Source organism: Ruegeria sp. H4, from assembly GCF_056533065.1.
The window spans coordinates 166,989-282,051 of record NZ_JBQFOC010000003.1 but is presented as its reverse complement, the minus strand read 5'-3'; the positions used below and the strand labels follow the sequence as shown (position 1 = coordinate 282,051).

Here is a 115,063-nt window from a genome sequence, read left to right as displayed (position 1 = left end):
AACAAAAAAGACCGCGCCAAATGGCGCGGCCCTTTGAATTCGATTTGTCTGCGAAGATCAGTTCTTCGCGTAGAATTCAACAACCAGGTTCGGTTCCATCATGACCGGGTAAGGCACATCACCCAAGCCCGGTGCGCGCACGAAAGTCGCGGTCATCTTCGAGTGGTCGGCATCGATGTAGTCAGGCACATCACGCTCGGCCAGAGCAGCAGCTTCAAGAACAACAGCCAGTTGCTTCGACTTGTCACGCACTTCGATCACATCGCCTTCTTTGACGCGGTAGCTAGGGATGTTGACCCGCTTGCCGTTCACCTTGACGTGGCCGTGGTTCACGAATTGACGTGCGGCAAACACAGTCGGCACGAACTTGGCACGGTAAACAACAGCGTCCAGACGGCGCTCCAGCAGACCGATCAGGTTTTCACCGGTATCGCCTTTAACACGCTCGGCTTCTGCGTAAATGCGGCGGAACTGCTTCTCGGTCAGGTCGCCATAGTAGCCTTTCAGCTTCTGCTTGGCGCGCAGCTGCAGACCGAAGTCCGACAGTTTGCCCTTGCGGCGCTGACCGTGCTGGCCGGGGCCGTATTCACGACGGTTTACCGGGGATTTCGGACGACCCCAGATGTTTTCGCCCATCCGGCGGTCGATTTTGTACTTGGCAGACGTGCGTTTGGTCACGGCTGATCTCCTTCGTATTAGTCGAGGCCCAAAGGGCCACTATGAAGGGCGTTGTCCTCTTGAGGTTTCCCCCATGACAGGCATCCCCTTACGGGGGCCACCAACACCAATGAAGCCGCGCTTATATCTGCAAAAAGGGAAGAGTCAACACGCTAATCCGCGGTTCGATGCATCGAACCTGCAAGGCACACATACTCTATGGATCAGCTAGACCAACCCGGAACAATTACATGCAGACAGCAAAGGAAAAAGAGTCAGGACAAGCCTGGGTGAGGAAAGCTGACAACGTTCGCATCCGGCGCGGTGCGCGCCGATGCAGGCGTGGCGTAGCGCGACACTTCGCTGATCCAAAACAACTGGTCCCGCGCCGGGCAGCCGTTTTCAAATACAAATGTCCGGTCAACGTCATCCTCTTGCACCACCAAATTCGCACAGAATTGTTGCGCCCCGTTCGACAGAACGACTGAGGCACAGGTATCGCCCGGAATTTCCCGAATAACGGCAAAACGATCAACAACAGAAGACGAAGCCGCACCCATCGAGCCAACGCGTTCAATGCTTTGCTCTAAGCTTGTGGCCAAAACAACGGCTTGCCCACGCCAGGACCAAGCCGCACCAACCACCAAGGAATCCAAAGGCGCTGCTTCAAGCTCATCAAGCTCGGTCTGCGCCCATGATATCGCTATTCGGCCCCTATGATCTGATCTCATCTGCCCGCACTCATCCCGAAACACATACTTGTTAACAGTGGCCCTTTATCAATCCGAATTCCGGCAAAAAAGAGACCAAATTCAAACATAACAAAGATTGTTGCAGAAGGGATTCAAATCCGGCTGACTAAACTCTAACCGCCTGCAAGACCTGATCACGCGTCAAATCTTTCTTTGCACCTTTGATCATGACCTCGCCGCGCCGCAACACGACGAGCCTGTCGGCAAGGTCATAGGCAAAGTCGAAGTATTGCTCAACCAAAACGATTGCCATGGCATCTGTGGATCTGAGGTGCCGGATCACGTCTCCGATCTGTTGAATAATGTTTGGCTGGATACCTTCCGTCGGCTCGTCCAACAACAGAAGGCGTGGCTTTGTGATCAGGGCCCGCGCGATAGCCAGCTGCTGCTGTTGCCCGCCGGACAAATCCCCACCGCGCCGGTTTTGCATTTTCTTCAGGACAGGGAAAAGATCGTAGATTTTGTCGGGGATGACGTGTTCAGATGTCGGTAGGCACGAAAATCCGGTTTCCAGATTCTCTCGCACCGTAAGCAGTGGGAAAATCTCGCGCCCCTGCGGCACGTAGGCAACCCCTTTCCACGCCATCCGATGCGCAGGCAAAGCGCCCAGAGACTCGCCATCCAATTCTAACTTGCCTCCTGAACGTGGGTGCGTGCCTGAGATCGCTTTCATCAGGCTGGTTTTTCCAACGCCATTGGTTCCCATGACACAGGTAACTTCACCTTGCCGGGCTTCCATGGAAATTCCGTTCAGGATTTGAGAATGCCCATAGTGCAACGTCAGATCGGTTAAATTTAACATCAGTTAGCGCCCCAGATAGACATCGATCACGTCCTGGTTGGATGTCACATGATCAAGACTGCCTTCAGCCAGAACCGAGCCCTCGTGCAAGACAGTGACTTTGCAGTTCAGACGCCGGACAAACTCCATGTCATGTTCAACGACCACGACGGCACGGGTTTTGGCCGCATTGACCAGAATATCGGTTGTGTGTTCGCGTTCTTGTGGCGTCATGCCAGCGGCGGGTTCATCGACCAAAAGCAGACGCGGGTCCTGCGCCAGCAACATGCCAATTTCCAACCATTGCTTTTGGCCATGGCTCAGCTCACCTGACTTGCGGTCGAGGTCATGGCCCAGGCCAATTTCAGCCGCCAATTCTTCGACCTTGTGCAAATCGGTTGCAACGGGACGATACAGCAGAACACCCAACCATCCGCGTTTGTTCTTTAATGCCATAAACAGGTTCTCCTGCACCGTCTGATCCTCGAACACAGTCGGTTTCTGGAATTTTCTGCCAACTCCCACCTGAGCAATCTTGGCTTCGCTCATCCGCAAAAGCGAGACGGATTTCTCGCCCCAGATCACACGACCTTCGTCGGGCCGGGTTTTGCCAGTCACAATATCCATGAACGTCGTTTTCCCGGCCCCGTTTGGGCCAATGACGGCACGCAACTCCGCCTCACCGATCTGGAAGGAAAGGTTGTTGATGGCGCGGAACCCGTCGAAGGTGACAGAAACGCCGCTCACCTCAAGCAGAGTGCTCATTCTGTAGCCTCCTTTTCACGCAATGCCCCGTCATCGGGGCCAAGGGCCGCGCCGTGCCGGTCTGGGTGGTTTCGCTTAGCCCAAAGGTCAAACAAGCCTCCGATCCCTTGTGGGGCGAACAGCGTGACCAGCACAAAGGAAACGCCCAGCAGGACCTGCCACCAGTCGACCCATTTGATCGTGTAAAAGCCCAGCGAGATGTCCGGGGCCTGTCCACCGGTGAACCACGTGCTCAGCAGGCTGACGAAGGCGGCGCCAATAATTGCGCCGTACAAACGTCCGCGCCCGCCGATAGCGACCCACACGGCCAGATAGATCGAGGCGATCGGGGCCATCTCCTCGGGGTTGATAATGCCTGCTTGTGGGTAGTAGAGCGCGCCTGCGATCCCGGCGAAACAGGCGGTCAGCGTGAAGACAGTAAGTTTATAAACCTCGACAGAATACCCTAGGAACCGAACCCGCGCCTCATTGTCGCGAATGCCCCTGAGTACCGATCCGAACTTGCCCGATACGATCCACGCAGCCGTGATATAGCCCAGCCCCAGCGCCAGTGCGGATGCCCAAAGAAACCAGATCGATACCACATCCTGAGAGGCGCTAATTCCGGGTAGGTTCTGAAGGCCCGACAAGCCGTTGTTCCCGCGCAATCCACTGTCGTTCTGAAACAGATAGAGGGCCAGCGCCAGCGTCATGGCTTGAGTCAGAATCGAGAGATAAACGCCCGTAACCCGGCTGCGGAAGGCCAGCCAGCCGAAGATCAGCGCCAGAAGTCCGGGCACCAACACGACCAGCATCAATTGCAGGGTCAGGCTATGGGAAAAGGCCCAGATCAACGGGAAGTCCGACGATCCGACCACGCCAAAAATCTGCGTTCCGATAGCGTCCACAACCTCAGCCGGGGTGGGCGGGATTTCGGCTTGCGATAGCGACTCGACCACGATCAGACGCGTGCGTTCGTACATCAGCCACATGCCGATCATGTAGCCTCCTAGCCCGAAGAAGGCGAAATGCCCCAAAGATAGGATGCCGGTAAATCCCCAGACCAGATCCATCGCTACGGCAATCAGGCACAGACACAGGGTCTTGCCCAGTGTCTTGACGAAACTGGTTGAGATCACGCCGATTCCGAACCCTTCGGACAGGATGGTCACGCCCAAGGTGAATAGGGACAGGATGGTCAGAAAGACCAGTACCGAGGGGTTCTTGGCGACAAAGCTACGTTCCATGGCTCAATCCCCCGCCGCGCGGCCCTTGAGTGCGATGATGCCCCTGGGCCGGAACTGGATGAAAATGATGATGAAGATGATCATGTAGGTTTGGGCCGCGAGGGTGTTCGACGGGTTCATCCACTCGATCCCCTTCTGCAAGAAGCCGATCATGCCGGCCCCCGCCAACGCGCCCCAGATGTTGCCGACACCGCCGACGACTACGGTCATGAAGCTTTGAACGATATAGTCGCTGCCCAGATCGGATGTGACCTTGGCGAATAGGCCAATCGCAACCCCGGCGATCCCGGCAATGCCCGAGCCCAAGCCGAAGGTCAGCATATTCACGCGCCCCGGATTGATGCCCATCGATCCCGCCATGCGTGGGTTCTGCGTCACTGCGCGCATCTCAAGCCCCAACCGGGTACGTTTCATGATGTAAAGGAACAGCCCAAGAAAGATCATCGCCAGAACGAAGATCGCGATGCGGATATAGCTGATCGAGACAACATCGTTCAGCACCCATGCCCCGTCCAGCCAGCCGGGCGCGGTTAGCGGTCGTGCTTGTGTGCCGAAGATGTTCTTGGCCAATTGCTGAAGGGCGATCGAGATGCCGAACGTCGCCAGCAGGGTCTCAAGCGGGCGGGCGTAGAGCCAACGGATCACCAGCCGCTCCATCGCGACGCCCATGGCGAAGGTGACGGCAAAGGCCATCGGGATCGCCACGATGATCGAGAGCGTATGGTCAGGGATGAACTGCTGCACCACATAGCCGGTGTAGGCGCCCATCATGATGAACTCGCCATGGGCCATGTTGATCACGCCCATCACGCCGAACGTGATGGCCAGACCGATGGCAGCCAGGAAATAGATCGACGCCAACGAGATCGCGTCCAGCGTCAGGTCAAGGGTCTGGTTCAAGCCAACTTTCAGCTCGATCTGCTCCAGCGCTTTTTCGGCGGCGGCTGTGACTTCGGGTGAAGGTTCGGCATAGGTCTCAAAGAAGACATGCGTTTCCAACGCAGAATCGATGTCGGCCTCGGTTATCAAAGCAGGAACGAGGCCGGCTTCGGCCAGAGCAGCGTAAGCCTGAGCACGCGCGGCGTCAGAGTTCAGCTGCGCGACAGGAATGTTTCCCACGCGGCCGCCGTCGATATTGGCGGCCAGTGCGGCGCGTATGTCATCGGGCGATGTGCGCGGTGCGGCGAGGTCATTGGCGACCAACAGATCATATGCCTCGTCCCGCAACAGGGCTTCTGATCCGGGATCTAAAATAGTGGCGATATTCGCATCAGAAGGCAGATCAGTGCCCGCCTGTCGCTTCGTCACGACCAAAGGATTCAGCGCCGCACGGACATCCACACCCAGATCGTCGGACATGTCTTCAATCGCAGCAACACGCGTTGCGGTATCTTGGTCGTAGCCGATGGTCAGCAACCGCTCGAGGCGTTGCTTCTGCGCTTTCAGATCGGCATCGGGCTCGTCGTCAATCGAGGCGCGCAGCGGCTCCAGCAGAGCGCCTTCGGGATCGCGTTGGATAGATGTCAAAGCGGCCAGACGTTTTGCCCGGTCCGGGTCGGTCAGTTGGAACTGCACCAAAGCGGTCCCGATCATCGCGCGGATGCCGCTATTGGGTTTCAACTGCTTCAGGTCGGATTTTTGATACGTGCCAACGACGTCTCCGGTGTCGAAATCAGTCAGTTCATACGACCGCCCCTCGGCCTTTTTGCCTGAAAAGAACAGGCCATCCGACTTGCGCATCCACACGTCTTTGGCGGCCCACGTCTCAAGCATCACCTGCGCTTGCGGCAACCCGCTGCTGGCAATCGCATCAATCGCCGGTTTGATCGTCTTGCGCGAGCTTTTGGCGATGATCTCCTGATGCTCTTGCAGGATCGGTTGCAAACCGCTCTCTTGCGCATTGGCCGTTAGGCAGGCGCATAGGATTGCGAGGCCCGCAAGGAATAGTCGTAACATGTGGTGAAACCCGAGGTGTCTTTAGGGCAAGGCGGGCGATGTCACCCGCCTTGCGAGAAGGTTAGTAGTTCGACAAGGTCTGAACGCAGGTCTTGGTCTCGGTGTTGTACATACCGCAACCCAGCTCTTTCCAATCCGAGATCAGAACCGCCGATTCCGGCAGAAAATCTGTCCATGCATCACCCGGAACGACGTCGGTTTCGCTGATGATATCGAACTGTCCATCTTCCTGAATCTCACCGATCAGAACCGGTTTGGCCAAGTGGTGGTTCGGCAGCATCACGGCCGTGCCACCGGTCAGGTTCGGGAATTCCTGCCCGTACATAGCTGAGCGTACAGCGTCGACCTCGGTCGAGCCCGCCTCTGTCGCGGCGTTTACCCACATGTTGAAGCCGATGTAATGCGCTTCCATTGGGTCATTGGTCACGCGGTCTTCACCCATGGTGGCTTTCCACGTCTCAACGAAACCGGCGTTCACGTCGGTATCTGCCGACTGGAAGTAGTTCCACGCGGCCAGGTGACCGACCAGGTTGGTGGTATCCAGACCCGAGAGTTCTTCCTCACCGACCGAGAAGGCCACGACCGGGATGTCATCCGCCGAAACGCCCGCAGCCGCCAGCTCCTTATAGAAGCCGATATTCGCGTCGCCATTGATGGTCGAGATCACGCCGACTTTCTTACCGTCGGCACCGAGCGCAACAACGTCTGCGACGATCTTGGACCAATCGGAATGGCCAAAGGGGGTGTAGTTGACGAAGATATCCTCGTCCGCGATACCCTTACCCTTCAGATAGCTTTCCAGAATATTGTTGGTGGTCCTGGGGTAGACATAGTCTGTGCCGAGCAGAGCGAATTTCTCAACACCCAACTCATCCAGAAAGTAGTCAGTCGCAGGGATCGCCTGCTGGTTCGGGGCGGCACCTGTGTAGAATACGTTTTTCGAAGACTCTTCGCCCTCATACTGAACCGGGTAGAACAGCAGGCCGTTCAGTTCTTCGATCACCGGCAGAACCGATTTACGGCTGACCGAGGTCCAGTTGCCGAAGATCACGTCCACCTCATGCACAGTCAGCAGCTCGCGCGCTTTTTCGGCAAATAGCGGCCAGTCGGAGGCCGGGTCGACAACAACTGCCTCAAGCTGTTTGCCTAGCAGGCCGCCCTTGGCGTTTTGCTGGTCGATCAGCATCAGCATCGTGTCTTTTAGCGTAGTTTCCGAGATTGCCATCGTGCCAGACAGCGAATGCAAAACACCAACTTTGATCGTATCTTCATCCGCCAACGCAGCGGTCGCTATAGTTGCAAAAACAAGTGATCCGGCAAGCGTGGATTTGAGCGATTTCATGTAATCCTCCTGGCGGGGCCGGGAGAGAGGGCTTGCACAAAGGCGCGTTTCTCTTCTACCTGATCCCCGCAACTGTTGTTGCGTTACGTGTGGCGGTTGTGTTCGAGGTCCAATTCGCGCAGCCGTCACACACCCTTGGTTTTTCCCAAGTGGGCACGCTTACGGTTTCTGCATTGCAGCATCATTATCAATTCGTGGATTGATCATTTCCGTAGATCAGTCCTATCTGGCTATTTTTTAATCAGTTAGGCGGCGTGAAGCCCAAAATTTAGACACCCCTTCAGGAAACGCTTCGAATTCTGACCCTTGGAATAGAGTCCCGGCGCTCAACAGGGAAAACAGACGGCACAGCTCTTTGCGTTGCAGGTCCACCATCACACATCACGCTTCGATACCGCCCCCTTTGACCGCCGCGCCGCCGCGCGCGCAAGGATCGGTTCGTCTCAGCACAAAACGTTTGGGCAAAACCTCGGTTCTGAATGCGTTTCGCCAATCAGGTTCGTTCAAATGCCTGTTCCCTCGGACAGATGGGGATGCGCTGGATGCAGTCCTTTTGAACACCGCCGGAGGGATTACAGGCGGGGATGTATTCAAATTCCAGGGTCACGCAATCGAGGGCACAGCGCTGACGCTTACGACACAAGCCTGCGAACGTGCCTATCAGGCTAAACCGGGACCGCCGGGCCAGCTATCAAACCTATTGAAGGTCGATGCAGGCGCCCGGATCAGTTGGTTGCCGCAAGAGACAATTTTGTTCCAAGGCAGCGCGCTCGATCGTCATCTGACTATCGACCTGACCTCGGGAGCCTCGGTTTTGATGGCGGAATCCTGGGTCTTTGGGCGCGCCGCGATGGGCGAAGTACTAACCGACATTCGCCTGCGCGACAGGATAGAAATTCGCAAGGATAGCAAACCCATCTTTCTGGATGCGATGCAGTTCAACGGCGATCTGAATGCCCATTTGGCAAGACCCAACATCGCAAATGGTGCCGGAGCAATGGCTCTGATCGTCTTTGTTTCACCAGCTGCCGAAGGTCAGCTGGATGCGATCCGAAAGATGCTGCCGGAAACGGCTGCGGGGGCCACGCTGCTACAAGATGACCTGTTGGTCGTCAGGATGCTGGCGCCAAACAGTTTTGAGTTACGCCACGTGCTGATCCCGATCCTGCGGCAATTGAACAACGATACTCTCCCCCGATGCTGGATGATCTGAGATGAACCTGACCCCTCGTGAAAAAGACAAGCTGCTGGTTGCCATGGCTGCCGAAATTGCCCGCAAACGGCTGGCGCGCGGCGTCAAGCTGAACCACCCCGAGGCGATTGCCCTAATCACCGACGCGGTGGTCGAAGGCGCGCGCGACGGTCGGTCCGTCGCCGATATGATGCAGGCCGGGGCCGAGGTGATCACCCGCGCGCAATGCATGGAGGGCGTGCCCGAGATGATCCACGAGGTTCAGGTCGAGGCCACCTTTCCCGACGGCACCAAGCTGGTGACTGTCCACAACCCTATTCGCTGACAAAGGAACCCTGATATGACCCGTATGCTCTTTCCCGCCTTCATACTCGCTGGCCCTGCCGCGGCACATACCGACACGCATATTCACGCCCATGGCACGGACTATATCGCTCTGGGCGTTGGCCTGGCTCTCATCGCGCTGGCCGCCATCGCGGTGATTGCAAAGCTGAACAAATGATCCCCGGCGAGCTGTTCCCGGCCGAAGGCCAGATTACTCTGAACGCAAGCACAACGGCGCTGACGCTGATGGTGGCCAATACCGGTGACCGACCGGTTCAGGTCGGCTCGCACTATCATTTCGCCGAGACCAACCCAGCGCTCGACTTCGACCGCGCCGCCGCGCACGGGACGCGCCTGGACATCGCCCCAGGCACCGCCGTGCGGTTCGAACCGGGCCAATCGCGCGAGGTTTCGCTGATCCCGATAGGTGGTGCGCGGAAGATCTATGGGTTCAACCAAAAAGTCATGGGGTCGCTTTAATGCCCGCAACAATCCAACGCTCTGACTATGCCGCGATGTTCGGCCCCACCACCAGCGACAGGCTGCGGCTGGCTGATACCGATCTGGTGATTGAGGTCGAACGCGACCTGACCGCCGAACGTGCAGGGGCCGCCGCGACCGGCGGGACCGGTGACAACGCGCTGCTCTATGGAGAACAGGTCAAGTTCGGCGGTGGCAAGGTGATCCGCGACGGGATGGGGCAATCTCAGGTTACGCGCGCCGCGGGGGCCGTGGATACGGTCATCACCAATGCTTTGATCGTAGACCACTCGGGCATCTACAAGGCGGATGTGGGCCTCAAAGACGGGCGCATCGAAAAGATCGGAAAGGCAGGAAACCCGGATACGCAGCCGGGCGTCGATATCATCATCGGCCCGGGAACCGAAGCCATTGCTGGCGAGGGGCGCATCCTAACAGCAGGCGGGTTCGACAGCCACATCCATTTCATCTGCCCGCAACAGATTGAGGACGCGCTGCATTCCGGCCTGACCACGATGCTGGGCGGCGGCACCGGTCCGGCGCATGGCACCTTGGCCACCACCTGCACACCCGGCCCCTGGCACATCGGACGGATGCTGCAAGCAGCAGATGCGTTTCCCATGAACCTGGCATTTGCGGGTAAAGGCAACGCCTCTCTACCCGCCGCTCTTGAAGAACAGGTCAAAGCCGGGGCTTGTGCGCTGAAACTGCACGAGGATTGGGGCACAACCCCTGCCGCCATCGACTGCTGCCTCTCGGTCGCGGATGCGATGGACGTGCAGGTGATGATCCACACCGATACGCTCAATGAATCGGGTTTTGTCGAAAACACAGTGGCCGCCATGAAAGGTCGCACGATCCACGCGTTTCACACCGAAGGCGCAGGTGGGGGCCACGCACCAGATATTATCAAGATCTGCGGCGAGAACCACGTGCTGCCCTCATCCACCAACCCCACGCGCCCCTTCACCGTGAACACGGTTGAGGAGCATCTGGACATGCTGATGGTCTGCCATCACCTCGACAAATCCATCCCCGAGGACGTGGCTTTTGCCGAAAGCCGCATCCGGCGCGAGACCATCGCTGCCGAGGATATTCTGCATGACATGGGCGCCTTCAGCATCATCGCTTCTGACAGTCAGGCTATGGGTCGGGTCGGAGAAGTTCTGATCCGCACCTGGCAAACAGCCGACAAAATGAAAAAGCAACGCGGTCGTCTGCCAGAAGAAACCGGCGAGAACGACAATTTGCGGGTCCGGCGCTACATCGCCAAATACACCATCAACCCCGCCATTGCGCATGGGTTAAGCCACGAGATCGGCAGCATCGAAGAAGGCAAACGCGCCGATCTGGTGCTGTGGAACCCGGCCTTCTTTGGCGTGAAGCCCGAGATGGTATTGCTGGGCGGCACAATTGCGTGTGCGCAGATGGGCGATCCCAATGCTTCGATCCCGACACCGCAGCCGGTTTACAGCCGCCCTATGTTCGGGGCCTATGGCCGCTCGGTTGAAAACTCTGCTATCACCTTCGTCTCTCAAGCGGCTCAGGCCGACGGGATTGGCGATACGCTGGGATTGGCAAAGCAAACCGTCGGCGTTCAAAACACGCGGGAGATCAGCAAACAGGATCTTCTACTAAACAACGCGACCCCGCATGTCGAAGTCGATCCGGAAACCTACGAGGTCCGCGCAGATGGCGAGTTGCTGATCTGCCAGCCAGCCGAAGTTCTACCTATGGCACAGCGATACTTTCTATTCTGATCAATATTTGCGCTGCAATGCAGCATGTGCAACGCGGCCATGACAAAAGGCCCTCTACTCACCGAGGACGAAATGACCAAGTATGAAAACCAAGGGAGGACCAACTTAGACCAGTTTACTGGAGGTCCTGATGGCACATTCAACAACCAACCCACGCACTGGCTTTTCGATTGCTGGCTTCTTCCGCTCTGTCGGCGAGGCATTTTACAACGGGATGATAGCCTTGGCCGAAGCGCGATCACGCTCGAAGCAAATCGAGTTTCTACAATCGCTCAGCGACGAAGCTTTGAAAAAGCGCGGCATCTCTCGCGACCAGATCGTGTATCACGTCTTTTCGGACTCCGTCTGGCGCTGAACACCGCAACTGCAGATGGGGCGTTTCTATGACCGCCCTGTTCTGCACTGCCCACCGATATTCGGATCATCTTCACGGTGATCCCAATGATGAACTGTCGCTGACATATGACGACAGGTTCTTGCGCCGTAAAATGCTGACCTGCGAAAGCGGTATGCAAGTTCTGGTGGATCTGGCACAGACCACCTCTCTGAACCATGGCGGCGCGCTGGTTCTGGACGATGGTCGCCAAGTGAAAATACAGGCGGCACCCGAAGCCCTGCTGGAGGTTACAGCCCCGGACCTGGCGCGCATTGCATGGCATATTGGCAATCGCCATACACCCTGTCAGATCGAAGCCGAACGTCTGCTGATCCAGATCGATCACGTTATCCGCGACATGTTGCTAAAAATCGGCGCAACGGTGCGAGAAGTGCGAGAACCCTTTACCCCCGAAGGTGGGGCCTATGGTCATGGCAGGACACATGGCCACGCCCACTGACGCCGATATCCTGACGCTGACCCAATGGCTATCCCCTGCCTATCCAGTAGGCGGCTTTGCCTATTCGCATGGATTGGAGGCTGCCATCGACGCTGGCACCGTTGCATCTGCGCAGGATGCCAAGGCCTGGATTTGGGATGTGCTGGAACATGGGTCTGGTTGGAACGATGCCTTGTTCCTTTTTGCGGCCTACAACGCGCAAGACGTCGACGCGTTGGATGATATCGATTCGATGGCCCGGGCCTTTTGCGCATCGTCCGAACGGGTCATGGAAACCGATCTGCTAGGTCAGTCGTTCGGGCAAGTAACAGGGGACGTGTGGGCAGTAGAGCTTACCCGACTCTCCTACCCTGTCGCGGTTGGACGCGCCGCACATTTGCAGGGTCTGCCGATCCTGCTAACGGCCAAAATGTTTCTGCAGGCTTTCGCCAGCAATCTGGTCGCTTGCGCGACGCGGCTGGTGCCTCTGGGTCAGACGGATGCGCAAAGGCTGATCCGCGACCTGACACCACTTTGTGAACAGATCGCCCAGAATGCATACTTGGCTGGCTTGGACCAGCTGACCTCAACCGCGTTTCTGTCGGACATCGCGTCGATGACACATGAAACCCAATATTCAAGGATGTTTCGCACATGACACAGATGAACGGCCCTTTGCGCGTCGGGATCGGCGGCCCTGTTGGCGCTGGCAAGACCACTTTGACCGCCGCCCTATCCGAAGCGCTGCGTGATGTCTGTTCAATCGGCGTCATCACCAATGACATCTACACTCAGGAAGATGCCGAAGCGCTCATGCGCATGCAGGTCTTGCCACAGGATCGGATCATCGGTGTTGAAACAGGCGGTTGTCCGCACACGGCGATCCGCGAGGATGCCTCGATCAATCTGGCGGCCGTCGCCGAAATGCGAACGCGTCATCCTGATCTCGACGTGGTTTTGATCGAAAGCGGTGGCGACAATCTTTCAGCCACCTTCAGCCCGGAGCTTGCAGATCTGACCATTTATGTCATCGACGTTGCCGCTGGCGAGGAGATCCCCCGCAAAGGTGGCCCCGCGATTACAAAGTCCGACATCTTGGTGATCAATAAAACCGACCTTGCACCTCATGTTGGCGCGTCGCTGGACGTAATGGAGCGGGATGCCAACAGAATGCGCAACGGGCGACCCTTTTTATTCTCATCACTTCGTCACAGGCAAGGCGTGGACGCAATAGTCGATCATTTGGTCAAGATCGGCGGACTGAGGACAACTGAATCGCAAGATATCTCGCTGCCTGCTTGAGAAGAACTAGCCCCTGCGAGAAATTCAAACAGCTTTTGAAGAACGCTGCCGCCGTTTCTGATAACCACCCGCTAAGACAGTCTTATTGGGCCGCTTAGCTCATGTCGCGTGACACGTCGCTCGATGGTTGGCTTCTGCACAGCCTATCCGCATTTGGAGTGCCCGCAACTTCTGCAGGTCATGCACCCCTCAATCATCACCATGTCAAACTGCCCGCAAGAAGGGCAGGCCTTACCGCGTGGGGCATCCATGTTGACAACCTGCGCCTGAGGGTCGGATTTCAGCCCCATCCCCTCGCCTTCCAGAAAGCCGATATTGACCATATGCTGTTCGATGACACCGCCAATAGCGGCCAATATCGAAGGGATATACTTGCCTTTCACCCAGGCCCCGCCACGCGGATCGAAGACGGCCTTTAGCTCCTCCACAACGAATGACACATCCCCGCCTCGGCGGAACACGGCCGAGATCATTCGAGTCAGGGCAAGGGTCCAGGCGTAGTGCTCCATATTCTTCGAGTTGATGAACACCTCAAACGGCCGGCGGCGGCCTGCGATTACGATGTCGTTGATCGTCAGATAGATCGCGTGTTCGCTGTCCGGCCATTTCAGCTTGTAGGTCGACCCTTCCAGAGATTGCGGGCGGTCCAGTGGCTCGGACATGTAAATCACATCGCCGCCATCCACCTCATGCGGCGCGCTGGCGCTTTCACCCGGTGCAGTGTCTTCGCTCTCGGAAACGGTAAGAACCGAGCCAGTCACATCGTTGGGTCGATAGGTGGTGCAGCCTTTGCAACCCTGATCCCAGGCCTGCATGTAGACGTCCTTAAAGGCGTCAAAGCTGATATCTTCCGGGCAGTTGATCGTCTTGGAAATTGAACTGTCGATCCATTTCTGCGCCGCCGCCTGCATTTTCACATGATCAGACGGCGACAGAGTCTGCGCGTTGACGAAGTAATCCGGCAGTTTGGTATCACCAAACTTGTCGCGCCACATCTGGACGGCATAGTCCACCACTTCTTCCTCGGTGCGTGAGCCATCTTTCTGCAGCACCTTGCGGGTGTAGGCATAGGCAAAGACCGGTTCGATCCCTGACGACACGTTGCCAGCGTAAAGAGAAATCGTCCCCGTCGGCGCGATCGAGGTCAGCAGCGCGTTTCGGATACCGTGTTCGCGGATCGCATCCCGCACATCTGCGTCCATCTGCAGCATCGTGCCACTGGACAGATACTTCTCGGCATCGAACAGGGGGAAGGCCCCTTTTTCCTTTGCCAAATCCACTGACGCCAGATACGCGGCGCGGGCGATCGCGTGCAACCAGCGTTCGGTCTGACGCGCCGCCTCGTCCGAGCCATAGCGCAGGCCCAGCATCAACAGTGCATCGGCCAGCCCGGTGACGCCCAATCCGATGCGGCGTTTATCCTGCGCTTCAGCCTCTTGCTCGACCAATGGAAACTTCGATGCGTCCACCACGTTGTCCATCATGCGGACAGCGGTGGCGACCAACTCTTGCAGGGCCGCTTCATCCAGATGCGCCGCCCCCTCAAACGGCTCCGCCACCAATCGGGCCAAATTGATCGAACCCAACAGGCACGCACCATAGGGTGGCAGTGGCTGTTCACCACAGGGGTTGGTTGCCGCTATGGTTTCGACATAGCTGAGGTTATTGGCCTGATTGATCCGGTCGATGAAGATCACACCGGGCTCGGCATAGTCGTATGTGGCTTGCATGATCTTGTTCCACAGATCACGCGCCTGCACGGTATGATAGACCTTGCCATCGAATACCAGCTCCCACGGGCCATCGGTCTTGACGGCTTCCATGAAGGGATCAGTCACCAGCACGGACATGTTGAACATGCGCAAGCGCGCGGGGTCAGATTTGGCGGTGATGAACTGCTCAATATCCGGATGATCGCACCGCATGGTGGCCATCATCGCCCCACGGCGCGAGCCTGCAGACATGATGGTCCGGCACATAGCATCCCAGACATCCATGAATGACAGCGGGCCAGAGGCATCCGCAGCCACCCCATGCACATCCGCACCGCGCGGACGAATGGTCGAGAAATCATAGCCGATCCCGCCACCCTGCTGCATGGTCAAGGCCGCCTCCCGAAGCATGTCGAAGATACCGCCCATGCTGTCCGGGATCGTGCCCATGACGAAGCAGTTGAACAGGGTTACCTGACGTGCAGTGCCTGCGCCTGCGGTGATGCGACCGGCGGGCAGATATTTGAAATCCTCCAGTGCTTCATAGAACTTGCCTTCCCACTGCGCCGGGTTTTTTTCCACCCAGGCCAAATCGCGGGCGATGCGCCGCCAGCTGTCTTCGACCGTCTGATCGATGGGCGTGCCATCCGCTTGTTTAAAGCGGTATTTCATATCCCAGATTTGCTCGGCGATGGGGGCGGCAAAGCGGCTCATTGGTGATTCCCTATCTGAAAGAGGTATTCAGAGTACCATCCACAACACCTTGATGACAATCGTACATGAGCTACAATGGCTTGATAGTCGATGGACGACTCTGTGGGCAAGCTGTGGATAAATACGTTAACCTCATCAAACTTTCGGTCGGGTCGGAGAGTGTCGACACGTTGATCGCGTGGCAGGACAGCCGAAAACCGCTGTACGAGGATGGCTGCCCGCGCCATGTCACCCGAATGTGGCCCAAGCGCGAAGCCGAGATTTTGAATGGCGGATCAATCTACTGGGTCATCAAGGGTGTCGTTCAGTGCCGCCAACGTATCCTTCGGCTGGATGAAGTGCGCGGCGAGGATGGTATCCGGCGCTGCGCCATTGTGCTGGACCCCGAGCTACATCGCACCCAAAACGCCCTGAAACGTCCGTTTCAGGGGTGGCGTTATCTCAAACCGGAAGACACACCCGCCGACCTACCCAAAAACCGCGCGCAGGAGGACGCCCTGCCCGACGATCTGAACCGCGCGCTGGCTGAAATCGGCGTTCTGTAGTTACTGCAGCCGCTCCAGCAATTCGCTCAGAACCGCTTTGTCGGCCGCATCAAGCTTGGCCACCCGGCTGCGCCACAACGTCGCCTGCGATTGCAAGATCAGACCATCCGACAGAACTTTGAGGTGGTTGGCCCGCAGTGTTTCTCCGGTGGAGGTTATATCGGCGATTGCTTCAGCGGTTTCGTTCATCACCGTGCCTTCGGTCGCGCCCTGACTATCGACCAGAGTGTAATCCGCGACGCCCGCATCGGTCAGAAACTCGCGCACCAACCGGTGGAACTTGGTGGCAATCCGCAGCCGGTGGCCATGCACCTTGCGGAATGCGGCGGCTGCCGCGTCCAGATCGTCTAGCGTATCCACATCGACCCAGCAGGCAGGCGTCGCAATGATCAGGTCGGCCCGACCAAAGCCCAGCGCTGAAACCTCGACAACCTGCTGTTCCCAACGCGGCAGCTTTTCTTGCACCAGATCGTTGCCGGTCACGCCCAGATGAATACGGCCCGAAGCCAGTTCGCGCGGGATTTCACCGGCAGAGAGCAGGATCAGCGAAACCCCTTCGATGCCGCTTACCGTACCGGCATATTCCCGATCCGATCCACTGCGCGACAGGGTAATGCCGCGCTTTTCGAACCACGAGAATGTCTTGTCCATCAACCGGCCCTTCGAGGGCACGCCCAGCTTCACACTCATTGCGCGGCCTCCTCGATGTCCAGCATCAGGTCGGGTCGGATCACGCCACCAATTGCGGGGATTTCAGACCCGCCACCCAATTGCCGTGTCAGCGCATCATAGCGCCCGCCCGTGGCAATCGGTGGCAAATCAGGGCGGCCTTCGGCGTAGAAACCAAAGACAAACCCATCGTAGTACTCCATCGAAGTCCGGCCATAGGACGCCTCGAAATCCAGCCGTTCGACATCCACGCCGCGCGCCTGCAGGGCTGCAATCCGCACCTCAAGTCGGTCCAGCGCCGGGGTGATCTGCGGCAGATCGACCGCCACATCCCGCAGCTGTTCCAGCGCGAAGGGCATCGTCTCGCGTACATTCAACAAGGTCTCCAGCCCGACCAACTCATTGTCAGAAATGGGCGGGGTATCGCGATCCTCGCGCAGCGCTTCGATCCGTTCGGCAATCTCAGGCGCTCGGCGCTTTCCGATCATCGGAAAATCAAACGAAAGCGGGTCAGCCGAATCCAGCAGAGCATCGCGCCCCTCAGACCCAGACTTGCGACGCGCGTATCGATCCAGCAGAGTGCGGAACCGACGCGGCCGCCACAGATGGCGCATCAACGCAGCCTTTCGCCGATCAGTTGTGCGCAGCCCTTCGACAGCGGCAATCAGTATCCCGATATCCCCGGTGGCAGCCCGCAAAGGCAACCCGCGCAATTGCAAAGCGATAAGCGAGAACACCTCGGCATCCGCCCCGGCCGGATCGTTGCGGTCAAACACCTCATAGCCGACCTGAATATATTCATTGGATCGATCCGGATCGTGTTCCTGCCTGCGAAACACTTCACCCGAATAGGTATACCGCGCAGGTTCAGCGCCGTCGCGCATGTGCATTTGCACCACCGGCAAGGTAAAGTCCGGGCGCAACATCTGTTCGCCCCGCAGCGCATCCGAAGTGATGTAAGCGCGTCCGCGAATATCCTCACCGTAAAGGTCCAGCAGCGTGTCTGCCGGTTGCAACAGAGGCGTATCCACCACCTGAGCGCCCGCAGCCTCAAAACGGACACGCATCATCGCGGCGCGGGCCTGTATCTGGGAACGGTTGGGCATGGTTCAGTCCTGACTGTCCAGAATTTCACGCACTTTGGCGACCAGACCCCCACGCGGCACTTCGAACTGGCTGGGCCGTTCCTTCCATTCCTCAAGCGTAGCGCTTTCGGCAATCTTGGCGCCCAGGATCAGGTCCTTGATCTGAACGATCCCGTTGGCTTTTTCATCGCCACCTTCGATCACTGCTATCGGAGAATTCCGCTTGTCCGCATATTTCAACTGGTTGCCGAAATTCTTTGGGTTGCCCAGATAAACTTCAGCCCGGATACCCGCATTGCGCAGTTCGGCCACCATCGCCTGATAATCAGCCATGCGATCACGGTCCATGACTGTGACGACCACCGGACCAGTGGCTTGTGCGCTCAGGCGACCTTTTTCGCGCAGGGCGGCCAGCAGGCGATCAACGCCGATGGAGATGCCGGTCGCAGGCACTTCCTGCCCGGTGAATCGCTTGACCAGATCGTCATAGCGCCCTCCGCCAGCAACAGACCCGAATTGGCGCTTGCGGCCTTTCTCGTCAAAAATCTCGAAGGTCAGTTCAGCTTCGTAGACCGGACCTGTGTAATAGCCGAGACCGCGTACGACCGAAGGATCGATCACGATGCGATCACGTCCGTAGCCACCTGCATCCAGCAGCGCACCAATCTGTTCCAGTTCGGCAATACCGTCTGCACCGATCTTGCTGTCGCCTACAGCGGCGCGCAAGTTGGCCAGCGTACCGGATGTATCTTCAGCTTTGGACGTCAGGAAGGCAATGACCGGCTCAGCCTGATCTTCGCTGAGACCTACACCATCAATAAACGCACCAGAGGCATCCAGTCGCCCTTTGGTCAGCAGCTCGCGGACGCCGGCCTCCCCCACCTTGTCGAACTTGTCGATGGTGCGCAGGACATTGTCGCGGGCGGCAGCATCTTCGCCCAATCCCATCGCCTCCAGCACACCGTTCAGAACTTTGCGATTGTTCACGCGCACCAGATAGTCTCCGCGCGGGATGCCGACCTCTTCTAACGTATCCGACAGCATCGCACAGATCTCGGCATCTGCCGCCATCGAGGCCGTGCCAACCGTATCCGCGTCGCACTGATAAAACTGACGATAGCGCCCCGGTCCCGGCTTTTCATTGCGCCAAACCGGACCCATCGCATAGCGGCGATAAGGCGTCGGCAGGTCGTTACGGTGCTGCGCATAGACGCGGGCCAAAGGCGCGGTCAGGTCGTAGCGCAACGCCATCCAATCTCCGTTGCCGCCCTCGTCAAACTCCTGCCACGCGAAGACGCCTTCGTTCGGACGGTCCACGTCGGGCAGGAACTTGCCCAGCGCCTCAACCGTCTCAACCGCGCTGCTTTCCAAGGCGTCGAACCCGTAACGATGGTACACGCCCGCAATCGTCCGCAGCATCTCGGTGCGCTGCGTGACTTCCTCGCCGAAATAGTCACGGAACCCTTTTGGCGTTACGGCCTTGGGGCGGGGCTGTTTCTTGGGCTTGGCCATGTGGGGCGTCCTTGGGGCATAGTGTTCCGCGCGCGGTCTATCTCATGGCCCGCATCGGGGCAAGGCGGGGTTTCGCTGGCATTGGGTCTTGCGGAGGGCTATGACCAACCAAGAAGGAGACCACAATGCAGCATCTGGAAGAACAGATCGCCCATCTGTCGCGCACGGTTGAGGAGTTGAATACGGTTGTCACCCGGCAGCAAAGCGAGATCGACCGCCTGACAAGACGGGTTGAGATGCTGTTACAGCGCGAGGCGGAACGAGCACAGGAAGGCTCGGGTGGGGTCGTGTTCGGAGATGAGCGGCCCCCGCATTATTGACCCTTGATTGAGCGTCAAACAGTGCGCTTGCCCACATCCCAATGAACCCGCCGCGCTTCACTGACAGGAGAGACCCCATGGCACAGAAACTCGCGTTGGTAACGGGTGCCGCACGTGGCATCGGTCTGGCAACCACCAAACTGTTTCTGGCGGACGGGTGGAATGTTGCGATGATCGACCGGGACGCAGAAACATTGGCTCTGGCAGCACGCGATCTTGAGGGCGCAATGCCCATTGTTGCCGATATTTCGGACCCCGATCAGGTCGACGATATGATACAAACCGTCATGGCGGAATTCGGTCGAATAGACGCCGTGGTGAATAATGCCGGGGTTGCGGATTTCGGACCGATCGAACAACACGGCTTTGAGATGTGGCGCCGGGTTATGGAAACAAATCTGGACGGGGTCTTTTTGGTGTCTCAGGCCGCGATACCCGCACTGAAAGAAAGTCGCGGCGCAATTGTCAACATCGCGTCAATCTCGGGCCTGCGCGCAAGCACTCTGCGCGTTGCTTACGGAACGTCAAAGGCCGGTGTCATCCATCTGACCAAACAGCAAGCCGCTGAATTGGGCGAATATGGCATTCGCGCCAACTGCGTCTGTCCCGGTCCGGTCCGCACCAAGCTTGCCATGGCCGTTCACACGCCCGAAATCATCGCTGCCTATCATGACGCCATACCACTGAACCGCTACGGCTCGGAAGACGAGATCGCGCACGTGATCTTTTTCCTATGCTCAGACAGAGCCAGCTATGTGACAGGTCAAGTGATTGCATCAGATGGTGGCTTCGACAGTACAGGCGTCGGCTTGCCTGCCTTACGAGCGACCGACTGAACGGCCGGCCCCAAGTTTACAACCCCAACGTCGTTTTTACCGCATTGTCGACCACACCGCCGAGCAAAGCATCCTTATCCTCGGCACATCCTTCTCTCAAAGCAGCAATGAACGTCTCTCGCAGCTGGGCTTTGTCCTCATCCGAACCGGCGTGATCATTGATATCGATCTGACGGTTATAGATCGACAGAGCTGTCATCTTTTCGACGATCCCATAGATAATCGTCTCATCGCCATCCGCCTCTTCCACCACAGTGGCGCAGGTGTGATACATCAGAGGCAGCGCATCCTGCACCATCTGTTCCGCGGCTTCGTCGGCAAGGGTCATAGACGGCAAAGACAAGCAAAAGCTGGCCAACACGTACTTTGATAGGTTCAAACGCATAGCTCTCATTTCCAGTTATGCCCGATGAAGGCCCCGGCCACGCCACCAATCGCCGCGCCCTTGCCATCACCCAGCAACGCGCCAACGCCCGCGCCGATCAAGGCGCCTTCGATGGTGTTCTTTTTCTTCTTCTTATCATCCGCCACTGCCGTCGAAGCCAGCGCCAGCGACGCCACAACTGCCAGTGCAAGTGATCGAATCATCAGGCCTGAAACCGCCATGAGGATGCCCTCCTGTATAACTTCAAAATCAATCTGCAATTCAGCCTAGCGGGGCGGGTCTTCTCTGGCAACAAAAGCCGAGGTCAGAATTCCTCGACTGACATCACGCCTTCCAGGGATTTGATCGCGCCTTTGATCTGTGGATTGATCGGGAAAACCTGCCCCAGGTCCATTTCAACTTCGCCCGGCAGGCCGGGATCCAGAAGGCACAGTTGAATTGGCCCCTTCGTGGCCCCTTTGGCTGCGCTTGCTGCATCCTCAAGCACTTTGGCAACAGTGGGCAACACCTGAGGCTGATCCACGAAGATACGCAACCCGGTTGCACCAGCATCGGCCACGACAGAGTCGACTGGCCCAACAGACCTGCCCAGCAGCTTCAACTGATCGGCCTCCATCGTCGCTTCGGCTGTCAGCACCACTTGCGCCCCGGTTTCCAGAAACTCGCGGCATTTTTCCAGCGTGTCGGAGAAAAGCGTGATCTCATAGGCCCCGGTCGGGTCAGACAATTGAGCAAAAGCAAAGCGATTGCCGCGCGCAGATTTCCGTTCCTGCCGCCCGGCAACAACACCCGCCATTTTGGCGATCAACGGCCCCGAGCGCGCTTTTTCCATCACCTCATCCAAGGTTAGTACCTGCTTGCGTTTCAATGCTGGCATGTAGTCATCCAGCGGATGGCCCGAGAGGTAGAAGCCAATCGCCTTGAATTCTTCACTCAAGCGTTCCGCAGGCAACCAATCGGGCGTGGGTGACAAGCGCGGTTCGGGCAGATCATCTCCCGCCTCACCAAACAGCGAAACCTGGTTCGAGTTCTTCTGTTCGTGGATCGCCGCAGAATACTGCACCAACGGATCCAGGCTTTCGAACACGCGGCGGCGGTTTTTATCAAGCTCATCGAAGGCCCCGGCGCGCGCCAGCATTTCAAGCGGGCGTTTGCCAACCCGTTTCAAATCGACCCGGCGGGCAAAATCAAACAGGTTCACGAACGGTTTCTCGCCCCGTCCTTCGACCACCAGGTTCATCGCCTCCACGCCCACGTTTTTTAGCGCGCCCAGCGCATAAACCAGATGCCCATCCACAACATCGAAGGTCGCCTGAGACCGGTTCACGCAGGGCGGCACATAAGGCAGTTCCAACCCCTTGCGGACCTCTTCGAAATAGACGGCCAGTTTATCGGTCAGATGGATATCGCAGTTCATGACACCGGCCATGAACTCAACCGGATGGTTCGCCTTCAGCCAGCCAGTCTGATAGCTGACCACCGCATAGGCGGCGGCGTGGGATTTGTTGAAGCCATAGTTGGCAAACTTGTCCAGCAGATTCCATACCTCGGTCGCCTTGGCCTCATCCACGTCATTCTCGGCTGCACCTTTAAGGAATTTGGGCCGCTCGGCATCCATCGCTTCTTGGATTTTCTTACCCATCGCGCGCCGCAACAAGTCCGCGCCGCCAAGGCTGTAGCCCGCCATTTCCTGCGCGATCTGCATCACCTGTTCCTGGTAGACGATGATGCCTTGGGTTTCGTCCAGGATATGATCAATCGACGGGTGCAGCGTGTCCCGTTCACTGAGTTTGTTCTTGACCTCACAGAACTTGGGGATGTTCTCCATCGGGCCAGGGCGATACAGCGCGACAAGGGCGATGATGTCCTCGATACAGTCCGGTTTCATCCGCTTCAGCGCGTCCATCATGCCCGAGGATTCCACCTGGAACACCGCCACCGTCTTGGCTGCGGAGTAGAGCTTGTACGTCGCCTCATCATCCAGCGGGATCGCGTTGATCTGATTCACGGCTCCTTCCGCCGGCTCGTACAATTCCGTGCCATCCGGCGCGATGTGCAAATCCCGCCCGGATTTGAAGATCAAATCCATCGCGTTCTGGATCACGGTCAGCGTTTTCAAACCCAGAAAGTCAAACTTCACCAGCCCGGCCTGTTCCACCCATTTCATGTTGAATTGGGTGGCCGGCATATCCGAGCGCGGATCCTGATAAAGCGGCACCAGCGCGTCCAAAGACCGATCTCCGATCACGACCCCCGCAGCGTGGGTCGAGGCGTTGCGCAAAAGCCCTTCGACCTGCTGGCCGTAATTCAGCAGGCGGTCCACGACCTCCTCGCTGCGCGCCTCTTCGCGCAGGCGGGGTTCGTCTTTCAGCGCCTTTTCGATCGAGACGGGTTTGACCCCTTCAACCGGGATCATCTTGGACAGGCGGTCCACCTGCCCGTAGGGCATCTGCAGCACCCGCCCGATATCGCGCACAGCGGCCTTGGACAGCAGCGCACCAAAAGTGATGATCTGCCCCACCTTGTCGCGGCCGTATTTCTGCTGCACATAGCGGATCACCTCTTCGCGCCGGTCCATGCAGAAATCGATATCAAAGTCCGGCATCGAGACCCGCTCGGGGTTCAAGAACCGCTCGAACAGCAGTGAATAGCGCAGCGGGTCAAGGTCGGTGATCGTCAGCGCGTAGGCCACCAGCGACCCCGCACCCGAGCCCCGCCCCGGCCCCACCGGAATGTCCTGGTCCTTCGCCCACTGGATGAAATCAGCAACGATCAAAAAGTAGCCCGGAAAACCCATGCCTTCGATGATGTCCAGCTCGAAATCCAGCCGTTTCTGATATTCCTCAGGCGTCACCGCATGGGGGATCACAGCCAGACGTTTCTGCAAGCCTTCGTTGGCGATACGACGCAGCTCGGCGACCTCGTCATCGGCAAATCTCGGCAGGATCGGATCGCGGCGATAGGCCATGAAGGCGCAGCGCTTTGCGATCTCGACCGTGTTCTCGATGGCCTCAGGCAGATCGGCGAACAGGGTCGTCATTTCTTGCTGCGACTTGAAATAATGCTGCGCTGTCAGGCGACGGCGGCCTTCCTGCTGATCAACATAGGCGCCTTCCGCGATACAGATCAGTGCGTCATGTGCCTCATACATGTCCGAGGTCGGGAAGTAGACATCGTTGGTGGCAACAAGTGGTAGGTTGTTGGCATAGGCCATTTCCACATGGCCACGTTCGGTCAGGCGTTCGGCCTCGGGCTGGCCATCCTCGCCGGGATGGCGCTGCAATTCGACATACAAGCGGTCCGGGAACATCCCCGCCAACCGGTCCACCAGCGCCTCGGCCGCAGGGCGCTGCCCCTGTTGCAGCAGCATACCCACCGGCCCTTCAGGGCCACCGGTCAAGCAGATCAGGCCGTCAGACCGCTCTGCCAACTCATCCAACGTCACCTGTGGCAACTGCCCGCCCTTGTCCACGTATAGACAAGAACTGAGCTTCATCAGGTTCTCATACCCCGCTTCGGACTGCGCCAGCAGCACCAGCGGTGCAGGCGCCTTGGGCTTTTCGCCTGGCTGCGCCTGAAGATAGGTCAGATCGACCTGACAGCCCATGATCGGCTGTATCCCGGCCCCGCTGGCCGAGACCGAGAACTCCAAAGCCGAGAACATGCTGTTTGTGTCGGTGACGGCGACCGCGGGCATCTCCATTTTCTCGCACAAAGCGGGCAGCTTTTTCAGCCGCACCGCCCCTTCCAGCAGAGAATATTCGGTGTGAACGCGGAGATGAATGAATCGAGGGGTACTGCTCATACCCACTACGCTATCGCAGCCAGCAGTCGCACAAAAGCGGGAACCGACGCTTTGGGATGCCTAAAAAATCAGCGCGGATTATTCGGCTTTTTCAGAAGGTGCTTCGGGGATGGCGACAAGTTAAGCGCAGAAAACGGTTTAATATCAACGGTCTGAACACTGCTGAGCACCGATGTTTTCACACTGTTCGGCTGCAATGGTACATTATATAGGCAGTTTTTCTTGCCAGATAAGCCACGCTGTTTCTAACATCACACGGCAAGCTACTCGCCCGCCACTCTTTCTACGTCGCATCGAAGGAGGGCCGAAAGGGCGCAACCGGGTAAGGCGACGGGTTTCTCGAATGAATATCACGTTTCTTCTGAACGGAGAGACAGTGGAATTGGCGGATGTCGATCCGACAGCCACCCTGCTGGACTGGCTGCGCGAAGATCGCGGCCTGACCGGCACCAAGGAAGGCTGCAACGAAGGCGACTGCGGCGCCTGCACCGTCATGCTGACGGATGCGGATGGCCACAGGGCGCTCAATTCCTGCATTCTGTTCCTGCCCCAGTTGCACGGCAAAGCGGTCCGCACCGTCGAAGGGGCCAGCGGCCCAAACGGCGAGACGCACCCGGTGCAAAAGGCCATGGTCGACCTGCATGGCTCGCAATGCGGTTTCTGTACGCCGGGCTTTGTGATGTCCATGGTCACAAGTCACGCCACCGGCGCCACGGACCACGACACGCAACTGGCAGGAAACCTCTGCCGCTGCACCGGCTATGCGCCAATTATCCGCGCAGCGAAGGCAGCCGAGGAGCAGCCTGTACCGGTCTGGGTCAAAGACAAACCCGTAGCTACGCCAGCCGCGTCGCCGATGCTGCCCGCATCGTCCGACGAACTGGCGGCTGTCTATGCCGAGAACCCTGATGCCACTCTGGTTGCAGGCGCTACCGATGTTGGCCTTTGGGTCACCAAGCAGTTGCGTGATCTGGATCCAGTGATCTTTCTCAATCGTTGTGACGACCTGAAGAGAATCTCCATCACCGAGAGCGAAATCCGTTTCGGAGCTATGGTCGACATGAACCGCATGGGCGAAGCGCTGGCGGACCTGCACCCCTCGTATGCCGAGATGATCCGGCGCTATGCCAGCGTTCAGGTGCGCCACGCGGCGACCGTCGGCGGCAATATCGCCAACGGCTCGCCCATCGGGGACAACCCGCCCGCCCTGATCGCCTTGGGCGCGACCCTGCATTTACGCAAGGGCAGCGAACGGCGCTCGATCCCGCTAGAGGATTTCTTCATCGACTACGGCAAGCAAGACCGCTCCGCTGGCGAGTTCGTCGAGGCCGTAAGCTTCCCGCGTCAGCCCGACAGGCTCAAGGCATACAAACTTAGCAAACGGTTCGATCAAGATATCTCGGCCGTGTGCGGCTGTTTCAATATCACCGTTACGGACGGCACCGTAACGCAGGCACGTATTGCCTTTGGTGGCATGGCAGGAACTCCGAAACGGGCAACCCATGTCGAGGCCGCACTGATCGGCAAACCCTGGTCGCGCGCGGTGATTGACGCCGCGCTGCCCAGCTTTGCGGACGATTATTCACCACTCACGGACATGCGCGCCTCGGCCACCTATCGTCTGGAGACCGCCAAAGCGATGCTGGAACGGTATTTCCTGGAAGATCAGGGCGAAGTGACCGACGTGCTGAAGGTGACGGCATGAGCGTGACCAAACCCCTCCCCCACGACGCGGCCCCTCTGCATGTGGCCGGTGTTGCACGCTATGTGGATGACATCCCAACACCCAAGGGCACGCTACATCTGGCGTTCGGACTCAGCCCAATTGCCAAAGGTACGATCAGCGCGATGGACCTGTCGGCGGTGAAAGCTGCTGATGGCGTGGTGCAGGTGATGACGGCCGAGGATCTGCCCTTCGCCAACGATGTCTCTCCCTCAATCCATGATGAACCGCTGCTGTCGGACGGTACGGTTCACTACATCGGTCAGCCCGTGTTTCTGGTTGTCGCCACCAGCCATCTCGTCGCCCGCAAGGCCGCGCGGTTGGGCAAGATCGACTATACCGAAGACACCCCGATCCTGACCATCGAAGACGCTCTGGCCGCCGACAGCCGCTTCGAAGATGGCCCCCGCATATACTCCAAGGGCGACGCTGACGCCGCGATCGCTAGCGCGCCCCATATAATCGAAGGAAGCTTCGAGCTTGGCGGGCAGGAGCATTTCTACCTCGAAGGTCAGGCGGCCCTGGCCGTGCCCAATGAAGGCGCGGATATGCTGGTCCACAGTTCCACCCAGCACCCGACCGAGATTCAGCACAAAGTAGCCGATGCGCTGGGCGTTCCCATGCACGCGGTCCGGGTCGAGACCCGCCGGATGGGCGGAGGGTTCGGCGGCAAGGAAAGTCAGGGCAACGCTTTGGCCGTGGCTTGTGCTATCGCCGCGCGCGCAACCGGCAAGGCTTGCAAGATGCGCTATGATCGTGATGACGACATGATCATCACCGGCAAACGCCACGCGTTCCGCATTTCCTACAAAGCCGGATTTGATGAGAACGGCCACATTCAGGGCGTCTCGTTCCTGCACCACGCGATTTGCGGTTGGGCGCAGGACCTGTCTCTGCCTGTCGCAGACCGTGCGATGCTGCATTCGGACAACGCCTATCTGCTGCCCAATGCACGGATCGAGAGCCACAGGCTGAAAACCAACACCCAATCCGCCACCGCCTATCGCGGGTTCGGTGGTCCTCAGGGCATGGTCGGAATCGAACGCGTCATGGATCACGCCGCGCATGAATTAGGCCTGGACCCGGTCGAACTGCGCCGTCGAAACTACTACGAACCCGCTCACAAGGTTGCTGAGGCTGCACCGGCGAAGAAACCCTTGGGGCACCCCGACCCGCATGAAGACCTGACCAGCCGGGGCGCAGTTGAGATGGGCGACGCGCCCGTGCGCCCTCTGCCTGCAGGCGGCAACACCACGCCCTACGGCATGGAGGTCAGCGATTTCGAACTGCACGGCATGACCGAAGCTCTGCTGAAATCCAGCAACTACGCTGCGCGTAAAGCCGCCGTCGATAAGTGGAATGCCGAGAATAGCGTAGTCAAAAAGGGCATCGCCTTTTCCCCCGTCAAGTTCGGGATTTCCTTCACGCTGACCCACCTCAATCAAGCAGGTGCGTTGGTGCATGTGTATCAGGACGGCTCGGTCCACCTGAACCACGGCGGCACCGAGATGGGGCAAGGCCTGTTCCAGAAGGTTGCACAGGTCGCGGCGTCGCGCTTTGGCATTCCGCTGGAGATGGTCAAAATCACCGCAACCGACACGGCCAAAGTGCCCAATACCTCGGCCACGGCGGCGTCTTCAGGCAGTGATCTGAACGGCATGGCGGTCAAAGCGGCCTGCGACACGATCCGCGACCGGATGGCCGACTATCTGGCCGAGCGTCATCAGGCGGACCCGTCGACTGTTACTTTCTCGGACGGTCACGTCTCGGTCGGTGCGGAACGCTATACCTTCTCTGAGGCCGCCGCTTTGGCCTATCAGGGTCGCATCAGCCTGTCGGCAACCGGTTTCTACAAAACACCCAAGATCGAATGGGACCGGATCGCAGGCCGGGGCCGTCCGTTCTTTTACTTCGCCTATGGCGCATCCGTCACCGAGGTGGCCATCGACACCCTAACCGGCGAAAACCGCATTCTGCGCACCGATATCCTGCATGATGCAGGCGCGTCGCTGAACCCGGCGCTCGATATCGGACAGGTCGAAGGCGGCTATGTGCAAGGTGCAGGCTGGCTGACGACCGAGGAACTGGTTTGGGATGGCAAGGGCAACCTGCGCACACACGCGCCCTCGACCTACAAAATCCCCGCCTGTTCGGACCGGCCTGATATCTTCAACGTCGCGCTTTGGGATGGCGAGAACCGCGAGGATACGATCTATCGCTCGAAAGCGGTGGGTGAGCCGCCCTTCATGCTGGGCATATCGGCATGGTTGGCCCTGTCGAATGCGGTCGCAGCTTGTGGCGACAGCTATCCGGCGTTGGATGCACCCACCACGGCTGAGGAAGTCTGGCGCGGCGTCCAGCGGATGAAGGGAGGCATCTGATGGGCTTTGACCTGGAGGCTTTGAGGGAGGCGGTTAAAACCCACGGTAAGGTGACTCGGGTCGTCATCGCGGCGATCAAGGGCTCGTCCCCACGCGAGGTTGGCGCCGCGATGTTGGTCTGGCCGGGTGGCCAGAGCGGAACGATCGGCGGCGGCACTTTGGAGTTTCAGGCTGCCGAAGCAGCACTGGTCCAATCCCTCCCTGCCCGTCTGACCCATCACGCGCTTGGCCCCGAAATGGGCCAATGCTGCGGCGGTGCAGTTTCACTGTTCTGCGAGGTCTTTGATATAAAGACGGTTGAAGCACTCGACGACACGATCATAGCGCGATCCGCATCTGAAGACGAAATGCCTCTGTCAGTGAAACGGTTGTTGGCGACTGCGCGCGGTCAGGGGATTGCCCCCGAACCGCAGCTGATCGATGGCTGGATGGTGGAACCCGTTCACAAACCCACGCGGGACCTGTGGATCTGGGGTGCTGGTCATGTAGGCCGTGCGCTGGTGGACGTTCTGTCCCCCCTGCCCGACATCGCGATCACCTGGGTCGACACAGGACCCGAGCGCTTCCCGGCCTCGGTCCCAGCAGGTGTCACCACAGTTCCAGTGGCCAAACCAGCCGAGCTGGTTCGCCATGCACCGCCCCATGCCGAGCATCTTGTGCTGACTTATTCACACAATCTGGATTTAGAGCTGTGCAACCGGCTGCTTTCGCATGATTTCCGCTTTGCAGGGCTGATCGGCTCAGCTACGAAATGGGCGCGATTCCGGTCGCGGCTGGCAGCACTTGGGCATTGGCCTGAACAGATCAGCCGGATCACCTGTCCAATCGGCGATCCCGCTCTGGGCAAACACCCGCAAATGATCGCCGTTGGCGTCGCCGCGCAGCTTCTGCGTCTGGCCCGACAGACTGAGTTGAAGAAGGACCTGAGCGCGTGACCACTCCACTCTTAAGCCTGCAAGGGCTAACCAAAGCCTATCCCGGTGTCGTGGCCAATGATCAGGTCTCGTTCGACATCGGCGAAGGCGAAGTACATGCGCTGTTGGGCGAAAACGGCGCGGGGAAATCCACGCTGGTCAAGATGATCTATGGGCTGGTGAAGCCAGACAGCGGCGCCATGATGCTGCGTGGCCAACCCTTCGCCCCAGCGGAACCCCGCGCGGCGCGGGCGGATGGGATTGCGATGGTGTTCCAGCACTTCTCGCTGTTCGATGCGCTGAACGTGGCTGAAAATATTGCGTTGGGGATGGAAAACCCTCCGCCCATGGGCGATCTGGCATCGCGTATCCGGGAGGTGTCTGAAACTTACGGCCTGCCGCTGGACCCGTACCGCACGGTCGGCGACCTGTCCGCGGGTGAGCGTCAGCGGGTCGAGATCATCCGCTGCTTGCTGCAAGACCCCAAGCTGTTGATCATGGACGAACCAACCAGCGTTTTGACCCCGCAAGAGGTTGAAATCCTGTTTGAGACGCTGAACAAATTGCGGTCTGAGGGCACCTCGATCCTTTATATATCGCATAAGCTCGAAGAGATCCGCACGCTCTGCGACCATGCCACAATCCTGCGTTTGGGCAAGAATGTGGGGGAATGCGTGCCTGCCGGGACGTCGGCCCGTGACATGGCCGAGATGATGGTGGGATCAACCTTGCAAACCCCGGAACGGTCGGGCCGCGCCTTCGGTGAAGTTGCGTTGGATGTCAGCGGTCTGTCTGTGCCTTCCCCTTCGGAATTCGGAACCGCGCTGAAGAACGTTCATATGACCGTCCGCAAAGGCGAGGTTCTGGGGATCGGCGGCGTCGCTGGGAATGGGCAGGATGAATTGCTGGGCGTGTTGTCTGGTGAAATCCAAACCGCCGCTGATGCGATCAAGTTCAACGGCCAACCGATTGGTAAGCTCGGCCCAACCGCGCGCCGCAAGCTGGGCGTACTGACCGCGCCCGAGGAACGGCTGGGTCATGCCGCCGCACCCGATATGAGCCTGACGGAAAACGCCCTGCTTACTGGATCGGTAAGGGAGGGGCTGGAAAGCAACGGCTTTCTGAAATGGGCCGATACCAAAAGCTTTGCCGAGAAAATCATCAGCGCGTTCGATGTGCGCACGCCGGGGCCCGAAAACGCCGCGCGGTCGCTGTCAGGCGGAAACCTGCAGAAATTCGTGATCGGTCGTGAGGTCCTGCAGAACCCTGATGTTCTGGTGGTGAACCAACCGACATGGGGTGTGGATGCGGCGGCGGCGGCCTCGATCCGGCAGGCCATTTTGGACCTGGCGGCCAAAGGAACTGCGGTCATATGCATCAGCCAGGATTTGGATGAGCTGATGGAAATCTCGGACAGTTTCGCGGCCCTGAATGAAGGCCGCCTGAGCGCGCCGCGCGAGACCACGGGCCTGACGGTGGATGAGATCGGCCTGATGATGGGCGGTGCGCACGGCATGGAGGTGGCCCATGTATAATCAGATACGCGCCTTCGACAAAAGACACAAAAAACAAACGAAAATGCGCAGGGGGATGGGCGGATGATTGTGTTGGAGAAACGGCCTCAGCCGTCCAAAGCGTGGTCTTATGCGACCCCTCTGGTAGCTGTCTTGGCGACGATGGTGTTTGGTGGTGTCCTGTTCGCCATTTTGGGAAAGAACCCGGTCGAAGCGATCGGCACGATCTTCTGGGAACCGCTGTTCGGTGAGTTTGCGTTCTATTACCGTCCACAACTCTTGGTGAAAGGCGCGCCTTTGGTGTTGATCGCCATCGGCCTGTCGCTGGGTTTTCGCGCCGGCATCTGGAACATCGGGGCCGAGGGGCAGTACATCATGGGGGCCATTTTCGGCGCGGGTGCAGGATTGGCTTTCTACCCGATGGAAGCGTTCTACATCTTTCCGATCATGGTACTTGCCGGGGCGTTTGGTGGCTGGCTCTGGGCGATGATCCCAGCCTTTCTGAAGGTTCGTTTCGGGACAAATGAAATCCTTGTGTCGCTGATGCTGGTCTATGTGGCCGAGCAGATGCTGGCCTCGGTCTCGCTGGGTCTGCTGAAAAACCCCGAAGGGTTCGGCTTTCCCGGTTCGCGCAACCTGCAATCCTATGACAGCGCGCATAATGCCGAGTTGATCGCAGGGTCGGGGATGCATTGGGGTGTTGTCGCGGCCTTCGTTGCGGTGATCTTCTCCTATGTGCTGCTGAACCGACATATGCTGGGGTTTCACATTCGACTTACCGGCGAAGCACCACGCGCTGCGAAATTCGCAGGGGTAAACCCGGCTCGTCTGATCCTGTTCTGCCTTGGCATGTCTGGTGCATTGGCCGGGCTGGCGGGGATGTTCGAAGTGTCTGGACCTTCTGGGCAGGTCAGCATCGATTTCAACGTCGGCTATGGCTTTACGGCGATCATCGTGGCCTTTCTGGGCCGCCTGCATCCGGTGGGTATACTGCTGGCCGGAGGTCTGATGGCACTGACATATATCGGCGGTGAGATCGCGCAATCTCAGCTGGGCCTGCCTGCCGCCGCCATTCAGGTATTCCAGGGAATGCTTTTGTTCTTCCTTCTGGCCTTCGATCTTTTGACAAACTACCGCATCCGTGCGGCCCGTAGCGAGGTGGCATAATGGACCTTGGTGAAATCAATCCCGTCCTTCTGATCGCCTCGTTGATGGTGGCAGCAACCCCGCTACTGCTGGCCGCGATCGGAGAATTGGTTGTCGAAAAGGCGGGCGTTCTGAACCTCGGCGTCGAGGGGATGATGATTGTCGGTGCGATCAGCGGCTTTGCGATCTCGGTTGAAACCGGCTCTCCGTGGTTGGGCTTTGTCGCCGCAGCGATTGGTGGTGCGTTGCTATCCCTGTTGTTTGTTTTGCTGACGCAAGTGGCGCTGGCCAACCAGGTGGCCAGCGGACTGGCGCTAACCTTGTTTGGCCTCGGCTTCAGCGCGTTGATGGGCCAAAGCTATGTGGGCATCAAGCCGCCTAGCATGGGGGATATCCATATCCCGATACTCAGCGATATCCCTGTCATTGGCCCAATCCTGTTCCAGCATGACCCGATCCTCTATGTGGGCATAGCGCTTACGGCGGCGGTCTGGGCCACGCTGAAATACACCCGCGTCGGGCTGATCCTGCGCGCAGTGGGTGAAAACCACGATGCAGCCCATGCCTTGGGCTACAAGGTCATCAAGATCCGCATTCTGGCGATCTTGTTCGGGGGCGCCTGTGCGGGCCTTGGTGGCGCCTATATCAGTCTGATCCGAGTACCACAGTGGACCGAAGGCATGACCGCCGGTGTGGGATGGATTGCCCTGGCGCTGGTGGTCTTTGCCAGTTGGAAGCCATGGCGCGCACTGCTGGGTGCCTATTTGTTTGGCGGTATCACTGTCTTGCAGCTTAATTTGCAGGCAGCGGGCGTTGCCATTCCTGTCGAGTATCTGGCAATGTCGCCCTATATCATCACGATCCTTGTGCTTGTGATCCTTTCGGCCGACAAGAGCAGCGCACCTGCCTCACTGGGCCGAGTATTCCATGCCTCACACTAGGGGCCAACTGAACCAACTTGGGGAGTAACACATGAAATTCACTACACTTCTGGCAAGCGCCGCCATGGCGCTGGGTCTGGCCTCGGGGGTCATGGCCGAAGACAAGACAAAGGTCGGCTTTGTCTATGTTGGTCCCGTGGGCGACGGTGGCTGGACCTATGAGCACAACAAGGGTCGGCTGGCGGTTGAAGAACACTTTGGCGACAAGGTCGAAACCGTGTTTGTTGAATCCGTACCCGAAGGCCCGGATTCCGAACGCGTCATGACCCAGATGGCACTGGAAGGGGCCGATCTGATTTTCACCACCTCGTTCGGCTACATGGACCCCACGATCAACGTGGCCAAGAAGTTCCCGAATGTGAAGTTCGAACATGCAACGGGCTACAAGACCGCCGACAACGTCTCGGTCTATTCGGCACGTTTCTATGAAGGTCGCGCCGTTCAGGGTCACATCGCGGGCAACATGACCAAGTCGAACATCATCGGCTATATCGGCTCCTACCCGATCCCCGAAGTGATCCGGGGCATCAACTCAGCTTACATCCACGCCAAGAAGGTGAACCCGGATGTCGAGTTCAAGATCGTCTGGGCCTACACTTGGTTCGATCCCGCTAAAGAAGCTGACGCCGCCACGGTTCTGATCGAACAGGGTGCGGACGTGATCCTGCAGCACACTGACTCGACCGCACCACAAGCTGCTGCGCAAGAGGCGGGCAATGTTGTGACCTTTGGTCAGGCCTCGGACATGAGCGAATACGCCCCGTTCCCGCGGGTCTCGTCAATCATCGATGACTGGGCGCCCTACTACATCGCGCGTACCCAAGCTGTCATGGACGGCACATGGGAAAGCGCCAACACTTGGGACGGTATCAGGGAAGGCATGGTTGCAATCGGCGAAATCTCTGACGCGGTTCCCGCCGATGTCAAAGAAGAAGCGCTGGCGCTAAAAGCAGCCATGGCTGCAGGCGAGTATCATCCCTTCACTGGTCCGATCAAAAAGCAGGATGGCAGCGACTGGCTGGCTGATGGTGAAGTGGCCGACGACGGCACTCTGGCGGGCATGAACTTCTATGTCGAAGGTCTGGAAGGCGAGATTCCGCAATAAGCCACTGGCGTAGAACCAAAATGAAAGCCCGCGCTTGGCCGCGGGCTTTTTTCATGTCCACGGCGCACCTGTGCTTAAAAACACTTCAGCCTTGATTGCCAGTCTCTAAGTCAGAACAGTCTTTGAGAGCCGCCGCAATCGGCGCAAAGGCATCCGGCCGCCCCATCAGCTCGATATGTTTCATATCCAGATTGTGCAGCGTTTTGTGTCGCAGATGCGTATCCAGTACATCCCCTGTCTCAAGCGAGGGGTTGCCACGGGACAAAAACACATGCGCTGGTCGGTCGAAGCGCGGGACGCGAAACGCGCTGATCGCCAGTTCATGTGCAATCTCCACCCCGCGAATGCGCAAGGCTTCAGCGTCCGGGTTTTGCGACAACGTTTTCTTGATCTCGGGCAGTGTCTTTCGGGCTCTAAAACGACGTTTCCAGCCTTTGATGATGTATCTCAATCGCTTGTATGTGCGATAGTAAATCGGCTGCAAGCCCGGTTCCGCCCCCACCATCTTGAACGGCGGATCCAGAAGAACCATCCCTTTGATTTTATCCTCGCCAATTTGCCTGGCCATCTCCATGACCATCGGCGCTCCGGCCGAGTATCCGCATAGAACAAAGGGGCCATCGATTTCTGACTGCTCAAGTTGCGAGATCGCAGCAGACGCAAGTTCCGGATAGGATTTGTCGAGTGGAATTGGTGTGCCCTGCGCACGATGGCTGGGAATATGAACCACCGAATGATCCGGACCAAGGTAGCGGGCCATGTACCTGCAAAACTGTATCGAACAATGTGCAATGAGTACTGTGGTTTTGCCCGAGCCCGGATTAGAAATTTGAAACGTGCTTTCAGGTTCGGAAAACGAAGCTTCTGACCGGCGATCTGAGACGCGTTGGGCAAGTTCTGCGACAGTTGGACAGCTGAACAAATCAGTGGGTTCAAAGTGAACACCCCTTTCCTGACCCATCGCATAGGCTTTGATGGTCGACAGGCTGTCCCCGCCCAGATCAAAGAAATTCGCATCGCGCGACTGGCACGGCGTATCTAGAACCTCTGCAAAAAGCTCAGCGACTTGTGCCTCAAGCCCCGCGCTAGGAGCTTCGCCCCGTTGGGATCCGAAGTTCCGCATAAGGTCTGATGCCAATGTCTTTTGGTCCAGCTTCCCGTTAGGCAATTCTGGAAAGGCCGCAACACCGACAACCAAGCTCGGATGGAATGGCTTCGGCAGGCTCGCCACTAGGTGGCTTTGCACCCGCGCACAGAGCATATCGCCGGACGGGCACTCAAGTGCCAGAGCGATCTGCTTTGATCCACCTGAGTCGAGTACAAGCGCTGCAGCCCTCACGTCACCCGCAATACTCTGCGCTACCGCCTCGATCTCGGATAATTCAACGCGATGACCGCGAATTTTGACCTGTCTGTCCCTTCGACCCAGAAACGAGATACAACCGGTTTCATCGGCAACCCCAAGATCCCCGGTTCGATAAGCGCGTAAACGGTGTGGGCCCAGTTCGAAGAAATGAGCCTGGGATTGTTCCGGGTCGCGGAAATACCCCTCTGCCACCGTCGGACCAGCAACCACAACTTCCCCAACCACGCCTGGGGCTGCGGGGTGTCCATCGCGGTCGAGGATACCGACCCAAGCCCCGGGAATTTCCCTGCCAATCGGCACGTCCTGCCCGGCGCCGATCTCGGTCGCGTCGAAAGAGGTGCACCAGACCGTACCCTCGGTCGGGCCGTACTCATTGATCAACCGACAACCGGGCAAAAGCGCCCTCAGCTCCTGTGGCAAGGATGTGTTCAGCGACTCACCGGCGGCAATCAAAACCCTGAGGCTGCGCAAATCGCGTTTCGGAACAGAGGCCAGCAAAACACGCGCAAGTCCGGGCAAGCACAGCGTATGTGTCACCCCATGTCGGGCCATTAGAGCTCCGAGCTTGGCGGGCTCCTGTTCAAGGTTCTTGGTGGCGATGACGAGGTGACCGCCTGTGCAGAGCGTCCAGTAAAGACCGGCGACCGAACTATCAAATGCCAGAGAGGACAGCAGGAGGTAGACCTCTGGTTTATCCCGATAAACAGTGTCGCGCGCGGCAGTCGATATTGCCAAGGCACCCTGCGAGATCACTACCCCTTTGGGCCTATTTTCTGAGCCGGATGTGAACATGACATATGCAGTGTCTCCTGTGGTGACGTCATCCGGATCTATGGCCTCTTTCAGCGTGTCTGCAATCACTGGTCGCGCCTGTGTATTCGGCAGGTTTGATAAGCAGGCTTCTGTGGTCACAATCAGTTTCGGCTGAATTGTGTCCAGTACTTGCGCGATGCGGTCAGCAGGGTAGTCCAGATCAAGTGGCACATAGGCCGCGCCCGACATCATCACACCTAGAAACGCCGACACCGCATCTGACCCGCGAGGCAACGCAACAGGGACGACATCACCACTCCGGGCACCGGCTTGTCGCAGGGCATATGCAATCTGACGCGCGCGCAATGACACCTCAGAATAAGTCAGGGTTTTTGCGTCATCAGTAAGTGCGATGGATTGAGGTGTCGTTCGCACGCAATGCAGAAAGCGCGTCACGACATGCTCTGCCATCGGCCCCGCAATACGAGGCACAATATCGCTCTGAGGTTTCAACAAGTCTCGGACAAGGCAATCGGGGTCTTTTGTGATCTCTGACAGTATCCGCTCGTAGTCAGAAACAACCCCTCGAACAGCTGCATCGGATATGCGACCCGGATCGAAGTAGATCTCTATCCCAAGATCGGACTTTGGTGTGACCAGAAAAGACAACGGATAATTGCTGTATTGCGTGTTGGTCAGGTCGGATATCCGGATCTCATCAAAATCGTAGCTTGTCTCAGATACACCTTCATTGACGAACAAAGTGTCAAACAGGGCGGTTCCGCTTGGAAAAGGGGCGCAGTTCTGAACCTCGGCCAGCGCGGCAAATTCGTGCTTGCGGCGTTCGATCTCGGCCTGACCGTGCTTTCGCAGGAACGCACCGGCTGACAACGATGGGTCGATCCTGCACCGAACTGGCAAAGTGTTTACAAAAGCTCCGATGGCGTTGGCGATGTTGGGAATCTCAGGTGGCCGCCCAGCGGTTGTTGTGCCGTAGACTATGTCGTCCTGCTGTAGCAACCGCCGTAGCGAGAGCGCCCATGCCCCGGACAGAACGGTATTTGGTGTGATTTTCAACTGTACGGCAACGCGTTCGATCTGTTGCATCAGGTCTTGGCCGAGTGACGCAGATAACGATGTCTGTGTTTGCGCAGACTTCATATCGGCATCGGGCAGCAAGCTGGGCTCTTCCAGACCGTCGAATTGATCCGTCCAAAACTCCGTTTCCGTCAGCTGGCCCTGCGTGCGCAGCCAAGCCAAATGGCTTTTGAAACTCGGAATATCCTTCGGCACGTCTTTCCCGCTGTACCGATCAAAGAGGTCACGCAAGGCAACGCCAGTGGACCAGCCATCGCTGATCAGGTGGTGAACCGTCCAGATCAAACGCCATTGTGTGTCAGAGAGTTTGATCAGCGTGGCAGCCATCAATGGTGGTGTTTTCAGATCGAATTGGCGGGTTTGTTCTATCTTGATCAGGTCTTTCAGGCTTTGCTCAACATCTGTTCGGGCAGTCCAATCCAACTCATTCCACGGCAGAGATACATTTTCGCGCAGTACTTGAACTGGTTGTTTGACGCCTTGCCATAGAAACCCGGCACGAAATGCATCGCGTGCATTCAGCACAGCGTCCATTGCCGCCATCAGACGCTTAGTATCCAACGGGCCGTTCAACACGCAGCTGATAACCGCAACATATTGCCCGCGCATTTCATTCTCGCCCTCAGAATGAAACAGCATCCCCTGCTGTGCAGAGGTCAAAGGAAGTATATCAGCAACGCCCTCCGGATACCCCATCTCAACCTAACGCCTTTGCGATGCTTGAGAGGTCGTCTTCATCCAGCTCAATCAAAGCGTCGTCAGCATCTCCGACGGAGTTTTCTTCGGGCAGGGTTTCCGCATATCCGGCCAACGATCTGAGCGTTCTGTATTCGAACAAAGCCGTGGCGGGCAAAGGGACCCGGCATTCATTGGCTTTGATCGCGATTTCGATCGCCGCCAAACTATCGAGACCCAGATCAAAGAAATCTGCTGTCACACTGATCCGCGAAGTTTTCAAAACCTCGGCCACGATCCCAGACAGGCGCTGTTCCATGTCTGTCTCGGGGGCAACTAACTGAATAGGCTGGCCCGTCCGACCGCGCCGCCCGGTGGGTAACCGTGCCACATCAACCTTGCCATTGTTGGTCAGAGGCATCTCGTCAAGCACCACCACATGTTCTGGCAACACACTGCGTGAAAAATGCGCCTGCAGGGTTTGCCAGACCTTCTGTTCGCCCACGCCCTGACCTGCGACATAGACAGTTAGTTTTGTCGGCGGCTCAATCGGCTCGTCAAATCCGATCTCGTTCAGGATTGATTGAACCCGATCTGTGTCAATCTGATCATCCAGTTCGTCCAAAGCCTGCGCACGAGTTTTGTGGCCCATACGCACATCCCAAGCATAGGGGAGCGCGTAGTTATGATACCCGTTACGGGTTTTATGCACGTGAATGCCAGCATCGTTGATCAGGCAATTGGTTGACCGTCCTGTATCCGAGGGCCGTTGCCAGGCGGTATGGTGTTCGAGGAACGCGTAAATCTCGGAAACGGGTACATCGATATAGCGATAGATATCCAAGACGGCGACCTGATCCAGAAACTGCCCGTCCTTCAAGTCGTCCGTTTCAAGCAGGCGTGACAGCGCGTCATCCTCGGCGTGGTAGGCCTTGCGTGCTTTGGTGACCATATCATCCAGCTGCGCGCAGGTAGGGGCGGCGTTTCGGAACAGATCAGGGGTCAGGCGGGTTTCAAAAAACTGTCCCCGGGACAAGCCGGTCACAATCAATGGTGCGCCTTCAGCAAGTGCGGTTCGGAAGGCCAACGTGTAAAGCGCTTTGAAGCATCCCTGACACACGTTTGAATGCATCTTCAGGCTGTCGACGAAGATCTGGTTCATCTTATCAGTGCTGAGGTAACGATGCGACCAGCCCAGATCATCGACAACCCTTTGGATGTTATCCTTGGACTGATCCGAGATATAGCCATTGTCCAGGGTCACCGCCAAAACGCGCGAAGTATACCCTGCTAAGCGATATGCGGCATATGTACTGTCCTTGCCGCCACTTAGCATCATCACGGCGTCGTATGGGCCGGTGCTGGATCGGGTGGCTTTTGCGATCTCGGCCCTAAGCTCGGGCTCATCCCGAAAGTAGACGGCGGCACGGTCTTTGTAGCGATCAAACTCAGCGCAAATCCCGCAAAGATCGCGCTCTGAAAACACGATCCCCGGAACAGCGCTGGTTACACCGCAGTCTCTGCATCTTTGTTCGGTGCCATCAGACTTTCGCACAGATCCGGCGGCCACATGTACCGCGCTTACACTTGGCAATTGGCGTAAGACATGATCAATCTCGGCCACTTCGAAACGAACGCCGCCGATCTTAACCTGCTGGTCAAGGCGACCGAGATATTCGCAACGCCCGTCTCGCGTAATCCGGCCCAGATCGCCGCTGCGATAAACCCGGCCCTGCAGCCCGGCAGGGTCGTCGCAGAATTTTGCGGCCGTTTCCGCAGGCGATGCCAGATATCCTTCTGCCAATCGGCCGCCAATCACAATTTCCCCAGTCACACCCAGTGGACAGATGTTCATTCCTTTGTCGCGGATGCTGATCGACATACCGCTGTCGGGCTGGCCGATCTGAACCGAAGTCGCGGTATCAGCGCGCGCATCGAACTTGTGATACATAGCTCCAACCACAGCCTCGGTCGGCCCGTATTCGTTGATCAGCGCAAGATTCGGTGAAAGCACCTGTTTCGCCATCCGACACAACTGCGATGTCAAGTTCTCGCCCCCCAGAACAAGCGTCCGAATACGCTGGACTGTCCGCCCCTGTTTGCACACCAGCGCCAGATGAGACGGGGTAAGTTTCACAAGATCGACCGCATCTTCTGCGAATACATCCAGAACCGCCAAATCTGGATCGGTTCGTTCTGGATAGATGCGGATGGAACCCCCGCTTATCAGGGGTACAAACAGTGAGGTCAGCGTCAGATCAAAAGAAACAGACGAGAAAAACGCATAATGTGCTGGTTCGGGGCCACTGAACGTATCTGCCGCCCATTGCGTATAGCGTGATAGGCTTTCGTGGCTTACCTCGACACCCTTTGGGGTTCCGGTCGAACCTGATGTAAACAGAATATAGGCCAAATCGGTGCTGTCCGGCGCGTGAACGATCGGATCAGACTCTTTGGGAATGTTCGCGACATCTAAGCTCTGACACGCAAAGCTACGCGTGTCACCTGACGCCAGGACCACAGCACGCGCACCCGAACGGCTGATGATCTCATCGGCACGCACGAAGGGTGTATTGGCCGCGATGGGCACAAAGCTGCACCCCGCCTTTAGAATTCCTAGCAAGGCAAAAACAAACTCAAACGACCGCGGCATATGGATCGCGATGCTTGATCCAGGGGTGATGCCTTGACGGGCGATATATGCGGCAATCTGATCGCTGCGCCGATCAAGTTCCCCGTAGGTCACGCGCGCCTCGGCCTGAGACAGCGCGACCGAGCCAGAAGAGCTTGCGACCTGCGCGGCAAAGGCCTGCAACACTGTTTGTGGTTGCAGGCATTCGGCCGGGCCCATCAGGATCGCTCTGTCGTTATCATCGGTAGCGAGATCAAGCGCCGCGATCTTAGTTTCAGGCGTCTTCAAAGCTGCATCCAATATCGCAAGGAAATGCGATTGCAGCGCGTCTGGTGAAACAGCGTCCAGTACCTCTGATTGTACATCCAGTTGTAGATCGGGCCTGCCGCTGGCCGAAAAATCCATGACATGCAGGCGCATGACGTGGGCCGCGTCATGAGCGCCGCTGTGGAGCCACTGAACATCTGCAGGATGGCCTGCAAACTCTCCGAATTCGGCCTGAATGTAGTTCAGGACCGCACTGATGGCGGATGTGTTCCCGGCTGCGGCTGCCCCCGGCTTTGCGCGCCTCAGAAACACGCCCAGCTCAGATTTAACCTTCGTATGCAGATCCAGAAATGTGTCATCTGCACCGAGCTCGATCTCAAAAGGAAGCACCTCGACAAAGGGACCCAGTGTCGCCTTGTCGACATCTGACAACCTGTTGTGGGACGGCAGGCCAATTGTGATCCGATCGTCGCCTGTCACCCGATGGAGATAGGCAATGTAAGCAGTCAGGTAGCAGGCCAAGCGGGATAAATCTGGCGTAAACAACCGGAACGCAGGGCGCGTGATGGCGTTTTCCATTTGCTCGGTAAGTGACGGTTCTGCGGCGATGCTCAGCCGTTTGGAAAAGGACGAGCGCTTCGGCACGCTGCCATAAGGTGGCGTTGCCGACTGCGCAGGTGAAGTGGGCTCGGTACCGGCTGTCTGCGCCTTCATCGGAGCGCTATCAAAGAAGCTGGGCGAAGGGTCGACCTTTGTCACCTCACCGCTTTCAAGCGCTGCGTATCTGCGCGACATCTGGGCGAACAACAACGCACCGGATTGGGCGTCACATACGATGTGATGTTGGCACACAGCCCAAACCCAATGATGGTCCGAAAGCTTGATCAGTTGGCTACGTAAAGTGCTGTGCGACAGATCAAACGGAGACCGGGTTAACTCGTCTAACTGCTGATCCAGTAGACCCTTGGCGTCGGGCTGCGTGCTAAGGTCGAAACAATCAAGCAACTGCATGTTCGGCTCAGCCGCAAACTGAACGGGACTATCATGCGGGCCTTGGAATTCCGTTCTCAGGACCGCGTTTTCCTGCACGGTCTCGGCAAAGGCTTGTTGAAACAAATCAGCGCTCAGATCAAAGCGCAGATCAAAGCGCCACGCCATATTATAAAGTGGCACATCCGGCTGTAGCTGGTGACCTTTCCAAAATCGCTGCTGACTATCTGACAACGGGTAGGACATGGTCATCCCCTCAGCACCGCGCCGATTGCCGGGCATCGGCATAGCGCAGGATGGCGTCGATTGAGCTGAGGTTCTCAAGCGTCACATCTTCGAACGGAATGTCGATGCCATAGGTTTCTTCGATAAAGCCCACCAACGACATTACGCCCAGCGAGTCGATCATCCCGCTGAGTAGTAGCTCATCCGTATCAGTGATGACGCGCCCTCCCAACAGCGTCTGCTGCACGTAGTTGCGCAGCGCATCGGTTTGGCGTTCAGGCTGCACGGTCTTCATCGGCTTTCCCCACAAGCTTCGCCCGGTCGATCTTACCTGTCGACGTGCGAGGCATACTCTCTAACCATTCAATGTGTTGTGGCACCGCGTAGGGCGGTAACACAGCTTCTAGTTGACGTTTCACCTGCCCAAGATCGCACTTGGATGCGCCCGTGACAAAAGCCCGGAGTGCCTGATCCCTGGCAATCACAACCGCTTCTGTCACAAAAGGCGTGTTCACCAACGCAAGCTCGACCTCGTCCAGTTCAATCCGGTAGCCACGCAGTTTGATCTGCCGGTCCTTGCGCCCGATCAGCATCAAGGCTCCGGATTCGGTTCTATGCACGATGTCACCTGTGCGATAAAACCACCGCATCCGCCCTGAGGAATCAGGCAAGGTACAAAAGGCCGCCGCGGTTTGATCCGGAGCATTCCAGTACTGAGACATAACCTGATCGCCGGCGATCAGAAGCTCTCCGGTAGGTGCTTCTGCGGCATCAGACCCGATCCGCGCGGCTACACCCACATCCGGAAGACCAATAGGCAGAGGGCTGGTTCCATCCAGATCGTCATGCTTCAGAACTGACGTGGTACAATGGTTGGTTTCTGTAGGCCCATAAGCATTCAGAAACACCGCATTTGGCGCATGGTTGGAAAATGCCTTCAGCGCAGCAGGGGGCATTTTCTCACCCGCAAACATGACAATGCGTAAAGCGCTCAGATCACGTTCGGCCAGTGCCCCACGTTCGACCATTTGGATCAATGCGTAAGGAACTGAATACCAGACGGTGATACCCTCGCTCTGCGTCAGCTCCGACAGGCTGGCGGGCAGCTTTGCATGCATTTCTGGAATGATGACCACGCAAGCCCCAGCCAAGGCAGTGCTGAACATGTCAAAAATCGACATGTCGAAATGCGCGGGCGTGTGGTGGCTGACGCGATCAGAGGAACGCAGCGCGCACAGGTTTGCCGCCATCTGAGCGTAGGCCAAACCGCTTTTGTGGGTATGCACAATACCCTTGGGTGAGCCCGTCGTGCCGGATGTCATCAGAATATATGCAGGGTCATCAGCGGAGCGTTTTGCGCACCGACCACGCAATTTGTCGGGCGATGTTTTGCCCGTCATTGGTTGCCCAAGGTCCAGAAGCGGAACATTGTACGCGCTATCCGCAAACGCCCCTAACCGCGTTGCGTCGGCGATAATCAGCACCGGAGATACCTTAGCAATCTGCGCCGCCAGACGCTCGACCGGGGCGGCGGGATCAATTGGCACATATATCGCCCCAATACGCAGGACTGCATAAATCGCAGCAATCGCCATCGGGCTTTTGGCTACGCAGATAATGACGCGGTCGCCCTTTGCGACAGACCGTTCCAGCAGTGCGGTGGCGATCTGATCAACCTGCTCGTTCAACGCGGCATAGGTTATGCCTTGGCCAAGCATACATAGGGCCTGGGCATCTGGCGATGCTTGCGCGTTGTGCGTTATCGGGTCGTCCAGAAACACAGCATCGACTCCCTAGTTCACAAGCATCACGACCGATTGGCTAAACTTTGGAAACCAATCAACCGTACGCTCAAAAAACCAAAGCACCGCCATTGCCACAAGCGCCACTGACCCAAATTGCAGTGCTACGGTACGATAGGCTGGCAAACGACGCAGGGCGAAGAAGATCGGAAACAGCACAAGCACAATTGCAAGCTGTCCAATCTCAATCCCAACATTGAAGGTCGCCAGTCCAAGCATTTTGCGCTCTGGATCCAACCCCAAAGGCTCCAGAACAATTGCAAAGCCTAGGCCGTGGAAAAGACCAAAGATGACGACTGCGATCCAGACCTGCGCATGATAGCGAGGTACCAGGTTACCGATGGCGACAGCAACGATAGACAAAGCTATGACCGCTTCAACAAAAGGAACCGGCAATGTGATCACTTCGAACGTCGCCAAACACAAAGCAATAGCGTTAGCGATGGTAAAGAGAGTCACGATCTTGACAATGTACCAAAGGCTTTGGCGGATGCTTTCAGATGGGACCCAGCGCTGGTTGTCGATCCGCATAACTGCGCCCAACAGCAGGGTCACAAGAAACAGGATGTGGTCAAAACCCAACCAGATGTGCCAGACCCCGCGCTCAAAAAAGGCGCGTGCAATGTCTTTGGATGGCTCATCATTCAGATACAGGTCTTTCGTGCCATCACCCGGTGCAAAGACTAGCGAGATATAGGCCTCATTCTCGTCCATCCCGTTGCGCGCGTTGCTGGCAATCAATGCATATCCGCGATGTTCTGGATCGATATCCGAGAACACCCCGTCATAGTACATCTGGATGGTCGTCGGCGTTGTTTCGACCCCCGGAACGCCAAAGTGCAACTGCGCGAACGTGTCAACCGAGGTGTCAAAAAACGTGATCTCTTCAAACTCCACCTGATACGGCGCGTCCTCAAAGGACAACTGCAGGTGCTTCTCGAAATAGTCGAAGAACGCGTCCTTACCGGCAAGAACTTCAGCCTGATCCAGGCTTTCTGAAACCTTTTCTTGACCTCGCTGTATTCGCGTAAGGTCGGTCAGCGTGACTTCGATCCGCCCGCCCAAACTGTCTTTGGTGACATCAAAATAGACGTAACTTTCGTTCACGCGATGCGCGTTGGCCGTTGTCGCAAGGAATAGCAGACCGAGCCAAAGAACGGCTTGAAGCGCTAAGGCCGAGCGCCCAGCAATTAGATTTGCTCCAGACCAGAGATTCATTGGGGTCGCTCCCTCAATGCGCGCGCCTGTTGAAGCTCCATCTTGGAAATGATCTCACGCTGGATGTCCGATGTGCCAGAGTAGATCACGCCGCCGATTGCATCGGCGACATCCGACCCAGCGGTCGATCCCGCCAAATACCCCTGCCCTCCCATCAAGCGCATGGCATCCATGCCCGAACTTAGTAGTGCCTCTGAGATATGAAGGTTGGCCATCGCAGCAAATTGGGTCAAAGGCTGCCCGGTGTCGTACAACTGTGCCGCACGCCTTAGCATCAACTGGCATGTTTCCAACCGGGTCCGCATATCTGCCAGACGATTGGAGACCGACTGGAACGCGGCAATAGGTTTACCGAATTGAATGCGCGTCGCTGCATGCTCAGCGCAGTCCCGTAATTGACGCCGCATAGCACCAACTTGTGCGGACAAAATAAAGCAACGTTCCAAATCCAATGTTGACTGGATAATTGAAGCACCCGCACCTTCTGGACCAAGCCTGCGGGTTTCGGGCACCCAACACGCATTGAATTCCAGTTGACCAAACGGCGCCGAATTCAACCCCAGTTTCATTTGCCCCGGATGCCGAATGAAACCTTCGTCGTCAGCATGAACCAAAAAAGCAGATAGTCCCCAGCGCCCTTTATCCGGCGCGGTTCTGGCGAATACGATAGCCAGATCACAAATCGGACCCATGCCGACATACGCTTTGGCCCCGTTGATGAGATACCCTCCATCCGCATACTCGGCCCGCGTCTTCAGCGACAGCGCATCAGAGCCGGCTTCGTGCTCGGTCAACGCAAAGGCGGCCAACAGCTCTCCGGCAAGCAAGCGCGGCAGATAGGTTACTTTCTGGTCATTCGACGCGAATTGATGCAGCGGATTTTGCACAGTCAGGATTTGCGAGATGATCGCCATAGCGAAGCCGTTGTCAGAACAGTTCTCTCCAAATGACAACATCGCTTCGACGAAGGTTTCGGCAGAGCCGCTGTAATCTTGCTGATCCGACGTGAGATAGGAAAAAGCACCATGCTGTCCGACCAAACCCCATACACTCCGGAAGTTTTGTGAGGTCACATCCGGAAGACTGCTCGCCAGGCCAGCCAGATCGCTGGGCCGAGCGTGATCCATGAGTTTGGGCGTTTCGTCCACTGGTTCTTTTTCTTCGTTGTCTTGCAGATTCTACGGGCGCGCCTGCCGTATGGATCAAACAAACTGATTGCCCGCCTGAAACGGCGGACGTTTTGGATGAACGCATCACTCTCGTTTCAGCCACAACCTGTTGAATTTTCTAGTCGCGCGACATCAATCCTCGCAGATAGCCTGCCAGATGACCCTCGCTATGCTCACCCCGGCATCGTGCTTGCATTTGGATACAGTTTTGCTTGACCTTCGCAGAGTTCAGCAAGCTCCGGATGTCATCTTCGATCTTTTCGACTGGATCATTCCGATCCCCAGCGCGGCCGATTTCATGAAACACGACGCGTGCTGCGCTACCGTGTTGGTCATTTACATGCGGATACAGCAACATCGGCGTGCCTGCATCCACCGCTTCGACAAAGCCGCCCGTTCCACCATGCATGATCGCAAGATCGGCGTGTTTCAGAACATGTTGCTGCGGAGCCCAGGCCACAACATCGACATTTGCGGGTAACTGTGTCTCAGCCATGCCGTCCCAGTTCTGCCCTGCCGCAAAAAGAAACCACCAGTCGGGATGATTGCCGGCCACAGCCCAAAGGTTTGGCAGCAGACCACTGTCTAACCTCATGATCGTTCCGAACCCAACGAAGATTCGTTTTTGCCGAGCGCTGGCCTCGCAGAACTGTGCGATCTTATCGTGGTCATGCGGGTGTTCAGGGCGATCCTGCAATATCGTTGGGCCCAAATAGGTCAGATCGGCCCGCGAAGGTGTCGGCAAGTCCAACGCACCCGGCAACAGCAACAGGGTTGGCAACCGATAGGTCCAAGGCATCTGCCAACAGACCAGGCGCAACACCCGAGACAGTGGAACATCATGACGCCTGGCAAGTTCAATCAGGGTCGAGGCATAATCCACCCCGCGCTCGGACAGTCTTTTGCGCACTATCTTTGACAGTTTCCAAAGCAGGAACCGACACCACAGCAGCGCGATGCCCGGTCTGCTGCCCCGCAGCCCGCGACCAGGAAACGCGGGTTTGTTCAGCGGGGGGGCCTGTGCGCCCGGTGGAGACAGGAACATGTTACTGTACTGCACAACCGGAATGTTCAAAGACATTGCAACGATGATCTGCGCATGCATCTCGCAATCGATAAACACGATATCCGGCTGTGTGTTTAGCAACGCTTCTGCAAACTCGTCGACCCCGAACGCCTTGATCGCGGCATCCATCCAACCTTCGCGCTGCAAACTGCGTCTGTCCTCTTTCGAAATCAGCGCGTCGAATGCATTTACACGCGGGTTTGGGATGACGTGATAGGCAAAACCACAGTGTTCAATCAGATCGTGCGCCGAGGCCGGAGCAAAGATCGATACCTCATAACCCAAAGCCTTGATGCGTTTGGCAAATTCCAACGCACTGTTGAGAGGGCTTGAAATGCCACTCGATACGATTGCCACGCGTTTTGCGGTCATGATCCAAACCTGAAGCAGCGAAGAAATTCGTCAAGCCCAACGCAAGCGATCTCAGATCCTGCACCCCCAATTGCAATCGGTTGCAAAACCGTCGCTTAGCTGCATAATAGCCTGCAATGACAATCCCAACGCCTGCACGGCACAGACGGTATCAATTTTGAGCGTTACACTGAAAGACGTCGCCGCACTGGCAGGCGTATCCCGGTCCGCGGTTTCGCGAACCTTTACCGAAGGCGCCTCGGTCTCGGCCAAAACCCGCAGCAAGGTCGAAAAAGCCGCGCAAGAGCTGGGGTACAGTCCAAACGCGCTAGCCTCATCGCTGACAACCGGGCGGACCAAGCTGATTGGGTTGATTTCCAACAACTTTCACAATCCTATTTTCCTTGAGGTGTTCGACCAGTTCACCCGCGCCCTGCAGGAACGCGGGCTGCGCCCGCTGATCGTGAACCTGACTGATGAGACTGAGCCCGCCAATTCCGTCCGCATGCTGCGTCAGTATTCAGTCGATGCGGTCATCGTGGCCTCTTCGACCCTGCCCCCTAGTTTTGCCAAAGCTTTCCATGATGCCGGTGTGCCGGTGGTGCACACGTTTGGGCGTTCAGCAACATCGCCCGAGGTGCATGTGGTTGGCATCGACAATGTCGAATGTGGTCGCATGGCGGCGCGCGAGCTTGTCGCGCGCGGATACAAGCATGTCGGATATCTAGGTGGGCCAAAGAGCGCGACCTCGGCTTTGGATCGATACCGCGGGTTCATTGAGGAAGCCGAGCAGCATCCAGAGCTGCAGATTTCGTATTCTTTCGCCGAGAATTATTCGTTTGAGGCTGGACGGGCCGAGATGTTGCGCTTGCTGATTGGTTCTCCGGCCGACGGGTATTTCTGCGGTGACGATATCCTGTCTGTCGGTGCGTTGTCGGCCCTTTCAGATCATGGGCTGAAACCGGGTGAGGATATCGGCATCATCGGGCTGAATGATATGGAGATGGCACGCTGGGAAAGCATTGATCTGACGACCATTCACCAGCCGATCAAGCAGATCATCACCTCGTCGGTTGATCTGGTCGAAGAGATGCTGAAAGAGCCCCAGAGATACCCTGAGGCCCGGATATTTCCCTGTCGGGTGATTGAGCGGGGCACGTTGCGGCCCCGTCCCTGATTAGCGGAACATTGGCGGGCGGGCGTCTTTCCAGGCGCCATCCTCTTTGCCAGACGCGACCGCTGCATGGACAGCCGCAATGGAACGCACCCCATCGGCGGCGTCTGGCAGACCATCACGTGCCTCACCCCGGATCGCATCAGCCAGATCGCAGTAGATATTGGCCACGGCCAGCGGGAACCCTTCGGGATGAGCGATGGCGACCCGCGACAGACGCTGCGCCTCGTCATGCAACCCGCCTTCACCCTTTTCGATGATCTGAGTGCGCCCGCCAACCGGCGTATAGATCAACTGGTTCGGCTGTTCGGACGCCCAGCGCAAACCGCCGGTTTCGCCAAACACCTGAATGTCGAAGCCGTGCTGCCGCCCAATCGCCACCGACGAGGTCCAGAGCCGCCCAACCGTGCCACCTTCCATCCGGAAATTGACCATTGCGTCGTCTTCCAGTTCCCGGCTGGAGATGGTCGAGGCCATATCGGCGGACAAGGACTTTACCTCGTCGTCGCAGATGAAACTGGCCATATGCAGCGCGTGAATGCCACAGTCCGCGAATTGGCCCGAGACACCCGCCATCGCCGGATCATAGCGCCAGCGCACGCGCGGGTTGTCGGCATCCGTGGCATCGCCGTGGTGCCCATGGCTGAAATTGGTGACAACCAGACGGACCTTGCCAATATCACCCGCCCGCACCATGGCACGGGCTTGGCGCACCATCGGATAGGCCGAATAGCAATAGTTCACTGCACATATCTTGCCGGACGCCTCGGCCACGCGCACGATCTCTTCGCCTTCTTCCACCGTCATGGTCATCGGCTTTTCGCACAGCACGTTGAACCCGGCCTCCAGATAGGCTTTGGCAATCTCGAAATGAGTGGAGTTGGGCGTGGCTATCGTGACCAGATCGATCCGGTCGGGGCGATCTTTTTCACCTGCCAGCATGTCCTGCCAGCTGCCATAGGCACGATCAGCAGCGATCCCGAGCCTTTTAGCATATTCCCTGCCCACATCCGGGCGATGATCCAGCGCACCTGCGGCGAATTCGAACATCCCGTCTGCTTGCGCACCCAACCGGTGGGCAGGCCCGATCTGGCTGCCTTCGCCGCCACCGATCATGCCCCATTTCAGCTTTGCCATGGTCTTAAGTCTTTCTTCAGAACGTGTCGTTGAGCGATCAGAAATCGCTGATGTCTTTCCACTGTCGCTGGTCCGAGGATGCCAGCGCCGCCGCCAGTACCCGGTTCACCTCATGCCCGTCGCGGAAGGTTGGCCAGATCGCCTCGCCGGTGTGGATGGCATGCAGGAAATCCTTGGCCTCGATGATAATCTGGTCCTGATATCCGGTGCCGTGACCGGGGCCCTGGCAGAAGGGTTCATAATCCGGGTGGGCCGGGCCGGTCAGGATTTTGGTGAATCCCCGCTGCGCCTCGGAGCCTTCGCGCCGATACAGCCACAAGGCATTCTGATCTTCCTGATCAAAGCGGATCGCCCCTTTTGTGCCAGATATTTCATAGGCATAGCCCATCTTGCGGCCCGTTGCGACACGGCTGAAATAGAGGTTGCCCATCACACCGTTTTCGAACCGGCACATCATCTGAGCGTGATCGTCATTTGTGACCTCACCACCCGGACGCGTGCGGTGAACGGTTTCGACATCGGCCATCACCTGCGTGATCGGGCCGATCAACGCCAGCGCGCCGTTCACCATATGCGGGGCCAGATCTCCAATGGTGCCGTTTGCCATACCTGTTGTCCGCCACGTGGCCGGGGCCTGCGGGTCGGCATAGAAATCCTCGGTGTGCTCTCCGCGAAACCAGGTGACGTCACCGATCTCACCATCGGTGATCAGCTTGCGCGCGTATTGGCTGGCAGGGGTGCGGATATAGTTGAAGCCGACCATGTTGACGACACCCGCTGCTTCAGCGGCATTGACCATCGCCTGACTATCCTGTAGCGATGCACCCAAAGGTTTTTCACACAAAACCGGTTTACCCAAAGCAAAGGCCGCTTCGGCAATCTGACGATGAGTTTCCTGAGGCGACGCGATGACAATGGCCTCTACCTTTGGGTCATCAACCAAAACCCGCCAATCGTCGGTTGCGCGCTGAAAGCCGTATGCGGCGCGATAGCGCTCTGCGCTTTGGGGGGTTGAGGCACAAATCAATTCGAGCCCTGGTCTGAGCGCTGTGTTGAACACCGCACCCACGGCGGACATGGCAACGGAATGCGCCTTGCCCATATAGCCGCCACCAACAATTCCAATTCCGATTTCAGGCATCTTTTGCGGCTCCGAACATTATATTTGCAACCGGTTGCAAAATCAGTATCGTGTGAATCGATTCAACGCAAGGTCCAAACTTTGCCACCACCCTGTCGGAGGACAAATGACGTGAGCCCCCTGATCGACGGCATCAAAGGAAACCGATTTGCCATACTGGGCCGCGCGGGCATGGACCTGACTGCAGCCCCGATCGGCGCCAAAAGTGAAGAGGCCGATACGTTCTACGCTGATCTGGGTGGATCATCCGCCAATATCGGTGCCGGGCTGGTCAAACTGGGCAGTCAGGCGGCGCTGATCACATCAATCTCGGATGATGCGATCGGACGGTTCTGCATGAATCGCCTGCACCACTACGGCGTAGACACGTCTTGCATTTGCACCATCGGCGGTGAGCATCGCATGTCGCTTGCGATCTATGAAAGCCGGACGGACAATTTCCAGAACGTCATCTATAGAAACAACGCGGTCGATTTTCAGGTCACCGAAGAGGATATGGATCGCGTTGATTTCAGCAGATTCACCGCTCTAGTGTCCGCCGGTACTGTTTTCGCTGCCGAACCCTCGCGCAGTGCGACGTTCCGCGGGTTTGAAAACGCGCGAAAGGCCGGTCTGCCCATCATCTTCGATATCGATTATCGGCCCTATAGCTGGCCCTCGCCCGAAGTTGCCGCAGAAGTTCTTTCGCGCGCAGGTGAAGCAAGCGATCTGATCGTAGGCAATGATGAAGAGTTCGGCTTTATGGCGGGCGGTATCGAAAAGGGTTTTGCCAAAGCTCAAGAACTCGCGAAAAAACCGGGCCGGGTCGTCATCTACAAGATGGGTGAAAAAGGTGCCGTAACGCTGGCAGATGGGCAAGAAACCCAAACCGGTATCTACCCGGTCGACGCGATCAAGCCGGTCGGGGCTGGCGACAGCTTCATGGCCGGGCTCTTGGCCTCAATCGCGGCAGGATATCCGCTGAAAGACGCCGTGATGCGCGGCTCAGCCTGCGCATCTATCGTGGTCTCAAAACCCGGTTGCGCCCCGGCCATGCCTACGACTGCGGAACTCGACGCATTTCTGGCCGATCATCCCGGCCCGACCACATAGGAATATCCCATGCATATTGCGCCATATGACAACAAGAACACCGCCATCGTTGATATCGATGACCCCATGGTTCCCCTGAACTATTTCAACATCGTGAAACTGCAAAAAGGTGAAGCGTTCGAATATCAGGTGCCCGGCTATGAAACCTGCATCGTACCCGCAACCGGCACCGTAGATATCTCTGTCGAAGGGGTGCAGTTCCCCAAGCTTGGTAACAGGGCGGAGGATGTCTGGGACGGCGATCCCGAAGGGGTCTATGTTCCAGTCGGCGCAAAGGTGCAGATGGTCTGTGTCTCGGACGCGACCGAGGTTTTCGTTGCAGGGGCGAAGTATGACAAGGTACTGGACCCCTTCGACGTGCGGGAACACGACCTTGTGCAATACGGCAGCGATGACACTAAAACCCATCGCAAGATCAAGCACATCCTGGGTCAGAAACAACATGACAAAGTCGGGCGTCTGTTGGTGAGTGAGCTGTTCACCGTCGGCCAAGGTGGTTGGTCCGGCTTTCCCAGCCACAAGCACGACACCAACCGGCTGCCAGATGAAACGCGCCACGACGAGACCTATAATTTCCGCTTCAAACCCAACTGGGGCTCGGGCCTGCAAATGCTACAGCGTGAAGACAATGAGCCGGGGGATGCATATCACATCGTCAATGGCTCGACCGTTTGCATCGACAAGGGATACCATCCCTGCTGCGTATTGCCGGGGTATGAGATGTATTATTTCACCATCCTTGGCGGGCTGACGCAGCGCTCATTGGTGCAGTATTTCCAACCCACCCATGCCTATCAGGTCGAGACGATCCCGGGCATCAAAGACATGATTGCAAAGTTCAAATGACCCTCGTGACATTGAAAGACGTGCTGCAACCCGCCTATCAGCAGGGCTATGCGGTAGGCGGGCTTGTGACCCTGGGCTGGGAAGATATGCGCGCCTATGTCGCCGCTGCCGAGGCCGAAAACGCGCCGGTCATCCTGCAAGCGGGGCCCAGCTGCCGCGAGCACACGCCCCTGCCCATTCTGGGCAAGATGTTCCGCCATCTGGCCGAAGGGGCCTCAATCCCCGTCGTTGCTCATCTGGATCACGGCTATACGTTTGAAGAGTGCAAGATCGCGTTGGACAGTGGTTTTACCTCGCTGATGTTCGATGGCTCGCGCAAGCCGTTGCAACAGAATATAGACGAGACCGCAGCTATCGCCGAAATGGCCCATGGGGCGGGGATTTCCTGTGAAGGTGAGATCGGCTTTGTAGGCTACTCCGGCGGCGAAGGATCGAACGGGACCGACCCGTCCGAGGCCGCACAATTCGCCCGTGACAGCGGAGTGGACGCGATGGCGATCTCGGTTGGAAATGTCCATTTGCAACAGGACAAAGAGGGCGGGCTGGACGAAGACCGTATTGCTCAGATCGACGCCATGACCGATGTGCCGCTTGTCATCCATGGTGGCTCAGGCGTGCCGGTCGATCAGCGCGCACGCCTCGCGCGCGAGACGTCTATCTGCAAGTTCAACATCGGTACCGAGCTGCGCATGGCATTCGGTCAAGCCTTGCGTGAAGCTGTGAACGCTGACCCAGATCGATTTGATCGTGTGACCATCCTAAAGGAAACGCACGACCCGATCGAGGCGGCCGCGCGTGTGGTAATCCGCGCATTCGGTGCACCGCAACAGAACTAGGCGTTAGGCGTCACGCTCCATGATCCATTCGACCTCTGGGGCCGGGACGAACCGCCATTTACGTAACGGTCCGGCCATGACGTTTAGGTAGTACATCTCAAACCCGTAGGGTGCACCGCAAGGGTGATGGCCGCGCGGGACGAGCACAACATCGCCATCGGACACCGCCATCGTTTCGTCCAACTGCCCATCATCGGTATAGACCCGCTGGATCCCGAAACCGTTGGCCGGATTGAGGCGGTGATAGTAGGTCTCTTCCAGATAGGTGATGCGGGGGTACTCGTCCTCGTCGTGACGATGGCTGGGATAAGACGACCAGTGCCCGTTTGGCGTGAACACTTCCGTTACCAACAGGCTGTCGGCGTAGTCTTCATGCTCCATCGCGATGTTGTTGATATAACGCGTGTTCACGCCCTTGCCGCGTTCAGTCAGGGAAATGCCGTTGGGACCGATCCGCCGTGCTTTGTGCCCGCCATTGCCGGGGGCTGAGCACACAGCAATGACGCAATCGGTTTCTGCGACGGCCTCCCATTCGGTGCCGTTAGGAAGGTAAAGACAATGCGGCGGTGTCTTCTCGAACACATCCATCCGGTCGCCCAGAACACCCCAATCCTGCCCTGCCCCGGTGATCTGCGCTTTGCCCTCGACCATGACCAGAATGACTTCACGATCGCCGGTTGGCTCTGCCGCCTGGTCACCGGCGCGAAGATGAAAGAGACCGAACCCCACATACCGCCATCCGGCGCTGGCCGGGGTGATATCGTGAACTTTACCGCGCTTGCCGAGAGGTTTTTTGTGCAGATCCGCCATCTTTTCTCCTTGCGGGCGACCCCATAGGCCGCCCGGCTATTGTTTCAGGCAGCTTGCCTTTGGGTCAGGGCCAACAACACCTCAGCCAGTCGCGCCTCGCTCCATCCCTCCGAAACCGCGTGGTGCAGGATATCCGCCTGGCTTTCCGGCGCGTTGCCGCCGACCGGAGGGTCCGTGTCCAGATTGGTTGGGAACGGATAACCCTCTGCAGTGGCCGCTATGGCGGCCTCCAATTGCGCCGCATCCAACGCCCCACGCTGTTTCAAGGAAACCAGCGATGGGAAGACTGCCAGAGACATCGCCTGGCGATCCACCGCCTCCATCGCGCGCCCAAAGGCCGAGGAGATTTGCAGCAGGTTCGCCATTCGGTGAATATCAGCGCTGCTGTTCTCCCCCGCAGCATGGAACAGCGCCGGATTGAAGAACACCGCGTCGCCCTTCTCCAGCGGTAACTGGATATAGCTGTCCTCGAAATGCACCCTGTGGGCTTCGTCATGGAACGCCAGATAGCCCGGCTGATAAAGCTGCGAGAAGGGTAGTAGTTTGGTTGGGCCGCTTTCCACAGGCATGTCGCAATGGGCCACTGCGCCCTGCAAGGTCAGCGAGGCTGTTACCAGATGCGCATGGGCCGGATACTGCGCCGCACTGTCTGCGCTTTGAAACCCAAGGTGATAGTCCCGATGCGCCTGCTGCGCCTTGCCTCCGGGTCGCACCTGATTGACTTGGGCAGTCATCTGATAATTCGGACCTAGCCATGCCTCACAAGCCGCAGCGATAGCCGTGTTCCCAAAGTAAAGCGCGAAGCCCTCGGGATCACACAGGCACTGTTTTTGCAGCGCATTCCAAATCCGGTCGTTGGCACCTGAGGCAGCGAAGTGGTCGCCTTCGCCAGACCCGCTTTGACGTTCCTCGTCAATAATCTGGCGAAACACATCCGTCGCTCGGTCGATAACAACGGTATCCGGATAGGCCCTTTTCAGCGCGATCACCCCGGCGGATTTGTCCAACACCCAGCCCCATTCCGCCAGCAATGCTTGCCGCGCGTCGGGCCGCTCCAGCATCGGGCGTAGTACCTGCATGTCATAGACCGGCACGTTCTTTTCGACCGTTGCCGCGTGGGGCACCGCATCAATCAAAAGGTTCTGAGAAGTCAACACCTTGAATTCATCCAGATCACAGGATTCCCGGTCGAAATAGCCGACATATCCGAGGTCTTGAGTTACCATGACAGACTCCTTTCTCATGGCCTTCGGTGTTGCCCCTTGGGGCGGTGTACTAAGCCGCTATCTCCAATCCTGCCTTGCCGCAGACATCAACGATGTGGTCGTAACCCAGTTTGGAGTATTCACAGGGCGGTGCTTTGGCCGGGTCCTGTTCCGCCTCGACCACGATCCAGCCGCTATAGTCCATCGCCTTCAGCGCGTTTGCGACGGCCTGAAAGTCGATGCAGCCGTCACTAGGCACGGTGAAGGCCCCAGCGATGACTGCATCCAAAAAGCTGCGATTATTCTCGCGCACATCCTGCACAACAGCAGGGCGGATATCCTTGAAGTGTACGTGACGCACTCGGTCGCCCCAACGGTTCAAGGTTGCCATCACATCGCCGCCGCCAAACAACAGATGACCGGTGTCAAAACACAATCCCACCTCGGGACCTGACCCTTCCATCAGCCAGTTCACATCATCTTCGCTTTCGATGATGGTGCCCATGTGATGGTGATAAGCCATGGGCATGCCCTGATCGGCCATCCATTTTGCCAGTTCGGTGATCTTGGCGGCGTAGGCCAGCACCTCATCTTTTGACAGTTTGGGCCGGTGATTGACCGGCGTACCTGCCTCCGTCTGGATGGTGTTGGAACATTCCGCATAGACAATGCACGGGCTGTCCAGCGCCACGAACTGCTCGACCTGTTCGCGGACGGCTTCACGCTCGGTTGCGAAGTCATTGAGCAACGATGCGCCGGAACACCAGCCGCCACACAGGGCAATATCGCTGGCATCCAGATAAGCCCGCAACCCTTCGGTATCGCCGGGCATCCGTTGGCCGCGCTCGACGCCCGTATAGCCAATCTCTCGCGCCTCTTTCAGCGCCTGTTCCATAGTGTAGGCCGCCGTCAGGTCGGGTAAATCATCATTCTGCCACGCAATCGGAGAGATGCCGATCTTCACGCTCATTTCGTGTTTCTTTCCTTGATCGCAACTTCATAGGCTGCGCGTTTTTCATTGACTTCGGGACGGATCGAGACCTCGGGCACGGCGACCTCCCACCACGTGCCGCCATATTCGGTGGACGGGTATGGATCGGTGTCGATGACAACCACGTAGGGCCCTTTGATGTCGGCGCGTTTGGCCAGCGCATCCTCCAATTCCGCAATCGAACTGACCTTGACCGAGGTCGCCCCCATCGCCGCCGCGTGGGCGGCAAAATCAATGGCCGAGGGCGTTTCGTGCACCGCGTGATCCAGAAGGTTGTTAAACTCAGCCCCGCCAGTGCCCATCTGCAAGCGGTTGATACAGCCAAATCCACGGTTGTCGGTGATCACCACGGTGAACGAGATACCCATCATCGCGGCAGAGGCCATTTCCGAGTTCGCCATCATATAGGTGCCGTCGCCGGTAAAGCAGATCACGTCGCGATCCGGCTGGGCCATCTTGATGCCCATCGCACCGGCGATCTCATATCCCATGCAGCTGAACCCGTATTCCATGTGATAGGCCCCGGGTCGCGGGGCTTTCCACAGCTTGTGCAGCTCACCCGGCATGGTGCCTGCCGCACACATCACAACCGTATCGTCATGCGAGGCACGCTGAACCGCGCCGACCACTTGCATGTCGGTCGGCAATGCATTCCCATCGCCAGGCGCGTCGGTCAGCTTGTCGACCTTGCCAAACCAATCCGCTTTGAGCGTGTCAGCCACAGAGTCAGCGCTGTATCCCTGTAGGCTTGCGCCAAGTTCTTCCAAACCAACCCGAGCGTCGGTTTGCAGTGGCATTGCCCCGTGCTTTTCGGCGTCATAGGCGGCTGTATTCAGGCACACCATCTCGCGCTCGGGGTTCGAAAACAGGCCCCAGGACCCTGTGGTGAAATCCTGTAACCGCGTCCCAACCGCCAGAACCAAGTCGGCCTCGGCGCAAACGTCGTTGGCAGGCTCTCCACCAGTCACGCCAATGGGCCCCAGATTCAATGGATGGTCCCAGGCCAAGGCCGACTTGCCCGCCTGCGTTTCAGCGACGGGAATATTGTGGGTTTCAACAAAGCTTTGCAGCGCATCGGTCGCACCCGAGTAATGCACCCCACCCCCGGCAACGATAACCGGACGTTTGGCAGCTTTGATGGCAGCGACAGCGCGGGCCAATTCACCCTCGTCCGGGCGGATGCGGCGCTGATACCAGACGCGCGGTTCAAAGAAGCTTTCAGGATAGTCATAAGCCTCGGCCTGCACATCCTGACAGAAGGCCAGCGTTACCGGGCCGCAATCAGCCGGGTCGGTCATGGTGCGGAAGGCACGCGGCAGAGCCGTCAACAGATGCTCAGGGCGCGAAATACGGTCATAGTAACGGCTGACCGGGCGGAAACAGTCATTGGCGCTGACCGTCCCATCACCGAAATTCTCGATCTGTTGCAGCACCGGATCGGGCCCGCGCGTGGCGAACACGTCACCGGGGATGATCAGAACCGGCAGGCGGTTGGCATGGGCCAAGGCCGCCGCCGTCACCATATTCGTGGCCCCAGGTCCAATGGAAGACGTCACCGCCATCGCCCGCGTGCGGCGCATCTGTTTGGCATAGGCAATCGCACAATGGGCCATCGTTTGTTCGTTATGACCACGATAAGTAGGCAGGCTGTCTTTGACGGCATGCAGCGCCTCACCCAACCCCGCCACATTGCCATGGCCAAAGATGGCCCAGACACCTGCGATATAGGGCTCCCCGGCCTCATTTAACTGCGCCCCGATATAGCGCACCAGAGCCTGCGCCGCGGTCAGTCGGACTGTCTTGCTCATCATGATCCCTTTCCACACGAAGCCGCCATCGGCATTCCGTCGGTATTCAAATTTTTGAAGGTTCCAGGCCAACCGAATGGACCTGACGATTTGTGGTTTTGCACCACCACTTAGTTCGATACTCCGCATGTCTGCGGAGCATCGGTGGTTTAAACTGTTCCGCCCAACGAGCCTTCCAGCTGGGCCAGCTCCTGACCCCCTGCCATCAGGTCCTGAAGCTCTTCTGGCGTAATCTCACCCCGTTTCGCAGTGCCCAGTGTTTGGCCCCGGTTCAAAACGGTAAATCTGTCGCCGACAGCCAGCGCGTGACGCACGTTGTGACTGATGAACACGACGCCTACGCCCTGACTTCGCACCTTATCGATAGTCGCCAACACGTTCGAGGTTTGACGCACCCCAAGGGCCGAGGTCGGCTCGTCCAAAATCAGGATCTTCGCTCCGAAATGCACCGCGCGCGCGATCGCAACGGTCTGGCGTTCGCCGCCTGACAATGTGCCAACGGCCTGGTCTGGGCCCCGCAAGTTGATGCCCATCTTGCGCATCTCCTCCATGGTGATCTCATCCGCCAGTTTCTTGTCGAAGAAGTTGATACCGGCCACCTTGCGCGTGGGCTCATTGCCCATGAAGAAATTGCGGCTTACGCTCATCAACGGGATCATGGCCAGATGCTGGTGTACCGTGGCGATGCCCGCAGAAATCGCGTCGCGCGGATCTTCGAAATGCATAGGCTTGTCTTCGAAGAAAATCTCACCCGCTGTTGGCTTGTGCACACCGGACATGGTTTTGATGAAGGTCGACTTGCCCGCGCCATTATCGCCCAGCAAGCAATGACACTCACCCGGTTTGAGGTCGAAACTGACACCGGCCAGCGCAATCACAGACCCAAAGTGTTTCTGGATGTCGACCATACGAATGATCGGCTTTTGCTCTTGCGCGTCGCCATGATGGAATTTGGTGTCTTCAGTCATCTCAGTGTTCTCCTGTGATGATGCGACGGATATAGGTGTTCAAGATCACCGCACCGAGCAGGATCACACCCAGGAACACCCGGAACAGCGAGCTTTCGACTCCGGCAAAGAACAGCCCCTGCTGCACTACGCCAAAGATCAGCGCGCCGAGCGCCGCGCCCAGAACCGAGCCATAGCCGCCGGTTAGCAGCGCACCGCCAATGACCACCGCGATGATCGCCTCGAACTCTTTCAGCAAACCACGATCCGCACCAGCCGAGCCGAACTCCATCACCTGACAGGTGGCAAACACGGTGGCGCAGAAGGCGGTGAACATAAACATCAGGATTTTCACCTTGTTCACAGGCACACCCGAATTCCGTGCGGCCTCGGCGTCTCCACCTGCGGCAAAGATCCAGTTTCCGAACTTGGTTTTAGTCAGCAAAACATGGCCAAAAATGATGATGCCGATGGCCCAGATGATCAGCATCGGAATGCCGTCCACCACTGGTTCACCTAGGCGCGACCCGCGCTCGAACGTGGCAATAATCCCATTGTCACCCAGCCAAACGAACAGGCCCTGAAACACCTTGCCGCCAAAGACCGAAGCGAGCCAATCGCCTTCTGCTGCGTCCTTTATACCGCCGATGATAGTCTTGCGCTCAATCGTCTGCGGCAGAAAGATCGTAAAGCCGCGCAGAATGAACAAGAACGCCAACGTTACAATAAAACTGGGCAATCCGGTGCGCACGACGATAAAGCCGTTGAGGGCACCGATAGCGACACACAAAACAAACGTAACGATGATCGCCATCCAGACCGGCCAAGTCAGCGTGACCGAGAAGATGGCAATCATCATCCCGGCAAAACCAATCATCGACCCGACCGAAAGGTCAAATTCACCCGCGATCATCAACAGGCAGGCCCCAACGGCGATGATCATGAACTGGGCTGAAACGATCGACCAGTTCATCACGCCCTGAGAGTTGAACATGCCGCTGTCGAAGGCGAATAGCAGGAAAAAGGTAAACACGGCGACGGTCCCGACCATGCCACCCAGTTCCGGGCGGATCAGGGCGCGGCGCAACGGCGAGATCTCTTTGATCCGTTCGTCACTGCCTGCCGTGGATTGAGCTGACTCAGACATAAAGGTCCTCCCCTCGCGGGTGATCCCGAAGAATAAGAAATTTGGGTTGAGCGGGCGTCAGATCACGCCCGCTCGACTATTGAAGATCAGCGGTATTCGCCTGCGAATTCTTCGATTTTCTCAAGGCCGTCAGCGGTTACAAAACCGGGGCCCGAGTTGATGTTGTTGCCGGGCAGAACGCCATAGCGGTGGTAGTTGGTCATCACAACAACCGGCAGGTAGGCCTGCAAGAAGGGCTGCTGGTCGATCCCCCACTGAATGGTGCCGTCCTTGATGCCTTTGACAATTTCACCACCCAGATCGAAGGTGCCGAAATAGATGTCACCGGCCATGCCGTTTTCCTGCAGGGCCAGGATGGTCGGGTCAGCCGATGTCGGACCAAGCGTCAACACGGCATCCGTATCCGGATTGGCCGACAGATAGGCCAGTACGCGGTTCTTGATTTCTGCCGGGTCCTGACCCGCATCGATCATCTGCTCGCCCAGCTCAATACCCAGACCATCTGCGAAACCCTGGCAGCGCTCTTGGCTGGACGGCTGAACGATGTAATGATTCACGCACAGGAACGACCCGATGCCATCGCCTTTGGCACGTAGGCCAGCGGCATACCCCGCATCATATTCGGGCTGCCCGACATACATCAGCGCACCCACTTCGCGCGCCTTTTCGGGCGTGCCGGTGTTCATAATGATCACGTCGATACCGGAATCCACAGCGGCCTTGATGGGGCCTTCCAGAATATCCGGGTCAGCCAGAGTGGTGATGATCCCGTTCGGACCCGAGGCTGCCGCCTGATCGATGATCCGCGCCATGTCGGCAAGGTCTCCGGTGGGCGGGTTGCGGTATTCAACCTCAACACCCATCTGATCACCTGCAAGCGCGATCCCGTTTTTGATCGTGTTCCACCAGCTGTCACTGTCAGGCGCGTGGCTGACCAGAATGTACTTCTCGCCTTCTGCTGCAGCACCTGTCGCGGCTGCAACCGCAAGCGCGCTGGCCGCAAGAACACTTTTTACAAATTTGTTCATTTGGTTTCCTCCCATAAAAACCGTCGATTTTTGCTCTGGGCGTTTACCCCTGTTCATCCGGCCAGGCCGAATCTCCGAGGCTCGGGCTAAGTTCCGAGCTGCGTTCAGTTTGAATGAATTCGCTCATTTTGCAACCGGTTTCAAAATATCATTGAGTTGAACCGGCTTTCTGGACCGGGCGGATTGGGTCGCCGCCTCGGCCATGGCCAGCGCCGCGACACCGTCTTCCAGCGTGACCGGGACAGCTTGACCCGCCGTGATCGCCTCGACAAAAGCGGCCCATTCAGCCTTGTAGGCAGTTATGTATCGCTCGAGGAAAAAATAGGTCGGCTTTGCACCAACAACGCCATCGGCGGTGGATTTGATCACGGTGTTTTCCAGCACGTTCTGGGCCTGCAACAGACCTTCAGACCCCAGCATCTCGACCCGCTGATCATAGCCATAGGCTGCGCGGCGCGAGTTCTTGATGACAGCGATCCGACCATCCGAATAGGTCAGTGTCGCGACAGCTGTATCAACATCCCCGGCCTGTCCGATTTCGGGATCAACCACCGCTGAGCCAACGGCGGAAATCGCCACAGGCAAGTCACCCATAAGGTAGTTCGCCATATCAAAATCGTGGATCATCATGTCCCGAAACAACCCACCAGACACTTTGATGTAGCTTACAGGTGGCGGTGCCGGATCGAAGGACGTGATCGAAAGCAGCTCGGTCTTGCCGATCTCTCCGGCGTCTGAAGCGGCTTTCATCGCTGAAAAATTCGGGTCAAACCGGCGGTTGAACCCAATCATGATGGGCTTTTGGTGATCCGCCACCTTGGCCTGACACGCCATCGCTCGCTGCAAGTCCAGATCCACCGGCTTTTCGCACAAAACCGCCTTGCCGGCCTGCGTCGCCGCCTCGATCAGGTCCGAATGCGTATCAGTTGGCGTTGCGATTAGAACGGCATCAATCGCGGGGTCTGCAATGATTTCATGTGAACTGCGCACCTGCGCGCCATATTCGCCCGCAAGCTGGCTGGCGGCGTCTGCGACCGCATCTGAGACGGCAGAGAGGGTGCTGTCAGGATGCGCCGTAATCGCCTGCGCATGAACGCGCCCAATCCGACCGGCCCCAAGCAGTCCAACACTCAGCATGCATCTCTCCCGAATCCTGTTGCGCTTCACAATGTTAATTTTTGCAACCGGTTGCAAGATGTTTTTTTAGGCGATCCCTCCATATCACCAAAGCGCCGGAACCACGTGGAAATTTCAGGCCTTTTGGGCGCGACAGCCTGTTGGATTCTCGATGTTTTCCCGCAGCATTTCCCAGAGACCACACAAAAATCGTCTGTTCTACGGGAATCCCCCAATTTCGCGGATCATCGGCTTTCGCTAGATTGTGAATCAGCGGTTAACATTACCACTGAATAACCCCCTTGCGAGGGGCTGGCCCAAACCCCCTCACCCAGCCCCTCGAACCCTCACCTGATTTTTCGCTCTTTTTGGCCTTTCGAGATGTGCCGCCGCTTAGCCCCGCACCTTTGTGCGACCGTAGGAATGAAAAAGCGTTTTGAGGCCGTGCCCCTGTCCCGTAAGAAAAACGGGCGATTTCATAGCGTTTTGGAAATGGCGATCCCTGAAGGACTCGAACCCTCAACCTGCTGATTAGAAGTCAGCTGCTCTATCCAGTTGAGCTAAGGGACCGCTGCGCCCTTCTTGCGGTTTTTATAAGCGGGGTTCAAGGGCCAAGCGCATGAACGCGCTGTTGGGATCTTCTTCATAGCCAAAGATCGGGCCGCAATAAGAATATCCCAGCGCCTCGTAGAGTTTGCGTGCCGCGTCGTATTCGGAAAGATGGGCCGCGCCGGTTTCCAGTACAAGCGCGGCAATTCCCTCAGCTTTGGCCAAGTCAGCCAAATAGTTCATGATCTCACGTGCAAGGCCGCGACCGCGTGCTGACGACACGACATGGACCGATTTCACCTCGGCCGTGCCATCGGGAAGGGTTTTGAGCGCTCCGCACCCAAGCGCCACATCATCTTCGAAAACACCCCAAAACCGAATCTCGGGCGCGCGCAGAGCCTCGACATCCAGAGTATGATTTGAGGTCTGCGGCGTTGCCTCCCAACTATGGGCAAGATGGGCCTCAATAATCGGGCGCAGAGCCTCTGATCCGGGATCAGCGGCGCGAATCTCGATCATTTAGTGGGTCCAGGGCGCGCGGCGGTCGGTGGCAAAATTCTCGCCATAACCGCGTTGCCGCAGGTTGGGTTTGCGCTTGTGCGGCTCGCTTACCTGTGCATCGATGCCATTGTCTTTGGCATAATCCAACGCTTCTTCCTTGGTGTCGAACTTCAGACGCACCTGGGTCTGGGTATCGTTGGATGAGGTCCAACCCATCAGCGGATCAACCTCGCGCGCTGAGGCAGGGGCATATTCCAGCACCCATTTGCGGGTCTTGGCCATTCCCGAGGTCATCGCATTTCTGGCGGGCTGGTAGATCCGTGCGCGCATATCGCCTCTCCGTACTCACTTGGCTGGCGTGTTTATGCGCCAGTGCGGCGTCAGGGGCAAGACTGCACGCGCAGCAGTTAACAAACTGTCGCGCAAACATGGTATCCTAAGTGTGTTTGTTTCAATTGATTGGAGAAGCCCGATGTCAGGGACATCTTTTACCGCCCGTGTAGACCGAGTTGTTGATGGGGATACCGTTCGTGTCTTTCTTGAGGACGATGCCGAGAAAAGCGAGAGCCTGCGCATTCTAGCGCTTGATACCGAAGAAGTATTTGCTGGCAGTAAGCCGGTTACCCCACTTGGTCACGCCGCCTCCGACCGTGCCAAGGAACTGATTGCGCCCGGGGATACGGTCAAACTGATCCTGCCCGGAAACGAGCCACGTGCCGAAGCCTTGCAGAAGTACCGAGGCAATTTTGGTCGGGTTCTGTGCTATCTCGAACTGGAAGACGGCACCGATTTTCAGCAGGTGATGATTCAGGAAGGTCTTTCACCCTATTTCCAGAAATACGGCTATGCCGAATTTGCCCATTTGCATGACCGGTATCGCGAGGCCGAACGCATGGCGCAATCCGGAACGTTGGGCATTTGGGACCAGGTGGCCAACAATGGCTCGGTCATGCGCAACTACGCCGCCCTGACAACCTGGTGGGACTTGCGGGCACGCATCATCGAAGGCTACCGCGAAATCAAGCGCCGGAACCCCGAGATCAACATGTTCAACACCCGTCTGGACTATGATCGCCTGGTCGAGATCGCCAGATCGGGCCAGGAGACCACAGTGTTCATAGAACTGCGTGACTTCACGCCCACCTCGGGCGATCATATCCTGTTTCACACCGGCAGCCTGACCCAGCCGTATCAGTTGTTCATTCCAAACGGGAACGTGGGCGGTGGCGAAGATGTAATGAACCTGATCCTGAACCGCTACCGCGCGGATGGAGAAGAGCAACCGCGCCGCTCCTATGCGTATGTCACAGGCCCCACCAAGATGTTCCCCGACAATGACACCGGGCGGCCCGAGATTATCGTGACCGATCCCGCGCAGATTACGGATTGGCCTGATCAGGCTTTGGAACGCGCAGGCGTATCTGGGTAGATCCGCGTCAGCATGTTGGCCCGCCCATTTCGATAGGGCCGACACTTTTCGACCGCCGGAAACTTCGGATTCATCTGATGACAAAATCTGTCATCAGATGAGTCTATACGATCACGCGAACCCAGTTTTCAGGATCAATCCAGTCTGTCCCTGAATACGATATGGGCATCGCTACACCGCAGCAGCCTGATTTCAGCCACATAAGTCCACATCATACTCGGATCAGCCCTTGCAGATGGACAAAATAAGAACAAATGTAGGGACCTGACCCGGAGCCTGCCCATGCCATACGCCCATTCCGACAAGACCCAACTGACCGCCGAAGACGTGCGCGCCCGCCTGAAACTGGAAGGCGGCAAACAGTTTGTGATGCACACTGAATTCGCGCCTGCAGGTGATCAACCAACAGCCATCAAAGAACTGGCAGGCGGGGTTCAGGACGGAGAGCGAGATCAGGTTCTGCTGGGTGCCACCGGCACGGGCAAGACCTTCACCATGGCCAAGGTGATCGAGGAAACGCAACGCCCTGCGATCATCCTCGCACCCAACAAGACGCTGGCGGCGCAGCTATATGGCGAGTTCAAGGGCTTCTTCCCCGAGAACTCGGTCGAATATTTCGTATCCTACTACGATTACTACCAGCCCGAGGCCTATGTGCCGCGCTCGGACACCTATATCGAGAAAGAATCGCAGATCAACGAACAGATCGACCGGATGCGCCACTCGGCCACGCGAGCGCTGTTGGAGCGGGACGACGTGATCATCGTCGCCTCGGTCTCGTGCATCTACGGTATCGGCTCGGTCGAGACCTATGGCGCGATGACGCAGGACCTGAAGGTGGGCAATGAGTACGACCAGCGGCAAGTGATGGCCGATCTGGTGGCCCAGCAATACCGCCGCAACGATCAGGCGTTTCAACGCGGTTCGTTCCGGGTGCGCGGAGATTCCTTGGAAATCTGGCCTGCCCACCTTGAGGATCGCGCGTGGAAGTTCTCGTTCTTCGGTGAGGAGTTGGAGACCATCACTGAGTTTGATCCGCTGACCGGCGAACGCGCCGCCACGATGGAACAGGTGCGGGTCTATGCCAACTCGCACTACGTGACGCCGAAGCCGACCATGAACCAAGCAATCATCGGGATCAAAAAGGAGCTGCGCATCCGGCTGGATCAGCTGGTGGGCGAAGGCAAACTGCTGGAAGCACAGCGACTGGAACAGCGCACAAATTTCGATCTGGAAATGCTTGAGGCGACCGGCGTCTGCAACGGGATCGAGAACTATTCACGCTACCTGACCGGCCGCGCGCCGGGTGAACCGCCCCCAACCCTTTTCGAATTCATCCCTGACAACGCCATTGTGTTCGCCGACGAATCCCATGTCAGCGTACCGCAAATCGGCGGCATGTACCGGGGCGACTATCGCCGCAAGTTCACGCTGGCCGAACACGGGTTCCGCCTGCCGTCCTGCATGGACAACCGCCCGCTTAAGTTCGAGGAATGGGACGCCATGCGCCCGCAATCCGTCTTTGTCTCGGCCACCCCTGCGAAATGGGAGATCGAACAGACCGGCGGCGTCTTCACCGAACAGGTCATCCGTCCCACCGGCCTTTTGGACCCCGAGGTCGAAATCCGCCCCGTCTCGATGCAGGTGGACGACCTGCTGGACGAGGTGCGCAAGGTCGCCGCCAACGGCTTCCGCGCGCTGGTCACCACGCTGACCAAACGCATGGCCGAGGACCTGACCGAATACCTGCACGAACAGGGTATCAAGGTGCGCTACATGCACTCGGATATCGATACGCTGGAACGCATCGAAATCCTGCGCGACCTGCGGCTGGGCGCCTTCGACGTGCTAGTTGGCATCAACTTGCTGCGCGAGGGGCTCGACATTCCCGAATGCGGACTGGTCGCCATTCTGGACGCGGACAAAGAAGGGTTCCTGCGCTCGGAAACCTCGCTGATCCAAACCATCGGCCGCGCCGCGCGGAACGCTGATGGCCGGGTGATTATGTATGCCGACAAGATTACCGGCTCGATGGAACGCGCATTAGGCGAAACCAACCGCCGCCGCGCCAAACAGCTCGCCTATAACGAAGAACACGGAATTACGCCCGAGACGGTGAAAAAGAATGTCGAGGACGTTCTGGCCGGGCTGTATGAGGGCGACGTCGACATGAACCGCGTCACCGCCACCATCGACAAACCGATGCACGGCGCGAATTTGGAAGCGCACTTAGACGGGTTGCGCGAGCAGATGCGCAAAGCCGCCGAGAACCTGGAATTCGAAGAGGCCGCCAATATCCGGGATGAGATCAAACGTCTGGAAGCGGTCGATCTGGCCGTCGCCGACGACCCGATGGCGCGCCAATGGGCGGTCGAGAAAGCCTCCGAAGACGCGGTGAAATCACGCGGACGGTCTACGGCTGGGAGGCCGGGACAGCGGGGTGGGAATGTGAAGAGAAAGAAAAGGTAGCTTAAGAGAGGCTCGGAGGAATTTCTGCTTTCAAGTCGCGCAACTTTCCAACAATAATCTCTCTTTCCTGCTTCTGGAGGTCGTCCTCGGTCGCATCGTGTGCGAGCAAATGCAGAGCTTCGATCAACACGTCCTTGGCACGTTTTTCCTTTGATTGAGCTATTAACAGATCGGCCTTTCTAACCTTCAATATAATAGCAGATGAGTCGCGTTCCCTGCGCAGCGTTTCGATGGCTAGTTCCATTGACGAAACATCGTCTAACTCATTCATCAATTTATCGAGACGCTTAATACCCTTATTGTAGCCTCCCAATTTTCCAGTATCGGTAGTCGCGTCCTCAAATGTTTGCCTTGCTTGGAAAAGTGCCTCGTTTATCTCTCTTTCGGCAGCCTCAGCAGCTATTTGTGCAATTTCTCGCGCAGCCTCACGTGGTACCGGAGTGAGCGTCGGTATTCCTTTGTCCGAAAACTCCTGCAGTCTTTTGCAACAATCTATCGCGATTTTCGCTCTGCTAAGGAGTGTTTCGACATTCTTCGTCTTTGAGATTATTTTTCCACTCTCTGCAACAATCCGACAATCATTCACGATGCCGGGCAAATAGGTATCATGGCATTCAACGCATAACCCATTGTTGTCCACGCTAAGAAACCAACCTTTTTTGTTGCAATACAAGCATTTGGCCATCAACAGCCTCACAATTCTCAATTTGCTTTATCATACTACCTAGAGGCGAAATTTACCCGCAACGCAAGGCTGAACTCGAATATTAGATGAAGCAAAGTCTCACACTTCAAACTTGCACCCAACCCAACCTCCTCCACGTTTGAAATCACAAAGTTTGAGTCCAAACGGTTGCTACGACGAACTCCCACACCCTACCCAGCACGCATGAGGTCCAAAGCGCCATTCATCGGGTGTGCGGCACCCGCGTTGTACTGCCGAGGATTTGGGGGGCCTCTAGGAAAGTCCACCTGCGCCTTTAATCAGGCCGTGTCACTTAGGGTCTGCCTCGATCGCTGAAGCGGATGACCATCCTTGTCCGATGCCGATTGGCAGCTAGATTACCGATCATGCGCATTGTCCTACTCTCAATAATCCTCGCTACCCCAGCCTCTGCATGGGAGTCGACAGTCGGGCAAATCTGCACCCTGTCACACAGCACCGACCAAGCAGAGATCTTCCTGACCTATGACCCGGCGCAACCACTCTACACGCTGACCGTCACCCGTAAGACCGAAGGTTGGACGCAAACTCCATGGTTCGCCATGCGCTTTGACGGCCCCAGGCCCATCGAAATCGCCACGCCGCGCCACGTGTTGTCGGACAATACGGCCTCGCTGACTGTCACCGATACCGGGTTTGGCAATGTTCTGGACGGGCTGGAATACAATCAAACCGCCTATGCCTTTACGCAAGACAGTCTTACCGCGTTTCCTTTGGACGGCGCAGCGCCCGAGGTTCGCATCTTTCGCGATTGCGCGGGCGCGCAGCTATCATAGCGGCGGCCGATCACTCCGCCCAACAGATCACGGCCGCACGAATTTCGCGTTTCCGACCGAGCGTACGGGCGCATCATTGCTGCGTTGCGCGGGGGTGCTTTGAACCTGCACCGAACCCGATCTTTCACAGGACACGCCGTTACCGTCCGGGTCATAGCGTTCGTGATAGCCAGCATAGCCTTTGCGGAACGGGCCAAAGCCAATCGCCTCGGGCGCTGAACAGCCGGTTAGGGCGATCAGGTGCAGGATCGCTCCGTTGCGGTCATACTCAGACGTCCGGATATAGATATTCACCGCCAGCAGAAGCGTGGTCACAGGCAACGCAAGCAGCATGAGCGAAATCCGAAACGGCGACAGCGCCTTACGGCGTGTCGCTTCGGCCCGCAATTGCCGCTTGGTCGGCTTCGAGGTCTGACCCGAGGGCTTTTGCACTGTGTTGTCCAAATCCATGACCCGAATCTAAACCACATTTGTGGCGAAGCCGAGGCGATCCGCATTGAGCATATCAAAGCTGTGGCACATTGGTCGTCAGGCTCTAGGAAGATTGCTCGCTAAGGGCGATCAAATGTGTCGGCCACATCATACATGACCGGCTCAAAGCTCTTGCACATCTCGTTGATCTTACGGTTCCGGTCGCGCATCTCAGGCGTGCGCAGCATGGCAAGAAAATCCTCGCGCCGTTCCCATTGAGAATAGTTCGCGATCCGGGTCTGGGCATCGTTCACATGCAACCCCGCCGAGATAAATCCGGGTTGCTTCGAAATGAACTCGGCATAAGCATCCGTCAACGCGTCGAGCAGATCGTGACAGGTGCCCGGGGTCATTTCAAATGTAGTGATGACAGTCTGTACGCTGGCATTTTTTGCTATGGTCGGCATCTGCTCCTCCTGTGGCTAAAGCAAGCGTAGCACAGAGAATTGATATGTCGTCCATTTCCTGGCCAATTAACAAGCGCAACCCGAAAGAAAGACGGCCGCCCTTTGTGCGACCGTCCAGATAGCTATTGCTCCATACGGATCAAAACAGATGCAGTGCCCCTCAAGCTTTCCGGCCATCGCAGACGAATGCTGCTGCCATCGCTACCTTGCTCGAGTTCAACATAGGGCTCAAAAAACCTGGCAGAACCAAAGGTGCTGAGGATCGGACCCAACATTGTGACGGCATCACAGCTACGGGCTTTACTTTCAAACGGCAGCTGTTCAGATGTCGCTATAACCCACGCACTGCTGGCTGTATTTTGATCGTGACGCACCCGCAGTGGGTTCGCCGCCTTCTTATCAACCCCGTGGTATGTGTTGTTCTGAAACGTCACATTGATGTGACTATTCTTGTTGAAATCGGCAAAAGTCGTATCCACCCTTTCCGCGCGTTCAATATCGCTGCTGCTAGACCGGAACTTATTCCCCGTCACCGCCAAACCATTCAGGAAGTGGCCGGGACCATGCGGGCGGATCACGATATAACTGAACCAAGGCGGCGCCTCGCTGGAATAGAAGATATTATCCGTGATACTCATGGCGCTGAACGAATAGCCCGAAACGTAGCTGGGCTCCGCATCCCGCTCATTCGTCCATTGGATAAAACAGTTGTCCACATAGTTCTCGGCAATCGTCGAACTGTTGTAAGTCCCGATCATGATCAGACCAGCCGTCCGTACGCCTTGCGAGATGCTATCACCCTGGAAGAAGTGGTTGCCCAGGATCATGTTGTTGTCGCCACCGACAACGGCAAAGTGCTTGAAGCGAACGATACGATTGTGGCGCAGTTTCACATCATTCGCGTTTGTGTTCAGCGCGATCGAGTTTCGGTCGGGGACGATAAAGGACTCTTCCGCCGACAAGAACTGGCAGTTGTCGATCAGCATCCCTTTGCAGCCCGTGCCAATGGATGAGATGCCACGATCCTTGGGACGACTGACAAAGCAATCGGTCAGTGAAAACGTACTGCCCGATGGAGCCAGTCGAATGGCGCTGCATCGGCTGTTACACTGGAATTCAATCTGCTCCATCCCAAATTTTCGCAAGGTGCTGAAGCCACTGAAATCCAGCAGGTATTTGAAAGACTGGAAGGTGTATGTCTGCGTTCCCGAAGCATCATAAAGCGGTGCGTTCAGTGTGATTTCACCTGCGCCCACATCCTTGGATCGCACATAAATCTCACGCCCGACGCCCGCACCCTGCACCAACGAACCAACGGGAATATTCGCCACATTCGCCACATCTGTCAGGCGGGTGGCATCCGAAGGGTCGTATGTGGCAACTGAAGTGAAGCTCTCTGTATCCCAATCCGAACTGCTTTTGACATCAAACTGGCCGTTTCGGATAATACGACGTGTCGAGAAACCCTGTTTGTTTGGCACAGCAGCGGCCATATCAATCGGACTTGTAACCGAGATCTTCCGGCCCGCCAGATCCAACGAGTCGTGGTCGGCATTGTTAAGCAAGGCCTGAAACGCCTTCTTAAAGGCCAACTCCTCATCACCGAATGCAGTGATATAGGCGGGCAGATCGAAATTCTTGGTCAGCAGCAGCATCTTGTCATCAGGCATCGTAACCGTGCCCTCAAAATCCATCTCGGACGCAATGCTGGTGTTCTCACCCAGATGGTATGTGCCTTGTGGGACATAAATCCGACGCCCGCCAGCGGCCTGGTCAGCGGCCTCAAATGCAGCTGAATCATCGGTGATACCATCACCAATTGCACCAAAATCCCGAACATCGACGATGCTGATCATCTCGCGCAGGAAAACGCCGGTTACGTCTGTAATTTCTATATTGTCCACACGCACCAGCGCGCCATTTGCACCCTCAATGTCCAGGCCAAAATGCCCGTACAAGGCTGAAACGCCCCACGGCATGTCGACACCCGGTCGGCGCCCGGTTCCGACGATGGCGGTGATTTCATGCACTTCGCCGTAGCCGGACAGCTGCGTTGCGGGACCCTCTTCGATCACACCGTCAACATGAACCTCTCCGGCACCACCTGCCCAGGCCGCGATCCGCACCTCTGGCAACGGGCCGCTGATCGCTTTGACGCGCGCCTTGATCTGCAAATAGCAGCCAGGCAGCAACGGTGTTTGGCCCATGTAACGCAATTGCTGCGTCGGATTGACCTTCAGAATCTCAAGGCAGCCGCCAAAATCTGCATCCGCCGGAACAAACACGCCTGTGCCGGAACCGGCATAAGTTGGCGTACCCGGGGTTCCATCCCCTGCGGACCAAACGTCCAACCCATTGGCGAACTGAGGCGGCATGAAGACGATGCCGTCGGTGATTGCCTTGTTCATAGAAATCCCTTTCCCAATCGCGTCGCGCATCACAGCGACACGTTCAAACCCGGTGCTCGAGTCCAGCCCGAACGCGAAAGTCTGAGTATCGAAAAGGAATTAACCGCAGTTCATCCCACCGTTACGGTGGTGTTGCGTCAGGCAGAGGGATCAGTGTTGCGTAGCAGCTGTACACCATTGATTTTCCAGGTATTGTTCTGCTGAACCATCTGGTAGTCCAGTGTGTGGGTCTGGCCGTCCCCATCCACAATCATCACCTTTTGCCAGAGCAATCCCGCGATCTCACGCAGTTCCAGAAACCGCACCTCGGCCGGTCGCCAAACCATCGGATATCCACCACGCACCATCGCGCCGAAATTGTCGGGGTTTTGGAACAGCCTTTGAATATTGGGGCTAGCATAGGTGAAGGCGGTGTCAAAATCATCCGCCTTGAAGGCCTGTATCTGAGCCGCAATATTAGCTTCGATCTCGGCTTTCTGGGCCGCCGCGATCGGGGCCAATCCAAAGCTTAGAAACAAAATAAGCAGAATACGACGCATGGGGTACCTCCTGGACGAAGGGTAGCCCCACGCGCTTTCAGGTCAAATCAGACCAATTCTCCGGCTAGCGCGCTGTCGATCAGGGCAATGGTTTCAGGCACGCCATAGAGCGCGATAAAGCCGCCGAAACGCGGACCTTGCGACGCGCCCAGCAGAACCTCGTAGAGCGCTGTGAACCAGCCACGCATAGGGTCGAACCGCTCGCGCCCGATGGAATAGACCACCGATTGCAGCGCCTCGTCTTCCATCGGCCCGTCATAGGCTTCCAACGCCACCTTCAACGCTTCCAGCGCCTCACGCTCCTGATCCGTCGGCGCGCGATGTTTGCGCGTCGGCTTCACGAAATCGTTGAAGTAGCGCACTGCAAAGCCCGCCGCTTGATCCAGATCAGGATGCGTCTCGGGCGTGGCCTCAGGTGCGTAACGGCGAACAAAACCCCACAGTGCCGCTTTATCCTCAGCCCCCGATACCGAGGCCAGGTTCAACAGCATCGCAAAGGGTACCATCAGCGTGGATTCAGGAACATCCCCACCATGGATATGCCACACCGGATTGTTCAGCTGTGCCTTCAGGTCCTGCCCCGGATATGCCCGCAATTGCTGATGATACTCATCATAAGCTTTCGGGATCACATCGAAATGCATCCGCTTCGCGGTCTTGGGCTTCTGATACATGAAATAGGCCAGCGACTCGGTGGGCGCATAGGTCAGCCATTCGTCAATCGACACACCGTTGCCTGATGATTTCGAAATCTTCTGCCCGTTCTCATCCAGAAACAGTTCATACGAGAAATGCTCGGGCGCACGACCACCCAAGGCCCGGCAGATCGCGTCATAGATTTTCTCGTTAGTCGCATGTTCCTTGCCATACATCTCGAAATCTACGCCCAGCGCTGCCCAGCGTGCGCCAAAATCCGGCTTCCACTGCAGCTTGACGTTGCCACCGATGACAGGAACGGTCCATTCCTTGCCCGTCTCATCATCGAAGGTCACGGTATAGGTTTCGGCACAGACCTTTTTCATCGGCACATACATGACCCGCCCGCTTTCGGGGTGCAGCGGTAGAAAGATCGAATAGGTTTGCTGGCGTTCTTCGCGCAGGCTTTTCAGCAAGATCGCCATGATCTCATCATAGCGTTCGACGGCACGTTTCAGAATCTCATCAAACTGCCCGGATTCGTAGAACTCCTTGGCCGAATAGAACTCGTACTCGAACCCAAAGGTATCGAGGAACCGCCGCAGCATCGCGTTGTTATGCGCGCCAAAGCTGTCGTATTCACCAAACGGATCAGGCACCGAGGTCAGCGGGCGCTGCAGATGCTGCTCCAGGATCTCTGGATTCGGCACATTGCTGGGCACTTTGCGCATCCCGTCCAGATCGTCCGAGAAACAGATCAGCTTGGTTGGAATATCCGATAGCGCCTCAAACGCGCGCTTGACCATCGTGGTCCGCGCAACTTCGCCAAAGGTGCCGATATGCGGCAGCCCCGAGGGGCCATAGCCCGTCTCGAACAGCACATATCCCTTCTCTGGAGCACCTTGTTTGTACCGTTTGAGCAACCGGCGCGCCTCCTCAAAAGGCCAGGCCTTGGACGTCATGGCGGTATCGCGCAGTTCAGACATTTTTTGGTGTGCTCCATAAGGGAAAACCGTCCCGATCGCCCCATGCCATCGGACCGACCCCTCCTATTGTGCGAGCGCAGCATGAGTCAATAACGACACGTGCTTTTTCCGGTTCGTCACAACCGCGCCGGGCAATCGGGACGGCCTGCCAAACTGGTGAATTCGGACATGAAAAGGGAAAACTGGAAACCGTGTTCAACAGCGACGCGCCCCCCCAGCAGGATATCCCGACCGAACTTACTGATCCGGTCGGGATCGGCGCTACTTTAGAGGCACTCAGCCAAAGTCTTGGCCATGTTTTGAATGAGCTGTGGATAAAGGTCCTTGCCCGGCTCAAGTTCCGAGCCCAGCGGGTCAATCACACCCGTATTCGCCTCGGTTCCAGCAAGAACCGTTTCGATGATCCCCGGATTGAACTGCGGTTCCGCCAAAACGCAATCGACACCTTCACCGGTGATGCGACCCTGGATTTCAGCGATGCGCGCCGGGCTTGGATCGGCCGCATCCCCCAACGAAATGGCACCCGCCGCCGGAAAATCAAAATCGTTTTCGAAGTACTGATAGGCGTCATGGAAAACGATAAAGCTGCCACCGCGCACTGGTTCGAGCGTCTGGGCAACCTCAGCAGACAGCGCGGCCATCTCTTCACGCGCCGCAGCAGCATTTGCAAAATAGGTGCCGGCATTGTCCGGGTCAGCAGCCGACAGTTGTGCCGCGATCAGGTTTAGCCATGTGCTCGCATTTTCAGGCGATAGCCATGCATGTGGATCATGCGCCCCGTGATCATGCCCATCATGATCGTCGTGGCCTGCGTGGTCATCGTGGTCATGATCGTCATGGTCCGCGTGTTCTTCGCCGTGGTCATGATCATCATGATCTTTCGCATCAGCATGATCGTCATGATCGTGGTCGTGATCTTTGGCATGATCGTGGTCATCATGTTTTGCGTGATCATCCCCGTGGTCATGATCGTCGTGCCCTTCGTCCGCATGGTCGTCGTGGCCCTCATGATCGTGATCGTCATGCCCATGGTCATCATGGTCATCGTGGGAGTGCGCTTCAAACAGCGCGTTTTCACGGAAATCCAGCAGGACTGTGCCGTCCGATTCCAGCAAAGTAGTAACGGTCGCGCCGTCTGCCAGCGTCTTGACCGCGCCTTCCATCCAAGGCGTCAGATCCTCACCCATCCAGAAAACCAGGTCCGCCTCTTGCAAGGCGGCAGCTTCGGACGGGCGCAGGCTGTATTCATGGGGGGATGCGCCTGCTTGAACAATCAGGGCTGGCTCACCAACACCATCCATCACACGTGCGACAAGTGAATGAACCGGAGCGATATCGACGGCCACATTGGGGACCTCGGCCAAGGCCGTCCCCCCCATCAAAACCGCCGTGATCGAAACAGGAAGAAGCTTTCTGGACATCAGACACCCTATGTGATTTTATAACGTCAGCAGCGACATACATGATATATAATAACATGACAAGCGAGACACCCTCGACCCCGGCCGACAACGCCGACCTGATTGGCTTTGCCAAGCATGATCACGCCTCCTGCGTTGAAACCGGGCTGGCCACCGCGCAGGCACGGTGTGAGGCAGAAGGGCTAAGACTAACGCCTGTTCGCCGCAAGGTGTTAGAGATGCTGCTACAGGAACATCGCGCACTTGGTGCATATGCCATTCTGGATCGCCTGCGCGACGAAGGGTTCGGATCACAGCCGCCGGTTGCGTACCGCGCCCTGGATTTTCTGGTGGAGAATGGTTTCGCCCATAAGATCGAACGCCTCAACGCCTTCGTCGCCTGCGCCCATCCCGGCGGCTCCCATTCGCCCGCTTTCATGATCTGCCGCAAATGCGATGCTGTGGCCGAGGCCTATTCAGCCCCTGCCAAGGGTGCGCTTGGGGCCGCTGCACGCGCCGTCGGGTTCGAGATCGAACGCACGGTCGTCGAGGCCGAAGGCATCTGCCCCGATTGCATCGAGAAACGCTGATCATGGCCCTCGTCTCCGTCAAGGACCTTGGCGTCCGATATGGCGCGAACACCGTGCTGAGCCATGTAAATATGGTAATCAATCCGGGCGAGATCGTTACCATTGTTGGCCCGAACGGCTCGGGTAAAACCAGCTTGTTGCGTGCAATCATCGGCGCCACACAACCCGCAGCCGGGCGCGTCGAGCGCAAGCAAGGGCTACAAATCGGGTATGTTCCGCAAAAACTGCACATCGACCCAACACTGCCCATTTCGGTTGATCGCTTCATGCGCCTGACAGACCGGGTATCGAAACAGGATTGCGCCGAAGCGTTGAAAACAGCGGGCGTACCGGACCTGCTGAAACGCCAGATGTCGCAGCTATCCGGTGGTCAGTTCCAACGGGTCCTTCTCGCCCGCGCCCTGATCAACCGTCCCGAGCTCTTGCTGTTGGACGAAGCGACCCAAGGTTTGGATCAGCCCGGCTCTGCCGCGTTTTATCGCCAGATTGAGGATGTCCGGCGCGATACTGGCTGCGCAATCCTGATGATCAGTCACGAACTACACGTGGTGATGAGCGCCTCGGACCGCGTGATCTGCCTTAATGGGCATATCTGTTGCGAAGGTTCACCTGCAGTGGTCGCCTCGGCCCCTGAATACCGCGCCCTGTTTGGCACAGGCACTGGCGGCGCACTGGCCCTTTACCGCCATGATCACGATCATCACCACCACGACCACGCAAACCCGCAGGAAGCCGCTGAATAATGCTTGATGATTTCATGACTCGGGCAACGCTCGCCGGGATTGGCGTGGCTATGGCAGCAGCGCCCTTGGGGTGTTTCGTCGTTTGGCGTCGGATGGCCTATTTCGGCGATGCAACCGCGCATGCTGCCATCTTGGGCGTCGCCTTGTCTCTGACTTTCCAGATTTCCGTGTTTACCGGAGCGCTTGCGGTAGCTTTGATCATGGCACTTACGGTGACTTTGTTGGCGGGCAGAGGTTATGCAATGGATACACTATTGGGCGTGCTGGCCCATTCGGCGCTAGCCTTTGGTCTTGTTGCCGTCTCGTTTCTGTCGGGTGTTCGCATTGACCTGATGGCCTATCTGTTTGGTGATATTCTCGCCGTCTCGAAATCCGACCTGATCGTCATTTGGGGTGGGGCCGCATTGGTTGTGGCCTTGATCACTTGGCGCTGGTCTCCGCTGCTAACAGCGACCCTGAACGAAGAATTGGCCTACGCGAGTGGCTATAACCCCAAACGCGAGCAGCTAATCCTGACTCTGGCTCTTGCCGTTACGGTTGCCGTCGCAATCAAGGTTGTGGGTGTTCTGCTGATCGCAGCCATGCTGATTATTCCAGCCGCCGCCGCGCGCAGCCTAGCCCGCTCGCCAGAATCGATGGCATTAATTGCCGCCGGGATTGGCGCTCTGTCGTCGGTAGCAGGCCTCCGGGCCGCCTATGTATTCGACACGCCTGCCGGCCCTTCTATTGTTTGCGTGGCCGCACTAGTATTCGCCTGTTTCAGCCTGCTGGGCTGGCAGGGTCGGCGCACCTGAACCAACGGCAAAGAATGCGACCAAACAAGCTGTTGAACCCGCACGCGCGCGCACATATCGTACAGCCTTGAAAATCTTCACGCAGGACGCATTCATGCCCGATCAAACCCCTCATCCCATGTCTCCGCAGGATTGCCTTGTGGCGATCATGGTTGCGATCTCCGCTTCGGACGAAAACATCCGAACAGCTGAGCTGGTCAAGATTCAGGGCGCCGTGAATATGCTGCCGGTTTTTGCGGGCTATGATGCCGATCGCATGCGCCATATTTCTCAAACCGTGTTCGATCTGTTCGAACAGGAAGATGGTCTGGACGCTCTGTTTGGTCTGATCCGCGACAACCTGCCCGAACGCCTGAACGAAACCGCTTACGCTCTGGCCTGCGACGTGGCCGCAGCAGACGGGTCATTGGCCGAGACAGAGCTGCGGCTGTTGGAAGAAATCCGGTACGAACTGAGTATTGACCGCCTGCACGCCGCCGCAATCGAACGCGGTGCACGCGCCCGTCACGTCGTCTGAGCCTAGTTTAGGCTCAACTGCCGTAGAGCGCGCCCCATCGTTCGATCAACGCGCGTTGCAGCTTGCGCGACCGCCGATTCCAAGCGCGCGCACCTTCGGGGCGCTCTCGCTGCGCACGTGTGATCGTGGCGCGGTGGGCCTCATCCGCGGTGAAAATCGCAAAAGCCAGCTCTGACCCGTCCGCCGTTGTCAGAAAACCACCCAAGCCCGATACGAAGTTCAAAGTGCCGGTTTTGGCGTCAACCTTGATCGGGTGATCCTTGACCGGTCGGCCTTGGCCGTCGGTCAAGGCAAAGGGTTTCAGCAAAGGTCTCAACGCCCCCGTTTTACGCGCCTGCACCAGGGCCGAGACCAGATCCCCCGGCGCCATGCGCGACGCATCACCCAAGCCGGAATGATCCACCATTGCAATTTGATTGACTCCATAGGTCTCCGACGCCCACCGGTTCATCTCGGCCGCTGACTCAGCGAGCGAGTGCGGCATCACCTCCCGCGACCGGGTCGCAGCCATCCCCACAGTTTCAGCCGTCAGGTTCGTCGAATACTTCAGCATCCCGCGCAAGATACTGTCCAAACGATCACTTTGATGCACGACCAGAACAGTGCCTTTGGGCGTTTCTCGGGTGACCTCAACCCGCCCCAGGACAATCCCATTGGCCCGTGCCAGCGTTTTGAACACATCCCCGGCATAAAGCGCAGGCTTGCGCACCGGCAACCAACGCGACCCTTCATTCCCCAACGCTGCTTTGGCAACGGTCCAGCGGTCCTGACGTGCACTGGCCTGATAAGTGTAAATCGGCAGGCTGCGCCCCTCGACCCGCATCGCAGCCATATCCACATCTGGGCGATACTTGGCGGTGCGGGCATCCATGGTGACAGCGTAATCAGTGCCCTCCCGCTTCCATTCAAAATGCACCCGGTTGAAATTCAACGAAATCCCGCTGATCGCCGGGCTATAGCCCAGATGGTCCGGCTGACCCGGATCAATACTGAAAACAAAGGGCAGCGCGCCGTCATAAACTTTGAACGCCCCACGCACCTCGGTGATCCCGGCACTCCGCAAGTTGGCCGCCATAGAGGCCAGACCGTCGGTATCCAACAATGGGTCGCATCCGCCCGCTAGGATCAGATTACCCTGCAAAACCCCGTTTACAACTGGTCCATCCGCCAGCAATCTGGTCTCAAACCGATGATCAGGTCCCAACACGTCCAGTGCATATAGCGCGGTTAAAGCTTTGCCGACACTGGCAGGAGGCAACCCAAGCTCTCCCCTATAGCTTTCAAGCTGCGCGCCTGTATCCACATCGGCCACGGCGAATACAACCTCTCCGCGCAGCCCGGCGGCCTGAACCAGGCGATCCGTGCCGGTCAGCTGTTTGCCACGCAACTGAGGGCGAAGCGACGTCAAAGGCGCCTCGGCCAGACCCATCGCCGGGATCAAAGCCGCCCCAACACCCCCTAAAAACAAACGACGCGAAATACGATCGACCATGGGTCAATTAAAATCCCAGAGATGAAAATCAGACAACCATTGCATGAGAATATGCAGATAGTGTGGCTATTCCGGCAACACCTGAACGCTCCAGTCCCCGCGCTTGCGGATCTGGGTCGAGCTGACATTGACCATCGGCACATTCACGAAACACCAGGCCGGGGCTTGCGCCCGTCCCAGCAGGTGCCGCGCCTGCCCGTCGATCCGGTATTTGGCATAGAGCCGCGCCGCAGGCGACATCCGGGCCGAGATCCGATCCCCCGGCCGCGCTACAACGCCTACCGGTACGCTGTCCATGATCCGCCGCCAATCCTTCCAGTGATGAAACTGCGCAAGATTGTCAGCCCCCATCAGCCAGACGAATTTGACTTGCGGATAGAGCCGGTGCAACGCCATCAGAGTATCCGCCGTCGCCCGCGTTCCTGTCAGCGCCTCGATATCCGTGATCTCGACATCCGGGTGCTGTATGACCCCCCGCGCGGCCTCAACCCGCTGCGCCAGAGGGGCCGGTCCGTGCTCCTTCAACGGATTGCCCGGAGACACCAGCCACCACACCCGATCCAGCCCGAAGGCCTTCATCGCCTCAAGCGTCACGTGCACATGTCCTTTGTGCGGCGGATCAAAAGACCCGCCGAACAACCCAATCACCTGCCCGGGCCGCGCATATGGAATGTGGTATCGCTCCATCCCACGCTGATGTTCAGAACTGGCGGGCGTTGTCAATCAACCGGTTGCACCGCATCACCCAACTTGACGCGCCCGGGCCGGAGGACTTCCGCACACCAGCCCCCATGCCCGCGCACGGCGGAATAGCCGCCGCTACCCAGCGCCTCCTCCATCCGACTGCATGGCGCACAGATCACAGTGAATCGCAAGATCGCCTCCCCCACCTGCACCTCGCGCCCCTTGAGCGCCGCCAGATTGATCCCCGAAACCACCAGATTACGCCGCAGGATTGCGGGTGTAACCGGCCCCTGCCCTAAATACGACCCAATCGCTGCCAGATGCTCCTGCTGAACCAACGTCACCGCCCTCTTGCCCGCTCAACTGCGATCTCCATCCAAGCCATCAGCGGAAATCATAGCGTCGCCTAAGGTGACGATCTCGACCCGACGGGCTGGACGCACTCCGATCCAATCGACCCGACCTGGTTTTGCCCAACCAGCAATCAATTCCGCAAGTTCTGACATCTCACGCGCCTCTCAAACCGAAGCCACTCTAGCCCGCCCAAGGTCTCAGCAAAAATCACGAAACCACCAGCTTGCCCCGCCCGCCCCGCTTGGATATCAAGCGTTTCAACCCAATTTCCCCGACCCAGAGGACGCGACATGGCCGCCTATCAATATGTCTACCACATGCAGGGTGTCTCCAAGACCTATCCCGGTGGCAAGAAGTGCTTTGAAAACATTCACCTGAGCTTTCTGCCCGGCGTGAAAATCGGTGTCGTCGGCGTTAACGGCGCGGGTAAATCGACACTGATGAAGATCATGGCTGGCCTCGATACCGACTTCACCGGTGAGGCCTGGGCGGCTGAGGGCGCCAAGGTTGGCTATCTGCCGCAGGAACCGCAGCTGGATGAATCGCTGACCGTACGCGAAAACGTCATGCTTGGCGTCTCGGCGAAAAAGGCCAAGGTCGATCGCTTCAACGAGATCGCCATGGAAATCGCCGAGAACTACTCCGACGAGCTGATGGAAGAAATGACCACCCTGCAGGACGCGATCGACGCGGAGAACCTGTGGGACCTCGACAGCCAGATCGATGTCTCGATGGAGGCGCTGCGCTGCCCGCCAGACGATGCCAACATCGCCAACCTCTCGGGTGGTGAGAAACGCCGCGTGGCGCTGTGCAAACTGTTGCTGGAAGCACCTGACATGCTGCTGCTGGACGAACCGACCAACCATCTGGACGCCGAGACCATCGCCTGGCTACAACAGCACCTGATCGAATACAAAGGCACCATCCTGATCGTCACCCACGACCGATATTTCCTGGATGATATTACGGGCTGGATCCTCGAACTCGACCGTGGTCGGGGTATTCCTTACGAGGGCAACTACTCCGCATGGCTGGAACAGAAAGCTAAGCGGCTGGAGCAGGAAGCGCGCGAGGACAAGTCTAAGCAGAAGACCCTTCAGCGCGAGCTGGAATGGATGCGTCAGGGTCAGAAGGCCCGTCAAGCCAAATCCAAGGCCCGGATTAACGCCTATAACGAGCTGGCGGAACAGTCCGAACGCGAAAAATTGACCCGCGCCCAGATCGTCATCCCTAACGGCCAGCGCCTTGGCGGCAAGGTGATCGATGTCGAGGGCCTGTCGAAACACATGGGCGACAAGCAACTGATCGAAGGGCTGGACTTTGCCCTGCCCCCAGGCGGCATCGTCGGCGTCATCGGCCCCAACGGTGCCGGTAAATCGACGCTGTTCAAGATGCTGACCGGTCAGGAACAGCCCGACAGCGGCACCATCACGCTGGGCGACACGGTCGAGCTGTCCTATGTCGACCAGTCCCGCGACGACCTGAAAGACAACGATACCGTATGGGAGGCGATCACCGGCGGCGCCGAGATCATCCAGCTGGGCGACGCACAGGTCAATTCCCGCGCCTATTGCTCGTCCTTCAACTTCAAGGGCGGCGACCAACAGAAGAAGGTCTCGCTGCTGTCAGGCGGTGAGCGAAACCGCGTCCATATGGCCCGCCTGCTGAAAGAAGGCGGCAACGTCCTGCTGCTCGACGAACCGACCAACGATCTGGACGTCGAAACCCTGCGCGCGCTGGAAGACGCCCTGGTCGATTTCGCCGGCTGCGCCGTCGTCATCTCGCACGACCGCTTCTTCCTTGACCGGATTTGTACACACATTCTGGCCTTCGAAGGCGATGCTCATGTGGAGTGGTTCGAGGGCAATTTCGAGGACTACGAAGAGGACAAAAAGCGCCGTCTGGGACCGGACGCGCTGGAGCCCAAGCGGTTGAAGCATAAGAAGTTTGCGCGGTAGCTACTCTCCACCGCAGGTCACAGTGCAGGATGCTATGCCAAGTTTGAAGGTCACAGAGGAACCGGGTTCGCAACTGCCAATCCGGTTCCAAATTTCTTGAGCACCACAAGTAGCATAAGGAATTGCGGCTAAAACTAAGAGACCTAGGTAGGGACTAGGATCGTCAATTACCACAACTGAATATGGTGGGTCGGCATTAACCCTAACCAAATAGGTGGTAAATCCGCCTTCATTGGACTGCAGTTGCTGCGTATTAACTGCAATCGACTGCCCTCCAGCACTCACCGTGACGTCGTCTGGGAATTTAAAGTTCTCGATTACTTCACTGTCCACTTCTACGTTAACGTTGAATTCTCCGAACTCGCCACTAAACAACGACCCGTAAACTCTTGAGGCACCCTCAATCGATTCCGGTTCGCCTGACACAAGAAAAGTGGAGATAATAGTGTCACCAAACACCGGGAAACCGAGGGTTGAAGTTGCGAATTGATCTTCTGCCGAAGCAGTTTGGGCAAACAGTAAAAGTGCAAGCTTGCCAGATAATGCTTTCCACATCATTAGATCCTCCAAAAGACTAAACAATCATGCGATTGTAGCACAAAATGGCATCTGATGCAGCAAACGTAGGATGGGGTTTCACCCCATCTCTCACTCAACGATCTCACCCGAACACTCGCACGATCTGTTCCCGCGCACCAAACCTCTTCCAAATTCCGACCTCTCAAATGATGGGGTAAAACCCCATCCTACGGCTCTCCGAACATGCCATCGGTGACCACGCCGCTCCACTCCGGATCAAGCCGACCCGCATGAACATCACGATGGATTAACGAATGCTGGCGAGCGGACGGTTAATTTTCACTCGGCGGATTTCCGTTCAAAACACCCGTTGGACCCTGAAAGCAAAGTATATTCCGCACACTCCGCCCTTGCCACATGCCCTCGTCAATGCCATATGCAAAGGGCTTACGTTTTTCTATTTCGACCCACTGTCTCCGATTCCGGCGCTCAGTCTATCGATACAGACAACGACGCCGGGCTGCCGCATCCCCGTGGGCAGCACCAAACAGGAGACAACGGATATGCCTGCAGGCACCGTAAAATGGTTCAACACCACCAAGGGCTACGGCTTTATCGCACCTGAAGATGGCGGCAAAGACATCTTCGTCCACATCTCGGCTGTCGAGCGTTCGGGCCTCACCGGTCTGGCCGACAACCAGAAAGTCACGTACGAGCTGCGCTCGGGTCGTGACGGCCGCGAAAGCGCCGACGATATCCAGCTGGCCTAAGCCAAGCGCAGGGTGAGGGGAAATCCTCACCCTTTTTCCGTTCCGCGCTTCGGTATGCAGCCGGAACAGATCATTTTTTCGCGACATCTGCCCTAGAATTGACCAGATTTGCTATCATCCTGACAGCATAGTCATGATTGCATTGGTCAATTGAAGGGGTTCACCCATGTTCACACGCCGCGTGTTTCTTGCCGGTACGGCTGTCAGCCTGATGCCCGACATTGCTAGCGCCAAGAAGGCGGTGGAGTATGATCCGACGCCGCAATATGTGCGGATCAAAAAGCAATTTCAGCCCGGTCAGTTGCTGGTCGTGCCGCGCTCCTTCTACCTCTATTTCGTGACCGAACCGCGCAAGGCGATCCGCTATGGCTGTGGTGTCGGTAAAGCGGGGCTGGAATTCACTGGAACCGCGACCATTGACGTCAAGAAGGAATGGCCCACCTGGCGACCGACGAATGAGATGATCGAGCGCGACCCGGTCGCCTATGCCCGTTTCAAAGACAATGACTATGTGCAACCGGGTGGAGGCGACAACCCGTTGGGTGCCCGCGCGCTCTATTTGTTCCAAAACGGGGTCGATACCTATTTCCGTATTCATGGCACAACGCAGCCGCAGACCATCGGGCGGGCAGCCTCGAACGGGTGCATCCGGATGCTGAACGAACATGTGGTCGATCTATACAATCGTGTTCCAATTGGAACGGTGGTGACAGTGGTCTGATCGCCCTACGGTGCGGTCCAATCTACGTCCGTTGCTTCTTCAATCTGTAACAACCCGTCTGGCCATGGTCGTGTCAGCTCTTTGGCCTGCTCCTCGGAGCCAGTCAGCCAAGTGTTGATATCTACAGGTTTCAGCAGAACGCCCATGCGGTGGTGGATCGGTTTCACATCACCATTCGGCTCACAGGTCACGGTCGCAAACTGATCGACCTGCAACCCGCCAGGGGCCTGCCATGTGTCTGTGATCGCTGCAAAGAACAGCGGGGCTCCGTCGGCGGAACAGATACGCCATGCAGTCTTGCGGCGCTTCTCACCTGTCCATTCGTACCACCCGTCGACGGGGACAACGGCGCGACCAACGCCTTTGAATGCGGTTTTGTCGAACACGGTCTCAGAGCGGGCGTTGATGATCGTTTCCATCACCGGGCGACCACGCGCATTGACCCGACCAACCGGGATCATGCCCCAACGCATCGGCACCAGGCCCGATTGGGTCAGCACCAACATCTCTTGACCGGGTTGGATGTTGCGGCGGGCGGTTTGCGCGGGGACGTCGCCCGAGAGATCAAGCGCTTCGACAATGTCAGAAATTGGTCGCGTCAGAAAGAACCGCCCAGGCATATGTCCCCCTTAATCTGCAGTCGTGTTGACCAATTCCAGAACCTTGGGCCCCAGAGCCTCCACAATAAGCGCAACGCCCTTGGCGTTGGGGTGAATTCCATCGGGTTGCATGAATGCGCCAACAGCATTGGCATCACCATCCGCTGCCAACCCTTCGAAAAAGCTGGCTGCATAAAGCGTATCGTATGCCTGCGACAAATCTGGGTACATACCGTCAAAGCTTTGCTTGTAGGCTGGCCCGTAATTGCCCGGAGCTTGCATGCCCACCAGCAGGACCTCCACATCCCCCGCCTGCGCCACGCTTAGAATTTTCTCCAGATTGGCGCGCGACACACCCGGGTCAATCCCGCGCAGCAGGTCATTGCCGCCCAACGCCACGATCATGCCGTCTACTTCGGGGGTCAGGGTCCATTCGACCCGTGCAGCACCCCCGGCTGTTGTATCCCCCGAGACACCTGCATTGATCACGCGAACATCCGCGCCTTGGCCCCCCAACCAACGTTCCAGCTGTGGGACAAATCCGTCCTCTTCAACCAGCCCATAGCCTTGCGTCAGCGAATCCCCCAATGCTGCAATTACAACGGGTTCCGCTGTGGCCGCAAATCCGCAACAGGCAAACAGGCCCGCCAGAAAGCCCTTGCGCATTCTCGTAAGTGCTCCATATCCCAAGATATTGCTCCTATATGGAAAGTCTTATGCCACAGCCCGTACTCTCCCTCCAAAATGCTGCTTTGTCATTGGAAGGCAATGCCGGTCGGGTGGATATTCTGCACGGCATAACGCTGTCGGTAAACCAGGGCGAGACGCTGGGACTGGTCGGGCCATCAGGGTCGGGCAAATCCTCGCTGTTGATGTTGATGGGCGGTTTGGAACAAGCGACCGGAGGCTCGGTGATAGCCTTGGGTCAGGACCTGACCGGTATGGACGAGGATCACTTGGCACGGTTCCGCCGGGATACGATGGGCGTGGTGTTTCAGAATTTCCACCTGATCCCGACGATGACGGCATTGGAAAATGTCGCCACACCATTGGAACTGGCGGGTCACAAGGATGCCTTTGCCCGGGCCGAGGCCGAACTTGACTCGGTCGGCCTGTCGCACCGGCACGATCACTATCCGGCACAGCTGTCGGGGGGTGAGCAGCAACGCGTGGCACTCGCCCGCGCCTCAGCGCCGCGCCCTCAGATCCTGCTGGCAGATGAGCCGACGGGAAATCTGGATGAGGCGAATGGCGCCGCGATCGTCGACCTATTGTTTGGCTTGCGTGACAAACATGGTGCGACATTGGTTTTGGTGACCCATAGCCACACCCTGGCCGACCGCTGTGACCGGGTGGTTCGGTTGCGCGATGGGCGTGTCGCCGAGGATGCACAAAAAGAGGCGGCAGAATGAGCCTGCGACTGGCCGGACGGCTGGCGCGACGTGAACTGCGCGGTGGTCTCAGGGGATTTCGCATCTTTCTTGCCTGTCTGGCGCTTGGCGTCGCCGCAATCGCTGCGGTGGGTTCGGTTCGATATGCAATTCAAACCGGGCTGACTCAGGAAGGTGCAGCCTTGCTCGGGGGTGATGCCGAGCTGGAGTTCACCTATCGGTTCGCCACCCCTGAAGAACGCGCTTGGATGGCAAAAGAAGCCCAGGTGGTATCAGAGGTCGTGGATTTTCGCTCACTTGCCGTTGTTCAACAAGAAACAGGCCCCGAACGCGCACTGACGCAGGTAAAGGCCGTTGACGTCCGCTATCCTCTGCTGGGCGAGGTTGGACTGAACCCAGACATGCCGTTGTCCGATGCTCTGGACGGTGACTTCAATCTGCCGGGCGCCGTGATGGAACAGGTCTTGATGGACCGGCTAGGGCTTTCCATCGGGGATACCTTTGCCTTGGGCACGCAGGAATTCGTCCTGATGGCTGCGCTGACTGCAGAACCTGATGGCGCGGCTGGAGGCTTTGGCCTTGGCCCCAGAACACTGGTCCGAACCGAAGACCTAAGCGCCTCGGGCCTGTTGGAACCGGGCACTCTGTTCTCGACCAAATACCGGCTGGATCTGCCGGATGCGACCGCGCTGGAGGTGATCTCGGCCGAGGCTGCAGAAACGTTTGATGGCACAGGTATGCGCTGGACGGATGCTCGAAACGGCGCGCCGGGCATAGCTGAATTCGTCGGAAGGCTCAGCGCCTTTCTGGTTCTGGTCGGCCTATCCGGGCTTGCTGTGGGCGGCATCGGTGTGTCTGCCGCTGTCCGGGCCTATCTGTCACAGAAAACCGAAACCATCGCCACGCTGCGCACGTTGGGGGCGGATCGGGCAACCGTGTTTCAGACCTACATGATCCAGATCGGGCTGTTGTCCGGGGTTGGTATCGCAATAGGTCTTGTCCTCGGCGGGCTTGCCCCTGTTCTGTTGGCCCCGATCATTGAAAGCCAACTGCCCGTGCCTGCGGTGTTTTCGATCTACCCCCAACCCCTGGCCGAGGCCGCGCTCTACGGGCTGCTCACGGCGTTTCTGTTTACCCTCTGGCCGCTCGCCCGGACCGAGGAAGTCCGCGCCGCCACCCTGTTCCGCGATGCCTTGACCTCGGCCCGACAGATTCCCCGGCTGGCCTATGTGATGGCGACAGGGCTGGGGCTGGCAATCCTGATCGCTGCCGCTGCCTGGTTCAGCGGCTCAACCGAGCTTACGCTTTGGACAGGCGGCGGATTGGTCGGGGCGCTGGTCCTTCTGTCCGTGGCTGCCATCGCCGTTCGCTGGCTGGCGCGCAGGGGTGTTCCGTGGTCGCGTGGTCGCCCTTCATTGCGGTGGGCCCTAGCCGCCATCTCTGACCCGCGCGAAGGAGCCGGTTCCGTGGTCTTGTCTCTGGGCCTGGGCCTCTCGGTCCTTGCAGCGGTTGGTCAGATCGACGGCACATTGCGGAATGCCATTTCAGGCAACCTACCCGAGGTCGCGCCCTCCTACTTCTTTGTGGACATCCAGAAAGACCAAATGCCTGGTTTCACTCAACGGTTGGAAACTGACCCGGCTGTCAGCCGTCTGGAAAGTGCGCCCATGTTGCGTGGGATCATTACCAAGATCAACGATCAACCCGCACGCGAGGTCGCTGGGAATCACTGGGTTTTGGAAGGCGACCGAGGCGTCACCTACTCTGTCCTTCCCCCAGAAAACGCACGGATCACAGCGGGGGAATGGTGGCCGGAAGACTATGCAGGCAGCCCTCAGATAAGTTTTGCCGCTGAAGAGGCCGAGGAAATGGGTTTGAACATCGGCGACAATCTGACCGTGAACATTCTGGGCCGGGATATCACCGCTACCGTCACTTCCCTGCGGGAGGTGGATTTTTCGACGGCAGGCATGGGCTTTATCATGTCTATGAACCCTTCGGCGTTGGCCGGCGCACCGCATAGTTTCATTGCAACCGTCTATGCCGAAGAACAGGCCGAAGCCGCCATTCTGCGCGATCTGGCAGGCCAGTTCCCCAACATCACTGCAGTGCGCGTACGGGACGCCATTGACCGGGTCTCGGACCTGTTGGCAGGGCTTGCCTCGGCAACATCTTATGGCGCGGGCGTGTCGCTGCTCACCGGTTTCCTTGTTCTGATCGGTGCTGCGGCCGCGGGAGAACCGGCCCGCCGGTATGAGGCGGCTATCCTCAAAACAATCGGTGCTGATCGCTGTCGTATTTTGTTGAGCTTCACGCTGCGCGCCATGCTGCTGGGGGCTGCCGCGGGCTGTATTGCCTTGCTGGTCGGCATTCTGGGCGGCTGGGCCGTTGCCACCTATATCTTCGACACGGGGTTCCAGGTGATCTGGCCCTCAGCATTGGGCATTGTGATCACAGGGATCGTTGTCACGCTCGGTGCAGGGCTGATCTTCGCATTGCGGCCCCTATCTGTCAGACCGGCCCGCATATTACGCGCCAGCGACTGACCCTAGCGCGCGCAAGCCACTGGCTGCAGGATTTTCAACAACGGATCATTGTCACAGATCAGCGCGTCCAGCGTGACATCATCAAGCGATGCATAGAAAACCTCGGCCGCATCCCGCAGCGCCACACGCAGGCGGCAGGCATCGGTCAGCGGGCAAGTGTTGTCGGCATCCGCGAAACACTCGGCAATTGGCAGCGATCCCTCAACATGCCGAAACACAGCGCCGATCCGGATTTGATCTGCGGGACGCGCCAGCGACATGCCCCCGTTTCGGCCGCGCTGCGTGCTCAGATAACTCAACTGACCAAGTTGATTGATCACCTGCGCCAAGTGGTTTTCCGAGATATTGCACACCTCGGCAATCTCGGATTTCGTCACCAGCCGATCCGGATGCGCCGCACAATACATCAGCAGGCGCACAGCAATATTCGTTCGTTTGGTAATCCGCATGGGGACCTCCCTCGCTCAACCATGCAGCCTTATTGCATGTCGGGCGAAAAAGCGGTTTGACATACATCAATTGACCGAAAGGCCCCAAGCAGATGGCAGACCCCTATTTCTTTGGCTATGGCAGCCTTGTGAACCTCGCCACTCATGATTTTCCAGATCCACGACCGGCAAAGCTCAAAGGGTGGCGACGGGCTTGGAAGCACACAGATTTGCGGTCTGTTGCCTTCCTGACTGCCGTGCCCGATCCAGACTCTGAGATCGAAGGCATGATCGCGCATGTTCCTAAGAACGACTGGGCCGCGCTGGATGAACGGGAATGGGCCTATGATCGCATCCCGACAACGCAGTCAGTCTCCCATCCGCTGGCCCACGACGTCGAAATCGCGGTCTATGCAGTACCTGAGGAGCGACACAATCAACCTTCGGATCACCACCCTTTGCTGCTCAGCTATATCGATGTGGTTATACAGGGATATCTGCGTACATTCGGGCCGGACGGGGCCGACCGTTTCTTTGCTACAACTGATGGCTGGGACGCACCTGTGTTGAATGACCGGGCTGAGCCGAGATATCCACGCCACCAACAGCTCAAACCAGATGAGACCGCATTTGTGGATGACCGCCTGCTGCGCGCATCGGTAACGATCCTTCAGCCGCAGCACCAAAAAGAGGCAGGCGCACTGCCGGCCTCTTTCAAATTCTAGTTTGCTTTCGGTTCAGCGCATTCAGCCCCGCGCGCGGATCACCTGAAGTAGCGGCAACAAAGCCGCCATTTCCGGCCCCCGCTCCATCCCTGTCAGCGCTTTGCGCAGCGGCATGAACAGGCCTTTGCCTTTACGGCCCGTCGCCTCTTTCACCGCTTTGGTCCAGGTGCCCCATGTTTCAGCGTCGAACGGCCCGTCGGGTAGCAGCGCAATCGCCTCGGCGATGAAGTCGCGGTCTTCATCGGCGATCAGCGGCTCTGCCCCATCGCGGCACAACTCCCACCAGCCTTTGAGATCGGCCAGAGTGGTGATGTTCTCACGAGCCATCGCCCAGAACGGCTCGGCCAATTCCGCCGGAACGCCTGCCTCAGCCACGGCATCTGCAACTTCTGCCAGCGGCAGCGATTGCAAGTGCTTGGCAGTCAGCGGGAACAGGTCCTGCACGTCGAACTTGGTCGGGGCTGCGCCAAAGCGGTTCACATCGAATCCTTCGATCAGTTCGGCCATGTCCGAACGCAGTTCAACCGGATCAGAAGACCCCAGACGCGCCATCAGGCTCAACAATGCCATCGGCTGCACGCCCTGCTCTCGCAGATCACGTAGCGCCAGCGTGCCCAGACGTTTCGACAGCGCCTCACCCTGTGGGCCAGTCAGCAGCGAATGGTGCGCAAAGCGCGGGCATTGACCGCCCAGAGCCTCGATAATCTGAATCTGCGTCGCGGTGTTGGTGACGTGGTCCGAGCCACGTACCACATCGGTCACGCCCATCTCGGTATCGTCCACAACAGACGCAATCGTGTAGAGAACCTGACCATCGCCGCGGATCAGCACCGGATCAGACACCGAGGCCGCATCGATCGAAATGTCGCCCAGAATGCCGTCTTTCCACTCGATCCGCTCGTGATCCAGCTTGAACCGCCAGACGCCATTGCCACGTTTAGCTCGAAACTCTTCTTTTTCGGCATCCGAAAGGTTCAAAGCGGCGCGGTCGTAGACCGGGGGCTTGCCCATGTTCAGCTGCTTCTTGCGCTTGAGGTCCAACTCGGTCGGCGTCTCAAACGCCTCGTAAAACCGGCCCATCTCGCGCAGCTTGTCAGCGGCTTCTGCGTAGCGGTCCAGACGTTCGGACTGACGCTCTACCCGATCCCAGTACAGGCCCAGCCACTCCATATCCTGCTTGATCGCATCGACATATTCTTCCTTCGACCGCTCTGGGTCGGTGTCGTCGATGCGCAGGATGAACGTTCCGCCCGCCTTGCGAGCGATCAAATAGTTCATCAATGCGGTACGCAGGTTGCCCACGTGGATGTAACCGGTGGGCGACGGGGCGAAACGGGTGGTTGTCATGGGTGTCTCCTGTTGGCGCGGCTCTTGTCACAAAGGCGCGTTTTTGTCCAGCAGGCGTTTCGGATTGCCCAAGTTCCGCAGGAATTCCAGATCGCAAGATGAACAAATATTAACACGCATTGTTCATCCACGAAGACTAAGTACCGGTGTATAAAGTGGCACGCGATCCGAAGCGAACTACCTTTTTCGCTGGCATTCTGACAGGGAGACTAAGAAATGGCCATCAATTTGACACGCAGAGCGGCCCTTGGCGCCGCCGCAGCCCTTCCATTTGCATCCGCAGCGACCCCACTTTTTGCGGCCGGAGCCGAGACAAAGGCGAACTCGACCATCGCAAGATCATTCCAGCTGGGCGACTTTACGGTCACAACCCTGCTTGATGGCAGCCTGCCACGCGACGGCGCGCAGGAGATCTTCGGGGGCGGCGCCTCGGATGAGGAATTCGCGAAAGTATCGGCCGAAAACTTCATCTCGCCTGACGTGGCACAATTCTTTTTCACGCCGACTCTGGTGAACACAGGTTCGGAACTGATCCTGTTCGACACCGGGCTTGGTCAGGGCGGCATTCAGGCCGCTTTGGCAGATGCAGGTGTCACGCCCGATCAGATTGACGTGGTCGTGCTGACCCATATGCACCCGGACCATATCGGTGGTATGACCACGAATGACGCGCCGACATTCGCAAATGCGCGCTATGTCACCGCGGCACCCGAGTATGACTTCTGGTCCGCTCAGGAAGCCGGGAACCGGGTCGGCGATCTGGTTTCTGCCAAAGTCACGCCTCTGGCAGAAAAGATGACCTTCATCGAGGATGGCGGTGACGTGGCCTCGGGTGTGACGGCGATGGCGACATTTGGACATACCCCCGGTCACATGGTCTATCACTTGGAAAGTAACGGCCAGCGTCTTATCCTGACAGCGGATCTTGCCAATCATTATGTCTGGTCCTTTGCGCACCCCGAATGGGAAGTTCGGTTCGACATGGACAAAGCTGCCGCAACGGAATCACGTCGTAAGATTTTGGGCCTGCTGGCCGCCGACAAGGTACCGATGATCGGCTATCACATGCCCTTCCCCGCTGCCGGTTTCGTGGAGACACGTGGCGACGGCTTCCGCTTTGTTCCGGTCAGCTATCAGATGATGGGCTAAGCGCTCAATAACCTGGGTCCGGCCGCACTTTTGAACCATCGCTGAACCGCGACAAGCGAAATGCGGCCGGGTCCACGCAGGGCGCGCACTGGGTTACCAGATCGGCTGCCAAACGCCCAGCCCCCGGTCCAATCCCAAAGCCATGCCCCGAAAACCCTGTGGCAATGACCAATCCAGGGACGTCATCCACTGTGGAAATCACCGGGATCGCATCTGGTGTGACATCGATTAACCCAGCCCAGCTTTGCACGATTTCAGCTTTGTGAAGGGCGGGCAATCCTTTTATGGCGTTGGCCCAGGCATTGCGCAGAACCTTCTGCGATGGTTCTGGGTCCAGGACCCTGCAATGCTCGAACGGGGTGACATCGGTGGGTAGCCATTTCCGATCTTGCGCGGCTTCAACCTTCCAACGGCCAGACAGGCGAAAGCGCAACGACCTCCATTCCTGAACAAACGCTGGCAGAAACTGCAATGCCAGCCGGAAACTATCGGGCACAAGGTCATAGGTGTTTTCATGGCCCGACGCGATGGTGTATCCCCCATCCGCCCGCTTTCGGATGGCGAAATCATCTGACCAAAACGCTGCGTCGGGGCCGTCTTCAACCGGCGAACTGCGCATGACCGTGTTCAGCACTTTTAGCTGCGGCAGGTCGATCCCGGCATTGCCTGCGAACATACGCGTCCACGCCCCGCCGGCAAGCACCACCTGATCACAGGCAACACGCCCACGTTCGGTAAATACACCCGTGATCCGACCATCCTGCAGATCAAGACTGCGAACAGCACAGTTGGTCATCACCGACGCGCCTTTGTCGCGCGCACCTTCGGCAATCGCAGGGGCCGCAAGCTGTGGTTCCGCGCGCCCGTCCTGCGGCATGTATAGCGCGCATTTCAAGTCGGTTTCTTGCCCGGGCAGCAGCTCTGCCAGTTCAGGTCCTGAAACCATCCGTGCCCCGGTCTGAAGCCCGTCGACATTGCGCATCCAGCGTTCCAGATTGCCCGCGTCCCGCGCTCCAGACGCTCCGAACAGGATGCCTGCCTGTGTGTAGCCAGTCGGTCGCCCAATGCGCGCATCCAGATTCGGCCAGATGCGCAAAGCCTCTTGCATCAACGGAATCTCACGCGGGTCACGCATGCCAAGCCGAACCCAACCCCAATTGCGAGAGCTTTGTTCCCCCGCAATCTGACCTTTTTCGCACAGCAAAACCGAAACTCCACGTTCGGCCAGTTCCAACGCGGTGCACGCGCCAATAATGCCGCCGCCGATCACGACAACATCAACAGTTTTTGGCATCGAAAGATCAGGTTCAAATGGAGTTGGCTTTGGGCCTGGCATCAATGACTCGTTCTTACGATATACGAGCCCTCAAGATGCCAGAGAGGAATGCTCTGACAACGGAAATCAGTAGCTATCAAACCGATAGTGCAATCCTGTGGCAAAGGTGCCAGCAGGCGACATGCGTGATAGATTTGGCAGCGCTTAAGCTGCGCCGGACAGTTCAGCCCATTTCTGGCGCAACGCTCCGGACAATCCACCGTCTTTGGCAGTTTCCTTGGCAGAAATTTCTGGCTGTGACTTCAGGTCAGGGAACTCTAGGCGCTGCGAGGGTTCGGCCTTCTGCTCACCGATCAGATCGGCAATTGCTGCGTCTAACTTTACCTCATCCAGCTCTTGCGCCGGAGATTCCATCGTTCTGTACTGCCACGGCTTGTGCAGAGACTTATCGTATTCCTCGTACATGTTAACACCACACCATTAACTCAGATATCCAACCCCGGATGCACCACATAGACAAAACACTTGTCGAAAACTGTGAACTCTACAGCAATGCGTCACATCCGCCCCATATGAGGCAACTTCTAAGCATAAATGTGGCAGAAAAATGTCAGTCAAACAAGCGCTGACATCGGCAGACTCGCTTGAAACTGCTTGGATTTATTCGATTTGTGGAAACGGTTGCGGCATTGAGGAGTTACTGTTTCCAAATCCAGAAACCGCACTGCTTAACCACGATCCCGCCAGCGATTCACAATTGGGTACCGTCTGTCCAACCAGAATGCGCGGCTGGTCAAACGCGTGCCAGGGGCGGATTGGAAACGCTTGTATTCGCTGATGTAGACCAGATGTTCAACCTTGCGCGCATCCTGTTCATCATATCCTGCGGCAACGCAATCGGCGATAGATCCATCCTGATCCACAAGAATATCAAGTATGCCGTCCAGCACGGGATAATCCGGCAGGCTGTCGCTGTCTTTCTGATCTTTTCGCAGCTCAGCGCTTGGAGGTTTATCGATGACCGAAGGGCGAATGACCTCACCTTCGGGTCCCTTCATCCAATTGCGATGATTGGCATTGCGCCAGCGGCAGGTTTCAAACACGCGGGTTTTGTACAGGTCCTTGATCGGGTTATAACCGCCATTCATGTCGCCATAGATCGTGGCATAGCCCACCGCGACTTCAGATTTGTTGCCCGTGGTCAGCAACATCTCGCCAAACTTGTTCGAGATCGCCATCAGCAACACACCGCGCAGGCGAGACTGGATGTTTTCTTCTGTTAAATCAACCTCATGCCCCACGAACAATGGGGCGAGCGTATCCGTCACGGCAGCGCGACTGTCCGAGATCGGAACAAAGTCATAGTGAACGCCCAGCGCTTTTGCGACCGCCTCAGCATCATCAAGAGATGCCTGGCTGGTGTATTCCGATGGCAGCATCACGCAGCGCACATTCTCGGCCCCTATCGCGTCCACCGCAATCGCTGCAACAAGGGCAGAATCCACACCACCTGACAGGCCCAGCAACGCCTTTTTGAAACCGGTTTTCCCCATGTAATCACGCAAGGATTCTACCATGGCGCGATAGTCCTGCTCCCACGCATCGGGCTGCGGCACGATTTCGGCAGGAACAATCCGCCAACCGTCATCGCCACGCTCAAGGTCCACATGAGCGATCGTCTCATCAAAAACTGGCAGGCGAAACGCCAATTCTCCACCCGGGTTCAGGCCAAATGTTGCCCCATCGAACACCTGATCGTCCTGCCCGCCGACCATATTCAGGTAAATCAGCGGCAAACCGGTCTCGACCACGCGCGCGACCATATGGTTCAAGCGCACATCGTATTTGTCGCGGAAGTAGGGCGATCCATTGGGGATTAGCAGAAACTCAGCCCCGGTTTCTTCGAGCGTTTCGGCAACATCCGGGTGCCAGCTATCTTCACAGATCGGGCTGCCGATGCGCGAGTTGCCAACCGAATACGGCCCACCCAAAGGGCCTGAATCGTACAGACGAACCTCGTCAAACACCGTTTCATTGGGCAGGTGATGTTTCAGCACTTTACTGGTGATCCGCCCGCCCTTGAGGATCAGATAGGCGTTGAACAGGCTGTCATCCTCGGCCCAAGGACCGCCGATGGCCAGTGCCGGGCCGTCGGCGCATTGCTTGGCCAGTTCCTCAACCGCAGCCATGGCCACACGGTGGAACACCCGCTTCATGATCAGGTCCTGCGTGTTGTATCCGGTGATGAACATCTCGGGTAGCGCGACCAGATCAGCTCCGGCCTCGCGACCTTGTTCCCAAGCCGCAAACGCCTTGGCTGCGTTGCCCTCAAGATCGCCCACAACAGGGTTGAGTTGCGCCAGTGTGATACGGAAACGGTCGGCCATGCTGCCCTCTTGCCTTCGCCAGTCCTACTGCATTTAGCAGATCATTGCGCGAGTGGAAGACCAATGGCTCAAAAGCCGTTGCTCTGATCTGTGCGGTCCCCTATTTTTGCCCAAACGCATATGAAACCGACGATCGGGCAGGCAGGACAAACCATGAAGCTGATCCGCAATTCTCTCACGGCCGGGATTCTAGGCCTGTCGATCACGGCGGCATGGGCCCAGGACGGTACAGTGATCGTCAAAGATGACGAACTTGGCGGGGTCTATGAGGGCACGTTTGAAAACGGGTTGCGCCACGGCACAGGCACATACCGGTTGCCGGACGGGTTTGAGTATTCCGGTCAGTGGGTCGAGGGCGAAATTCAGGGCCAAGGCACGGCCCGCTTCGCCAACGGGTCTGTTTATGAGGGCCAATTCGCCAAAGGACAGCCCGAAGGCCAGGGCAAAATCAGCTATGCCGATGGCGGGACCTACGAAGGTGAATGGCGTGAGGGTGCGATCAATGGCTCGGGCATTGCTGAATATGCAAATGGGGTGCGCTATGAAGGAGAGTTTCAGAACGCCCGCCATCACGGCAAAGGCACTCGCACTGACCCAAATGGCTATATCTATGACGGGGATTGGGTTGACGGTGCACAGCAGGGCGCGGCGCGGATCACTTATCCCGATGGGTCGGTGTATGAGGGCAATGTGCAGCAAGGCCAACGCCACGGGCAAGGCCGTTTGGTCCAATCGGATGGGTTGGAATATGACGGGCAGTGGGTTCAGAACCTGATGACCGGAACCGGGCGGCTGACATTGGCCAACGGTGATGTTTATGAAGGCGAGGTCGCCGAAGGTCGCCGTCAAGGCAAAGGCAAAGAGACCTATGCCAATGGCAATGTCTATGAAGGCGACTATCAAGACGACCGCCGCCATGGCAAAGGCACCTTCATCGGGACTGATGGCTACCGCTATACCGGCGAGTGGTCCGAGGGTCAGATCGAAGGATTTGGTGAGATCACCTACCCCGACGGCTCGGCCTATATCGGTGCGCTCAGCGCCGACCTGCCGCATGGCAAGGGCCAAAGCACCTATGCGGACGGGACCGTCTATGACGGAGAATGGATCGCGGGAGTGTTCGAGGGGACCGGCACGGCAACCTACCCCAACGGGACGGTTTACAACGGCGAGTTCCGCAATGCGGTGAGCCATGGAACCGGCACCGTCACTTTCGCCAATGGATATCGTTACGAAGGTGAATGGGTCGATGGTGTCCGTCAGGGCAAAGGGAAATCCACCTTTGCCGATGGCACGGTGTACGACGGCGACTTCATCAACGGCGCACGCCACGGCAAAGGGACTATAACCGCGCCCAGTGGTTTTACCTATACAGGCGATTGGGCTGACGGAAAGATCACCGGAGTTGGCGTGGCAACCTATCCGTCAGGCGATGTTTACGAGGGCGGTTTTTTTGAGAACAAACGTCAGGGTCAGGGCACAATGCGCTATGCCAATGGGCAGGAACAAGCGGGTGTCTGGGACAATGATGCCCTATCATCCGAAGAGACACCTGAAACCGGTGGCGAAGAAGCAAACGCACAGGAACCTGCTCCAGACGACGAAAGCCCCGAACCGCCTGCAGACAACTAAGCCCCTACCACGGTACGCGCGCTCCTGACCAGTCGAAGAACCCGCCCGTGTCTTCGGGCGTCAGCCCGTCAATCACGCTCAGAAGGTTTTTGGCAGCTATATCCGGCTCAACAGCGGGATGGCGGCCAAGATATTTCTGTGTGAACGCCGTTTTGACCGTGCCGGGATGCAGCGCGACGCAGATCGCTTGTTTATGCGTACGGGCCAGTTCAATTGAGGCTGTGTGAACCACCTGATTAACCGCCGCCTTAGACGCGCGATAGCTGACCCAACCGCCCATGCGATTATCCCCGATCGAACCAACTCGCGCCGAAAGCACCGCAATCACTGACGGCCTGTTTCGAGTCAGCAGCTTATGCGCCCGGCTCAAAACCAATGCCGGTCCAACCGCGTTCAAGGCGAACTGATCCATCATGGCCTGCGCTGTCACCGCGCGCATGGTCTTTTCAGGCTGCGCGCCGTTGATTTCTAAAGCTCCGGACGCGACCAGAACCAAATCGAACGGATATTGAAAAGCATCGAGTGTTTTTAAGGCTGCCTCGGGTTCAGTCAGATCGAACCCATCACCTGAACGCGACAATCCTGTCACCGCCACCTGCTGCGAGGTAAGCTGATGTCTCAGCGCACTGCCGATGCCACCTGATGCGCCAATGATCAAAGCCGTTTTCATATTGGGCGACCTAGCGGTCTGGCCCCTGAGGTCAATAAAACGATCAAATCGCCCCCATCCTAATTTTGGTTCTTTTCATTCGCCGCATGCTCTGTATAACCTCATCCCATGATCAACCACGCAGATATCCTTGTTGCCGACACCGCCCTTCGCGGTGCGTCGCTGCGTGGCCTACTGATCCTAATCCGCCTCTGAGCGTGCCATCCGGCGCGCCCGCTCAGAGGAGGACGCCAGCGCGCCATAGGCTTTAGGACAGAAGAAGAAAGAGAATCCCATGACCAACGTGACCGACCAAGACCGCGTCTTGATCTTCGATACCACTTTGCGCGACGGCGAGCAGAGCCCCGGCGCAACCATGACCCATGATGAAAAGCTGGAAATTGCTGAACTGCTGGACGAGATGGGCGTCGACATCATCGAAGCCGGTTTCCCAATCGCTTCCGAAGGCGATTTCAAAGCGGTGTCCGAGATTGCCCAAAGGTCGAACAACAGCCGCATCTGCGGCCTGGCCCGTGCCAATTTCGCCGATATCGACCGCTGTTGGGAGGCGGTGAAACACGCCGAACAGAACCGCATTCACACCTTTATCGGCACCTCGCCGCTGCACCGCGCCATTCCAAATCTGACCATGGATGAAATGGCGGATAAGATCCACGAAACGGTCAGCCACGCGCGCAATCTGTGCGAAAACGTCCAGTGGTCGCCGATGGATGCCACCCGGACCGAATGGGATTACTTGTGCCGCGTGATCGAGATAGCCATCAAGGCCGGGGCAACGACAATTAACATCCCCGATACTGTGGGCTATACTGCTCCGGTCGAAAGCGCTGACCTGATCAAACGCCTGATCGAGACAGTACCGGGCGCGGATGAGGTAGTTTTTGCCACCCATTGCCACAACGACCTTGGCATGGCGACCGCGAACTCTCTGGCCGCTGTCGCCGGTGGCGCGCGTCAAATCGAGTGCACCATAAACGGTCTGGGCGAACGCGCTGGCAATACAGCCTTGGAAGAGGTTGTGATGGCCCTGCGCACCCGCAATGACATCATGCCCTGGCACACCGGCATCGACACTACCAAGATCATGCATATCTCGCGTCGTGTGGCGACGGTGTCCGGCTTCAACGTACAGTTCAACAAAGCCATCGTTGGCAAGAACGCCTTTGCGCATGAAAGCGGCATCCATCAGGACGGGATGCTCAAAAACCGCGAAAATTTCGAAATCATGCGCCCTGAGGATATCGGTCTGTCGGGCACCTCTCTGCCATTGGGCAAGCACTCGGGCCGCGCCGCGCTGCGCGACAAGCTGGAAACGCTGGGCTTCGAGGTTGGCGACAACCAATTGCGCGACATCTTTGTGCGGTTCAAAGATCTGGCCGACCGCAAGAAAGAGGTGTTCGACGATGACCTGATTGCCCTGATGACTCTGGATGAGGCGGATGACCATCTGCAACTGGTGTCGATGAAAGTCACCTGCGGCACGGGCGGGCAAGCCGAAGCAACGGTCGAGTTGGAAATGGATGGCAAGGACATCATCGCAACCGAGCATGGCGACGGCCCGGTTGATGCCGCGTTCAAGGCCATCCGCGCGATCCACCCGAACACCGCGCGCCTGCAACTCTATCAAGTACACGCAGTGACCGAAGGGACGGACGCGCAGGCGACGGTTTCGGTACGCCTGGAAGAAGATGGCATGATCGCAACAGGCCAATCAGCGGATACCGATACGGTCGTGGCCTCAGCCAAGGCCTATATCCACGCCTTGAACCGTTTGATCGTACGCCGGGAAAAGGCCGGCCCCGGCGCAGATGCGCGCGAGATCAGCTACAAAGACCTGACCTGAGCAAAGTCTTCCAAACATGGAGCTCCCGCACCCGCGGGGCCCAGCTGCTACGAAACGAATGAGCGACGCCTCGTGCGTCGCTCGTCAAACCCAGTCTAAATTGCCAAGCCAGTCTTTAGCCGCGTTGATTGATAGTCTCGAAGTCTGATCGACATGTGACAGCAACCAGATTTCCCGAGTTGGAAGTCTAGCGCCACCTTCCAATTTTACCTCTCGAAATCGCGGGTCGTTAGAAACAACCGCACGTGGAAGCAACGTTTTCCCAATCCCAGCCGCAACAGCTTGCATCCCGGTCTCGATATCCGCGATTTTCAGATTGGCACGCAAATTGGAGGGCTTCGCAGCGTTTTCGAGCCAACGTGCTTGCGGTAAATTCAAATGTGCGTCGTCATAGGTGATCCAACCCAGATCACTATCTCGGGTCGATGAGAGTGAGCTTGCTGCGTAGGCTGCGAATGATAACTCGCCCAGCTTTTGCGCTTTGGTTCGCAATCCTCCGGCATGCGGGCGCGCGAAACGCACCGCAAGATCGGCCTCGCGCTTGGACAGATCCAAATTGTCAGAAGTTGGAACCAACTCAACGGTCAGGCACGGGTGCAAACGTGCCAAGGCTGCCATGCCAGGCACCAAAAAATGGTTCACGACAAACGGCACCGAACTGATGCGGACGCTACCCGAGACCTTACGCGCGCAATCACCTGACATTTCTCCGATTGTAACATTCTCTGCCTCGATGGATTCAGCATGAGTCAGGATTTGCAGCGCCGCATCTGTCGGCTCGTATTGTCCGTTGGCACTGCGCAAGAACAAATTGGTTTCTAGCGCCTGCTCCAGAGCCTTGATCCTGCGGGCAACCGTCGTTTCGCTGACACCGAGCGCGCGTCCTGCGCGTGCAAGCTTTCCTTCGCGGCGAAGGGCCAGAAGATACTTGAGATCGTTCCAATCATGATCCTGCATTTTTGCAGGTTAAGCTGTCATTTTTACTGGCTCAACCTTCGGTTTTGATGTGGCAGTCTTTTGGGCACACAATTCAGTGGAGGTACAAAATGAAATTCATCATCCTATTTGAAGATGCGCCTGATGCCGACCCCAACATACGAAAAACACATATGTCAAAGCATCTGGATTTTCTTGAGTGGAACTCCGACAAGATCGAAGCAGCCGGCCCTTTGTCAGATACAAACGAGCAAGGGCGCGATGGTTTGTGGATCGTTGAGGCCAGCTCAGAGAGTGATGTAGATCAACTCGTTCACGAAGATCCCTTTTGGTCGACAGGTCTCAGGAAGTCTTACTCGATCATCAAATGGAAACAGGTTTATGCGAATGGCATGAGGCAGATCAAACCAAGATGACGCATTGCACCGCGCAGGGTGTAACACCGGTTGAGGCAATCGTCGCGACGAAGCGCTTCGCAGCGCACCACCCTTGCGTCTAAAGAGACGCGAACCGATGTGAAAGGCGAGCCATCTCTCGCTCAATCTCAAACGGTGCGTTCAGGATGAACATCCCTGAACCGACCATCCGGTGCCCCTCGCGAGCGGGTGGGAATCTCACTTCGTGAAACACAGTCTTAGGGTAGTTTTGCGACCTTAGCGCCTCGATCATGGAAGCGTGGCGCCCATCGGTCAGGATCGGGTACCACAAGGCAATTACACCCACATTCCATTTGCGATGGAACTTGGCGATGAGCCCCGGCAGGCGCGCATAGTCCGCCTTCACCTCGTAGCTGGGATCAATCAGCATCAGCCCGCGCCGAGGGGTCGGCGGCAGCAGGGATTGCGCCAGTTCGAATCCGTCCTGTTGATAGGTTTTCGCTCCATAAGACGACACTGCCAAAGACAGGGCCGCAAACTCCTGCGGGTGCATCTCTGCAAAATGCAGCGCGTCCTGATCCCTCAGCAGTTGCGCCGCGATCAGGGGTGACCCGGGATAGGCCGCCGCACCATGTCGCGCCAGTGTTGCCTGCAGCACCTGTGTCATCGGATGATCAGCCCCGAACCATGCCTCACGCCGAGCACGCTCGATCCCGGCTGCTGCTTCGCCGGTTCGAACCGCTTCTTCCGCGTCCAACTTGTACAGACCGCGCCCGGAATGCGTTTCGATATAGCTGATCGGCTTGTCCTTGCGGGTCAGATATTGCAGCACCCACGCCAACAAAGCGTGCTTTTGTACATCAGCCAGATTTCCAGCGTGGTAAATATGTTGATATGAGAGCATTTTGCCTTCTAAAGTCCCTATCAATGAGGCGAAAAGGTGCTGATTGTCGCGGAATCAGCCCTTTTACCGGGCGAGTTGGCACCCTATAAGTCATCCGTCCCGGAACCGTCGAGTCGCGGGCAGTAGAAAAACTGACATACAGGATCAGGGGAAACATGGGGATCTTAGGCAATCTGGGCGGCCTGTTCACTTCGGACATGGCCATCGACCTTGGGACAGCGAACACGCTGGTTTATGTCAAGGGTCGCGGTGTGATCCTGTCTGAGCCCTCCGTTGTTGCCTACCACGTCAAGGACGGGGTCAAAAAGGTTCTGGCCGTTGGCGAAGACGCCAAGCTGATGCTGGGCCGGACCCCCGGTTCGATCGAGGCCATCCGCCCGATGCGCGAAGGTGTGATCGCCGATTTCGACACCGCTGAAGAAATGATCAAGCACTTCATTCGCAAAGTGCACAAACGCTCGACATTCTCTAAACCCAAGATCATCGTCTGCGTCCCCCATGGCGCGACTCCGGTTGAAAAACGTGCGATCCGTCAGTCGGTTCTGTCTGCCGGTGCGCGCCGCGCCGGTCTGATTGCCGAGCCGATTGCGGCGGCGATTGGTGCTGGGATGCCGATCACAGATCCGACCGGAAACATGGTCGTAGATATCGGTGGCGGTACCACCGAGGTCGCTGTTCTATCGCTAGGTGACATCGTATACGCCCGTTCGGTCCGCGTGGGCGGAGACCGCATGGATGAGGCCATCATCTCGTACCTGCGCCGCCAGCAAAACCTGTTGGTGGGTGAATCCACAGCTGAACGGATCAAGACCACAATCGGCACCGCGCGCATGCCCGACGATGGCCGCGGCCAGTCGATGCATATCCGCGGTCGCGACCTGTTGAACGGCGTTCCCAAGGAAATCGAGATCAGCCAGGCTCAGGTTGCAGAAGCGCTGTCAGAACCTGTGCAGGCCATCTGTGAGGCCGTGATGACCGCCTTGGAAACCACGCCGCCCGATCTGGCAGCGGACATTGTGGACCGGGGCGTAATGCTGACGGGTGGGGGTGCTTTGTTGGGCGATCTTGATCTGGCACTGCGCGAACAGACCGGTCTGGCGGTGTCGATCGCCGATGAAAGCCTGAATTGTGTGGCTTTGGGCACCGGCAAAGCGCTAGAATACGAAAAACAGCTGCGCCACGCGATTGACTACGAAAGCTAAGGCGCGCACCCTTTGAGCATTGGGTGAATTCGGCACGAGCAGCACGGGAAGGTAACCTGTGGCAAAAGACCGATCACAGCGCGATGACTACACGGCCCCGCTGCGCCGACTGTTGCTGGGGATTGTCGTACTGTGCCTGCTGGGCATTTTCATTGTCTGGCGCATTGACAGCCCAAGGGTCGAACGGTTCCGCGCACAGGTGGTGGACGCTGTTGTCCCATCAATGGAATGGGCGATGGTCCCGGTCACGGCAACGGTCAATCTTGTTCGTGACTTTCAAAGCTACCAAAGCCTCAGCGAACAAAATCAAGAGCTGCGCAGCGAATTGCGCCTGATGCGGGCGTGGAAAGAGGCCGCGCTGCAATTGGAGCAGGAAAACGCGCGCCTTTTGGATCTGAACAATGTGCGTCTTGATCCGCGCCTGACTTACATAACCGGCGTTGTCATGGCCGACAGCGGCTCTCCGTTTCGGCAATCGGTTCTTTTGAACGTGGGCGCCCGGGACGGAATCGTTGATGGCTGGGCCTCGATGGACGGGATTGGGCTGGTGGGCCGCATCTCGGGCGTGGGGCCTGATACTGCGCGGGTCATTTTGCTGACCGATGCGTCCAGCGCGATACCGGCGACCATCCAGCCTTCTGGGCAAACAGCCTTGATTGCGGGTGACAACACCCCCGCTCCTGCCGTCGAGTTTCTGGAAAACCGGGAACTTGTGCGACCCGGGGACCGAGTGACTACGTCGGGGGACGGAGGCGTTTTCCCGGCCGGACTACTGATCGGGCAAATCGCGGAGGACCCGGGGGGCCGCTTGCGCGTGCGCCTGTCCGCCGATTTCGAACGGTTGGAGTTTCTTCGCGTTCTACGCTTCAACGCAGCCCCGACCATTCGGGATCCCGGCACTGTTGTCGGGCCAACACAGCCCGAAGCGGCCCTAACATCCGGGGAAGCCGGCGATGGATAGACCCGCCTCTTACAACTGGGCCATGCGCGGGCTTTATGTCCTGATAGCGTTTCTTGTTCTTTTCCTGCACCTGCTGCCACTGAACGCACAGCCGGATCGCTGGCCTTTTCCCGACATGATAATCGCGCTGACCTTTGCCTGGGTGCTGCGCCGCCCGGAATATGTTCCAACCTTGTTGATTGCCGCTGCGATGCTGATGGCCGATCTGTTGTTGCAACGACCTCCAGGGTTGCTGGCGGCTTTGGTCGTGCTTGGCGCCGCCTATCTGCACGGGGCCGCGTCGAGCATGCGAGATGCTGGGTTCGTCGGTGAATGGATATCCGTTAGCGTGGTCACTGCCGCAGTCTTTCTCGGCAATCGTATTATCTTGGCGATCGTGTCGATCGACCAAGCAGCCTTCGGGTCCGTTTTGTTCCAGTTGATCGTGACGATAGCAGCCTATCCTGTGATCGTCCTTCTCAGCCAATCCGTGTTCGGCGTACGCAGGGTATCAGCAGCGGATGCAAGTGTTGCGGGGGCGCGGGCATGAAGCAACGCAATCCCAAGGCGCAAGGCCTCGCCTATAAACGCCTCCCACGCCGAGCCTTGATTTTGAGCGGGTTGCAGGCCGCCTTTGTCGGCGGGCTGGCCGCGCGGATGCGGTTCATGCAGGTTGAACAAGCCGACCAGTACCGGCTTTTGGCCGAAGAAAACCGCATTAACCTGCGCCTGATCCCACCAACACGCGGTCGGATCTATGACCGCAATGGTCAGATCATCGGACAGAACACGCCATCATATCGCATCGTGATCGTTCCCGAAGATGCAGGTGATCTGGACAAGGTGATTGCCAAGCTGTCCAACCTAATCCCGCTGACCGAGGATGAGATAGAGCGCGCTAAGACCGAGATACGCCGCTCGGCCCCATTCCTGCCGGTCACACTGGCCGATCAGGTGACGTGGGAGGATATCTCGAAAGTTGCGGTGAACGCACCTGCACTTCCTGGCGTGACGCCCGAGGTCGGCTCAACCCGGCAATATCCCAGATACGAGGATTTCGCCCATATCGTCGGTTATGTTGGCCCGGTCAGCGACTATGACCTCAGCCAGATCGAAGACCCCGAACCGGTGCTGCGCATCCCTCGGTTCCAGATTGGCAAGGTCGGGTTGGAGGCAAAACAGGAAATCTCGTTGCGCGGTCGGGCCGGGTCCAAACGGGTCGAAGTCAACGCGACAGGCCGTGTCATGCGCGAGTTGGATCGGCAGGAGGGTCAGCCCGGTGCCGACCTACAATTGTCAGTCGACGCAGACCTGCAACAATATGCACAGGCAAGACTGGCCGGGGAAAGCGCCGCCGCTGTTGTGATTGACTGTGAAACCGGCGATCTGCGCGCGATGGCCTCGGCCCCCAGTTTTGACCCCAACTTGTTCGTGCGCGGTATCTCAGTCGCAGATTATCAGTTCCTAACACAGGACAAGTATCGCCCGCTGGCCAACAAGACAGTTCAGGGCACTTATCCGCCGGGGTCGACCTTCAAGATGGTCACCGCACTGGCCGCACTAGAAGCTGGTGTCGTGGGCCCCGGTAATACCGTCTATTGCCCCGGCCACCTGAAAGTCGGTAGCCGCCGCTTCCACTGCTGGAAACGCGGCGGTCATGGCATGGTGGACTTGAATACATCCCTGAAACGCAGCTGCGACGTGTATTACTACGACGTGGCGATCAAGGTCGGCATCGACAAAATATCTGAGATGTCCAACATCCTTGGCCTGGGAATCAAGCATGACATCCCCATGTCCGCCGTGCGCGCCGGACTGGCGCCCAATCAAGCATGGAAACAGCGGGTGCATGGTGAGGAATGGCTGATCGGTGATACGGCCAACGCGTCCATCGGGCAGGGCTTCATGCTCGCCTCGCCCATGCAACTGGCCGTAATGACCGCAAGGATCGCCACTGGACGCGCCGTTGCGCCCCGACTGGTGCGGTCGATCAACGGAGTCGAACAGCCCTCGGGCGCGGGTGAAGCGCTACCGATCAGCCTGACCAACCTGCGCTATATTCGCGAGGCGATGTGGTCAGTGTCGAACGACCGGCGCGGCACGGCCTATCGCAGCCGGATCATCGCCGAAGATTTTCGCATGGCCGGCAAGACCGGCACCAGCCAGGTCCGCAACATCACCAAGGCTGAACGGGCCGCTGGCGTCATCCGAAACGAAGACCTGCCCTGGGAACGGCGCGATCACGCCCTGTTTGTCAGCTTTGCACCTTATGACAATCCCAAATACGCGATTGCTGTGGTGGTGGAACATGGCGGTGGCGGATCAAAAGCCGCAGCCCCCGTCGCGCGGGATATCATGCTACAGGCGCTTTACAACGGCACCCCGCCACTTGAGGCCTATCCAGTTGCCGACCGCGACCGCATCAAGGAACAGCAAAAAAGGCTTGAGGGCGATCGTCGCCCCAAAGCGCGTCCTGACGAAAAGGACCGCGCATGAGCTATCTTGAGTATAACGTCAAATCCACGCCATCGGGCTTCCGCAAGTTTCTGTACATGAACTGGCCCTTGACGCTGTTGCTGATCAGCACGGCGAGCGCCGGGTTCCTGATGCTGTATTCAGTGGCAGGTGGGTCGTGGATGCCCTGGGCCGAACCTCAGATGGAGCGGTTTGGTCTGGGCCTGACAGTGATGTTCATCGTCGCGTTGGTGCCGATCTGGTTCTGGCGGAACATGTCGGTGCTGGCCTATCTGGGGTCCATCGCCCTGCTTGTTTTTGTTGAACTTTTCGGCACAGTTGGCATGGGCGCGCAACGCTGGATCGATCTGGGGTTCATGCGGCTGCAACCCTCTGAGGTCATGAAGGTCACGCTGGTCATGCTGCTGGCGGCCTACTATGACTGGCTGCCGTCACACAAAACATCGCGCCCGCTTTGGGTGATCCTACCGGTGATCCTGATCCTGATCCCAACCTTCATGGTTTTGCGGCAACCGGACCTTGGCACCTCGATCCTGTTACTGGCTGCCGGTGGCGGGCTCATGTTTCTGGCTGGTGTGCACTGGGCCTATTTCGCTGCTGTCATCGCTGCGGTCGTCGGCCTGATTGCGACCGTGTTCAACAGTCGGGGGACCGAGTGGCAATTGCTGAAAGACTATCAGTTCCGCCGCATTGATACGTTTCTGGATCCCTCCACCGACCCTTTGGGCGCGGGGTATCATATTACCCAATCGAAAATCGCTCTGGGGTCGGGTGGCTGGAACGGTCGGGGCTTCATGCAAGGCACCCAATCACGCCTGAACTTCCTGCCCGAGAAACATACCGATTTCATCTTTACCACGCTTGCTGAAGAGTTCGGCTTTGTCGGCGGCATCACCCTGTTGGTGCTCTATGCGCTGATCCTGATTTTTTGCATGGTCACGGCGCTGTCGACCAAAGATCGGTTCTCCTCACTGGTCGTGCTCGGGATCGCTCTGAATTTCTTCCTATTCTTTGCGGTCAACATGTCGATGGTCATGGGGCTGGCCCCTGTGGTGGGCGTACCGTTGCCGATGGTCAGCTATGGCGGATCGGCCATGTTGGTCCTGATGGCCGCCTTCGGCATCGTCCAAAGCGCACATATCCACCGCCCCCGCTGATCTGAAAGGCCCTTCATGCCCGTCAACGTTCTATTCTCTGCGCGCCCTGAACTGTGGCCGATATATGAACCGCTTCTGACCATGGGGCTGGCTGAGGCGGGGTTAGACGTGCATCTGGCCACAGACATCGAACCGGATCAGGTAGACTACGTCGTTTATGCACCAAATGGCGGCTTACTGGACTTCAAACCCTATTCTCAGCTCAAAGCCGTGCTGAGCCTCTGGGCCGGGGTCGAAAGCATCGCCGACAACGAAACCCTGACCGTTCCGTTGGCCCGTATGGTCGATCATGGATTGACGCAAGGCATGACCGAATGGGTCGTGGGCCATGTCCTGCGGTATCATCTGGGCATGGATACCCATATCACCGTGCAAGACGGTGTTTGGACCCCGATCGCGCCACCGCTTGCGACCGAGCGCACGGTTTGCGTGCTGGGGCTGGGAGAGTTGGGTCAGGCGGCAGCGCAGGCGCTGGCCGCGTTGAACTTTCGCGTCCTAGGGTGGAGCCGCACGCAGAAGGACATCCAAGGCGTGACCTGCCTGCATGGTGCCGACGGTCTGCACACCGCCTTGTCCCAATCCGAGATTGTCGTGTTGCTGCTCCCCGACACACCCGCGACGGAAAGCACTCTGAACGCCGAAACGCTGGCGCTGTTGCCGAAAGGGGCAAAGATCATCAATCCTGGACGCGGCCCGCTGATCGATGACGGCGCCCTTCTGGATGCGCTGAACGCCGGGCAGATCGGACACGCGACGCTTGATGTATTTCGGGTCGAACCTCTGCCGCCCGAACACCCCTATTGGGCACATCCAAACGTCACGGTCACCCCGCACATCGCGTCCGAGACCCGACCCGTCACAGCCGCGCAAGTGATCTGCGAAAACATCCGGCGCGGTGAGACGGGTGAGCCCTTTGTGCACCTGGTGGACCGCCAGTTGGGGTACTGACGGCCCGATCCGATCAGGCCGCGATCAGTCCGCGCCCTTTCAACAAAGCCTCGACACCCGGCAGACGCCCCCGGAAAGCCAGATACAGATCTTCAGCCTCGCGCGAGCCACCGGTGGACAGGATGTTGTCTTCCAGCGCTTTGGCCCGTTCGGGGTCAAAGGCGCCTCCGGCCTCTTCAAACGCGGCGAAGGCGTCGGCATCCATGACCTCGGACCACATGTAGCTGTAGTAGCCCGCGCTGTACCCGTCGCCCGCAAAGATATGGGCGAAATGCGGCGTCGCGTGGCGCATCCCGATGGCCTTTGGCATGCCGATTTCGGCCAGAACCTCGGCCTGCTTGGCCATCGGATCCGCCGGGGCCGCGCCTTCATGGAAGGCCAGATCGACCAGCGCCGAGGCCACATATTCAACCGTCTGGAACCCCTGATCGAAATTGGCCGCCTTCAGCACCTTCTCCAACATCGCCTGAGGCATCGGTTCACCGGTCTCGGCGTGGGTCGCGTATTCCGCCAGAACCTCGGGCACTTCCAGCCAGTGTTCATAAAGCTGGCTGGGCAGTTCGACAAAATCCCGCGCAACGGACGTGCCCGAAATACTTTCATAGGTCACGTTCGAAAGCATCTGATGCAGCGCATGGCCGAACTCGTGGAACAGGGTCCGCGCGTCATCATAGGACAGCAGCGCCGGATCGCCCTTGGCGAAGTTGCACACGTTGATTACGACGGGGGCCTGTTCTTCGGGGAACTTCGCCTGCGCCCGCATGGCGCTGCACCACGCGCCCGACCGTTTCGAGCCACGGGCAAAATAGTCCCCAATGAAGACCGCCAAATGACGTCCGTTGCGCGTCACTTCCCAGGCCCGGCAATCGGGGTGATAGAGCGGCACGTCCAGCGGCACAAACTCCAGCCCGAACAGACGGTTGGCGCAGGCAAAAGACGCCTCGATCATCCGGTCGAGTTGAAGGTAGGGTTTCAGCGCGGCCTCATCCAAATCATGCTCGGCCTTGCGGCGCTTTTCGGCATAGTAGCGCCAGTCCCAGGCCTCCAGCGGGCCGTTCACGCCATCGTCTTGCATCATACCGGCCAGAATCTCAGCATCCGCATCTGCGCGGGTTTTGGCGGGTTCCCAGACCTGCATCAACAGATCGCGCACGCGGTCGGGCGAGCGGGCCATCTCGGTTTCCAGTTTGAAATCCGCAAAGCTGTCATAGCCCAGCAGCTTGGCGCGTTCTTCCCGCAGGGTCAGGATTTCGGCTGCAATCTCGCGGTTGTCGGTCTCGTTCCCATTCGCCCCTCGCGCAGCCCAAGCGCGATAGGCTATTTCCCGCAGGTCGCGGCGGGATGAGAATTGCAGAAACGGCACAATCAATGAGCGGGACAGGGTCACAACCGGCCCGTTCGCACCCTTTTCCTCACCCGCAGCGCGCGCCGCAGCGATCACGAAATCGGGCAGACCGTCCAGATCATCCTCGGCCAGTTCCATGAACCAGTCACGCTCATCCGCCAGCAGATTCTGGGTGAAAGAAGTGCCCAACGATGCGAGGCGAGACTTGATCTCTTGCATCCGGGAATCGGCCTCACCCTCCAGCGCAGCACCGGCGCGGACAAAGCCGCGATGGGTCAGCATCAGAACGCGCGCCTGTTCATCGCTCAGGTTCAGATCATCGCGCCGCTGCCAAAGATCGGCCACCCGGTGGAACAAATCCTTGTTTGATGAAATGCCCGAGAAATGCGCCGAGAGCTTCGGTGAAAACTCCCGCTGCAATTCTTCGCGTTTCGGGTTGCTGTCAGCGCCCGCCACTGTAAAAAACACCGACAGGACCTTGTCCAACTGCTCACCCGCCGCTTCAAGCTCTTCGATTGTGTTGGCAAAGGTAGGCACGTCCGGGTTTCCGGCAATCGCGTCGATTTGTGCGTTGTGCGCGGCCATCGCTTCGTCCAACGCAGGTGCGAAATCCCCATCTGAAATCGCGCTGAACGGGGCGATCTCAAAGGGCGTGGTCCAGTCGGACAGGATCGGGTTGGTCATGCAGGTCTCCTTTGCCCCTCAAGCTATGTAGAGGGTCAGCAATGGTCCAGAGGGGGAGTGAATTTTGACGTCGAAACTAAGTCCCAACCTGTCCGCAAATCGGGCAATCGGCGCGTTTCGACAGGGTGATTTTGCGGCTTTCGCCATAGAGCGCGTCATAGATCAGCATCTCACCGCGCAGGAAGGCACCGGCACCTGTGATCACCTTGATCGCCTCAACCGCCATCATCGACCCGACCACGCCGGGCAGCGGCCCGATCACTCCAGCCTCGGCGCAGGACGGGGCGAGCCCGGCGGCAGGCGCTTCGGGGAAAATACACTGGTAGCAAGGACCTGCGGTTGCGGGATCAAAGACGCTCAATTGCCCTTCCCATTGCGATAGGGCGCCAGAAATCAGCGGTTTGCCCAGTTCAACAGCCGTTTTGTTGGCCAGATAGCGGGTATCGAAGTTGTCCGTTCCGTCGAGGATCAGATCGAAATCAGCGAACAGATCGGCCGCGATTTCTGCAGTCAGGCGGCGGTTGTATGGCAGTACCGTCACGTTCGGGTTCTGCGCTTCCATTGCCTGTTGAGCGGAAAAAACCTTGGGCATTCCGATATCGGAATCGCAGTGAATGACCTGCCGTTGCAGATTGGCGTTCTCGACGACATCGTCGTCGATCACCCCGATGGTCCCCACGCCCGCAGCGGCCAGATATTGCAGGGCCGGCGCACCCAGACCACCTGCGCCAATCACTAGCACGCGCGCCTGTTTCATCTTCTTCTGACCCGGTCCGCCCAACTCGCGCAATACGATGTGGCGGGCATAGCGATCGAGTTCTGTTTCCGAAAACCGATCCGTGCGCACCTGAGGGTCTTGTTCGGACGCGGATGTGACCCGGCTACGTAGGACCTTGATGATCTTGCTATAGCCCAGAACCAACCCGATGCATCCCGCCAGCATCAGCCACATCGCAGCAGATCCGCCTGTCGCCTCGCGCAGTGGGTTACCATCCGGCAGAACCAGCTGCGCTAGGATAACACCTAACAGAAGAACGCCCACTGAAGCCATACGCGCGCTGCGGGAAACGCCTGCGATATAACCTACGCCCCAAAGCCCAGCGGCAAGCAGCAGAACCAGCAGCATCAGCCGTGCCCGGTGGACCCGAACCCGCCTGATCCGCGTTCGGTTTCGCTGAGTACTTCTGCAAACTGGAAATCTGCCTGAACCACCGGAGCAACGACCAGTTGCGCAATGCGTTTGCCATGCGCAACTTCGAAACTCTCTTGCCCCGTGTTCATCAGGATCACACCCAGTGGCCCGCGATAGTCGCTGTCGATGGTACCCGGCGTGTTTGGCAGCGTGATACCGTGCTTCAGCGCAAGCCCGGAACGCGGCCTGACCTGTACTTCAAACCCCTCGGGAATCTCGATCCGTAGCCCCGTCGGGATCAGTGCACGCTGTCCCGGCTCCAGAGTGATTGAGACACCATCCGGCAGGTTTGCACGCACATCCGCCCCAGCCGCTCCGCTCGTCTCATAGGACGGCAACGCAACCGAGGCATCTGCACCGGCTTCGCGGATCACTCGGATTGCAACCATCATCGTACCTCTTTGTTCAGGGCTATGGGCATCAGTTGCCCAAAGCCTCAGCAATCTTTTCCGCCAGTCGCGCAGCAACCGCATCCTTGCCCATGCGCGGCCATTCTTCGGTACCGGCATCCGAAATCAGCAGAACTGCATTCTCTGTGCCGCCCATGATGCCGGTCTGGGGGCTGACATCATTGGCAACGATCCAGTCGCACCCCTTGCGCTGGCGCTTTGCCGTTGCATGCTCAAGAACGTCGTTGGTTTCTGCGGCAAAGCCAACAACCAGCATCGGACGTCCGTACTCCATATGTGAGACACGTTTTAAAATGTCCGGGTTTTCGGCAAACTCAAGCGCGGGCAAGCCATCCTGCGTTTTCTTTAGTTTCCTGTCCGAAGCGCTGGCCACACGCCAATCCGCCACAGCCGCGGCAAATACACCCGCATCCACGGGCATGGCCGCATCAACCGCGTCCGACATCTGCTGAGCCGTTTCAACACGCACAACCTGCACGCCTTCGGGTGGCGGCACATCTGCGGGTCCGGTGAC

105 protein-coding genes and 1 tRNA gene (1 of these 106 running past the window's edge) are annotated in these 115,063 nt (G+C 57.7%); 46 read left to right on the top strand and 60 right to left on the bottom strand.

The features are described from left to right. Positions 1-57: 57 nt before the first annotated feature. From rpsD to urtA, 7 genes are all read right to left on the bottom strand, one after another. Positions 58-678 (bottom strand): 30S ribosomal protein S4, encoded by a 621-nt coding sequence (rpsD, locus tag ACR0KG_RS17590; protein WP_170536174.1) that lies wholly within the window; start codon positions 676-678, stop codon positions 58-60. Between the two features lie 254 nt (positions 679-932). Next, positions 933-1,388, bottom strand: coding sequence for a hypothetical protein (locus ACR0KG_RS17585; protein WP_480827990.1), 456 nt, complete (start codon positions 1,386-1,388; stop codon positions 933-935). Between the two features lie 127 nt (positions 1,389-1,515). Continuing rightward, positions 1,516-2,211 (bottom strand): urea ABC transporter ATP-binding subunit UrtE, encoded by a 696-nt coding sequence (urtE, locus tag ACR0KG_RS17580; protein ID WP_480827989.1) that lies wholly within the window; start codon positions 2,209-2,211, stop codon positions 1,516-1,518. Positions 2,212-2,214: 3 nt separating this feature from the next. After that, complete coding sequence (gene urtD / locus ACR0KG_RS17575; protein ID WP_480827988.1) at positions 2,215-2,955, bottom strand: urea ABC transporter ATP-binding protein UrtD; 741 nt, start codon at positions 2,953-2,955, stop codon at positions 2,215-2,217. Beyond that, positions 2,952-4,181: an urea ABC transporter permease subunit UrtC gene (urtC, locus tag ACR0KG_RS17570; protein ID WP_480548766.1), complete on the bottom strand. Its 1,230-nt coding sequence runs from the start codon at positions 4,179-4,181 to the stop codon at positions 2,952-2,954. The genes urtD and urtC overlap by 4 nt, the downstream gene beginning before the upstream one ends. 3 nt (positions 4,182-4,184) lie before the next feature. Further along, entirely contained in the window at positions 4,185-6,137 is a 1,953-nt protein-coding gene (gene urtB, locus ACR0KG_RS17565; RefSeq protein ID WP_480548764.1) for an urea ABC transporter permease subunit UrtB, read from the bottom strand. 61 nt (positions 6,138-6,198) lie between these two features. Further along, positions 6,199-7,479, bottom strand: a complete 1,281-nt coding sequence (gene urtA, locus ACR0KG_RS17560; RefSeq protein ID WP_480548762.1) for an urea ABC transporter substrate-binding protein — start codon at positions 7,477-7,479, stop codon at positions 6,199-6,201. A gap of 457 nt (positions 7,480-7,936) precedes the next feature. Between urtA and ACR0KG_RS17555 the strand changes: the two genes are divergently transcribed. The 9 genes from ACR0KG_RS17555 (at position 7,937) to ureG (ending at position 13,352) form a co-directional block, all read left to right on the top strand. Continuing rightward, on the top strand, positions 7,937-8,692 hold the full coding sequence (locus ACR0KG_RS17555) for an urease accessory protein UreD (protein ID WP_480827987.1): 756 nt from the start codon (positions 7,937-7,939) through the stop codon (positions 8,690-8,692). A gap of 1 nt (position 8,693) precedes the next feature. Continuing rightward, a complete protein-coding gene (locus ACR0KG_RS17550) occupies positions 8,694-8,996 on the top strand; it encodes an urease subunit gamma (RefSeq protein ID WP_170536152.1) in 303 nt (100 codons plus the stop codon). A gap of 15 nt (positions 8,997-9,011) precedes the next feature. Next, positions 9,012-9,173 carry a hypothetical protein gene (locus tag ACR0KG_RS17545; protein WP_480544238.1) on the top strand — a complete coding sequence of 54 codons (162 nt, stop codon included), beginning with the start codon at positions 9,012-9,014 and terminating at the stop codon, positions 9,171-9,173. Beyond that, positions 9,170-9,475 carry an urease subunit beta gene (locus ACR0KG_RS17540; protein WP_480544239.1) on the top strand — a complete coding sequence of 102 codons (306 nt, stop codon included), beginning with the start codon at positions 9,170-9,172 and terminating at the stop codon, positions 9,473-9,475. Before ACR0KG_RS17545 ends, ACR0KG_RS17540 begins: the two co-directional genes overlap by 4 nt. Further along, positions 9,475-11,235, top strand: a complete 1,761-nt coding sequence (gene ureC / locus ACR0KG_RS17535; protein WP_480827986.1) for an urease subunit alpha — start codon at positions 9,475-9,477, stop codon at positions 11,233-11,235. Before ACR0KG_RS17540 ends, ureC begins: the two co-directional genes overlap by 1 nt. Before the next feature lie 130 nt (positions 11,236-11,365). Next, positions 11,366-11,590 carry a DUF1127 domain-containing protein gene (locus ACR0KG_RS17530; RefSeq protein WP_480544241.1) on the top strand — a complete coding sequence of 75 codons (225 nt, stop codon included), beginning with the start codon at positions 11,366-11,368 and terminating at the stop codon, positions 11,588-11,590. A gap of 28 nt (positions 11,591-11,618) precedes the next feature. Next, complete coding sequence (locus ACR0KG_RS17525; RefSeq protein WP_480827985.1) at positions 11,619-12,071, top strand: urease accessory protein UreE; 453 nt, start codon at positions 11,619-11,621, stop codon at positions 12,069-12,071. Then, the gene (locus ACR0KG_RS17520) at positions 12,055-12,708 is read left to right on the top strand and encodes an urease accessory protein UreF (RefSeq protein WP_480827984.1); all 654 of its coding nucleotides are present in this window, start codon (positions 12,055-12,057) and stop codon (positions 12,706-12,708) included. Before ACR0KG_RS17525 ends, ACR0KG_RS17520 begins: the two co-directional genes overlap by 17 nt. Beyond that, complete coding sequence (gene ureG, locus ACR0KG_RS17515; protein WP_480827983.1) at positions 12,705-13,352, top strand: urease accessory protein UreG; 648 nt, start codon at positions 12,705-12,707, stop codon at positions 13,350-13,352. The genes ACR0KG_RS17520 and ureG overlap by 4 nt, the downstream gene beginning before the upstream one ends. Before the next feature lie 143 nt (positions 13,353-13,495). Here the strand turns inward: ureG and ACR0KG_RS17510 are convergent, their stop codons facing one another. Continuing rightward, positions 13,496-15,778 (bottom strand): adenosylcobalamin-dependent ribonucleoside-diphosphate reductase, encoded by a 2,283-nt coding sequence (locus ACR0KG_RS17510; RefSeq protein WP_480827982.1) that lies wholly within the window; start codon positions 15,776-15,778, stop codon positions 13,496-13,498. Between the two features lie 113 nt (positions 15,779-15,891). On the opposite strand from ACR0KG_RS17510, the gene ACR0KG_RS17505 reads away from it, so the two are divergent. After that, on the top strand, positions 15,892-16,323 hold the full coding sequence (locus ACR0KG_RS17505) for a DUF1489 family protein (RefSeq protein WP_480544245.1): 432 nt from the start codon (positions 15,892-15,894) through the stop codon (positions 16,321-16,323). Here ACR0KG_RS17505 and hisG read toward each other — a convergent pair whose 3' ends face one another. From hisG to hisS, 3 genes are read right to left on the bottom strand one after another with little or no spacing between them, the layout of a single operon-like run. Next, positions 16,324-17,013, bottom strand: a complete 690-nt coding sequence (hisG, locus tag ACR0KG_RS17500; protein ID WP_480548748.1) for an ATP phosphoribosyltransferase — start codon at positions 17,011-17,013, stop codon at positions 16,324-16,326. After that, positions 17,010-18,098: an ATP phosphoribosyltransferase regulatory subunit gene (locus ACR0KG_RS17495; RefSeq protein WP_480827981.1), complete on the bottom strand. Its 1,089-nt coding sequence runs from the start codon at positions 18,096-18,098 to the stop codon at positions 17,010-17,012. The genes hisG and ACR0KG_RS17495 overlap by 4 nt, the downstream gene beginning before the upstream one ends. 3 nt (positions 18,099-18,101) lie before the next feature. Then, positions 18,102-19,589, bottom strand: coding sequence for a histidine--tRNA ligase (hisS, locus tag ACR0KG_RS17490; RefSeq protein ID WP_480827980.1), 1,488 nt, complete (start codon positions 19,587-19,589; stop codon positions 18,102-18,104). A 125-nt stretch (positions 19,590-19,714) separates the two neighbouring features. Here hisS and ACR0KG_RS17485 point away from each other — a divergent pair, with 125 nt between their 5' ends. Together ACR0KG_RS17485 and ACR0KG_RS17480 are read left to right on the top strand one after the other, a co-directional pair. After that, on the top strand, positions 19,715-19,909 hold the full coding sequence (locus ACR0KG_RS17485) for a SlyX family protein (RefSeq protein WP_170536130.1): 195 nt from the start codon (positions 19,715-19,717) through the stop codon (positions 19,907-19,909). Positions 19,910-19,986: 77 nt separating this feature from the next. After that, positions 19,987-20,745 (top strand): SDR family NAD(P)-dependent oxidoreductase, encoded by a 759-nt coding sequence (locus tag ACR0KG_RS17480; RefSeq protein ID WP_480827979.1) that lies wholly within the window; start codon positions 19,987-19,989, stop codon positions 20,743-20,745. 16 nt (positions 20,746-20,761) lie between these two features. Here the strand turns inward: ACR0KG_RS17480 and ACR0KG_RS17475 are convergent, their stop codons facing one another. The 3 genes from ACR0KG_RS17475 to dnaE form a co-directional block, all read right to left on the bottom strand. After that, positions 20,762-21,130 (bottom strand): hypothetical protein, encoded by a 369-nt coding sequence (locus ACR0KG_RS17475; RefSeq protein ID WP_480544250.1) that lies wholly within the window; start codon positions 21,128-21,130, stop codon positions 20,762-20,764. Positions 21,131-21,135: 5 nt separating this feature from the next. Continuing rightward, complete coding sequence (locus tag ACR0KG_RS17470) at positions 21,136-21,351, bottom strand: YMGG-like glycine zipper-containing protein (RefSeq protein ID WP_480548738.1); 216 nt, start codon at positions 21,349-21,351, stop codon at positions 21,136-21,138. An 83-nt stretch (positions 21,352-21,434) separates the two neighbouring features. After that, the gene (dnaE, locus tag ACR0KG_RS17465) at positions 21,435-24,935 is read right to left on the bottom strand and encodes a DNA polymerase III subunit alpha (RefSeq protein WP_480548736.1); all 3,501 of its coding nucleotides are present in this window, start codon (positions 24,933-24,935) and stop codon (positions 21,435-21,437) included. Between the two features lie 343 nt (positions 24,936-25,278). On the opposite strand from dnaE, the gene xdhA reads away from it, so the two are divergent. The 7 genes from xdhA (at position 25,279) to ACR0KG_RS17430 (ending at position 34,659) form a co-directional block, all read left to right on the top strand. Further along, on the top strand, positions 25,279-26,640 hold the full coding sequence (gene xdhA, locus ACR0KG_RS17460) for a xanthine dehydrogenase small subunit (RefSeq protein ID WP_480548734.1): 1,362 nt from the start codon (positions 25,279-25,281) through the stop codon (positions 26,638-26,640). Then, the gene (xdhB, locus tag ACR0KG_RS17455) at positions 26,637-29,039 is read left to right on the top strand and encodes a xanthine dehydrogenase molybdopterin binding subunit (RefSeq protein ID WP_480827978.1); all 2,403 of its coding nucleotides are present in this window, start codon (positions 26,637-26,639) and stop codon (positions 29,037-29,039) included. The genes xdhA and xdhB overlap by 4 nt, the downstream gene beginning before the upstream one ends. Beyond that, positions 29,039-29,974, top strand: coding sequence for a xanthine dehydrogenase accessory protein XdhC (gene xdhC / locus ACR0KG_RS17450; protein ID WP_480827977.1), 936 nt, complete (start codon positions 29,039-29,041; stop codon positions 29,972-29,974). The genes xdhB and xdhC overlap by 1 nt, the downstream gene beginning before the upstream one ends. Then, entirely contained in the window at positions 29,971-31,488 is a 1,518-nt protein-coding gene (locus tag ACR0KG_RS17445; RefSeq protein WP_480827976.1) for an ABC transporter ATP-binding protein, read from the top strand. Before xdhC ends, ACR0KG_RS17445 begins: the two co-directional genes overlap by 4 nt. Before the next feature lie 63 nt (positions 31,489-31,551). Next, the gene (locus ACR0KG_RS17440; protein WP_170536120.1) at positions 31,552-32,634 is read left to right on the top strand and encodes an ABC transporter permease; all 1,083 of its coding nucleotides are present in this window, start codon (positions 31,552-31,554) and stop codon (positions 32,632-32,634) included. After that, positions 32,634-33,554, top strand: coding sequence for an ABC transporter permease (locus tag ACR0KG_RS17435; protein ID WP_480827975.1), 921 nt, complete (start codon positions 32,634-32,636; stop codon positions 33,552-33,554). The genes ACR0KG_RS17440 and ACR0KG_RS17435 overlap by 1 nt, the downstream gene beginning before the upstream one ends. A 31-nt stretch (positions 33,555-33,585) precedes the next feature. Continuing rightward, positions 33,586-34,659, top strand: a complete 1,074-nt coding sequence (locus tag ACR0KG_RS17430) for a BMP family ABC transporter substrate-binding protein (protein ID WP_480548724.1) — start codon at positions 33,586-33,588, stop codon at positions 34,657-34,659. An 85-nt stretch (positions 34,660-34,744) separates the two neighbouring features. On the opposite strand, the gene ACR0KG_RS17425 is transcribed toward ACR0KG_RS17430, so the two are convergent. From ACR0KG_RS17425 to ACR0KG_RS17395, 7 genes are all read right to left on the bottom strand, one after another. Next, positions 34,745-38,572 carry an amino acid adenylation domain-containing protein gene (locus ACR0KG_RS17425; protein ID WP_480827974.1) on the bottom strand — a complete coding sequence of 1,276 codons (3,828 nt, stop codon included), beginning with the start codon at positions 38,570-38,572 and terminating at the stop codon, positions 34,745-34,747. 1 nt (position 38,573) lies between these two features. Beyond that, positions 38,574-42,686: an amino acid adenylation domain-containing protein gene (locus ACR0KG_RS17420; RefSeq protein ID WP_480827973.1), complete on the bottom strand. Its 4,113-nt coding sequence runs from the start codon at positions 42,684-42,686 to the stop codon at positions 38,574-38,576. A 10-nt stretch (positions 42,687-42,696) separates the two neighbouring features. Beyond that, positions 42,697-42,960: an acyl carrier protein gene (locus ACR0KG_RS17415; protein ID WP_480499999.1), complete on the bottom strand. Its 264-nt coding sequence runs from the start codon at positions 42,958-42,960 to the stop codon at positions 42,697-42,699. Then, a complete protein-coding gene (locus ACR0KG_RS17410; RefSeq protein WP_480548718.1) occupies positions 42,941-44,446 on the bottom strand; it encodes an amino acid adenylation domain-containing protein in 1,506 nt (501 codons plus the stop codon). Before ACR0KG_RS17410 ends, ACR0KG_RS17415 begins: the two co-directional genes overlap by 20 nt. 12 nt (positions 44,447-44,458) lie before the next feature. After that, positions 44,459-45,685: a HupE/UreJ family protein gene (locus ACR0KG_RS17405; protein ID WP_480827972.1), complete on the bottom strand. Its 1,227-nt coding sequence runs from the start codon at positions 45,683-45,685 to the stop codon at positions 44,459-44,461. Further along, positions 45,682-46,833: an acyl-CoA dehydrogenase family protein gene (locus ACR0KG_RS17400; protein ID WP_480827971.1), complete on the bottom strand. Its 1,152-nt coding sequence runs from the start codon at positions 46,831-46,833 to the stop codon at positions 45,682-45,684. The genes ACR0KG_RS17405 and ACR0KG_RS17400 overlap by 4 nt, the downstream gene beginning before the upstream one ends. Before the next feature lie 139 nt (positions 46,834-46,972). After that, positions 46,973-48,292 (bottom strand): glycosyltransferase, encoded by a 1,320-nt coding sequence (locus ACR0KG_RS17395; RefSeq protein WP_480827970.1) that lies wholly within the window; start codon positions 48,290-48,292, stop codon positions 46,973-46,975. Between the two features lie 157 nt (positions 48,293-48,449). Between ACR0KG_RS17395 and ACR0KG_RS17390 the strand changes: the two genes are divergently transcribed. Further along, on the top strand, positions 48,450-49,448 hold the full coding sequence (locus ACR0KG_RS17390; RefSeq protein ID WP_480548710.1) for a LacI family DNA-binding transcriptional regulator: 999 nt from the start codon (positions 48,450-48,452) through the stop codon (positions 49,446-49,448). On the opposite strand, the gene ACR0KG_RS17385 is transcribed toward ACR0KG_RS17390, so the two are convergent. Together ACR0KG_RS17385 and ACR0KG_RS17380 are read right to left on the bottom strand one after the other, a co-directional pair. Beyond that, on the bottom strand, positions 49,449-50,582 hold the full coding sequence (locus ACR0KG_RS17385; RefSeq protein WP_480827969.1) for a Gfo/Idh/MocA family protein: 1,134 nt from the start codon (positions 50,580-50,582) through the stop codon (positions 49,449-49,451). Between the two features lie 37 nt (positions 50,583-50,619). Further along, positions 50,620-51,723, bottom strand: coding sequence for a Gfo/Idh/MocA family protein (locus tag ACR0KG_RS17380; RefSeq protein ID WP_480827968.1), 1,104 nt, complete (start codon positions 51,721-51,723; stop codon positions 50,620-50,622). 111 nt (positions 51,724-51,834) lie between these two features. Here ACR0KG_RS17380 and iolC point away from each other — a divergent pair, with 111 nt between their 5' ends. From iolC to ACR0KG_RS17365, 3 genes are read left to right on the top strand one after another with little or no spacing between them, the layout of a single operon-like run. Then, positions 51,835-52,815: a 5-dehydro-2-deoxygluconokinase gene (gene iolC / locus ACR0KG_RS17375; RefSeq protein ID WP_480827967.1), complete on the top strand. Its 981-nt coding sequence runs from the start codon at positions 51,835-51,837 to the stop codon at positions 52,813-52,815. Positions 52,816-52,824: 9 nt separating this feature from the next. Then, entirely contained in the window at positions 52,825-53,661 is an 837-nt protein-coding gene (locus ACR0KG_RS17370) for a 5-deoxy-glucuronate isomerase (protein WP_480827966.1), read from the top strand. Then, on the top strand, positions 53,658-54,497 hold the full coding sequence (locus ACR0KG_RS17365) for a class II fructose-bisphosphate aldolase (protein WP_480827965.1): 840 nt from the start codon (positions 53,658-53,660) through the stop codon (positions 54,495-54,497). Before ACR0KG_RS17370 ends, ACR0KG_RS17365 begins: the two co-directional genes overlap by 4 nt. Positions 54,498-54,500: 3 nt before the next feature. On the opposite strand, the gene iolB is transcribed toward ACR0KG_RS17365, so the two are convergent. The 11 genes from iolB to ACR0KG_RS17310 form a co-directional block, all read right to left on the bottom strand. After that, positions 54,501-55,307, bottom strand: coding sequence for a 5-deoxy-glucuronate isomerase (gene iolB, locus ACR0KG_RS17360; protein WP_480827964.1), 807 nt, complete (start codon positions 55,305-55,307; stop codon positions 54,501-54,503). 44 nt (positions 55,308-55,351) lie between these two features. Next, positions 55,352-56,533 carry a phytanoyl-CoA dioxygenase family protein gene (locus ACR0KG_RS17355; protein ID WP_480827963.1) on the bottom strand — a complete coding sequence of 394 codons (1,182 nt, stop codon included), beginning with the start codon at positions 56,531-56,533 and terminating at the stop codon, positions 55,352-55,354. Between the two features lie 49 nt (positions 56,534-56,582). Beyond that, entirely contained in the window at positions 56,583-57,482 is a 900-nt protein-coding gene (gene iolE, locus ACR0KG_RS17350) for a myo-inosose-2 dehydratase (RefSeq protein ID WP_480827962.1), read from the bottom strand. After that, positions 57,479-59,311 carry a 3D-(3,5/4)-trihydroxycyclohexane-1,2-dione acylhydrolase (decyclizing) gene (gene iolD / locus ACR0KG_RS17345; RefSeq protein ID WP_480827961.1) on the bottom strand — a complete coding sequence of 611 codons (1,833 nt, stop codon included), beginning with the start codon at positions 59,309-59,311 and terminating at the stop codon, positions 57,479-57,481. The genes iolE and iolD overlap by 4 nt, the downstream gene beginning before the upstream one ends. A gap of 149 nt (positions 59,312-59,460) precedes the next feature. Next, entirely contained in the window at positions 59,461-60,279 is an 819-nt protein-coding gene (locus tag ACR0KG_RS17340) for an ATP-binding cassette domain-containing protein (protein ID WP_480500018.1), read from the bottom strand. A gap of 1 nt (position 60,280) precedes the next feature. After that, entirely contained in the window at positions 60,281-61,405 is a 1,125-nt protein-coding gene (locus ACR0KG_RS17335) for an ABC transporter permease (RefSeq protein ID WP_480827960.1), read from the bottom strand. Between the two features lie 86 nt (positions 61,406-61,491). Beyond that, the gene (locus ACR0KG_RS17330; RefSeq protein ID WP_170536076.1) at positions 61,492-62,433 is read right to left on the bottom strand and encodes a sugar ABC transporter substrate-binding protein; all 942 of its coding nucleotides are present in this window, start codon (positions 62,431-62,433) and stop codon (positions 61,492-61,494) included. Positions 62,434-62,556: 123 nt separating this feature from the next. After that, positions 62,557-63,570, bottom strand: a complete 1,014-nt coding sequence (gene iolG / locus ACR0KG_RS17325; RefSeq protein WP_480827959.1) for an inositol 2-dehydrogenase — start codon at positions 63,568-63,570, stop codon at positions 62,557-62,559. A gap of 472 nt (positions 63,571-64,042) precedes the next feature. Next, positions 64,043-64,119: transfer RNA gene (locus tag ACR0KG_RS17320), tRNA-Arg, on the bottom strand. A 21-nt stretch (positions 64,120-64,140) separates the two neighbouring features. After that, a complete protein-coding gene (locus ACR0KG_RS17315) occupies positions 64,141-64,617 on the bottom strand; it encodes a GNAT family N-acetyltransferase (RefSeq protein WP_480548684.1) in 477 nt (158 codons plus the stop codon). Next, positions 64,618-64,929 carry an ETC complex I subunit gene (locus ACR0KG_RS17310; protein WP_353011777.1) on the bottom strand — a complete coding sequence of 104 codons (312 nt, stop codon included), beginning with the start codon at positions 64,927-64,929 and terminating at the stop codon, positions 64,618-64,620. It abuts the gene before it with no gap. 142 nt (positions 64,930-65,071) lie between these two features. Here ACR0KG_RS17310 and ACR0KG_RS17305 point away from each other — a divergent pair, with 142 nt between their 5' ends. Further along, a complete protein-coding gene (locus ACR0KG_RS17305) occupies positions 65,072-66,028 on the top strand; it encodes a thermonuclease family protein (protein WP_480827958.1) in 957 nt (318 codons plus the stop codon). Between the two features lie 282 nt (positions 66,029-66,310). Further along, entirely contained in the window at positions 66,311-68,497 is a 2,187-nt protein-coding gene (uvrB, locus tag ACR0KG_RS17300) for an excinuclease ABC subunit UvrB (RefSeq protein ID WP_480827957.1), read from the top strand. Position 68,498: 1 nt separating this feature from the next. Here the strand turns inward: uvrB and ACR0KG_RS17295 are convergent, their stop codons facing one another. Then, positions 68,499-69,182 (bottom strand): hypothetical protein, encoded by a 684-nt coding sequence (locus ACR0KG_RS17295; RefSeq protein ID WP_480827956.1) that lies wholly within the window; start codon positions 69,180-69,182, stop codon positions 68,499-68,501. 386 nt (positions 69,183-69,568) lie between these two features. Between ACR0KG_RS17295 and ACR0KG_RS17290 the strand changes: the two genes are divergently transcribed. Then, positions 69,569-69,997, top strand: coding sequence for a hypothetical protein (locus ACR0KG_RS17290; protein WP_480827955.1), 429 nt, complete (start codon positions 69,569-69,571; stop codon positions 69,995-69,997). A gap of 27 nt (positions 69,998-70,024) precedes the next feature. Here ACR0KG_RS17290 and ACR0KG_RS17285 read toward each other — a convergent pair whose 3' ends face one another. The 6 genes from ACR0KG_RS17285 to ACR0KG_RS17260 form a co-directional block, all read right to left on the bottom strand. Continuing rightward, positions 70,025-70,447, bottom strand: a complete 423-nt coding sequence (locus ACR0KG_RS17285; protein ID WP_480827954.1) for an excalibur calcium-binding domain-containing protein — start codon at positions 70,445-70,447, stop codon at positions 70,025-70,027. A gap of 101 nt (positions 70,448-70,548) precedes the next feature. Next, complete coding sequence (locus ACR0KG_RS17280) at positions 70,549-70,875, bottom strand: antibiotic biosynthesis monooxygenase family protein (protein ID WP_480548674.1); 327 nt, start codon at positions 70,873-70,875, stop codon at positions 70,549-70,551. A 122-nt stretch (positions 70,876-70,997) separates the two neighbouring features. Further along, positions 70,998-73,283: a glycosyl hydrolase family 28-related protein gene (locus tag ACR0KG_RS17275; protein WP_480827953.1), complete on the bottom strand. Its 2,286-nt coding sequence runs from the start codon at positions 73,281-73,283 to the stop codon at positions 70,998-71,000. 137 nt (positions 73,284-73,420) lie between these two features. Then, positions 73,421-73,822 (bottom strand): DUF4864 domain-containing protein, encoded by a 402-nt coding sequence (locus tag ACR0KG_RS17270; RefSeq protein WP_480548670.1) that lies wholly within the window; start codon positions 73,820-73,822, stop codon positions 73,421-73,423. A gap of 47 nt (positions 73,823-73,869) precedes the next feature. After that, on the bottom strand, positions 73,870-75,444 hold the full coding sequence (locus ACR0KG_RS17265) for a lysine--tRNA ligase (RefSeq protein ID WP_480548668.1): 1,575 nt from the start codon (positions 75,442-75,444) through the stop codon (positions 73,870-73,872). Between the two features lie 266 nt (positions 75,445-75,710). Continuing rightward, positions 75,711-76,865: a zinc ABC transporter substrate-binding protein gene (locus tag ACR0KG_RS17260; protein ID WP_480827952.1), complete on the bottom strand. Its 1,155-nt coding sequence runs from the start codon at positions 76,863-76,865 to the stop codon at positions 75,711-75,713. A 56-nt stretch (positions 76,866-76,921) separates the two neighbouring features. Between ACR0KG_RS17260 and ACR0KG_RS17255 the strand changes: the two genes are divergently transcribed. The 4 genes from ACR0KG_RS17255 to ACR0KG_RS17240 all read left to right on the top strand — a co-directional run bounded on the left by ACR0KG_RS17255 (position 76,922) and on the right by ACR0KG_RS17240 (position 79,488). Beyond that, entirely contained in the window at positions 76,922-77,434 is a 513-nt protein-coding gene (locus ACR0KG_RS17255) for a transcriptional repressor (protein WP_170535987.1), read from the top strand. 2 nt (positions 77,435-77,436) lie between these two features. After that, positions 77,437-78,177 (top strand): ATP-binding cassette domain-containing protein, encoded by a 741-nt coding sequence (locus ACR0KG_RS17250; protein WP_480827951.1) that lies wholly within the window; start codon positions 77,437-77,439, stop codon positions 78,175-78,177. Further along, entirely contained in the window at positions 78,177-78,971 is a 795-nt protein-coding gene (locus ACR0KG_RS17245) for an iron chelate uptake ABC transporter family permease subunit (protein ID WP_480827950.1), read from the top strand. Before ACR0KG_RS17250 ends, ACR0KG_RS17245 begins: the two co-directional genes overlap by 1 nt. Before the next feature lie 94 nt (positions 78,972-79,065). After that, a complete protein-coding gene (locus ACR0KG_RS17240) occupies positions 79,066-79,488 on the top strand; it encodes a tellurite resistance TerB family protein (RefSeq protein WP_480544290.1) in 423 nt (140 codons plus the stop codon). 13 nt (positions 79,489-79,501) lie between these two features. Here ACR0KG_RS17240 and dacB read toward each other — a convergent pair whose 3' ends face one another. The 4 genes from dacB to ACR0KG_RS17220 all read right to left on the bottom strand — a co-directional run bounded on the left by dacB (position 79,502) and on the right by ACR0KG_RS17220 (position 82,170). After that, positions 79,502-80,980 carry a D-alanyl-D-alanine carboxypeptidase/D-alanyl-D-alanine endopeptidase gene (gene dacB / locus ACR0KG_RS17235; RefSeq protein ID WP_480827949.1) on the bottom strand — a complete coding sequence of 493 codons (1,479 nt, stop codon included), beginning with the start codon at positions 80,978-80,980 and terminating at the stop codon, positions 79,502-79,504. A 66-nt stretch (positions 80,981-81,046) separates the two neighbouring features. Further along, positions 81,047-81,667, bottom strand: a complete 621-nt coding sequence (locus ACR0KG_RS17230) for a nicotinate-nucleotide adenylyltransferase (protein WP_480828050.1) — start codon at positions 81,665-81,667, stop codon at positions 81,047-81,049. 32 nt (positions 81,668-81,699) lie between these two features. Then, positions 81,700-82,008, bottom strand: a complete 309-nt coding sequence (locus ACR0KG_RS17225; RefSeq protein ID WP_480827948.1) for an MOSC domain-containing protein — start codon at positions 82,006-82,008, stop codon at positions 81,700-81,702. A gap of 15 nt (positions 82,009-82,023) precedes the next feature. After that, positions 82,024-82,170: a hypothetical protein gene (locus ACR0KG_RS17220; protein ID WP_480827947.1), complete on the bottom strand. Its 147-nt coding sequence runs from the start codon at positions 82,168-82,170 to the stop codon at positions 82,024-82,026. Between the two features lie 138 nt (positions 82,171-82,308). Between ACR0KG_RS17220 and ettA the strand changes: the two genes are divergently transcribed. Continuing rightward, positions 82,309-83,976: an energy-dependent translational throttle protein EttA gene (gene ettA / locus ACR0KG_RS17215; protein ID WP_480827946.1), complete on the top strand. Its 1,668-nt coding sequence runs from the start codon at positions 82,309-82,311 to the stop codon at positions 83,974-83,976. Here the strand turns inward: ettA and ACR0KG_RS17210 are convergent, their stop codons facing one another. After that, the gene (locus ACR0KG_RS17210) at positions 83,977-84,534 is read right to left on the bottom strand and encodes a hypothetical protein (RefSeq protein ID WP_480548654.1); all 558 of its coding nucleotides are present in this window, start codon (positions 84,532-84,534) and stop codon (positions 83,977-83,979) included. A gap of 524 nt (positions 84,535-85,058) precedes the next feature. On the opposite strand from ACR0KG_RS17210, the gene ACR0KG_RS17205 reads away from it, so the two are divergent. Both ACR0KG_RS17205 and ACR0KG_RS17200 read left to right on the top strand, forming a co-directional pair. After that, positions 85,059-85,265 (top strand): cold-shock protein, encoded by a 207-nt coding sequence (locus ACR0KG_RS17205; protein ID WP_170350547.1) that lies wholly within the window; start codon positions 85,059-85,061, stop codon positions 85,263-85,265. A gap of 166 nt (positions 85,266-85,431) precedes the next feature. Beyond that, positions 85,432-85,986 (top strand): L,D-transpeptidase, encoded by a 555-nt coding sequence (locus tag ACR0KG_RS17200; RefSeq protein ID WP_480544296.1) that lies wholly within the window; start codon positions 85,432-85,434, stop codon positions 85,984-85,986. Positions 85,987-85,991: 5 nt separating this feature from the next. Here ACR0KG_RS17200 and ACR0KG_RS17195 read toward each other — a convergent pair whose 3' ends face one another. Then, positions 85,992-86,606, bottom strand: a complete 615-nt coding sequence (locus ACR0KG_RS17195; RefSeq protein WP_480548652.1) for an SOS response-associated peptidase — start codon at positions 86,604-86,606, stop codon at positions 85,992-85,994. Positions 86,607-86,615: 9 nt separating this feature from the next. Beyond that, positions 86,616-87,251 carry an arylesterase gene (locus tag ACR0KG_RS17190; RefSeq protein WP_480548650.1) on the bottom strand — a complete coding sequence of 212 codons (636 nt, stop codon included), beginning with the start codon at positions 87,249-87,251 and terminating at the stop codon, positions 86,616-86,618. Between the two features lie 50 nt (positions 87,252-87,301). Here ACR0KG_RS17190 and ACR0KG_RS17185 point away from each other — a divergent pair, with 50 nt between their 5' ends. Then, positions 87,302-87,997 carry an ABC transporter ATP-binding protein gene (locus tag ACR0KG_RS17185; protein WP_480548648.1) on the top strand — a complete coding sequence of 232 codons (696 nt, stop codon included), beginning with the start codon at positions 87,302-87,304 and terminating at the stop codon, positions 87,995-87,997. Next, positions 87,994-90,522 (top strand): ABC transporter permease, encoded by a 2,529-nt coding sequence (locus ACR0KG_RS17180; RefSeq protein WP_480827945.1) that lies wholly within the window; start codon positions 87,994-87,996, stop codon positions 90,520-90,522. Before ACR0KG_RS17185 ends, ACR0KG_RS17180 begins: the two co-directional genes overlap by 4 nt. A 2-nt stretch (positions 90,523-90,524) precedes the next feature. Here ACR0KG_RS17180 and ACR0KG_RS17175 read toward each other — a convergent pair whose 3' ends face one another. Further along, on the bottom strand, positions 90,525-90,971 hold the full coding sequence (locus tag ACR0KG_RS17175; protein ID WP_480827944.1) for an RrF2 family transcriptional regulator: 447 nt from the start codon (positions 90,969-90,971) through the stop codon (positions 90,525-90,527). Positions 90,972-91,063: 92 nt separating this feature from the next. Between ACR0KG_RS17175 and ACR0KG_RS17170 the strand changes: the two genes are divergently transcribed. Then, positions 91,064-91,675, top strand: coding sequence for a gamma-glutamylcyclotransferase family protein (locus tag ACR0KG_RS17170; protein WP_480548643.1), 612 nt, complete (start codon positions 91,064-91,066; stop codon positions 91,673-91,675). A 21-nt stretch (positions 91,676-91,696) separates the two neighbouring features. On the opposite strand, the gene gltX is transcribed toward ACR0KG_RS17170, so the two are convergent. Next, positions 91,697-93,022, bottom strand: coding sequence for a glutamate--tRNA ligase (gltX, locus tag ACR0KG_RS17165; RefSeq protein ID WP_480548641.1), 1,326 nt, complete (start codon positions 93,020-93,022; stop codon positions 91,697-91,699). A gap of 216 nt (positions 93,023-93,238) precedes the next feature. Between gltX and ACR0KG_RS17160 the strand changes: the two genes are divergently transcribed. Then, on the top strand, positions 93,239-94,171 hold the full coding sequence (locus tag ACR0KG_RS17160) for an MBL fold metallo-hydrolase (protein WP_480548639.1): 933 nt from the start codon (positions 93,239-93,241) through the stop codon (positions 94,169-94,171). Between the two features lie 4 nt (positions 94,172-94,175). Here the strand turns inward: ACR0KG_RS17160 and ACR0KG_RS17155 are convergent, their stop codons facing one another. The 3 genes from ACR0KG_RS17155 to ACR0KG_RS17145 all read right to left on the bottom strand — a co-directional run bounded on the left by ACR0KG_RS17155 (position 94,176) and on the right by ACR0KG_RS17145 (position 97,834). Next, complete coding sequence (locus ACR0KG_RS17155) at positions 94,176-95,507, bottom strand: NAD(P)/FAD-dependent oxidoreductase (protein ID WP_480548637.1); 1,332 nt, start codon at positions 95,505-95,507, stop codon at positions 94,176-94,178. 144 nt (positions 95,508-95,651) lie between these two features. Further along, positions 95,652-95,912, bottom strand: a complete 261-nt coding sequence (locus tag ACR0KG_RS17150; protein ID WP_480548635.1) for a hypothetical protein — start codon at positions 95,910-95,912, stop codon at positions 95,652-95,654. Positions 95,913-96,175: 263 nt separating this feature from the next. Beyond that, positions 96,176-97,834: an NAD+ synthase gene (locus tag ACR0KG_RS17145; protein WP_480548633.1), complete on the bottom strand. Its 1,659-nt coding sequence runs from the start codon at positions 97,832-97,834 to the stop codon at positions 96,176-96,178. A 153-nt stretch (positions 97,835-97,987) separates the two neighbouring features. Here ACR0KG_RS17145 and ACR0KG_RS17140 point away from each other — a divergent pair, with 153 nt between their 5' ends. Continuing rightward, the gene (locus ACR0KG_RS17140) at positions 97,988-99,466 is read left to right on the top strand and encodes an MORN repeat-containing protein (RefSeq protein WP_480827943.1); all 1,479 of its coding nucleotides are present in this window, start codon (positions 97,988-97,990) and stop codon (positions 99,464-99,466) included. A gap of 4 nt (positions 99,467-99,470) precedes the next feature. Here ACR0KG_RS17140 and ACR0KG_RS17135 read toward each other — a convergent pair whose 3' ends face one another. Beyond that, positions 99,471-100,136: an SDR family NAD(P)-dependent oxidoreductase gene (locus ACR0KG_RS17135; protein ID WP_480827942.1), complete on the bottom strand. Its 666-nt coding sequence runs from the start codon at positions 100,134-100,136 to the stop codon at positions 99,471-99,473. A gap of 274 nt (positions 100,137-100,410) precedes the next feature. Here ACR0KG_RS17135 and ACR0KG_RS17130 point away from each other — a divergent pair, with 274 nt between their 5' ends. Next, positions 100,411-101,979: a 2-isopropylmalate synthase gene (locus ACR0KG_RS17130; protein ID WP_480548627.1), complete on the top strand. Its 1,569-nt coding sequence runs from the start codon at positions 100,411-100,413 to the stop codon at positions 101,977-101,979. 84 nt (positions 101,980-102,063) lie between these two features. Here the strand turns inward: ACR0KG_RS17130 and ACR0KG_RS17125 are convergent, their stop codons facing one another. Beyond that, on the bottom strand, positions 102,064-102,936 hold the full coding sequence (locus ACR0KG_RS17125; protein ID WP_480827941.1) for a LysR family transcriptional regulator: 873 nt from the start codon (positions 102,934-102,936) through the stop codon (positions 102,064-102,066). Between the two features lie 89 nt (positions 102,937-103,025). Here ACR0KG_RS17125 and ACR0KG_RS17120 point away from each other — a divergent pair, with 89 nt between their 5' ends. Beyond that, on the top strand, positions 103,026-103,331 hold the full coding sequence (locus ACR0KG_RS17120) for a YciI family protein (protein WP_480827940.1): 306 nt from the start codon (positions 103,026-103,028) through the stop codon (positions 103,329-103,331). A 79-nt stretch (positions 103,332-103,410) separates the two neighbouring features. Here ACR0KG_RS17120 and rlmJ read toward each other — a convergent pair whose 3' ends face one another. Continuing rightward, positions 103,411-104,196 (bottom strand): 23S rRNA (adenine(2030)-N(6))-methyltransferase RlmJ, encoded by a 786-nt coding sequence (gene rlmJ / locus ACR0KG_RS17115; protein WP_480827939.1) that lies wholly within the window; start codon positions 104,194-104,196, stop codon positions 103,411-103,413. 155 nt (positions 104,197-104,351) lie between these two features. Here rlmJ and ACR0KG_RS17110 point away from each other — a divergent pair, with 155 nt between their 5' ends. From ACR0KG_RS17110 to ACR0KG_RS17085, 6 genes are read left to right on the top strand one after another with little or no spacing between them, the layout of a single operon-like run. Further along, entirely contained in the window at positions 104,352-105,398 is a 1,047-nt protein-coding gene (locus ACR0KG_RS17110) for a rod shape-determining protein (protein WP_170535929.1), read from the top strand. A 58-nt stretch (positions 105,399-105,456) separates the two neighbouring features. Then, a complete protein-coding gene (gene mreC, locus ACR0KG_RS17105; RefSeq protein ID WP_480548623.1) occupies positions 105,457-106,359 on the top strand; it encodes a rod shape-determining protein MreC in 903 nt (300 codons plus the stop codon). After that, positions 106,352-106,888 (top strand): rod shape-determining protein MreD, encoded by a 537-nt coding sequence (locus ACR0KG_RS17100; RefSeq protein WP_480544315.1) that lies wholly within the window; start codon positions 106,352-106,354, stop codon positions 106,886-106,888. The genes mreC and ACR0KG_RS17100 overlap by 8 nt, the downstream gene beginning before the upstream one ends. After that, a complete protein-coding gene (gene mrdA / locus ACR0KG_RS17095; RefSeq protein WP_480827938.1) occupies positions 106,885-108,834 on the top strand; it encodes a penicillin-binding protein 2 in 1,950 nt (649 codons plus the stop codon). Before ACR0KG_RS17100 ends, mrdA begins: the two co-directional genes overlap by 4 nt. Then, on the top strand, positions 108,831-109,970 hold the full coding sequence (gene rodA, locus ACR0KG_RS17090; RefSeq protein WP_353011859.1) for a rod shape-determining protein RodA: 1,140 nt from the start codon (positions 108,831-108,833) through the stop codon (positions 109,968-109,970). The genes mrdA and rodA overlap by 4 nt, the downstream gene beginning before the upstream one ends. Positions 109,971-109,985: 15 nt before the next feature. Continuing rightward, the gene (locus ACR0KG_RS17085) at positions 109,986-110,918 is read left to right on the top strand and encodes a 2-hydroxyacid dehydrogenase (RefSeq protein ID WP_480827937.1); all 933 of its coding nucleotides are present in this window, start codon (positions 109,986-109,988) and stop codon (positions 110,916-110,918) included. 13 nt (positions 110,919-110,931) lie between these two features. Here ACR0KG_RS17085 and ACR0KG_RS17080 read toward each other — a convergent pair whose 3' ends face one another. The 4 genes from ACR0KG_RS17080 to coaBC form a co-directional block, all read right to left on the bottom strand. Beyond that, on the bottom strand, positions 110,932-112,947 hold the full coding sequence (locus ACR0KG_RS17080; RefSeq protein ID WP_480827936.1) for a M3 family metallopeptidase: 2,016 nt from the start codon (positions 112,945-112,947) through the stop codon (positions 110,932-110,934). 76 nt (positions 112,948-113,023) lie between these two features. Continuing rightward, the gene (locus ACR0KG_RS17075) at positions 113,024-114,073 is read right to left on the bottom strand and encodes a HesA/MoeB/ThiF family protein (RefSeq protein ID WP_480548613.1); all 1,050 of its coding nucleotides are present in this window, start codon (positions 114,071-114,073) and stop codon (positions 113,024-113,026) included. Continuing rightward, complete coding sequence (dut, locus tag ACR0KG_RS17070) at positions 114,073-114,528, bottom strand: dUTP diphosphatase (RefSeq protein ID WP_480548932.1); 456 nt, start codon at positions 114,526-114,528, stop codon at positions 114,073-114,075. Before dut ends, ACR0KG_RS17075 begins: the two co-directional genes overlap by 1 nt. A 31-nt stretch (positions 114,529-114,559) precedes the next feature. Beyond that, on the bottom strand, positions 114,560-115,063 hold the 3' end of the coding sequence (coaBC, locus tag ACR0KG_RS17065; RefSeq protein WP_480827935.1) for a bifunctional phosphopantothenoylcysteine decarboxylase/phosphopantothenate--cysteine ligase CoaBC. It continues 693 nt past the right edge of the window; 504 of the gene's 1,197 nt are visible here — the last part of the coding sequence; the start codon falls outside the window, past its right edge; it ends in the stop codon at positions 114,560-114,562.

Bases quoted from the DNA above. Each gene is read 5' to 3' on its own strand.
- ACR0KG_RS17330 (WP_170536076.1), bottom strand. From the start codon at position 62,433: ATGAACAAATTTGTAAAAAGTGTTCTTGCGGCCAGCGCGCTTGCGGTT.
- ACR0KG_RS17290 (WP_480827955.1), top strand. From the start codon at position 69,569: ATGCGCATTGTCCTACTCTCAATAATCCTCGCTACCCCAGCCTCTGCA.
- urtC (WP_480548766.1), bottom strand. From the start codon at position 4,181: ATGGAACGTAGCTTTGTCGCCAAGAACCCCTCGGTACTGGTCTTTCTG.
- ACR0KG_RS17405 (WP_480827972.1), bottom strand. From the start codon at position 45,685: ATGAATCTCTGGTCTGGAGCAAATCTAATTGCTGGGCGCTCGGCCTTA.
- ACR0KG_RS17395 (WP_480827970.1), bottom strand. From the start codon at position 48,292: ATGACCGCAAAACGCGTGGCAATCGTATCGAGTGGCATTTCAAGCCCT.
- ACR0KG_RS17170 (WP_480548643.1), top strand. From the start codon at position 91,064: ATGGCAGACCCCTATTTCTTTGGCTATGGCAGCCTTGTGAACCTCGCC.
- ACR0KG_RS17085 (WP_480827937.1), top strand. From the start codon at position 109,986: ATGCCCGTCAACGTTCTATTCTCTGCGCGCCCTGAACTGTGGCCGATA.
- ACR0KG_RS17385 (WP_480827969.1), bottom strand. From the start codon at position 50,582: ATGGCAAAGCTGAAATGGGGCATGATCGGTGGCGGCGAAGGCAGCCAG.
- ACR0KG_RS17265 (WP_480548668.1), bottom strand. From the start codon at position 75,444: ATGTCTGAACTGCGCGATACCGCCATGACGTCCAAGGCCTGGCCTTTT.
- ACR0KG_RS17370 (WP_480827966.1), top strand. From the start codon at position 52,825: ATGCATATTGCGCCATATGACAACAAGAACACCGCCATCGTTGATATC.
- ACR0KG_RS17250 (WP_480827951.1), top strand. From the start codon at position 77,437: ATGGCCCTCGTCTCCGTCAAGGACCTTGGCGTCCGATATGGCGCGAAC.
- ACR0KG_RS17480 (WP_480827979.1), top strand. From the start codon at position 19,987: ATGGCACAGAAACTCGCGTTGGTAACGGGTGCCGCACGTGGCATCGGT.
- uvrB (WP_480827957.1), top strand. From the start codon at position 66,311: ATGCCATACGCCCATTCCGACAAGACCCAACTGACCGCCGAAGACGTG.
- ACR0KG_RS17335 (WP_480827960.1), bottom strand. From the start codon at position 61,405: ATGTCTGAGTCAGCTCAATCCACGGCAGGCAGTGACGAACGGATCAAA.
- dacB (WP_480827949.1), bottom strand. From the start codon at position 80,980: ATGGTCGATCGTATTTCGCGTCGTTTGTTTTTAGGGGGTGTTGGGGCG.
- ACR0KG_RS17185 (WP_480548648.1), top strand. From the start codon at position 87,302: ATGCCACAGCCCGTACTCTCCCTCCAAAATGCTGCTTTGTCATTGGAA.
- ACR0KG_RS17415 (WP_480499999.1), bottom strand. From the start codon at position 42,960: ATGAAGACCGTGCAGCCTGAACGCCAAACCGATGCGCTGCGCAACTAC.
- ureC (WP_480827986.1), top strand. From the start codon at position 9,475: ATGCCCGCAACAATCCAACGCTCTGACTATGCCGCGATGTTCGGCCCC.
- ACR0KG_RS17230 (WP_480828050.1), bottom strand. From the start codon at position 81,667: ATGGAGCGATACCACATTCCATATGCGCGGCCCGGGCAGGTGATTGGG.
- ACR0KG_RS17340 (WP_480500018.1), bottom strand. From the start codon at position 60,279: ATGACTGAAGACACCAAATTCCATCATGGCGACGCGCAAGAGCAAAAG.
- ACR0KG_RS17110 (WP_170535929.1), top strand. From the start codon at position 104,352: ATGGGGATCTTAGGCAATCTGGGCGGCCTGTTCACTTCGGACATGGCC.
- ACR0KG_RS17240 (WP_480544290.1), top strand. From the start codon at position 79,066: ATGCCCGATCAAACCCCTCATCCCATGTCTCCGCAGGATTGCCTTGTG.
- ACR0KG_RS17210 (WP_480548654.1), bottom strand. From the start codon at position 84,534: ATGATGTGGAAAGCATTATCTGGCAAGCTTGCACTTTTACTGTTTGCC.
- ACR0KG_RS17510 (WP_480827982.1), bottom strand. From the start codon at position 15,778: ATGAGCCGCTTTGCCGCCCCCATCGCCGAGCAAATCTGGGATATGAAA.
- iolB (WP_480827964.1), bottom strand. From the start codon at position 55,307: ATGGCGGATCTGCACAAAAAACCTCTCGGCAAGCGCGGTAAAGTTCAC.
- gltX (WP_480548641.1), bottom strand. From the start codon at position 93,022: ATGACAACCACCCGTTTCGCCCCGTCGCCCACCGGTTACATCCACGTG.
- iolG (WP_480827959.1), bottom strand. From the start codon at position 63,570: ATGCTGAGTGTTGGACTGCTTGGGGCCGGTCGGATTGGGCGCGTTCAT.
- ACR0KG_RS17280 (WP_480548674.1), bottom strand. From the start codon at position 70,875: ATGCCGACCATAGCAAAAAATGCCAGCGTACAGACTGTCATCACTACA.
- ACR0KG_RS17135 (WP_480827942.1), bottom strand. From the start codon at position 100,136: ATGAAAACGGCTTTGATCATTGGCGCATCAGGTGGCATCGGCAGTGCG.
- ACR0KG_RS17100 (WP_480544315.1), top strand. From the start codon at position 106,352: ATGGATAGACCCGCCTCTTACAACTGGGCCATGCGCGGGCTTTATGTC.
- ACR0KG_RS17495 (WP_480827981.1), bottom strand. From the start codon at position 18,098: ATGCCCAACCGTTCCCAGATACAGGCCCGCGCCGCGATGATGCGTGTC.
- ACR0KG_RS17295 (WP_480827956.1), bottom strand. From the start codon at position 69,182: ATGGCCAAATGCTTGTATTGCAACAAAAAAGGTTGGTTTCTTAGCGTG.
- ACR0KG_RS17125 (WP_480827941.1), bottom strand. From the start codon at position 102,936: ATGCAGGATCATGATTGGAACGATCTCAAGTATCTTCTGGCCCTTCGC.
- ureG (WP_480827983.1), top strand. From the start codon at position 12,705: ATGACACAGATGAACGGCCCTTTGCGCGTCGGGATCGGCGGCCCTGTT.
- ACR0KG_RS17205 (WP_170350547.1), top strand. From the start codon at position 85,059: ATGCCTGCAGGCACCGTAAAATGGTTCAACACCACCAAGGGCTACGGC.
- iolE (WP_480827962.1), bottom strand. From the start codon at position 57,482: ATGAGCGTGAAGATCGGCATCTCTCCGATTGCGTGGCAGAATGATGAT.
- mrdA (WP_480827938.1), top strand. From the start codon at position 106,885: ATGAAGCAACGCAATCCCAAGGCGCAAGGCCTCGCCTATAAACGCCTC.
- ACR0KG_RS17435 (WP_480827975.1), top strand. From the start codon at position 32,634: ATGGACCTTGGTGAAATCAATCCCGTCCTTCTGATCGCCTCGTTGATG.
- ACR0KG_RS17470 (WP_480548738.1), bottom strand. From the start codon at position 21,351: ATGGCGGTTTCAGGCCTGATGATTCGATCACTTGCACTGGCAGTTGTG.
- urtD (WP_480827988.1), bottom strand. From the start codon at position 2,955: ATGAGCACTCTGCTTGAGGTGAGCGGCGTTTCTGTCACCTTCGACGGG.
- xdhC (WP_480827977.1), top strand. From the start codon at position 29,039: ATGGGCTTTGACCTGGAGGCTTTGAGGGAGGCGGTTAAAACCCACGGT.
- rlmJ (WP_480827939.1), bottom strand. From the start codon at position 104,196: ATGCTCTCATATCAACATATTTACCACGCTGGAAATCTGGCTGATGTA.
- rodA (WP_353011859.1), top strand. From the start codon at position 108,831: ATGAGCTATCTTGAGTATAACGTCAAATCCACGCCATCGGGCTTCCGC.
- ACR0KG_RS17080 (WP_480827936.1), bottom strand. From the start codon at position 112,947: ATGACCAACCCGATCCTGTCCGACTGGACCACGCCCTTTGAGATCGCC.
- ACR0KG_RS17260 (WP_480827952.1), bottom strand. From the start codon at position 76,865: ATGTCCAGAAAGCTTCTTCCTGTTTCGATCACGGCGGTTTTGATGGGG.
- ACR0KG_RS17425 (WP_480827974.1), bottom strand. From the start codon at position 38,572: ATGGGGTATCCGGAGGGCGTTGCTGATATACTTCCTTTGACCTCTGCA.
- ACR0KG_RS17180 (WP_480827945.1), top strand. From the start codon at position 87,994: ATGAGCCTGCGACTGGCCGGACGGCTGGCGCGACGTGAACTGCGCGGT.
- xdhA (WP_480548734.1), top strand. From the start codon at position 25,279: ATGAATATCACGTTTCTTCTGAACGGAGAGACAGTGGAATTGGCGGAT.
- ACR0KG_RS17530 (WP_480544241.1), top strand. From the start codon at position 11,366: ATGGCACATTCAACAACCAACCCACGCACTGGCTTTTCGATTGCTGGC.
- ACR0KG_RS17255 (WP_170535987.1), top strand. From the start codon at position 76,922: ATGACAAGCGAGACACCCTCGACCCCGGCCGACAACGCCGACCTGATT.
- ACR0KG_RS17130 (WP_480548627.1), top strand. From the start codon at position 100,411: ATGACCAACGTGACCGACCAAGACCGCGTCTTGATCTTCGATACCACT.
- ACR0KG_RS17075 (WP_480548613.1), bottom strand. From the start codon at position 114,073: ATGCTGCTGGTTCTGCTGCTTGCCGCTGGGCTTTGGGGCGTAGGTTAT.
- dnaE (WP_480548736.1), bottom strand. From the start codon at position 24,935: ATGAGCAGTACCCCTCGATTCATTCATCTCCGCGTTCACACCGAATAT.
- hisG (WP_480548748.1), bottom strand. From the start codon at position 17,013: ATGAGTGTGAAGCTGGGCGTGCCCTCGAAGGGCCGGTTGATGGACAAG.
- ACR0KG_RS17155 (WP_480548637.1), bottom strand. From the start codon at position 95,507: ATGCCAGGCCCAAAGCCAACTCCATTTGAACCTGATCTTTCGATGCCA.
- urtE (WP_480827989.1), bottom strand. From the start codon at position 2,211: ATGTTAAATTTAACCGATCTGACGTTGCACTATGGGCATTCTCAAATC.
- ACR0KG_RS17585 (WP_480827990.1), bottom strand. From the start codon at position 1,388: ATGAGATCAGATCATAGGGGCCGAATAGCGATATCATGGGCGCAGACC.
- ACR0KG_RS17190 (WP_480548650.1), bottom strand. From the start codon at position 87,251: ATGCGCAAGGGCTTTCTGGCGGGCCTGTTTGCCTGTTGCGGATTTGCG.
- ettA (WP_480827946.1), top strand. From the start codon at position 82,309: ATGGCCGCCTATCAATATGTCTACCACATGCAGGGTGTCTCCAAGACC.
- ACR0KG_RS17520 (WP_480827984.1), top strand. From the start codon at position 12,055: ATGGCCACGCCCACTGACGCCGATATCCTGACGCTGACCCAATGGCTA.
- ACR0KG_RS17270 (WP_480548670.1), bottom strand. From the start codon at position 73,822: ATGCGTCGTATTCTGCTTATTTTGTTTCTAAGCTTTGGATTGGCCCCG.
- ACR0KG_RS17355 (WP_480827963.1), bottom strand. From the start codon at position 56,533: ATGGTAACTCAAGACCTCGGATATGTCGGCTATTTCGACCGGGAATCC.
- ACR0KG_RS17430 (WP_480548724.1), top strand. From the start codon at position 33,586: ATGAAATTCACTACACTTCTGGCAAGCGCCGCCATGGCGCTGGGTCTG.
- ACR0KG_RS17120 (WP_480827940.1), top strand. From the start codon at position 103,026: ATGAAATTCATCATCCTATTTGAAGATGCGCCTGATGCCGACCCCAAC.
- ACR0KG_RS17380 (WP_480827968.1), bottom strand. From the start codon at position 51,723: ATGCCTGAAATCGGAATTGGAATTGTTGGTGGCGGCTATATGGGCAAG.
- ACR0KG_RS17150 (WP_480548635.1), bottom strand. From the start codon at position 95,912: ATGTACGAGGAATACGATAAGTCTCTGCACAAGCCGTGGCAGTACAGA.
- ACR0KG_RS17275 (WP_480827953.1), bottom strand. From the start codon at position 73,283: ATGAACAAGGCAATCACCGACGGCATCGTCTTCATGCCGCCTCAGTTC.
- ACR0KG_RS17220 (WP_480827947.1), bottom strand. From the start codon at position 82,170: ATGTCAGAACTTGCGGAATTGATTGCTGGTTGGGCAAAACCAGGTCGG.
- ACR0KG_RS17160 (WP_480548639.1), top strand. From the start codon at position 93,239: ATGGCCATCAATTTGACACGCAGAGCGGCCCTTGGCGCCGCCGCAGCC.
- ACR0KG_RS17305 (WP_480827958.1), top strand. From the start codon at position 65,072: ATGTCAGGGACATCTTTTACCGCCCGTGTAGACCGAGTTGTTGATGGG.
- dut (WP_480548932.1), bottom strand. From the start codon at position 114,528: ATGGTTGCAATCCGAGTGATCCGCGAAGCCGGTGCAGATGCCTCGGTT.
- urtA (WP_480548762.1), bottom strand. From the start codon at position 7,479: ATGAAATCGCTCAAATCCACGCTTGCCGGATCACTTGTTTTTGCAACT.
- ACR0KG_RS17245 (WP_480827950.1), top strand. From the start codon at position 78,177: ATGCTTGATGATTTCATGACTCGGGCAACGCTCGCCGGGATTGGCGTG.
- ACR0KG_RS17200 (WP_480544296.1), top strand. From the start codon at position 85,432: ATGTTCACACGCCGCGTGTTTCTTGCCGGTACGGCTGTCAGCCTGATG.
- ACR0KG_RS17175 (WP_480827944.1), bottom strand. From the start codon at position 90,971: ATGCGGATTACCAAACGAACGAATATTGCTGTGCGCCTGCTGATGTAT.
- xdhB (WP_480827978.1), top strand. From the start codon at position 26,637: ATGAGCGTGACCAAACCCCTCCCCCACGACGCGGCCCCTCTGCATGTG.
- ACR0KG_RS17195 (WP_480548652.1), bottom strand. From the start codon at position 86,606: ATGCCTGGGCGGTTCTTTCTGACGCGACCAATTTCTGACATTGTCGAA.
- ACR0KG_RS17540 (WP_480544239.1), top strand. From the start codon at position 9,170: ATGATCCCCGGCGAGCTGTTCCCGGCCGAAGGCCAGATTACTCTGAAC.
- ACR0KG_RS17420 (WP_480827973.1), bottom strand. From the start codon at position 42,686: ATGTCCTACCCGTTGTCAGATAGTCAGCAGCGATTTTGGAAAGGTCAC.
- ACR0KG_RS17145 (WP_480548633.1), bottom strand. From the start codon at position 97,834: ATGGCCGACCGTTTCCGTATCACACTGGCGCAACTCAACCCTGTTGTG.
- ACR0KG_RS17440 (WP_170536120.1), top strand. From the start codon at position 31,552: ATGATTGTGTTGGAGAAACGGCCTCAGCCGTCCAAAGCGTGGTCTTAT.
- ACR0KG_RS17550 (WP_170536152.1), top strand. From the start codon at position 8,694: ATGAACCTGACCCCTCGTGAAAAAGACAAGCTGCTGGTTGCCATGGCT.
- urtB (WP_480548764.1), bottom strand. From the start codon at position 6,137: ATGTTACGACTATTCCTTGCGGGCCTCGCAATCCTATGCGCCTGCCTA.
- iolD (WP_480827961.1), bottom strand. From the start codon at position 59,311: ATGAGCAAGACAGTCCGACTGACCGCGGCGCAGGCTCTGGTGCGCTAT.
- ACR0KG_RS17485 (WP_170536130.1), top strand. From the start codon at position 19,715: ATGCAGCATCTGGAAGAACAGATCGCCCATCTGTCGCGCACGGTTGAG.
- ACR0KG_RS17285 (WP_480827954.1), bottom strand. From the start codon at position 70,447: ATGGATTTGGACAACACAGTGCAAAAGCCCTCGGGTCAGACCTCGAAG.
- ACR0KG_RS17310 (WP_353011777.1), bottom strand. From the start codon at position 64,929: ATGCGCGCACGGATCTACCAGCCCGCCAGAAATGCGATGACCTCGGGA.
- ACR0KG_RS17365 (WP_480827965.1), top strand. From the start codon at position 53,658: ATGACCCTCGTGACATTGAAAGACGTGCTGCAACCCGCCTATCAGCAG.
- ACR0KG_RS17545 (WP_480544238.1), top strand. From the start codon at position 9,012: ATGACCCGTATGCTCTTTCCCGCCTTCATACTCGCTGGCCCTGCCGCG.
- ACR0KG_RS17475 (WP_480544250.1), bottom strand. From the start codon at position 21,130: ATGCGTTTGAACCTATCAAAGTACGTGTTGGCCAGCTTTTGCTTGTCT.
- hisS (WP_480827980.1), bottom strand. From the start codon at position 19,589: ATGGCCAAGCCCAAGAAACAGCCCCGCCCCAAGGCCGTAACGCCAAAA.
- ACR0KG_RS17525 (WP_480827985.1), top strand. From the start codon at position 11,619: ATGACCGCCCTGTTCTGCACTGCCCACCGATATTCGGATCATCTTCAC.
- ACR0KG_RS17140 (WP_480827943.1), top strand. From the start codon at position 97,988: ATGAAGCTGATCCGCAATTCTCTCACGGCCGGGATTCTAGGCCTGTCG.
- ACR0KG_RS17315 (WP_480548684.1), bottom strand. From the start codon at position 64,617: ATGATCGAGATTCGCGCCGCTGATCCCGGATCAGAGGCTCTGCGCCCG.